Origin of the sequence: Micromonospora sp. WMMD956 (assembly GCF_029626125.1) — a bacterium.
GTDB classification, from domain to species: domain Bacteria; phylum Actinomycetota; class Actinomycetes; order Mycobacteriales; family Micromonosporaceae; genus Micromonospora; species Micromonospora carbonacea.
This window is the reverse complement of the sequence record NZ_JARUBI010000005.1, coordinates 2,362,365-2,476,619: the sequence shown is the minus strand read 5'-3', so window position 1 is coordinate 2,476,619 and position 114,255 is coordinate 2,362,365. Positions and strand designations below refer to the sequence as shown.

General features: G+C 72.0%; 101 protein-coding genes and 3 tRNA genes (2 of these 104 running past the window's edge). 52 read left to right on the top strand and 52 right to left on the bottom strand.

Translation table 11 applies throughout. From position 1 onward, the window contains the following. Positions 1 to 321: the 5' end (the start) of a hypothetical protein gene (locus O7628_RS11405; RefSeq protein WP_278130227.1), read on the bottom strand. Its footprint begins 426 nt before the window's first position; only the first 321 of its 747 coding nucleotides appear in the window; its start codon is at positions 319 to 321; the stop codon falls past the left edge of the window. An 84-nt stretch (positions 322 to 405) separates the two neighbouring features. Between O7628_RS11405 and O7628_RS11400 the strand changes: the two genes are divergently transcribed. Both O7628_RS11400 and O7628_RS11395 read left to right on the top strand, forming a co-directional pair. Then, a complete protein-coding gene (locus O7628_RS11400) occupies positions 406 to 936 on the top strand; it encodes a peptidylprolyl isomerase (protein WP_278130224.1) in 531 nt (176 codons plus the stop codon). Positions 937 to 1,000: 64 nt separating this feature from the next. After that, a complete protein-coding gene (locus O7628_RS11395; RefSeq protein ID WP_043960852.1) occupies positions 1,001 to 1,912 on the top strand; it encodes a rhomboid family intramembrane serine protease in 912 nt (303 codons plus the stop codon). A 320-nt stretch (positions 1,913 to 2,232) separates the two neighbouring features. On the opposite strand, the gene O7628_RS11390 is transcribed toward O7628_RS11395, so the two are convergent. Then, positions 2,233 to 2,703: a PH domain-containing protein gene (locus O7628_RS11390; RefSeq protein ID WP_278130221.1), complete on the bottom strand. Its 471-nt coding sequence runs from the start codon at positions 2,701 to 2,703 to the stop codon at positions 2,233 to 2,235. Positions 2,704 to 2,847: 144 nt separating this feature from the next. On the opposite strand from O7628_RS11390, the gene O7628_RS11385 reads away from it, so the two are divergent. The 6 genes from O7628_RS11385 (at position 2,848) to O7628_RS11360 (ending at position 8,690) form a co-directional block, all read left to right on the top strand. Next, positions 2,848 to 4,020 carry an acetyl-CoA C-acyltransferase gene (locus O7628_RS11385; RefSeq protein ID WP_278130219.1) on the top strand — a complete coding sequence of 391 codons (1,173 nt, stop codon included), beginning with the start codon at positions 2,848 to 2,850 and terminating at the stop codon, positions 4,018 to 4,020. A 58-nt stretch (positions 4,021 to 4,078) separates the two neighbouring features. Further along, positions 4,079 to 5,134, top strand: coding sequence for a phosphotransferase (locus O7628_RS11380; protein WP_278130217.1), 1,056 nt, complete (start codon positions 4,079 to 4,081; stop codon positions 5,132 to 5,134). Positions 5,135 to 5,270: 136 nt separating this feature from the next. Next, complete coding sequence (locus O7628_RS11375) at positions 5,271 to 5,780, top strand: hypothetical protein (protein WP_074479038.1); 510 nt, start codon at positions 5,271 to 5,273, stop codon at positions 5,778 to 5,780. Positions 5,781 to 5,849: 69 nt separating this feature from the next. Further along, positions 5,850 to 6,545, top strand: a complete 696-nt coding sequence (locus O7628_RS11370; RefSeq protein ID WP_074479039.1) for a response regulator transcription factor — start codon at positions 5,850 to 5,852, stop codon at positions 6,543 to 6,545. Then, the gene (locus tag O7628_RS11365; protein WP_278130214.1) at positions 6,538 to 8,016 is read left to right on the top strand and encodes a HAMP domain-containing sensor histidine kinase; all 1,479 of its coding nucleotides are present in this window, start codon (positions 6,538 to 6,540) and stop codon (positions 8,014 to 8,016) included. The genes O7628_RS11370 and O7628_RS11365 overlap by 8 nt, the downstream gene beginning before the upstream one ends. Before the next feature lie 56 nt (positions 8,017 to 8,072). Continuing rightward, positions 8,073 to 8,690, top strand: coding sequence for a hypothetical protein (locus O7628_RS11360; protein WP_278130212.1), 618 nt, complete (start codon positions 8,073 to 8,075; stop codon positions 8,688 to 8,690). A 67-nt stretch (positions 8,691 to 8,757) separates the two neighbouring features. Here O7628_RS11360 and O7628_RS11355 read toward each other — a convergent pair whose 3' ends face one another. Next, positions 8,758 to 11,028, bottom strand: a complete 2,271-nt coding sequence (locus O7628_RS11355) for a hypothetical protein (protein ID WP_278130210.1) — start codon at positions 11,026 to 11,028, stop codon at positions 8,758 to 8,760. A gap of 124 nt (positions 11,029 to 11,152) precedes the next feature. On the opposite strand from O7628_RS11355, the gene O7628_RS11350 reads away from it, so the two are divergent. After that, complete coding sequence (locus O7628_RS11350) at positions 11,153 to 11,860, top strand: glycosyltransferase family 2 protein (RefSeq protein WP_278130209.1); 708 nt, start codon at positions 11,153 to 11,155, stop codon at positions 11,858 to 11,860. A gap of 88 nt (positions 11,861 to 11,948) precedes the next feature. Further along, entirely contained in the window at positions 11,949 to 12,464 is a 516-nt protein-coding gene (gene soxR, locus O7628_RS11345) for a redox-sensitive transcriptional activator SoxR (protein ID WP_278130208.1), read from the top strand. On the opposite strand, the gene O7628_RS11340 is transcribed toward soxR, so the two are convergent. Beyond that, positions 12,461 to 13,435: an NAD(P)H-quinone oxidoreductase gene (locus tag O7628_RS11340; protein ID WP_278130206.1), complete on the bottom strand. Its 975-nt coding sequence runs from the start codon at positions 13,433 to 13,435 to the stop codon at positions 12,461 to 12,463. The genes soxR and O7628_RS11340 overlap by 4 nt on opposite strands. Positions 13,436 to 13,579: 144 nt before the next feature. Between O7628_RS11340 and O7628_RS11335 the strand changes: the two genes are divergently transcribed. The 4 genes from O7628_RS11335 to O7628_RS11320 all read left to right on the top strand — a co-directional run bounded on the left by O7628_RS11335 (position 13,580) and on the right by O7628_RS11320 (position 16,672). Next, positions 13,580 to 13,666: transfer RNA gene (locus O7628_RS11335), tRNA-Ser, on the top strand. A gap of 246 nt (positions 13,667 to 13,912) precedes the next feature. Continuing rightward, a complete protein-coding gene (locus tag O7628_RS11330) occupies positions 13,913 to 14,668 on the top strand; it encodes a hypothetical protein (protein ID WP_278130204.1) in 756 nt (251 codons plus the stop codon). Positions 14,669 to 14,670: 2 nt separating this feature from the next. Then, the gene (locus O7628_RS11325; RefSeq protein WP_278130202.1) at positions 14,671 to 15,897 is read left to right on the top strand and encodes a hypothetical protein; all 1,227 of its coding nucleotides are present in this window, start codon (positions 14,671 to 14,673) and stop codon (positions 15,895 to 15,897) included. Positions 15,898 to 16,138: 241 nt separating this feature from the next. After that, on the top strand, positions 16,139 to 16,672 hold the full coding sequence (locus O7628_RS11320; RefSeq protein WP_074479045.1) for a YbhB/YbcL family Raf kinase inhibitor-like protein: 534 nt from the start codon (positions 16,139 to 16,141) through the stop codon (positions 16,670 to 16,672). A gap of 112 nt (positions 16,673 to 16,784) precedes the next feature. On the opposite strand, the gene O7628_RS11315 is transcribed toward O7628_RS11320, so the two are convergent. After that, positions 16,785 to 17,495, bottom strand: coding sequence for a class I SAM-dependent methyltransferase (locus O7628_RS11315; RefSeq protein ID WP_278130199.1), 711 nt, complete (start codon positions 17,493 to 17,495; stop codon positions 16,785 to 16,787). A gap of 211 nt (positions 17,496 to 17,706) precedes the next feature. Between O7628_RS11315 and O7628_RS11310 the strand changes: the two genes are divergently transcribed. Then, a complete protein-coding gene (locus tag O7628_RS11310) occupies positions 17,707 to 19,557 on the top strand; it encodes a hypothetical protein (protein WP_278130197.1) in 1,851 nt (616 codons plus the stop codon). 98 nt (positions 19,558 to 19,655) lie between these two features. On the opposite strand, the gene O7628_RS11305 is transcribed toward O7628_RS11310, so the two are convergent. Beyond that, positions 19,656 to 20,438, bottom strand: coding sequence for an IucA/IucC family C-terminal-domain containing protein (locus O7628_RS11305; protein ID WP_074479075.1), 783 nt, complete (start codon positions 20,436 to 20,438; stop codon positions 19,656 to 19,658). A 353-nt stretch (positions 20,439 to 20,791) separates the two neighbouring features. On the opposite strand from O7628_RS11305, the gene O7628_RS11300 reads away from it, so the two are divergent. Next, entirely contained in the window at positions 20,792 to 22,324 is a 1,533-nt protein-coding gene (locus O7628_RS11300; RefSeq protein ID WP_278130196.1) for a peptide deformylase, read from the top strand. A gap of 180 nt (positions 22,325 to 22,504) precedes the next feature. Here the strand turns inward: O7628_RS11300 and O7628_RS11295 are convergent, their stop codons facing one another. Beyond that, a complete protein-coding gene (locus O7628_RS11295) occupies positions 22,505 to 23,623 on the bottom strand; it encodes a globin domain-containing protein (protein ID WP_278130194.1) in 1,119 nt (372 codons plus the stop codon). A gap of 157 nt (positions 23,624 to 23,780) precedes the next feature. Here O7628_RS11295 and O7628_RS11290 point away from each other — a divergent pair, with 157 nt between their 5' ends. Further along, entirely contained in the window at positions 23,781 to 24,554 is a 774-nt protein-coding gene (locus O7628_RS11290; RefSeq protein ID WP_278130192.1) for a CPBP family intramembrane glutamic endopeptidase, read from the top strand. Here the strand turns inward: O7628_RS11290 and O7628_RS11285 are convergent. After that, a complete protein-coding gene (locus O7628_RS11285) occupies positions 24,541 to 25,275 on the bottom strand; it encodes a hypothetical protein (RefSeq protein WP_278130190.1) in 735 nt (244 codons plus the stop codon). The genes O7628_RS11290 and O7628_RS11285 overlap by 14 nt on opposite strands. Positions 25,276 to 26,397: 1,122 nt before the next feature. Between O7628_RS11285 and O7628_RS11280 the strand changes: the two genes are divergently transcribed. From O7628_RS11280 to O7628_RS11270, 3 genes are all read left to right on the top strand, one after another. Further along, positions 26,398 to 26,488, top strand: a tRNA-Ser gene (locus O7628_RS11280). A 35-nt stretch (positions 26,489 to 26,523) separates the two neighbouring features. After that, positions 26,524 to 26,596, top strand: a tRNA-Arg gene (locus O7628_RS11275). 86 nt (positions 26,597 to 26,682) lie between these two features. Then, positions 26,683 to 27,585 (top strand): tyrosine-type recombinase/integrase, encoded by a 903-nt coding sequence (locus O7628_RS11270; RefSeq protein WP_278130188.1) that lies wholly within the window; start codon positions 26,683 to 26,685, stop codon positions 27,583 to 27,585. Between the two features lie 607 nt (positions 27,586 to 28,192). On the opposite strand, the gene O7628_RS11265 is transcribed toward O7628_RS11270, so the two are convergent. From O7628_RS11265 to O7628_RS11245, 5 genes are all read right to left on the bottom strand, one after another. Continuing rightward, positions 28,193 to 28,972, bottom strand: a complete 780-nt coding sequence (locus O7628_RS11265; RefSeq protein ID WP_278136285.1) for a transposase family protein — start codon at positions 28,970 to 28,972, stop codon at positions 28,193 to 28,195. A 430-nt stretch (positions 28,973 to 29,402) separates the two neighbouring features. Beyond that, positions 29,403 to 30,083, bottom strand: coding sequence for a hypothetical protein (locus O7628_RS11260; RefSeq protein WP_278130187.1), 681 nt, complete (start codon positions 30,081 to 30,083; stop codon positions 29,403 to 29,405). Then, entirely contained in the window at positions 30,076 to 30,939 is an 864-nt protein-coding gene (locus O7628_RS11255) for a toprim domain-containing protein (protein ID WP_278130185.1), read from the bottom strand. Before O7628_RS11255 ends, O7628_RS11260 begins: the two co-directional genes overlap by 8 nt. 215 nt (positions 30,940 to 31,154) lie before the next feature. Next, positions 31,155 to 31,340 (bottom strand): hypothetical protein, encoded by a 186-nt coding sequence (locus tag O7628_RS11250; RefSeq protein ID WP_278130183.1) that lies wholly within the window; start codon positions 31,338 to 31,340, stop codon positions 31,155 to 31,157. Between the two features lie 17 nt (positions 31,341 to 31,357). After that, entirely contained in the window at positions 31,358 to 31,570 is a 213-nt protein-coding gene (locus O7628_RS11245; RefSeq protein ID WP_278130181.1) for a hypothetical protein, read from the bottom strand. Between the two features lie 236 nt (positions 31,571 to 31,806). Between O7628_RS11245 and O7628_RS11240 the strand changes: the two genes are divergently transcribed. From O7628_RS11240 to O7628_RS11220, 5 genes are all read left to right on the top strand, one after another. Next, entirely contained in the window at positions 31,807 to 32,535 is a 729-nt protein-coding gene (locus tag O7628_RS11240) for a hypothetical protein (RefSeq protein WP_278130179.1), read from the top strand. Next, on the top strand, positions 32,532 to 32,858 hold the full coding sequence (locus tag O7628_RS11235; protein ID WP_278130177.1) for a hypothetical protein: 327 nt from the start codon (positions 32,532 to 32,534) through the stop codon (positions 32,856 to 32,858). The genes O7628_RS11240 and O7628_RS11235 overlap by 4 nt, the downstream gene beginning before the upstream one ends. Positions 32,859 to 32,970: 112 nt before the next feature. Further along, complete coding sequence (locus O7628_RS11230) at positions 32,971 to 33,591, top strand: hypothetical protein (protein WP_278130175.1); 621 nt, start codon at positions 32,971 to 32,973, stop codon at positions 33,589 to 33,591. Beyond that, positions 33,581 to 34,399 (top strand): hypothetical protein, encoded by an 819-nt coding sequence (locus O7628_RS11225; protein WP_278130173.1) that lies wholly within the window; start codon positions 33,581 to 33,583, stop codon positions 34,397 to 34,399. Before O7628_RS11230 ends, O7628_RS11225 begins: the two co-directional genes overlap by 11 nt. 136 nt (positions 34,400 to 34,535) lie before the next feature. Continuing rightward, positions 34,536 to 35,174 (top strand): HNH endonuclease, encoded by a 639-nt coding sequence (locus O7628_RS11220; protein WP_278130171.1) that lies wholly within the window; start codon positions 34,536 to 34,538, stop codon positions 35,172 to 35,174. 82 nt (positions 35,175 to 35,256) lie between these two features. On the opposite strand, the gene O7628_RS11215 is transcribed toward O7628_RS11220, so the two are convergent. After that, positions 35,257 to 35,490 (bottom strand): GntR family transcriptional regulator, encoded by a 234-nt coding sequence (locus O7628_RS11215; protein ID WP_278130169.1) that lies wholly within the window; start codon positions 35,488 to 35,490, stop codon positions 35,257 to 35,259. 1,224 nt (positions 35,491 to 36,714) lie between these two features. Then, a complete protein-coding gene (locus O7628_RS11210) occupies positions 36,715 to 36,846 on the bottom strand; it encodes a hypothetical protein (protein ID WP_278130167.1) in 132 nt (43 codons plus the stop codon). A 238-nt stretch (positions 36,847 to 37,084) separates the two neighbouring features. On the opposite strand from O7628_RS11210, the gene O7628_RS11205 reads away from it, so the two are divergent. After that, complete coding sequence (locus O7628_RS11205; protein WP_278130166.1) at positions 37,085 to 39,724, top strand: IPT/TIG domain-containing protein; 2,640 nt, start codon at positions 37,085 to 37,087, stop codon at positions 39,722 to 39,724. A gap of 112 nt (positions 39,725 to 39,836) precedes the next feature. Here O7628_RS11205 and O7628_RS11200 read toward each other — a convergent pair whose 3' ends face one another. Then, on the bottom strand, positions 39,837 to 41,504 hold the full coding sequence (locus tag O7628_RS11200; RefSeq protein WP_278130165.1) for a DUF4173 domain-containing protein: 1,668 nt from the start codon (positions 41,502 to 41,504) through the stop codon (positions 39,837 to 39,839). A gap of 134 nt (positions 41,505 to 41,638) precedes the next feature. Between O7628_RS11200 and O7628_RS11195 the strand changes: the two genes are divergently transcribed. Both O7628_RS11195 and O7628_RS11190 read left to right on the top strand, forming a co-directional pair. Further along, positions 41,639 to 45,322 (top strand): hypothetical protein, encoded by a 3,684-nt coding sequence (locus O7628_RS11195; protein WP_278130163.1) that lies wholly within the window; start codon positions 41,639 to 41,641, stop codon positions 45,320 to 45,322. 133 nt (positions 45,323 to 45,455) lie between these two features. Continuing rightward, positions 45,456 to 45,644, top strand: coding sequence for a hypothetical protein (locus O7628_RS11190; RefSeq protein ID WP_278130161.1), 189 nt, complete (start codon positions 45,456 to 45,458; stop codon positions 45,642 to 45,644). 30 nt (positions 45,645 to 45,674) lie between these two features. On the opposite strand, the gene O7628_RS11185 is transcribed toward O7628_RS11190, so the two are convergent. The 6 genes from O7628_RS11185 to O7628_RS11160 all read right to left on the bottom strand — a co-directional run bounded on the left by O7628_RS11185 (position 45,675) and on the right by O7628_RS11160 (position 52,916). After that, positions 45,675 to 46,679: a hypothetical protein gene (locus tag O7628_RS11185; RefSeq protein WP_278130159.1), complete on the bottom strand. Its 1,005-nt coding sequence runs from the start codon at positions 46,677 to 46,679 to the stop codon at positions 45,675 to 45,677. 350 nt (positions 46,680 to 47,029) lie between these two features. Beyond that, on the bottom strand, positions 47,030 to 49,042 hold the full coding sequence (locus O7628_RS11180) for a hypothetical protein (protein ID WP_278130157.1): 2,013 nt from the start codon (positions 49,040 to 49,042) through the stop codon (positions 47,030 to 47,032). Then, positions 49,039 to 50,304 carry a ferritin-like domain-containing protein gene (locus O7628_RS11175; protein ID WP_278130155.1) on the bottom strand — a complete coding sequence of 422 codons (1,266 nt, stop codon included), beginning with the start codon at positions 50,302 to 50,304 and terminating at the stop codon, positions 49,039 to 49,041. The genes O7628_RS11180 and O7628_RS11175 overlap by 4 nt, the downstream gene beginning before the upstream one ends. A gap of 370 nt (positions 50,305 to 50,674) precedes the next feature. After that, on the bottom strand, positions 50,675 to 51,112 hold the full coding sequence (locus tag O7628_RS11170; RefSeq protein WP_278130153.1) for a hypothetical protein: 438 nt from the start codon (positions 51,110 to 51,112) through the stop codon (positions 50,675 to 50,677). A 331-nt stretch (positions 51,113 to 51,443) separates the two neighbouring features. After that, positions 51,444 to 51,923 carry a GNAT family N-acetyltransferase gene (locus tag O7628_RS11165; RefSeq protein WP_278130151.1) on the bottom strand — a complete coding sequence of 160 codons (480 nt, stop codon included), beginning with the start codon at positions 51,921 to 51,923 and terminating at the stop codon, positions 51,444 to 51,446. Between the two features lie 21 nt (positions 51,924 to 51,944). After that, complete coding sequence (locus O7628_RS11160) at positions 51,945 to 52,916, bottom strand: zinc-binding dehydrogenase (RefSeq protein ID WP_278130148.1); 972 nt, start codon at positions 52,914 to 52,916, stop codon at positions 51,945 to 51,947. A gap of 50 nt (positions 52,917 to 52,966) precedes the next feature. Between O7628_RS11160 and O7628_RS11155 the strand changes: the two genes are divergently transcribed. Next, on the top strand, positions 52,967 to 53,632 hold the full coding sequence (locus tag O7628_RS11155) for a TetR family transcriptional regulator (RefSeq protein ID WP_278130146.1): 666 nt from the start codon (positions 52,967 to 52,969) through the stop codon (positions 53,630 to 53,632). Positions 53,633 to 53,670: 38 nt separating this feature from the next. Here O7628_RS11155 and O7628_RS11150 read toward each other — a convergent pair whose 3' ends face one another. Both O7628_RS11150 and O7628_RS11145 read right to left on the bottom strand, forming a co-directional pair. Next, a complete protein-coding gene (locus O7628_RS11150) occupies positions 53,671 to 53,883 on the bottom strand; it encodes a hypothetical protein (RefSeq protein WP_278130145.1) in 213 nt (70 codons plus the stop codon). A 110-nt stretch (positions 53,884 to 53,993) separates the two neighbouring features. Further along, entirely contained in the window at positions 53,994 to 54,197 is a 204-nt protein-coding gene (locus O7628_RS11145) for a hypothetical protein (RefSeq protein WP_278130143.1), read from the bottom strand. Positions 54,198 to 54,432: 235 nt separating this feature from the next. On the opposite strand from O7628_RS11145, the gene O7628_RS11140 reads away from it, so the two are divergent. Continuing rightward, entirely contained in the window at positions 54,433 to 54,681 is a 249-nt protein-coding gene (locus O7628_RS11140) for a LuxR C-terminal-related transcriptional regulator (RefSeq protein ID WP_347405153.1), read from the top strand. A 115-nt stretch (positions 54,682 to 54,796) separates the two neighbouring features. Here the strand turns inward: O7628_RS11140 and O7628_RS11135 are convergent, their stop codons facing one another. The 5 genes from O7628_RS11135 to O7628_RS11115 all read right to left on the bottom strand — a co-directional run bounded on the left by O7628_RS11135 (position 54,797) and on the right by O7628_RS11115 (position 62,841). Next, positions 54,797 to 57,307, bottom strand: coding sequence for an FtsX-like permease family protein (locus tag O7628_RS11135; protein WP_278130141.1), 2,511 nt, complete (start codon positions 57,305 to 57,307; stop codon positions 54,797 to 54,799). Then, the gene (locus O7628_RS11130; RefSeq protein WP_278130140.1) at positions 57,301 to 58,056 is read right to left on the bottom strand and encodes an ABC transporter ATP-binding protein; all 756 of its coding nucleotides are present in this window, start codon (positions 58,054 to 58,056) and stop codon (positions 57,301 to 57,303) included. Before O7628_RS11130 ends, O7628_RS11135 begins: the two co-directional genes overlap by 7 nt. Positions 58,057 to 58,325: 269 nt before the next feature. After that, positions 58,326 to 59,963: a fibronectin type III domain-containing protein gene (locus tag O7628_RS11125; protein ID WP_278130138.1), complete on the bottom strand. Its 1,638-nt coding sequence runs from the start codon at positions 59,961 to 59,963 to the stop codon at positions 58,326 to 58,328. A gap of 164 nt (positions 59,964 to 60,127) precedes the next feature. Beyond that, positions 60,128 to 61,633: a carboxylesterase family protein gene (locus O7628_RS11120; RefSeq protein WP_278130136.1), complete on the bottom strand. Its 1,506-nt coding sequence runs from the start codon at positions 61,631 to 61,633 to the stop codon at positions 60,128 to 60,130. Between the two features lie 329 nt (positions 61,634 to 61,962). Then, positions 61,963 to 62,841 carry an aldo/keto reductase gene (locus O7628_RS11115; RefSeq protein WP_278130134.1) on the bottom strand — a complete coding sequence of 293 codons (879 nt, stop codon included), beginning with the start codon at positions 62,839 to 62,841 and terminating at the stop codon, positions 61,963 to 61,965. 101 nt (positions 62,842 to 62,942) lie between these two features. On the opposite strand from O7628_RS11115, the gene O7628_RS11110 reads away from it, so the two are divergent. After that, complete coding sequence (locus tag O7628_RS11110) at positions 62,943 to 63,518, top strand: TetR/AcrR family transcriptional regulator (protein ID WP_178067928.1); 576 nt, start codon at positions 62,943 to 62,945, stop codon at positions 63,516 to 63,518. Here the strand turns inward: O7628_RS11110 and O7628_RS11105 are convergent. The 6 genes from O7628_RS11105 to O7628_RS11080 form a co-directional block, all read right to left on the bottom strand. Beyond that, positions 63,495 to 64,406 carry a CPBP family intramembrane glutamic endopeptidase gene (locus O7628_RS11105; RefSeq protein WP_278130131.1) on the bottom strand — a complete coding sequence of 304 codons (912 nt, stop codon included), beginning with the start codon at positions 64,404 to 64,406 and terminating at the stop codon, positions 63,495 to 63,497. The two genes, O7628_RS11110 and O7628_RS11105, sit on opposite strands and share 24 nt — an antisense overlap. Positions 64,407 to 64,500: 94 nt before the next feature. Continuing rightward, complete coding sequence (locus O7628_RS11100) at positions 64,501 to 65,166, bottom strand: response regulator transcription factor (protein ID WP_278130130.1); 666 nt, start codon at positions 65,164 to 65,166, stop codon at positions 64,501 to 64,503. After that, the gene (locus O7628_RS11095; RefSeq protein ID WP_278130129.1) at positions 65,163 to 66,374 is read right to left on the bottom strand and encodes a histidine kinase; all 1,212 of its coding nucleotides are present in this window, start codon (positions 66,372 to 66,374) and stop codon (positions 65,163 to 65,165) included. Before O7628_RS11095 ends, O7628_RS11100 begins: the two co-directional genes overlap by 4 nt. Positions 66,375 to 66,449: 75 nt before the next feature. Next, complete coding sequence (locus O7628_RS11090; protein ID WP_178066810.1) at positions 66,450 to 66,911, bottom strand: cupin domain-containing protein; 462 nt, start codon at positions 66,909 to 66,911, stop codon at positions 66,450 to 66,452. A 14-nt stretch (positions 66,912 to 66,925) separates the two neighbouring features. Then, the gene (locus O7628_RS11085; RefSeq protein ID WP_278130127.1) at positions 66,926 to 67,879 is read right to left on the bottom strand and encodes a helix-turn-helix domain-containing protein; all 954 of its coding nucleotides are present in this window, start codon (positions 67,877 to 67,879) and stop codon (positions 66,926 to 66,928) included. 39 nt (positions 67,880 to 67,918) lie between these two features. Further along, positions 67,919 to 68,551: a hypothetical protein gene (locus O7628_RS11080; RefSeq protein ID WP_278130125.1), complete on the bottom strand. Its 633-nt coding sequence runs from the start codon at positions 68,549 to 68,551 to the stop codon at positions 67,919 to 67,921. A 337-nt stretch (positions 68,552 to 68,888) separates the two neighbouring features. On the opposite strand from O7628_RS11080, the gene O7628_RS11075 reads away from it, so the two are divergent. After that, positions 68,889 to 69,308, top strand: a complete 420-nt coding sequence (locus O7628_RS11075) for a peptidase inhibitor family I36 protein (RefSeq protein ID WP_278130123.1) — start codon at positions 68,889 to 68,891, stop codon at positions 69,306 to 69,308. A 202-nt stretch (positions 69,309 to 69,510) separates the two neighbouring features. Continuing rightward, entirely contained in the window at positions 69,511 to 70,950 is a 1,440-nt protein-coding gene (locus O7628_RS11070) for an alpha/beta fold hydrolase (protein WP_278130121.1), read from the top strand. A gap of 102 nt (positions 70,951 to 71,052) precedes the next feature. Here the strand turns inward: O7628_RS11070 and O7628_RS11065 are convergent, their stop codons facing one another. Further along, positions 71,053 to 72,645 carry an MFS transporter gene (locus O7628_RS11065; protein WP_278130120.1) on the bottom strand — a complete coding sequence of 531 codons (1,593 nt, stop codon included), beginning with the start codon at positions 72,643 to 72,645 and terminating at the stop codon, positions 71,053 to 71,055. A gap of 168 nt (positions 72,646 to 72,813) precedes the next feature. Further along, positions 72,814 to 73,773, bottom strand: coding sequence for an NAD(P)/FAD-dependent oxidoreductase (locus tag O7628_RS11060; RefSeq protein WP_278130118.1), 960 nt, complete (start codon positions 73,771 to 73,773; stop codon positions 72,814 to 72,816). 95 nt (positions 73,774 to 73,868) lie between these two features. Here O7628_RS11060 and O7628_RS11055 point away from each other — a divergent pair, with 95 nt between their 5' ends. Further along, complete coding sequence (locus O7628_RS11055) at positions 73,869 to 74,465, top strand: XRE family transcriptional regulator (protein WP_278130116.1); 597 nt, start codon at positions 73,869 to 73,871, stop codon at positions 74,463 to 74,465. Positions 74,466 to 74,564: 99 nt separating this feature from the next. Here the strand turns inward: O7628_RS11055 and O7628_RS11050 are convergent, their stop codons facing one another. The 4 genes from O7628_RS11050 to O7628_RS11035 form a co-directional block, all read right to left on the bottom strand. Beyond that, positions 74,565 to 75,314, bottom strand: coding sequence for an MOSC domain-containing protein (locus O7628_RS11050; protein ID WP_278130114.1), 750 nt, complete (start codon positions 75,312 to 75,314; stop codon positions 74,565 to 74,567). A gap of 320 nt (positions 75,315 to 75,634) precedes the next feature. Next, positions 75,635 to 75,847 (bottom strand): helix-turn-helix transcriptional regulator, encoded by a 213-nt coding sequence (locus tag O7628_RS11045; protein WP_074479314.1) that lies wholly within the window; start codon positions 75,845 to 75,847, stop codon positions 75,635 to 75,637. 14 nt (positions 75,848 to 75,861) lie between these two features. Then, on the bottom strand, positions 75,862 to 76,245 hold the full coding sequence (locus O7628_RS11040) for a hypothetical protein (RefSeq protein WP_278130112.1): 384 nt from the start codon (positions 76,243 to 76,245) through the stop codon (positions 75,862 to 75,864). A 103-nt stretch (positions 76,246 to 76,348) separates the two neighbouring features. Next, positions 76,349 to 77,059, bottom strand: a complete 711-nt coding sequence (locus O7628_RS11035) for a hypothetical protein (RefSeq protein WP_278130110.1) — start codon at positions 77,057 to 77,059, stop codon at positions 76,349 to 76,351. A gap of 235 nt (positions 77,060 to 77,294) precedes the next feature. Between O7628_RS11035 and O7628_RS11030 the strand changes: the two genes are divergently transcribed. Continuing rightward, a complete protein-coding gene (locus O7628_RS11030) occupies positions 77,295 to 78,101 on the top strand; it encodes an SAM-dependent methyltransferase (RefSeq protein ID WP_178066803.1) in 807 nt (268 codons plus the stop codon). Then, positions 78,098 to 79,954, top strand: a complete 1,857-nt coding sequence (locus O7628_RS11025) for a bifunctional diguanylate cyclase/phosphodiesterase (RefSeq protein WP_278130107.1) — start codon at positions 78,098 to 78,100, stop codon at positions 79,952 to 79,954. The genes O7628_RS11030 and O7628_RS11025 overlap by 4 nt, the downstream gene beginning before the upstream one ends. A gap of 58 nt (positions 79,955 to 80,012) precedes the next feature. Here O7628_RS11025 and O7628_RS11020 read toward each other — a convergent pair whose 3' ends face one another. The 3 genes from O7628_RS11020 to O7628_RS11010 form a co-directional block, all read right to left on the bottom strand. Beyond that, on the bottom strand, positions 80,013 to 81,209 hold the full coding sequence (locus tag O7628_RS11020) for a cellulose binding domain-containing protein (RefSeq protein WP_278130105.1): 1,197 nt from the start codon (positions 81,207 to 81,209) through the stop codon (positions 80,013 to 80,015). 86 nt (positions 81,210 to 81,295) lie between these two features. Next, positions 81,296 to 82,537, bottom strand: a complete 1,242-nt coding sequence (locus tag O7628_RS11015) for a S8 family peptidase (RefSeq protein WP_278130103.1) — start codon at positions 82,535 to 82,537, stop codon at positions 81,296 to 81,298. A gap of 327 nt (positions 82,538 to 82,864) precedes the next feature. Continuing rightward, on the bottom strand, positions 82,865 to 83,269 hold the full coding sequence (locus O7628_RS11010) for a hypothetical protein (RefSeq protein ID WP_278130101.1): 405 nt from the start codon (positions 83,267 to 83,269) through the stop codon (positions 82,865 to 82,867). A 74-nt stretch (positions 83,270 to 83,343) separates the two neighbouring features. Here O7628_RS11010 and O7628_RS11005 point away from each other — a divergent pair, with 74 nt between their 5' ends. Beyond that, positions 83,344 to 86,262 carry a tetratricopeptide repeat protein gene (locus tag O7628_RS11005; RefSeq protein ID WP_278130099.1) on the top strand — a complete coding sequence of 973 codons (2,919 nt, stop codon included), beginning with the start codon at positions 83,344 to 83,346 and terminating at the stop codon, positions 86,260 to 86,262. A gap of 18 nt (positions 86,263 to 86,280) precedes the next feature. Further along, positions 86,281 to 86,718 carry a hypothetical protein gene (locus O7628_RS11000; protein WP_278130097.1) on the top strand — a complete coding sequence of 146 codons (438 nt, stop codon included), beginning with the start codon at positions 86,281 to 86,283 and terminating at the stop codon, positions 86,716 to 86,718. A 546-nt stretch (positions 86,719 to 87,264) separates the two neighbouring features. Here O7628_RS11000 and O7628_RS10995 read toward each other — a convergent pair. Both O7628_RS10995 and O7628_RS10990 read right to left on the bottom strand, forming a co-directional pair. Beyond that, positions 87,265 to 88,764, bottom strand: coding sequence for an FAD-dependent monooxygenase (locus O7628_RS10995; protein ID WP_278130095.1), 1,500 nt, complete (start codon positions 88,762 to 88,764; stop codon positions 87,265 to 87,267). A 132-nt stretch (positions 88,765 to 88,896) separates the two neighbouring features. Continuing rightward, on the bottom strand, positions 88,897 to 89,517 hold the full coding sequence (locus tag O7628_RS10990) for a helix-turn-helix domain-containing protein (protein WP_278130093.1): 621 nt from the start codon (positions 89,515 to 89,517) through the stop codon (positions 88,897 to 88,899). A 233-nt stretch (positions 89,518 to 89,750) separates the two neighbouring features. Between O7628_RS10990 and O7628_RS10985 the strand changes: the two genes are divergently transcribed. After that, positions 89,751 to 89,924 (top strand): putative ATP-grasp target RiPP, encoded by a 174-nt coding sequence (locus O7628_RS10985; RefSeq protein ID WP_083303098.1) that lies wholly within the window; start codon positions 89,751 to 89,753, stop codon positions 89,922 to 89,924. Between the two features lie 151 nt (positions 89,925 to 90,075). Further along, on the top strand, positions 90,076 to 90,813 hold the full coding sequence (locus O7628_RS10980; protein ID WP_278130089.1) for a hypothetical protein: 738 nt from the start codon (positions 90,076 to 90,078) through the stop codon (positions 90,811 to 90,813). Between the two features lie 46 nt (positions 90,814 to 90,859). Here O7628_RS10980 and O7628_RS10975 read toward each other — a convergent pair whose 3' ends face one another. Continuing rightward, a complete protein-coding gene (locus O7628_RS10975) occupies positions 90,860 to 92,881 on the bottom strand; it encodes an ABC transporter permease subunit (protein ID WP_278130087.1) in 2,022 nt (673 codons plus the stop codon). Further along, positions 92,878 to 94,266 carry an extracellular solute-binding protein gene (locus O7628_RS10970; RefSeq protein ID WP_278136284.1) on the bottom strand — a complete coding sequence of 463 codons (1,389 nt, stop codon included), beginning with the start codon at positions 94,264 to 94,266 and terminating at the stop codon, positions 92,878 to 92,880. The genes O7628_RS10975 and O7628_RS10970 overlap by 4 nt, the downstream gene beginning before the upstream one ends. 710 nt (positions 94,267 to 94,976) lie before the next feature. Here O7628_RS10970 and O7628_RS10965 point away from each other — a divergent pair. The 9 genes from O7628_RS10965 to O7628_RS10925 all read left to right on the top strand — a co-directional run bounded on the left by O7628_RS10965 (position 94,977) and on the right by O7628_RS10925 (position 105,834). Then, positions 94,977 to 96,428: an RICIN domain-containing protein gene (locus O7628_RS10965; RefSeq protein ID WP_278130085.1), complete on the top strand. Its 1,452-nt coding sequence runs from the start codon at positions 94,977 to 94,979 to the stop codon at positions 96,426 to 96,428. A 101-nt stretch (positions 96,429 to 96,529) separates the two neighbouring features. Continuing rightward, entirely contained in the window at positions 96,530 to 97,324 is a 795-nt protein-coding gene (locus O7628_RS10960; RefSeq protein ID WP_278130084.1) for a PrsW family glutamic-type intramembrane protease, read from the top strand. 209 nt (positions 97,325 to 97,533) lie between these two features. Beyond that, positions 97,534 to 99,486 (top strand): hypothetical protein, encoded by a 1,953-nt coding sequence (locus O7628_RS10955; RefSeq protein ID WP_278130083.1) that lies wholly within the window; start codon positions 97,534 to 97,536, stop codon positions 99,484 to 99,486. Positions 99,487 to 99,848: 362 nt separating this feature from the next. Further along, complete coding sequence (locus tag O7628_RS10950; protein WP_278130081.1) at positions 99,849 to 100,622, top strand: hypothetical protein; 774 nt, start codon at positions 99,849 to 99,851, stop codon at positions 100,620 to 100,622. 27 nt (positions 100,623 to 100,649) lie between these two features. Next, positions 100,650 to 101,147 carry a YcxB family protein gene (locus tag O7628_RS10945; protein WP_278130080.1) on the top strand — a complete coding sequence of 166 codons (498 nt, stop codon included), beginning with the start codon at positions 100,650 to 100,652 and terminating at the stop codon, positions 101,145 to 101,147. A 349-nt stretch (positions 101,148 to 101,496) separates the two neighbouring features. After that, on the top strand, positions 101,497 to 102,102 hold the full coding sequence (locus tag O7628_RS10940; RefSeq protein ID WP_278130078.1) for a lytic polysaccharide monooxygenase: 606 nt from the start codon (positions 101,497 to 101,499) through the stop codon (positions 102,100 to 102,102). Positions 102,103 to 102,366: 264 nt separating this feature from the next. After that, positions 102,367 to 103,806: a non-reducing end alpha-L-arabinofuranosidase family hydrolase gene (locus O7628_RS10935; protein WP_278130076.1), complete on the top strand. Its 1,440-nt coding sequence runs from the start codon at positions 102,367 to 102,369 to the stop codon at positions 103,804 to 103,806. A 158-nt stretch (positions 103,807 to 103,964) separates the two neighbouring features. Beyond that, the gene (locus tag O7628_RS10930; RefSeq protein ID WP_278130074.1) at positions 103,965 to 105,173 is read left to right on the top strand and encodes an aldolase/citrate lyase family protein; all 1,209 of its coding nucleotides are present in this window, start codon (positions 103,965 to 103,967) and stop codon (positions 105,171 to 105,173) included. Between the two features lie 46 nt (positions 105,174 to 105,219). After that, positions 105,220 to 105,834 carry a dihydrofolate reductase family protein gene (locus tag O7628_RS10925; RefSeq protein ID WP_278130072.1) on the top strand — a complete coding sequence of 205 codons (615 nt, stop codon included), beginning with the start codon at positions 105,220 to 105,222 and terminating at the stop codon, positions 105,832 to 105,834. A gap of 16 nt (positions 105,835 to 105,850) precedes the next feature. On the opposite strand, the gene nshR is transcribed toward O7628_RS10925, so the two are convergent. Next, complete coding sequence (gene nshR, locus O7628_RS10920) at positions 105,851 to 106,774, bottom strand: NshR/TsnR family 23S rRNA methyltransferase (protein ID WP_278130070.1); 924 nt, start codon at positions 106,772 to 106,774, stop codon at positions 105,851 to 105,853. Positions 106,775 to 106,916: 142 nt separating this feature from the next. On the opposite strand from nshR, the gene O7628_RS10915 reads away from it, so the two are divergent. Both O7628_RS10915 and O7628_RS10910 read left to right on the top strand, forming a co-directional pair. After that, positions 106,917 to 107,234 carry a helix-turn-helix domain-containing protein gene (locus O7628_RS10915; protein ID WP_278130069.1) on the top strand — a complete coding sequence of 106 codons (318 nt, stop codon included), beginning with the start codon at positions 106,917 to 106,919 and terminating at the stop codon, positions 107,232 to 107,234. 16 nt (positions 107,235 to 107,250) lie between these two features. Beyond that, positions 107,251 to 107,745: an SRPBCC domain-containing protein gene (locus tag O7628_RS10910; RefSeq protein WP_278130068.1), complete on the top strand. Its 495-nt coding sequence runs from the start codon at positions 107,251 to 107,253 to the stop codon at positions 107,743 to 107,745. 146 nt (positions 107,746 to 107,891) lie between these two features. On the opposite strand, the gene O7628_RS10905 is transcribed toward O7628_RS10910, so the two are convergent. Next, complete coding sequence (locus O7628_RS10905) at positions 107,892 to 108,350, bottom strand: helix-turn-helix transcriptional regulator (protein ID WP_278130066.1); 459 nt, start codon at positions 108,348 to 108,350, stop codon at positions 107,892 to 107,894. Between the two features lie 439 nt (positions 108,351 to 108,789). After that, on the bottom strand, positions 108,790 to 111,330 hold the full coding sequence (locus O7628_RS10900) for a S8 family serine peptidase (RefSeq protein WP_278130064.1): 2,541 nt from the start codon (positions 111,328 to 111,330) through the stop codon (positions 108,790 to 108,792). A 128-nt stretch (positions 111,331 to 111,458) separates the two neighbouring features. Here O7628_RS10900 and O7628_RS10895 point away from each other — a divergent pair, with 128 nt between their 5' ends. Continuing rightward, complete coding sequence (locus O7628_RS10895) at positions 111,459 to 113,243, top strand: sigma-70 family RNA polymerase sigma factor (protein ID WP_278130062.1); 1,785 nt, start codon at positions 111,459 to 111,461, stop codon at positions 113,241 to 113,243. Positions 113,244 to 113,330: 87 nt separating this feature from the next. Here O7628_RS10895 and O7628_RS10890 read toward each other — a convergent pair whose 3' ends face one another. Continuing rightward, positions 113,331 to 114,255: the 3' portion of a PHB depolymerase family esterase gene (locus tag O7628_RS10890; RefSeq protein WP_278130060.1), read on the bottom strand. Its footprint extends 458 nt past the window's final position; the window shows 925 of its 1,383 coding nt (coding positions 459-1,383); its start codon lies off the right edge, out of view; its stop codon occupies positions 113,331 to 113,333.

Genomic DNA, 114,255 nt, shown 5'->3' with positions numbered 1-114,255 from the left:
CTTCTTCCCCGCGACGGCCTTCCCGGCCGCCTCGGCCTGTGCGTTACGGACGGCCAGGGCGAGCGGCGCGAGGGCCGCGACCGTCGACGCGAGACCGCTGGACGCCCGGTCCCGCACCACGAGGGCGGTCGGCGCGACGGCTCCCCGGGCCGCCTGGACCCGCGGGCCGACCGTGGCACCGGCACCCTTGGCGGCGTACGTCGCGGCCTGTCGCAGGTGGCCGATGCCCTGGTTCAGCTCGGCCCTCGCCAGCTGCCCCTGGGTCTTGCGCCGCACGATTCCAAACACGGTCCCACCTCCTGGGAGTTGTTCCTTCGTCATCCTCCACCTTCGGATGCCTCCGCACTGCCAGAACGGGCACATGGGAGGATCCGCATGGAACTGACCAACGACTGAGGAGTACCCGTGGCCGAGGCTGTCTACGCCACCTTGCACACCAACGCCGGCCCGATCCGGCTGGAGCTGTTTCCCAACCACGCGCCGAAGACGGTCCGCAACTTCGTCGACCTGGCCGAGGGCAACAAGGAGTACACCGACCCGCGCACGGGTCAGCCGGGCAACGGGCCGTACTACGACGGCACGATCTCGCACCGGGTGATCAGCGGCTTCATGATCCAGATGGGTGACCCGACCGGCACCGGTCGCGGCGGCCCGGGCTACAAGTTCGGTGACGAGTTCCACCCCGAGCTGCGCTTCGACCGGCCCTACCTGCTGGCCATGGCGAACGCCGGGCCGGGCACCAACGGCTCGCAGTTCTTCATCACCGTCGGCCCGACCCCGCACCTGAACAACCGGCACACCATCTTCGGTCAGGTGGCCGACGAGGCGTCGGCGAAGGTCGTCGACTCGATCGCCAACACCCCCACGGGCCCGAGCGACCGCCCGCTCCAGGACGTCGTCATCGAGCGCGTCGAGATCGAGCGCATCCCGGCCTGACCGGCCGCGCGAGGTACCTTTGCTCGCATGACCGAGCGCCCCGCCGCACCGGGAGGCAGCAGCCGTGAGTGAGTCCCCGCCGACCACCCCGGTCTGCTACCGGCACCCCGGCCGGGAGACGTACGTCCGCTGCACCCGCTGCGACCGGCCGATCTGCCCCGACTGCATGCGGGACGCCTCGGTCGGGCACCAGTGCCCGGAGTGCGTGGACGAGGGACGCCGCAGTGTGCGGCCGGCGCGCACCGCCTTCGGTGGCGGTGCCGTCGGCCGCCTCGGCTATGTCACCAAGGCGCTCATCGCGCTCAACGTCCTGCTCATGCTCCTGTCCATCGCCTCCGACCGGGGCGGGGACGCGCTGGCCGGCGGCTCCGGCTTCGGTGGCCTGATGGGCGGCAGCACCCCGCTCACCGACTGGGGTTCGGTGCTCGGCCAGGCCCTCTTCCCCGACGGCAGCGTGCACGGCATCGCCCAGGGCGAGTGGTACCGCCTGGTCACCGCGATGTTCCTGCACTACGGCATCGTGCACCTGTTGCTGAACATGTGGGCGCTGTGGGTGCTCGGGCGGTCCCTGGAGGCCAACCTCGGCCCGCTGCGCTTCCTCGCCCTCTATCTGATCGCCGGCCTCGGCGGGAACGTGGCGGCCTACCTGTTCAGCGCCGAGAACGCCACCACGGCCGGCGCGTCGACGGCGATCTTCGGCCTCTTCGCCGCGCTGATCGTGATCGAACGCCGGATGGGGCGGGACATCTCCTCGGTGCTGCCGGTCCTGGTGATCAACCTGGTCTTCACCCTGACCGTGCCGGGCATCTCCATCCCGGGCCACCTCGGCGGCCTGGTGACCGGCGGGGCCATGGCGCTGGTGCTGGCGTACGCGCCCCGGTCCCGGCGGACGCTGTTCCAGGTCGCCGGCGCGGCCGTCCTGCTGGTGGCGCTGCTCGCCCTGGCGGTCGTGCGCACCCTGACGCTTACCGGCTAGCCCGTCCACGGTCCCGGCGACGTCCCGTCGTCACCCTTCATCTGCCTGCTGTCCGTAATCGTCGCGGCCTCACGAGGCGGTGACCGGCGGACGCTGCTCTCTGTCACGGCCCTGCGGCCCGCCACCCGACCTGTACCCCCTTTGCTCTGCACCCACGCGCGCAACACCTTCGCTGAGCTGCGTATCCGCAAGATGGCGCTGGGCGATGGGGCGCGGGCCCGGTTGCGCTGCGTAGACCGCTGCGTATCCGGGTGCAGAGCAAAGGGCCAAGAGAAGGTGGTCGGCTTCGGACCGGCAGGCTTGCGCCGCCTAGAGGCCGCCTAGACCCCGATCCCCTGTCCCGAGCCCGGCATCCCGGGGTGGGCGGCGCGCAGCGCGTCGGCCACCTCGCCGGGCGGGGCGTCCAGGTCGTAGCGGCCGAACAGGTGCAGCGACTCGCCCGCGTCGATCTCCAGGACCTCGGCGGACAGGCCCAGCCGGGGCCGCCGGTCCACGGTGATCGCCTCCACGGCGGCCCAGTCGAGGTGCCGCCGACCCGCGAAGCCCCGGACCACGGTGATCCCCGCCGGGTCGACCGCGAGCCGCACCGGGGCCAGCAGGTCCCGCAGCGCCCAGCCGGCCAGGCCGGCGGCCACCGCCCCGGCGAGCACGAGCCGCACCCGGTCGCCGTCGCCGAACACCAGCCCGAGCCCGACCAGCGCCGCCGCGCCGACCAGCTTCAGCGCCGGCAGCGCGGGCGGCACCCGCCACTGCCGGGCCGACGGTGCTGCGGGGGTCGGTGCCGGCTCCATCCCACCAGGATGCCAGCCGGGCCCGCCCGTGCCGGAAGCCCCGCCCGCGACAGGGCCCGCCCGCGACCGGCCCGGCCGTCGCGGGGGGACGGCCGGGCGGCGGAGGACGTACTATCGGGGCAGCCAGGTTACCGGGGAGTAAACATGAGTGACGCGGTCATCGTCGGTGCGGTGCGCACCCCGGTCGGGCGGCGCGCGGGCAGCCTCGCCGCCGTGCACCCGGTCGACCTCTCGGCGCACGTGCTGCGCGCCCTCGCCGAGCGCACCGGGATCGACCCCGGGCAGGTCGACGACGTGATCTGGGGCTGCGTGTCCCAGGTCGGCGAGCAGTCGTGGAACGTCGCCCGCAACGCCGTCCTCGCCGCCGGCTGGCCCGAGTCGGTGCCCGGCACCACCCTGGACCGGCAGTGCGGCTCCAGCCAGCAGGCCCTGCACTTCGCCGCCGCCACCGTCCTGTCCGGGCAGGCCGACCTGGTCGTCGCGGGCGGCGTCGAGTCGATGACCCGGGTGCCGATGGGCTCCAGCGTCGGCGGCGGCATGCCGTTCAGCGCCCAGGTCCGCGACCGCTACCGGGGCGTCGAGGGCTTCGCCGACGACGAGCCGCTGCCGTTCAACCAGGGCGTCGGCGCGGAGCTGATCGCCGCCCGCTGGCACTTCTCCCGGGCCCAGCTCGACGAGTTCGCCCTCGCCAGCCACGTCAAGGCCGCCGCCGCCCAGGACGCCGGGGCGTTCGACCCGGAGCTGACCCCGGTGGCGCTGGCCGACGGCGGCAAGTTCGCCGCCGACGAGGGCATCCGGCGGGACACCTCGCTGGCGAAGCTGGGCGGGCTGAAGACCCCCTTCCGCGCCGACGGCGTCGTCACCGCCGGGTCCGCGTCCCAGATCTCCGACGGCGCCGCCGCGCTCGCCGTCACCACCTCCGAGTGGGCCAGCCGGCACGGCCTGCGCCCGCTGGCCCGGGTGCACACCGCCGTGGTCGCCGCCGACGACCCGGTCACCATGCTCACCGCGCCCATCCCGGCCACCGCGAAGGCCCTGCGCCGCGCGGGGCTGGGCATCGAGGAGATCGGGGTGTACGAGGTGAACGAGGCGTTCGCCCCGGTGCCGCTGGCCTGGCTCGCCGAGACGGAGGCGGACCCGGAGCGGCTGAACCCGCGCGGCGGCGCGATCGCCCTGGGGCACCCGCTCGGCGCGTCCGGGGCCCGGATCATGACCACGATGCTCCAGCACATGCGCGACAACGGCATCCGCTACGGCCTCCAGACCATGTGCGAGGGCGGCGGCATGGCCAACGCCACCATCGTCGAGCTGCTCTGAGCCGGCGGGCGGGGAAAACCCCTCGCCGGCGGGCACGCCGCTGCCTACCCTGCCCACCGTGACCGACGCACCGACGCAGCCTGCCGACGCCCCGACATCGCCCCCCGACGCCGCGACGCCGTCCATCGGTGCGCCGACGCCGCCCGCCGACTGGGCCGACCCGGGTTGGCAGGCCAGCGCCCGCGACTGGGTCGCCGGCCAGATCGACCGGGCCGGCCGCCGGATCACCGGGCCGGTGGAACCCCGGGTCCGGCCGTGGTCGCTGGTGTGGCGGGTGCCCACCGACGCCGGCCCGTACTGGTTCAAGGCCAACAACGCCGGCACCCGCTTCGAGGCCGGGCTGCTCGGCGCGCTGGCCCGGATCGCCCCCGGCCAGGTGCCCGACCCGGTGGCGGTCGACGCCGACCGGGGTTGGTCGCTGCTGCCCGACGGCGGCGAGACCCTGCGCGACGCGCTCGCCCGGCGCCGCGACCCGGCCGTCTGGGAACGCGTCCTGCCCCGCTACGCGGCGCTCCAGCGCGCCGTCGTGCCCCGGGTCGGCGAGCTGCTGGCCCTCGGGGTGCCGGACCACCGCCCCGAGGCGCTGCCCGCCCTCCTCGCCGGGCTGCTCGACGACTCCGATGCCCTGCTCCTCGGCTCGGCGGGCGGTCTCACCACCGAGACGTCGGCGCGGCTGCGGGCGTTCCTGCCCGAGTACGCCGAGCGCTGCCGCCGGCTAGCCGCGTTCGGGGTGCCCGACAGCGTGCAGCACGACGACCTGCACGACGGCAACGTCTTCGCCGCCGACCACCGCTTCTTCGACTGGGGGGACGCCTCCGTCGCCCACCCGTTCGGGACGCTGCTGGTGACGCTGAACTCGGTGGCGCACTCCTTCGAGCTGCCCGACGGCGACCCGGTGCTGGTGCGGCTGCGCGACGCGTACCTCGAACCGTGGACCGATCGGCACGACCGGGTCGACCTGCGGGAGGCGGCCGGCCTCGCGGTCACGGTGACCAAGGTCAGCCGCGCGCTGTCCTGGCGGCGCGCGCTGAGCACGCCGGACCCGGCCCGCGCCGAGTACGCCGAGGCGGTCCCCGGCTGGCTCGCCGAGCTGTTCGAACCCGACCGCCTCTGACCCCGCCGCCGATGGATTGTAAGAAGGGGACCCCTCTCTACCGTATGCGTTAACAAGGGGCCCCTTCTTGCGCGTGGAAGTTCCGTAGATTGGCGGTTGCCCATATCAGGCGCGGGGCGGGCTCGTTGGGCACGTCATGGACGTCTTCTCCCGCACGTTCCTTCCGGCAGCCGCCGAGACCGGGTTGGCCGTGCAGGCCGTCAGCCGGCACGTGCCGGTCTTCCGCCGCTGCGTCGGCGCCGGTGACGCCACCGTCCTGGTCGCCCGGTGCGGCCGACCCGACCGGGCCGCCGGCGAATACCTGCTGCTGCTCACCCACCGCCGGCTCGTGGTCACCCGGCAGACCCGGGTGCTGCACCGGCTCCGCCTGCATCTCAACGCCGAGCTGGGCGAGCTCAGCGACGTCACCTGGAGCGCCGACCCCCACCAGCCGGCGGTCGAGCTGGCCGCCACGGCCATCGACGGCGTACGGGAACGGTTCGTGATCCGCGTCCAGCACCCGAGGCAGGTGTGGCAGCTCGACGCGCTGCTGCACCACGCGTTCCGCACCCGGCTGCGCAGCTCGCGGGAGCGGGTGGTGGCGGCCATCGGCGACGCGCCGACCGCCGCCCGGGGCGCCGCGTTCCGGCCCGTCGTGGTGCACTGATCGGTTCCTTACCTGATCCGAACATGTCCTGACGCGCCCCGTCGGGCGGTGGTCGGCAATCATGGTCCGGTGACCGTCGACGCACCGCAGCGCGGGCTGGTCCTCGTCGTCGAGGACGAGCCGGCGATCGCCGAGCTGGTCCGGCTCTACCTGACGCGGGACGGCTTCGGCGTACACCTGGAACGCGACGGCGCGGCGGGGCTCTCCGCCGCCCGCCGGCTGCGCCCGGTCGCCTGTGTCCTGGACATCGCCCTGCCCGGGCTCGCCGGCACCGAGATCTGCCGGCGGCTGCGCGAGGCCGGCGACTGGACGCCGGTGCTCTTCCTCACCGCGCGCGACGACGAGGTGGACCGGATCATCGGCCTGGAGCTGGGCGCGGACGACTACGTGACAAAGCCGTTCAGCCCGCGCGAGCTGGTGGCCCGGGTGCGGGCGGTGCTGCGCCGCACGGCGGGCGTGCCGGAGGGCGTCGAGCGGCCCCGGACGGTCGGCCCGGTCACCCTCGACCCGACCCGCCGCACGGTGACCGTGTCCGGCGCGCCGGTGCAGCTCACCTCCACCGAGTTCGACCTGCTCGCGCACCTGATGGCCCGCCCCGGCCGGGTCTTCACCCGCGAGGAGCTGCTGGCCGGCGTCTGGGGCTACGCGGCCCACTCCGGCACCCGCACCGTCGACGTGCACGTGGCGCAGGTCCGGGCCAAGCTGGGCGGGGCGGCCGGGGTGATCCGCACCCACCGGGGCGTCGGGTACGCCGCCGATGGCTGACCGACCGGCGACGCCGGGGGAGTCCGTGCCGGCCCAGCCCACCGTCGCGCTGCCGGTGATCGGCCCGCGCCCGGCCGGCCCGCGCCGGCGTCGCCCCGGGCGTACGCTCACGGCGCGCGCGGTGTTCGTCACCTGCGCGGTCGCCCTCGTCTCGGTGCTGGTCACCGCGCTCGTCGCCGTCCCGCTGGCGGTGCGCGGTCAGGAGCGACGCGACCAGGAGGCGCTCGCGGCGCAGGCGAGGCTCGCCGCCGACGTGCTGCGGGTGCGGGCCCCGAGGCAGCGGGACGCGGCGGGCGAACGGTTGATCCGCCAACTCCAGGACCAGGACATCGACGTGTACGTGATCCGCGCCGGCGCGGTCGACCACGCCGGCCTGCCCCGGCAGGTCGTCAACCGGGTCGCCGCCGGCAACGGTGTCTCCGGCCGGCGGCTCGTCGCCGGCGAGCGCGCCCTGGTCGAGGGGCGACCGCTGGCCGGCGGGGACGGCGTGGTGCTGACCCGGCCCGCCACCCCCGGCCTGTGGGGGCGGGTCGTCCGGGGCCTCTGGCTGCCGCTGCTCGCCGGCCTGGCCGCCGGCCTGGCGGCCGGGATGCTGCTGGCCCGCCGGCTGGCCCGGCCGATCCGCGTCGCCGCGACCGCCGCCGCCCGGCTCAGCGCCGGTGACCGGGCCGTCCGGGTGCCGGTCGAGCCGCCCGACGAGGTCGCCGAGCTGGCCCTGGCCCTGAACGGGCTCGCCGCCGCGCTGGCCACCAGCGAGGACCGGCAGCGGGAGTTCCTGCTCTCCGTCTCCCACGAGCTGCGCACCCCGCTCACCGCCATCCGCGGCTACGCCGAGGCGCTGGCCGACGGGGTGATCGACGCGGACGACACGTCGCGCACCGGGCGCACCATGCTGGCCGAGGCCGAGCACCTGGACCGGCTGGTCCGTGACCTGCTCGCGTTGGCCCGGCTGGAGGCCGCCGACTTCCCCCTCGAACCGGTGCCGGTCGACCTGGCCCGGCTGGCCGCCGACGCGGAACACACCTGGGCCGACCGCTGCGCCGCCGTGGGGGTGACGTTCCGCCTGGAGATCCCCGACGGCGTGGTGCCCGCGTACACCGATCCGGGGCGCATCCGGCAGGTGGTCGACGGGCTGCTGGAGAACGCGCTGCGGGTCGTGCCCCCGGGTGCGCCGGTGGTGCTCGCGGCCCGGCCCGCCGGGGCCGACCCGGCGGCCGGCGGGATCCTGGAGGTGCGCGACGGCGGCCCCGGCTTCACCGACGACGACCTCGCGGTGGCGTTCGACCGGGGTGCGCTGCACGCGCGCTACCGGGGGGTACGCAAGGTCGGCAGCGGCCTCGGGCTGGCGCTCGCCGCCGGGCTGGTCCGCCGGCTGGGCGGGGAGATCTCCGCCGGTCACGCCGCCGAGGGCGGGGCGGCGTTCACCGTGCGGCTGCCCGCCGGCCCTTACCTGACCCGAACGTCGCGCTGACGCCCCCTGAGCACCGGGGCGGGACGCTGGGACCCTCACCGACGAGAGGGAGACCCATGGCACGTCACGGATTCGCGGTCGCCGCCACCTCGCTGCTCGCGGCGGTCGCCCTGGGCGTCACCGGCTGCGGGCCGGCGCAGGTGGCGCAGGACGCCTCCAGGGAGGTCGCGGTCGACGTGTCCGCCGCGCTGGGCGCGGAGGGGCAGGCGCTCGCCGCGTTGGGCTTCGACCCGGGCGACCTCGACCTGATGGCCGCCCCGGCCCCGGCCGGCGCGGACCCGAACCAGTCGGGTTCGCCCGCGCCGGCCAGCGGCGAGCCCGGCGCGAAGGAGCGGCGGGGCGAGCGGGCGCAGGAGTGGCGCAAGCGCCGGCAGGCGCGGGTGCTGCTGCGGAAGAAGAACACCCTGCACGGCGAGGTCGTGGTGGGCACGAATGACGGCGGCACGAGGACCGTCGCCGTGCAGTGCGGCGAGGTCACCGCGATCGACGGCGACTCGATGACCGTGAAGTCCACCGACGGGTTCACGATGACGTGGACCTTCGGCGACGACCTGCGGGTGGTCGAGCGGCGCAAGACGATCCAGCCCGAGGCGGTGCGGGTCGGCGCGACGGTCGGCGTGGCCGGCGCGAAGGACGGCGACGCCGCCAAGGCCCGGCTCGTCCTGCTCAAGTGAGTGGTAAGCAGGGGCCCCTTCTTAACGCATTCTGTTGTACAGGGGGCCCCTGCTAACACCCGCCGCGTCAGGCCGGCGGCGGCAGGGCGTACCCGACGTAGCCGCGCCAGGTCAGCGTCCAGCCGGCGGGCACCAGGTCGGCGCAGACCTTCCGGGTGCCGGTGCAGACGATCGCGTCCGTCGAGCCCGGGTCGGCCGGCGGCCGGTCCGGCAGCACCGACTGGAGCGCCACCAGCTCGGGCGGCCGGCCGTCGGCGTCGCGCAGCAGGAGCCACCACGGGTACTCCCAGTTGTCGTTCTGCTGCACCAGCCCGACCCGCCGCGCGCCGCTGGCCCGGACCGCGTCGGCCGCCGCCCGGAACTCGTCGGCCCACTGCGGCCGGCGCAGGAAGCGGGTGTCCCACTCCGAGGTGGTGAAGACGGAGCCGGCCCCGACCAGCCGGCGCGGGAAGCCGTACGACAGTGCGAGCACCCCGGCCAGCGCGGACCCGGCCAGCATCGCGACCGCCAGCCCGGCCGCCACCGACCGCCGGCGGCCCGGGGCGGAGGAGGAGCCGCTCGCGGACTCCGACTCCGACGCCAGCCGGCGACGGAAGAGCGAGTCCAGCCAGAGCCCGGCGAGCGGGGCCGCCAGGACCAGGGCGTACAGCAGCAGCCGGTTCCCCCACGGCTGCCACTTGATCATTGCGGTGTGCAGCGCGACGGCCGCCACCACCACGGTCGCGTACCCGCGCAGGGCGCCGGCCGCCGCCGGGCTGACCCGGGCCGGCCGGGCCAGCGCCAGCGACGCGCCGACCAGCGCCAGCGCGCCGGCCAGCGGGAACGCCACCCGGTCCTCGTCGGGATACCAGGACGGCACCGGGAAGGTCTCCCGCCCGAAGGTGATGGCCCGGTCCTGCGGGTCCACCCCGATCGCCCGCGCCCCGGCCATGATCGCCTCGGCGGTGCCCGCCCGCACCGGCGCGAGCGGCGTGTCCAGCGCGGTGTGCCCGATCCGCAGGGCGTTGACCAGGACCGACGGCGGGTCGTGCCGTTCCATCGGGATGGACTCGCGCAGCCGCGGCGGCCCCAACGGGTGCCCGAACTCCGCCTGCACGCGGGCCAGGAACGGGCCGACCACCAGCAGGGCCACCAGCACCACCAGCACCGACCCGGCCACGGTCCGGGCCGTGCCGCCCGCGCGGGACCCCGGCGGCTCCGGCGCGCCGCCGCCCGCCCCCGGCCGGGTGACGCCGGCCGCTGCGGCCGGGGCCACCGGATCGGCCCCGCCGGTCGGCAGACCGACGCGCCCCGCGCCGACCAGGGCCGGCCGGGCCGGTCCGTCTACCCTGGCCCCCACCCGCCGGTCGCGGTCCGCGACCCGCCCGGTCCCGCCGAGGTACGCCAGCCGGAGCTGCCCGATGCCCCAGAGCAGCAGCAGCGGGCCGACGCCGATCAGGCCGCTGGTCTTCGTCACCGCGGTCAGCCCCGTCGCCGCGCCGAGCAGCAGCAGCGTGCCGAACCCCGCCCGGCGGCGCAGCCCGTCCAGGGCGAGGGTCGCCACGCAGGCCACCCAGGCGGCGCAGACCAGGTCGGTCTGGGTGCTGGTCGCCTGGAGCGCCACCATGGGCGTGGTGCCCAGCACGAACGCGGTCAGGAGCTGGGCCCGCCGGCCCCCGCCGAGCTGCGCCGCGATCCGGGCGACCGCCAGCAGGCAACCCACCCCGGCGGCCCACTGGACCAGGTTGTACAACGCGTCGCCGCCGGTGAACAGGCGCAGGTGCAGCAGCAGGTACTCCGCGCCGGGCGGGATCGTCACCTGCCGGTGGATGGCGGTGGGCCAGAAGTCCAGGCTGCCCTGGGCCACCCAGTGCTCCACCTTCGGCAGGTGGTACGTCTGCGAGTCGAAGTTGTTCGGCTCGGCGAGCAGCGCGATCAGCAGCTCCACCAGGACGAGCCCGCCGACCGTGCCGGCGAGCAGGCGCTCGCCCCGCCCGGCCGTACGCCACCGGTCGGCCAGCCGGGCGCGGACGGTGGCCGGGCCCGGTGCGCCGCCCGGCCCGGCCGCCGCCCGGGCCCCGCCCGGCCCGGCGGCCCGGCGGCGTCGCCAGGTCGCCGCCGCCACGGTGGCGGCGACGAAGGCCAGCCACGCGACCGCGAACGCGGGCAGGGTCAACAGGCGCAGCGCGCCGAGCAGCTCCACGGTCAGCACCGCGAACGCGCCGGTGACCACCGCGGCCCGGACCACGGCGAGGCGCAGCGGGGCGACGGTGTCCGGCCGGGCGGGGCGCAGCGCCACGACGAGGGACGGGACGGCGACGAGCGGGGCCGCCACGAGGAGGGAGCCGGCTGCCGACATGGCGCGAAGTAAACACCATCCGGCTGAATGCGCCGTGTCCGACGCCCGGCCGTGCTGCACCCCGCCGCGCTGAGCTGCCAAGCTAGGCTAGGCCCGACGTGCCGTCGCAACCGTGGAGATTCCCGTGAAGCTCTCGATCCTCATGCCGGTCTACAACGAGGAAGAACGCATCGCGGATGCCCTCAAGCAGGCCCTGGCGGTCGACTACCCGTGCGAGATCGAGCTGGTCGTGGTCGACGACGGCAGCCGCGACGGCACCGGCGAGGTCCTCGGCCGCGCCGACGACGCGCGGCTGCGGGTGATCACCCACCAGCGCAACGCCGGCAAGGGCGCGGCCATCAAGACAGCGGTCGACAACGCCGAGGGTGAATATATGGTCATCCTCGACGCCGACCTGGAGTACGACCCGCAGGACATCCCCAGGCTGCTCGACCCGGTGCTCGACGGTCGCGCCACGGTGGTCTACGGCAACCGCACCTTCGGCAGTCACAGCGCCTACAGCTTCTGGTACGTGATGGGCAACAAGGGCGTCACCATGGCGGCCAACGTGCTGTTCAACTCGTACATCGGCGACCTGGAGACCTGCTTCAAGCTGATGCCGGTGGAGCTCTACCGTTCCCTCGACATCCGCTCGCGGGGCTTCGGCATGGAGGCGGAGGTGACCGGCAAGCTGCTGCGCCGGCGCATCCGCCCGTACGAGGTGCCGATCAGCTACCGCGCGCGCGGCCGCGAGGAGGGCAAGAAGATCACCTGGAAGGACGGCGTCGAGGCGATCTGGATCCTCGGCCGGGAGCGCACCCGCCGCCGTCCCCTGGTCGCCTCGCAGCACTGATTCCGACGGCCCCCGCCGCGGTGGCGGTCATGCGGGCCGTGCCGTTAGCCTGAACAAGTTGAAGTCCACTTCAATTCAAGGCGACGTGATGCAGGAATCCCTGACCATCGGCCAGCTCGCCGCGCGCAGCGGGGTCGCACCCTCGGCGCTGCGCTACTACGAGCGCCTCGGCCTCATCCGGGCCGACCGCACCGGCGGCAACCAGCGCCGCTACGCCCGCACCGAACTGCGCAGGGTCGCGTTCATCCGCGTCTCCCAGCAGGTCGGCGTCTCGCTGGAGGAGATCCGCGAGGCGCTGGACTCCCTGCCCGCCTCCCGCACGCCCACGGCGGCCGACTGGGCCGAACTCTCCACCGCCTGGCGGGCCCGGCTCAGCGAGAAGATCCGCCTGATGACCAAACTCCGCGACGACCTCGACGGCTGCATCGGCTGCGGCTGCCTGTCGTTGCAGCGCTGCGTCCTCTACAACCCCGACGACAAGCTGTCCGGCGAGGGCCCCGGCGCCCGCCTCATGCTTCCCCGCCCCGAGCCCGCCGCCGCCCCCGCCGCCGGCCCCGCGCCCGTGACCTCCGCCTGCGGCGACTGCGCCCCCGCACCCGCCTAGACGGTCAGCAGCACCTTCCCCACGTGGGCGTTGGACTCGACCAGGCGGTGCGCGTCGGCGGCCTGGGCCATCGGCAGCCGCCGGTCGACGACCGGGCGGACCCTGCCGGCGGCGACCAACGGCCACACCTGCTCGCGTACGCCCGCCACGATCTCCGCCTTCTCCGCCAGCGGCCGGGAGCGCAGCGCGGTGGCCGCCACCGACGCCCGCTTGGCCAGCAGCGCGCCCAGGTCCAGCTCCGCCTTCCGGCCGCCCTGCATCCCGATCACCACCAGCCGGCCGCCGGTGGCCAGCGCCGCCACGTTCCGGGCCAGGTAGGACGCGCCCATGATGTCGAGGATCACGTCCGCGCCCCGACCGTCGGTGACCCGGCGGACCTCCTCGACGAAGTCCTGCTCCCGGTAGTCGACCGCGTGTGCGGCGCCCAGCCCCAGCAGCCGCTCGTGCTTCGCCGACCGGGCGGTCACCACCACCGTGGCCCCCAGCGCCGCGCCGAGCTGCACGGCGAACGTGCCGATCCCGCTGCCCCCGCCGTGCACCAGCAGCGTCTCGCCCCGCGCCAGCCCGGCGAGCCGCACCACGTTCGACCACACCGTGCACGCCACCTCAGGCAGCGCCGCCGCGTCGACCAGGTCGACGCCGTCCGGCACCGGCAGCAACTGCCCGGCAGGCACGGCCACCCGCTCGGCGTACCCGCCGCCGGCCAGCAGCGCGCAGACCTCCCGGCCCACCTCCCACCCGGCCACGTCGGGGCCGAGCGCGCTGATCACCCCCGAGCACTCCAATCCGGGGTACGCGGGCGCGCCCGCCGGGGGCGGATAGTGACCCTGCCGTTGCAGCAGGTCGGCCCGGTTGACGGCGCTGGCCCGCACGTCGACGACCACCTCGCCGGGACCGGGCTCGGGGTCGGGCACCTCCGCCCAGACGAGTGCGTCGGGTCCACCGGGCTCCGGGATCGTGATCGCGCGCATGCCCCAGTCATACCCGATCCGGCGCGCCCGCGGCGTCCGGGCTGTCCCGGTCCGTCGCGGTCCGGTGCCGGTGGGACGGTGAGTCACAGGTTGGCCGGCTTCTGGCAGACTAGGCAGCGGTCGCGCCCCGCGGGGCGCGGGCCGGGAGGGTTCGCCTAGTGGCCGATGGCGCTGGTCTTGAAAACCGGTAAGGCAGCGATGTCTTCGTGGGTTCGAATCCCACACCCTCCGCTTCACTCAGGCACGAGCACCCAAGGCTCCATGGCTGCTGCCAGATATTGACAACTTGGGAAAATGCGGCGCAGTGACCGCTAGTGCTACTTCTTGAACTCGGCTGTCCAAGATCTGCCACAGGACCGTCTAGCTGCGTTCGTGTAACTCGGATACGTTGCGGAAACCTTTTCGGCCTGACCGAGTTGCGCGAGGAGACGGATGTCCCAGGATGTTGATCCCGCCGCTCCTGCTCATGGTGAGGGCGTGAGGACCAAGGCGCAACGCATGCTCGCCTGGCCCGGGAATCACCCCACGGCGGCGAAAGTAGTCGGAGGGGCGCTCGCCATTCTCTTCGGCGCCTTCCTGGCCTTTGTTAGCGATCGGATCAATGCTCCCGATGAGGTTCCCGCCAATGAGCCCGGGCCCACTGCCGCCGTCAGGCGGATCGGCAACTACTGCTTGGCGGGATGGGTCGTTTCCCGGCCTCCCGGAGAGATTGCTCCTCAGCTCGATGACGGTTGGAATGGTTGGGCACAAAGCGTCGGAGCGGTGCCGACGGGCCCAGACTCGTACGAGCTGACCGTGCAGGGTTCCTCCTCCGCTCAGGTGATCATCACCGAATTGCGTGCGAAGGTGCTGAGCCGCGCACCAGCCCTTGACGGAACATGGGTTAAGGTCGGTTGTGGTGGTGAGACGGGTTACCGATATTCCGAGATCCGGCTCGACGAGGACCCTCCGACGGTGGTCCCTGCCGATGGTGAGAATGGCACCTCGCTCCGAACGCCGTACGAGGTCTCCCTGGAAGACGCTGAGATATTTGCGATCCACGCGTCGGTCAATCTCTACGACGTTCTCTGGGAGTTGGAGGTCGACTGGGCGAGTGACGGAAAGACCGGCACTCTCGTCGTCAACGACAACGGTAAACCGTTCCGGACGACCGGAACGGTGAACGTTGGAGCCACCTGCACCTGGACCGAGCAGGCTGACCAGATCATCGACTCCGTGTCCGATGGATGCTAGCGGTGAAGACATCCAGGCTGACGGCATTGGTCACCATTCTCATCGGTCTCCCGGTCGGCTGTTCCGGCGTGACCGGCCGGCCTGCCGACGAGGCTGGTTCGGTTGCCCGGCTGCCGGGGCCGATAACTCTGATCACTACGTCCGGGGCGAACTCCGCGGTTGTCAGCAGCGGGCGAGAGATCTGGTGGATCGGCCCTGAGGAGAAGGTCGTCGGCGTTCCTTTGAGCTCCGTCTTCCCCCGGGGCGGGGATCCTGTCGTGGCCCCGGGGCCAACCCTTCCCAAGCAGGTGACGCTGACTGAGGCAGGCGGCGTCCTAGCTGTTCCAGGAAACCTGTGGACGGCGAGACTGGATGAGGTCAGGAGGTACGATTCACGGAGAGCGGTCGCCGACCCGGGCGTCGCGCCGATGGCGCGAATTCCTCTCTCGCCTGCTGCTGCATCGGATCACCGAAGCTCAACAGATATTCCCATGCTCGCTGCCTTCGGTTCGGTCTGGGTCCTTACTCTGGCCAACGGTGGTCCTGGTCAGGAAGTCGTCCGCATCGACTCAAGCAAGAACGAGATCGTTGCCCGTATCTCGGTGTCGGGCAGGCGGCTGGAGGGGAACTCGGGCTCACTGGTGGCGAATTCCCGTCACCTCTTCGTTCTGTCCGACGGGAAGATCTTCAAGATCGATCCCGGCCGTAACGCTGTCGAGGGGGAATTCGTCGCCAACATCCCTTCGCTGCCAGGCGAGCTTCCCGGCCGGATCAACAGCGTGGCCGCAATCGAGGACACCCTGATCGCCTTCGGGGCGACCTACAACAGTGCCTTGGGATCGGACCGATACAGCCTGACCCGGATCGATCCCGAAAAGCTCTATCCCGTCGATCAGCATGGGTTTGACTTCGAGGGCGCAGCCATGCAGGTGTCGGAGGGGATCGTGATCGGCGACCGTACGATCCTTGCGCCCGCTAGCCAGGGGATCTTCCGCATCACGATACCCACCCCCGGCGTCACCCATGTCGAGCTGAATATCCAGCCGTTCCTGCCGCCGAGAAGCCTTCCCGAATACCTCTGCAAATCCCAGACCGGTATCAGCTATGTCTCGACAAGCAACGGCGTCGTATGGGCTGTGGATCGGAACAACGGGATCTGGGCTCTCGACCCGAAGCAGGACAGGATTCCGGTCTCATCTCACCAGGAGGGTTCGGAAGACTGCCCAGAGGAAGATCCGGCCGGTGACTGACAACTGTCGGCCGCCGCAGACGTCAAGCCCGGACTGGTCATCCGCCGCCTCTGACAGTGAGGGGATCACCCGGGTGGTCTGACTCGGCCTCTGACGTCGGGCGCAGACGCCGTTGACGCGTCACGGGCTTCGCAGGTAGTGCGACGAGCGGGGGCGCGATGCGTGCCGGTGGTCGATAGGCGGGACGTCGCGGGGTAAGAAGGGGCGCAGGAAATCACGCCCACCGGAAGGACCATCCCCGATGTCCCTGGAACGACCGATCGCCCCCGACCCGTACGAGCTGCTGCCCACCGTCGCGTCGTTCGCCCTGACCAGCGACGACGTGCACAACGGCGAGCCGATGGACGCCCGGTACGCCCACGGCAGCGTCGGCGGCGAGAACGTCTCGCCCCAGCTGGCCTGGTCGGGCTTCCCCGCCGAGACGAAGAGTTTCGTGGTCACCTGCTTCGACCCGGACGCGCCGACCGGCAGCGGCTTCTGGCACTGGGTGCTGGTCGACGTGCCCGCCTCGGTGACCGAGCTGCCCCGGGGCGTCAAGGAGGCCGACCTGGGCGGCGCGTTCAGCGTCCGCAACGACTACGGCGACACCGGGTTCGGCGGCGCCGCCCCGCCCGCGGGTGACCGCCCGCACCGGTACGTCTTCGCCGTGCACGCCGTCGACGTCGAGCGCCTCGACGTGGGTGCGGGGGCGAGCTGCGCGTACGTGGGCTTCAACCTGGCCTTCCACACCCTGGCCCGGGCGGTGATCCGCCCGACGTACCAGGTCAAGGCCTGACCCTGACCCTACCCGCTTCCGCGATCTTGCACTTGGGGCCCACCGTTCACGGCCTTTGCCCGTTCTGTCGGGGCCCCAAGTGCAAGATCGCGCAGTGAAGAGGGGGGGTGGTTCAGGCGGGGACTCGGGCTACGGCGAAGACGGACTGGCCGAACGGGGGGCGGACCAGCTGCTCGGCGGCCTTGGTCGCCGGGAGGACCAGGGTGTCGTAGACCTTCACCATGGGGCCCTCCTTCGGCATCAGCCGGAAGACCTTGGTCGCCATGAAGTAGCCGATCAGGCCGAGCGCGTTCGCGTAGTGGATCTTCTCCACGGTCAGGCCGGCGTCGGTCATCGCGGCGGCCAGGGTCTTCTTCGTGTACCGCCGGACGTGGCCGGTGGCGATGTCCGCCGGGCTCATCGCGAACTCGAACGCCGGCACGATGATGATCACGTTGCCGCCGGGGCGGACCAGGTCGCGCATGCTGCGCAGCGCGCCCACGTGGTCCTCGATGTGCTCCAGCACGTTGTACGAGACGGCGGCGCTGTAGTCCCCGCGCTCGGAGTGCGGCAGCAGCATCTGCCGCACCTCGATGGTCGGCTGCTCGGCGAGGCGCTCCTTCAGGGCGACCAGCCGGTCCGGGTCGGCCTCGGTGGCCGTGAACCGGGGAAGGTGCGCCGACCACTCCAGGGCGTAGTCGCCCAGGCCGCTGCCGATCTCGATAGGGTTGTCACCGAGGTGCGGGACGGCCAGTTCGACGAACCACCTGCGGTGGTTGACCGCCGTCGCAAGCCCTTCGAGGACTTCGGACTGGACTCGCTGATCCCCAGTGATATCTGCCATGCGTCGATTCCTCACGGTGTGACTCGACCTGCCCCGGGACCGACAGAGTGAACCATCCGAAGCGGACGGCGGGGAAATCGGGGCACCGAAGTGGCCGAATTGCGGTCGGGGGTGGGCACGAGATCGGCGGTCGGCGAACCCGGCACATAGTACGCCAGTCCCCAGAAACATGTCACGTCAGTGCCAAACGCTGACTACTCTACGAATTGTCATGACTACTCATCAATCGGGCCGCCCGGATGGCGGGGCCGGGGGCGGCGCGGCCGGCTCCCCGGCCGGGGGCGCGCCCGACGAGGGGCAAGTCGGCGTCGCGGCGGCTGGTCGGGGGCGCTGGACGGATGCCGCCGCCGTGCTCAGCTTCGCGCTGATCGCCTTCTGGGTGACGCTGCGGTTCTGGCTCAACCCGGCGCACGGGGTGCGGGACAACCGGTCCGATCAGGCGCTCTTCGAATGGATGCTGGCGCACGGCGCGCGCGTGGTGACCGATTTCGCATATCCGTTCGGCTCGGATCGGATGAACGTGCCGGACGGCGTGAATCTCATGGCCAATACATCCGTATTGTCCATTTCATTGCCAATGACGCCGGTCACCGTCCTGTTCGGCCCGCGTACCGCATTCCTGGTCTTTCTCACCGGCGGCATGATCGCCACCGCGACCGCCTGGTATTTCGTGCTCTCCCGGGTGCTGATCGGGGCGCGCGGGCCGGCCTGGCTCGGTGCCGGCTTCTGCGCCTTCGCCCCCGCGATGGTGTCGCACGCCAACGCCCACCCCAACATCGTCAGCCAGTTCGTCGTGCCGCTCATCGTCTGGCGCACCCTGCGACTGGCGGACGGGGGCCGGTGGCTGCGCAACGGCGTACTGCTCGGCCTCGTGATCGTCTGGCAGGCGTTCATCAACCTGGAGATCCTGCTGATGACCGCGATCGGGCTCGGCGTCGTGGTCGTCGCGCTCGCCCTCGGCCGGGCCGGCGTGCGTCGGCAGGCCCGGCCGTTCCTCGCCGGCCTCGCGGTCGCCGCCGTGCTCTCCGCCGTCCTGCTGGCCTACCCGCTCTACGTGCAGTTCTTCGGCCCCGGCGCGTACGAGGGGTTGTCCCGGCTGATCCGTGGCTACCGCACCGACCTCGCCGCGTTCACCGCGTTCGCCCGCGAGTCGGTGGCGGGCGACCCGGAGGCCAACGTGAAGCTGGTGAAGAACCCCACCGAGGAGAACGGCTTCTTCGGCTGGCCGCTGGTCGTGCTGGTGGGCGCGATCGTGTGGTGGCTGCGGCGCAGCCCGGCGGTGCTCGGCCTCGCGGCGGTCGGCCTCCTCTTCGCCGTCCTCTCGCTCGGCCGCGAGATCCAGTTCGAGGGCCGGGCGACCGGCGTCCCCGGCCCCTGGGCCGCGCTGGAGGACCTGCCGATCCTGCACTCCGTGGTGCCGACCCGGTGGGCGCTGGCGACCGTGCCGATCGTCGGGGTGCTGCTCGCGCTCGGCGCGGACCGCGTCCGCCGGCTCGCCCGGGAGCACCCCGCCGCCCGGCCGCAGATCCGCTTCGCCACCGCCACCGTGCTGACCATGGCGCTGCTCCCCGCGTTCCCCACCCCGCTGCCCTCGGCCCGCCTCGACCCCGTGCCCGAGTTCGTCACCTCCGGCGCCTGGCGGCCGTACGTGGCCGGGGGGCGCAGCGTGGTGACCCTGCCGCTGCCCGACACCGACTACCCGGACCCGCTGCGCTGGTCGGCGGCGACCGGGCTGGACCTGCCGCTGGCGCGCGGCTACTTCCTCGGGCCGGACACCCGCCCCCGGGCGCCGGAGGGCCGGATCGCCCTGTTCACCGCCCCGCCCCGCCCCACCAGCAGCTTCTTCATCACCATCCGGCGCACCGGCCAGGTGCCCCCGGTCACCCCGCTGACCCGGGTGAGCGCCGTGGACGACCTGCGGTACTGGCGGGCGGGGGTGGTCGTGCTCGGCCCGCACGAGCACGCCGACGCCCTGCGCCGGGGCATGACCGAGCTGACCGGCATCCGTCCCACGTACACGGGCGGGGCCTGGGTGTGGGACGTTCGCCCGCTGACGAACTGAAGCCCGGCGGCGGCGTGGGTGTCCGGAGGGAGAGGCGGCGTTGTCCGGAGGGGGAGGCGGCGCGGAAGCCCGGCGGAGGGCGCGGGCGGGGCGCGGGGTCAGGCGGCGCGGAGGCAGCAGCCCTGGCAGACCTTCGGCCGGGGCAGCGTGAACGCGAGGCAGCAGGTGCGGCGCTGGACCGTCGGCTCGCCGGCCGGGCCGGGCACCAGCTCGACCAGGTCCGCCAGGTCGAGCGCGCCGAGCAGCGTCTCCACGTGCCGGGCCGCGGGCCCGGGCAGCGCGTCGGCCGCCCGCAGGACGCCGTGCGCGACGCCGGAGGCGACGGAGCCGAGCAGCGTACGGGCGCCGATGCGGACCTCGGCCTGGATGGCGGCGACCAGCGGGACGAGGTGGGCGTCGAGCAGCGAGGCGCGGAGCGCGGCCAGCAGCGCGGCCTCGTCGGCGACGACCCGGACCTCGGGGAGCCCCGCCAGGGCCAGCGGGTCGCCGGGGAGCACCGCGACGGTGGTCGACCGGCGCAGCCCGAGGGTGACCAGCGGGCGGTGGTCCTCGAAGTGGATCAACACGTCGGCCGGGTCGAGCAGCGGCACCCGGCGGGCCGCCGCCCAGCCGAGGACGGCCGGCAGGGCCGCCCAGTAGCTGTACGACTTCCAGGCCAGGGCGGCGCAGGCGTGCGGGGTGCCGCCCCAGCGCAGCGCGGCGGCGGCCAGCAGCTCGGGCAGCCGGCTGCCGTCGACGAGGGTGCTGGCCGGGGCCCAGCCGAACCGATCGTCGGTCACGAGCAGCCCCGGGGCGAGGCCGGGCAGGTCGTCGGTGCCGAACATGGCGCGCAGGGTGGCGGTCACCGGGGCGAGCGGCGTCGCGGTCTCCCGCGTGGGCAGCACCGCTGTCACCTGATCCCCCCTCGCCTCTGGTGTCCGCCGGACGCTCCCGACAGTGAGCTAAGGCTAGCCTAACCATCCCGGTCGGATAAGGAAAGCCTCACCTGATCGCAGGCGGGAGGCTCCGGTCGTTCCGGTGGCTCGCCGGCCGGGAGGGTCGTGCGCCGCTACTACCCGCCGTCGCGTGACGGAAACACCCCGTGTCGGGGTTCCGGGGGTGGTGGCGGGGGTCGGGTCATGGATTGGTTGACGTTACCGGGTGAATTGTCAAGATGAATGTCGGCAAGATGTCATTCCTGTCCGGGTTCATGCACGGAACGTGAAACTGATACTCCCCGGCGTTGAGGAAGCTGATGACGACCTCTCCCATCGAGCGGGCCGCCGAGTCGTTCGCGGCCGAACTTGCCCGCCATCGGACCGAGCGGGGGCTGTCCAAGAAGCAGCTGGCCACCCTGATGGGCTTCGACCCGTCCTACGTCAGCCACGTCGAGGGGCGACGGCACCGGCCCACCGAGGACTTCGCCCGCCGGGCCGAGGCCGTCCTGGAGGCCAGCGGCGCGATCTGGCAGCGTTTCCGGGAGTACGACGAGCTGCGGCACGGCCGCTCCGCCACGCCCGCCCGGGACCACCCCGCCCCCGGGCAGTGGATGCCCCCCGGCACCGGGCTGATCGTCGAACGCGAACAGGCCGTCCTCACCTACACCGACGACGCCTACCACTGCCTCATCCGCCGGGAGCTCTACAACGCCGGCACCGAACCCGTCACCCGCTACCTCGTCCGAGTCGCCGTCGACCGCTACCCCAACGACCCGGGCCGGTCCAACCGGCACCACCGGGAGCATCCGCTCACCTTCGCCGAGCTGCAACTGCGGGCACACCGGGACGACGGCAGCGGGCAGCCCGAGCCGATGCACTGGCGGGCCAAGCACGACCGGGACGCGTTCAAGGAGATCTGGCTGCTGTTCGAGAACGACGAGGGCCGGTTCCCGCTCTACCCCGGCGACCGGGTCACCATCGAATACGCGTACCAGGTCGGCCGCGAGAAGTGGGGCCCCTGGTTCCAGCGCGCCGTACGCCTGCCCACCCGGCACCTGGCGGTGCGGCTGGACCTCCCCACCGCGCTGGACCCCCAGGTCTGGGGGCTGGAGACCTCGCTCTCGGCGGAGGAGGGCCCGCTGCGCCGCCCCGTCGTGCGCCAGGACCGCGCCGACCGGGCCATCTTCGACTGGGCGACGGAGGACCCGCCGCTCAACGCCCGGTACCGGTTGCAGTGGCGGTTCCGCAGCCGCCCGCCCGACTCCGACCCGGGCGGCCCGGCCGGCGTCGCCCGGGTGCGGGCCAGCGACCGGATGCGCGGGCTCGGCATCGTCCAGCGCGGCGCGGACCTGCTCCGTCAGCCCAGCCGCCAGTTCGACCTGCCCGCCGAGGAGGGGGTCGCCCGGGAGGTCGTCGAACGGCTCGGCTCGGCACTCGTCCGCCTCGACGAGCTGCACCCGTTCAGCAAGGGGGTCGGCATCGCCGCGCCGCAGCTCGGCCTCGCCTGGGCCGCCGCCGTCGTACGCCCGCCCGACCGGGCCGCCGAGCCCGTGGTGCTGCTCAACCCCCGGGTCGTCGACTCGTCCCCCGAGACCGACGAGCAGTACGAGGGCTGCCTTTCCTTCTTCGACCACCGGGGGTTGGTGCCCCGGCCGCTGCGCATCGACGTCGAGCACGCCCAGTGGGACGGCGCCCGCCTCATCACCTCGTTCGAGTTCGCCATGGCCCGGCTCGTGGCGCACGAGATCGACCACCTGGAAGGCCGCCTGTACGTCGACCGGATGACGCCCGGCGTGCCGCTGGTGCCCGTGGAGGAGTACCGCGAGACCGGCACCCCCTGGCGGTACTGAGCCGGAGCGGTCCCGGGCGGGTGTCGTCCCCCGGGCCGCAAGAGGAGGACCGGGTCGCGTGCCCCAGGGGGCGGGGGCACGCGACCCGGTCCTTTTCGGGGGGAGGAAAGCCTCTCTGGCCGCCGGCACCGCCGGCCGATCCGGCTGCCGGTCGGAGGGGGACGGCGGACGCCGGCCGACCTACAGGTCGCCGAAGGTGTCGTACCGGATGTTCGGCGGCGGGACCTCGTCCTCCGCGAGGGCCCGCAGTGTCGACCGGACCATCCGCGCCGAGCCCGAGACGTAGCAGTCGTGGGTCGTCCACGGGCCGTAGCGGGTGATCACGTCGGAGACGTCGCCCCGCTCACCGTCGAAGCCCGGCTCCTCGCTGCACGCCGGCGTCACCGACAGCCACGGGTGGGCCTCCACCAGCTCGCGGAGCCCGGCCAGCCCGTACAGGTCGGCGGTGTGCCGGGCACCGTAGAAGATGTGCACCCACCGGGTCCGGTTCCAGCCGGCCAGCTCCTCCACCAGCGCCTTGATCGGGGCCAGCCCCACCCCACCGGCGACACAGAGCACGTCCCGCTCGGAGTCGCGGTCCAGCACCATCGAGCCCATCGGCGCGGCCACGCGCAGCAGGTCGCCCGGTCTCGTCCGCCGCACCAGCGCCCCGGACACCCAGCCCGCCCCCGGCGGCGTACGGACGTGGAACTCCAGCACGTTGTCGTCGTTCGGGGCGTTCGCCACCGAGTACGTCCGCCACACCCTCGGCAGGTGCCGGGGCACCTCGACGCTGACGTACTGGCCGGCCCGCCACCGCAACGGGTGCTGGAGGGCGCGCACCGTCAACACGGCGGTGTCCTGCCCGTGCCGCTCGTGGGTCAGCACCTCCGCGTGCCAGAACGGCGGGTTGTCGTCCGCCGCCGCCCCGGCCAGCATCTTCGCCGAGATCGCCCCGTACGCGTCCCGCCACGCCTGGTCGTACTCCAGGTTCCAGCCGTCACCGGCGGTGCTGCGCAGCGCGTCGAGCAGCGCGACGCCCATCGTCTCGTAGTGCGTCGCGTCGACGTGGTACTTCCGGTGGTCCCGGCCGAGCGAGCGAAGATACTCGTCGAAGCTCTCCGGATCGTCCACCACCTGGGTCGCGGTGACGATCGCGTCGAGGATGCGGTCGCCCTGGCCGGTCATCTCGACCGGGAAGAGCGGACGCAGCGCGGGGTCGAGGAGGAAGAGCCGGGCGTAGAAGTGACCGCTCAGCCGGTCCCGGTCCTCCTCGACCAGGGTCCAGCTCTCCTTCAGCAACCGCGCGACATGGTCCACGGGGGCGCTCCTCCTGACGGCGGATCGGGCTGACGGCGATCGGGCACCCATAGAATGTCCACGGAGCGTGCTGGCCGGTCGCACAGAATGTGCGATCGCCTCACACCGCCCGGTTGACCCGTGTCCGTCGGGCGGGGCGGTCGGGCACAGTGGTGCGGTGACCGTTGAGGAGCTCACCCGCCCGGTCTCCCGCCGGGTCCTCGGCACGGAGACGCTGCTGGTGCTCGGCCTGTCGCTCGGGCAGTCGGCCGTCTACGCGCTCGTGTCGATCATCGCGAAGCTGACCGCCGACGGGCCGCTGTCCAAGCAGACCGCCGCGCTGAACACCTCCCAGTCGGCCCGCCCCTGGCTCGACCTGACCTACCAGCTGCTCGGCATCGTCTTCGCGCTGCTGCCGGTGCTGATCGCCGTACACCTGCTGGCCCGTGACCCCGGTGACCCCGCCCGTACCCTCGGGGTCGACCTGCGCCGGCCCGGCTCCGACCTGGCCCGTGGCGCCGGCCTCGCGGCGCTCATCGGCCTGCCCGGCCTCGCCCTCTTCTGGGCCGCGGCCCAGCTCGGCGTCAACGCCACCCTCGTGCCCGCCGGCCTGCCGGACATCTGGTGGGCCGTCCCGGTGCTGATCCTCGCCGCCGTGCAGAACGCCGTGCTGGAGGAGGTGATCGTCGTCGGCTACCTGGTCACCCGGCTGCGCCAGCTCCAGTGGCGGCTCGGCGCGGTGCTCGCGGCGAGCGCCGTGCTGCGCGGCTCCTACCACCTCTACCAGGGCTTCGGCGCGTTCGTCGGCAACGCCGTGATGGGCGTCGTGTTCGGCCTGTTCTACCTGCGCACCAAGCGGGTTATGCCGCTGATCGTCGCGCACACCCTGCTCGACGTGGTCGCCTTCGTCGGTTACGCGCTCCTGCCGAAGGACTGGTTCAGCTGGCTCTGACCGGCCCCGCGGGCGGCCCCGGCGGAACCGGAGCCGGGGTCGGGCCCGGGGCCGAACGGTAGGCGGCGACCGCCCGGGCCGCCAACCGCTCGGCGGCAGCCGAGTCGCCCACCGCCGCGGTCAGCACCGCCGCGCCCGGCAGCAGCCGCGACGCCACCCGCAGCCCCAGCCACCCGCCGGCCCGCCCGGTCAACGGCCCGGCCAACCGCCAGACCGCCCGCGCCGCCTGCGGCGCCCCCGCCGTCACCTGCCCCGCCGTCACCTGCCCCGCCGACGGCCGGTCCTCCGTCGTGGGCCGCACCGCCGTCGTCCGTTCCCTCGTCGTCCGCTCCGCCGCCTCCACCGCGGTCCGGGCGCTTCGCGCATCCGGATGCACCCGGGTCAGCACCAGCAACTCCACCGCCCGCTCCGGATCGGCCGGATCCCGTCCGTGCGCCGCCGCCAGGTGCAGCACCAGGTTGGCCTGCGCCCACAGCACCGCCGTCAGCTCCACGACCGGGGCGAACAGGCCCGCCAGCGCCGCCACGGCCCCACCGGCCCCGGCCAGCCGGACGAACCGCCGGGCCGCGAGCCGCGCCAACCCGTCCGGCGTCGCCCCCGGGTAGGCGGCGCGGTGCCACGCGGCCCAGTCGGCCGCGCGCGGCCCGAGCGTCCGCACGGCGGCGAGGGCCAACAGCTCCGGAGCGAGGTCCGGGTGGTCGAGCACCCACCCGGCCGTCACCCGCAGGCCATCCTCGGGGGTACGCGCCGACGCCGTCCCCGGCACCCGGCCAACGGCCCCGGCCTCCGCCTCCGGGTCAGGCCCCGGGCGGGTCGACTGCCCGGGCACGGGCGCGGCCAGGGGCGGCGGCCCGGCGGTCGGGGTGACGGCGGCCTGCTCCGCTCGCTTTCCTGCCGGGGCGGCCCGTCGCGGCCCACCCGCCTGCGCGGCTGTCCTGCCCGGCGCGGCCCTACCTGGGGCGGTCGCCTTGGCGGGGGCCGGCGTCGCCTGGGCGGGCGCGGCCGCCTTGGCCGGCGTCGCCTTTCGGGCGGGTGCCTTCCGGGCAGTCCGTGGCCGAGGAGCCGGGCCGGCGGCGGTGACCTCCGCCTCAGGCCCGTCCGGCGGATGCGTGTCCGGTGTCGACGCCGGACTCTTCGGGATCTCGCCAGCGGCGTCGGCGCCCGACGGGGGCACCTCGACGTCAGGACCGGCCCCGGACGCCGGCGGGGACACGCCGCCCGCAGCGGCCCGTGCGGTCGGCTCGGCCTCCGTGGGGCCAGTCGGCACCGCCCCGGCCTCCGGGTGTGGCTGATCACCTCCCCGAGCGGTGCCCTTGGACGGCTCGGCCGGCTCGGGCGGCTCGGGGGCCGCCGAGGGGACTGGGGCCGACGGGGTCGAGACCCGCCCCCGCTGTGGCGGTGACGATGCCGGCTGGTCGGCCGCAGGCGGCTGGAAGATCACTCCCGGGGCCGCGCTCGGCCGGCGTTGGCGAGGCCGCGCGGCTTTCGGGGCTTCCGCGGCTTCCGGGGCCTTATCCTCAGCCGGGGGTGGCGCCGGGGCGGGGACGACCGGTGGCATGAAGGTGGCCTTCGGTGAACGGCGGCGTCGCGCACCCTCACCAGGCTCGCGGCGGTCCGGCTCGCTCGGCGACTGCTCCCCCATGTCGATGGAGCCTAGTCCCGATCCGGATGCCGCACAGCAGGAAAACGCCTGGGCGGGAGGCCCCCGTCCCGCCCGGCATCCGAGCTCCTTCCGACCCGGCCGGCCGCGCTGCGGTGGTCGCCTCGCCCCGCTGCGGTAGTCGCTTTGCCCCGGAAGGGTGCGGGCCTGTATCCTCGGGCGCGGTGGTCTACGGGCCACCTGGGAGACTTCGCCTAGTCTGGTCTATGGCGCCGCACTGCTAATGCGGTTGGGGTCTTAAAGCCCCTCCCGGGTTCGAATCCCGGAGTCTCCGCGCGAAAGCCGGTGTGTAGACTGGCCCAGCAGCAAGCGCCCGTAGCTCAACGGATAGAGCATCTGACTACGGATCAGAAGGTTAGGGGTTCGAGTCCCTTCGGGCGCACAGACAGCCCCCTACCAGCCTCTCAAGGCGGTAGGGGGCTTCTTTCTGTCTAGCCATGCCTGTGAATACCTCCTTACTCTCTGTACATGTCCAAGATCAACTCGCTACACATCAAGGCGTATGAGCGTGACCTCAAGATCCGTAACCGCTCGCCCCGCACCGCCCAGAACTACCGGGAGACGCTGCTCCAGCTCGCGGCGTTCGTAGAGGGCGCAGACCTCCTGGAGCTGGCTCGCGGTGAGGTCGAGGGCTACATCCTCCACGTCCTGGAGTCCCGGTCGGCGGCTTCGGCCTCGGGGCGGTACCGGGCGCTGCGGGCCTTCTACAACTGGGCCGTCCGGGAGGAGTTGATTCCGGAGTCGCCGATGCGGAAGATGACGCCGCCGAAGGTTGTGGAGAAGCCGATTCCCGTTGTGCCGGACCAGGCGCTCAAGATGCTCCTGGCGGAGTGTTCAGGGACGGACTTCGAGTCCCGCCGGGACACCGCGATCATCCGCCTGTGGTGCGAGCCCGGCTCCCCTCGCGTCTCCGAGGTCGCGGGGATGAGCGTCGGGGACGTTGATCAGGTTCTCGACCTCGTGAAGCTGCTCGGGAAGGGCGGCCGGGTCCGGGTCATCCCTTTCGGTACCAAGACCGGGCAGGCCCTCTACCGCTACCTCCGCGCCCGGAAGGACCACCCGTTGGCCCAGGAGGGGAGCGAGCACTCGGAGGCGCTGTGGCTCGGCGCTCGGGGGAAGCCGCTGACCGCCTCCGGCCTCTACCAGATGTTGGAGCGGAGGGCTCGGCAGGCCGGTATCGGCCACATCCACCCGCACCAGCTCCGCCACACCTCGGCCCACAACTGGCGCGTAGCGGGAGGGTCCGAGAGCGACGCTATGGTGCTGTTCGGGTGGGTGTCTCCGGAGATGCCCCGCCGGTACGGCCGGTCGGCGGAAGTCGAGCGGGCACAGACCGCAGCCCGCCGGATTTCGGTAGCAGACCGCCTGTAGTTGCTGCTCCACTGAACACCCCGCCTTGTGCGGGGTGTTCGCATTGTAGTGTGGTTGTGCATGCAAAAATGGTGCACATCTGACCCCAATCAGTCCACCAATCAGCACCCGCACAGTAAAGGGGCACCCACCCTTTGCTAAGCATTGCTCCCAGTAGCCACAATGGGACTCTTTGGCTTGTTAACTGAAAGCACCAATGAGACATTCGCGCTTCACAATGCCTCTGTGGTGACTGTCTGACCCCCGTGTTAGCTCCTGTAGTCGCTGCCCTCGCTCGGCAGCCCGCACAGTTAACAAGCCAGCCAGGATTGCTAAACAATGCAGTGAGTGAGCAGAATGGCACAGTAAACAAACCAATGGGTGTGGAAAATGGTGCCGCAATTGCTCAATTAAGGTTTGATAAACATTTAGTTCTGGGGTAGCGCAGGGCGTTGATGCCGGGGTAGATCACAGCCCCTCGACGGTCAATAGTGGTCCACTACTACGCCCATTAGTACTACGTAGCGTCGTAGATCGCCTGTCCCTAGAAGTTGCCACCGCCCCTACCCTTCCCGCCCTAAGGGATGTCTCGTAACTCGGTGATGGCTGCTGGTCAACGGTGTCGGTGTCATCCGAGCAGGATGATGTTGTGGAGGTGGGCGATGCCGGAAGCGGTGTCGGTCAATGTGCTGGCGGCGCGTCGGTAGTCCCGGAGGATCTTGAAGGTCTTCATGCGGGCCAGGGCGTGTTCGACCTGCGCCCGGATCGTGCGGTGTTGCTTGTTCAGGTCCTTCTTCCAGTCGGGTAGTTCGGTGCCGTCGGTGGGTTTGCGGTACGGGATGATCACCTCGGGGTTGCCGCGGTAGGCGCCGTCGGCCATGACGGGCCGTCCGGCCAGTTTCTGGTCGATGCCGGAGGTGCGGTAGGCGATGGTGTCGTTGCGGTTGCCCGGCTGCGGGTCACCCAAGGCGACGACCAGGCGGGTGTGGGCGTCGATGGCGACCTGCAGGTTCGTCGAGTAGCGGTAGTTCTTGCTCGGGGCGGCCAGCCGGTGGTCCCGGGTCGGGACCAGGGTGCCGTCGACGATGGCGATCTGTTCGATCCGGCGTCGGCGGACCGGGGCCAGGGCGAGTAGGGGGCCGAGGGTGTCGATGACCCGGTGGGCGGCGGAGTGCGACACCCCGAACAGCGGGCCGATCTGCCGCATGGTCAGGTTCGTGCGCCAGTACGTGGCGACCAGCAGTACCCGGTCGGCGAGGTCGAGGGACCACTGCCGGCCCGGCCGCCCGTCGGCGATGGCGTCCCCGCCACGTTCGGCGACCAGCCTGACCAGCCTGCGGAACTGGGCGGGCTGCAGCCCGGTGAACGGGAAGATCCACTCCGGGCGAGCCGCCGTGATCACCTGCACCACAACATGATCCACCATGGACCCACCACCGAGTTGCGAGACATCCCTTAGCCTCCCGCCTTCCTCGCCCCGTAGCGCCCAACCTAGGCCCCTTTCCTGACACGCTACGGGCCTATCTCCCCTCCGTGGCCCGAGAGGCCTGCCTCTGCCCGCTCGGTGGCTGCGCTCGGCTGAACGATCTTACGAACCTCTATCTTCCCTGGTCCGACCCCGAAAGTCCGTGTTTCTAGAAAGCATGCATAGAGCTATAACTATCTTCCCTGGTAGAGGCGCGAAAGTCCGTGTTTCCGGAAAGAGCCTAAATACTTATCCCGAAACACGGACTTCCGGCCTCCGGCCAGGGGTTTTGCGTTTCTGGGCAATCGAGCCGTTACCCTGCACTTTCTAGAAACACGGACTTTCGTGCCGCTACCAGGCCATATAGATAAAGCTAAGATCCCTTCGTGATCGTCTTCCACTTCGATAGCTCGCGGAGAGTTGTCTTCTTGCCGTTCAGGGTGGGGACATCGCTCGCATCCGGCCGAAGGATCTGATTGAGTACCTGAATTGCGTGATCCGGATCGCTCGGCGGCCCGTAACCATCCTCGCTAAACCCTGCTTCTCCTACCGCTTTGCGCAGTAGCTTCGGGTCGTTCCCCGGAATTAGTCCCGTCCACAGGTATGAACCAATAGGCTCCTCGGTGCTTTTCTCCGCCCGCCACGCCGTCGATGAGTCCCAGCGAACGATTCCCATAGTTATCAGGCGGTTGGGGAGTTCGGTCATGAACTCCTCCCAGTCGTTCTCGGCAGTTCGCCAGGCTTGACCCTTGCCGGGGTGCGTAGAGATTACGTACAGGCCGCCTGTTTGTAGCGATGCCCCGAAGTAGGGCAGGCTTCGCCTTCGGTAGGACTTGCGAACGGCTTCGGACCACTTTTGACCAACCGTAACGTCATGGATGGGGCTGGGTGGAATGCACTCCAAGACGCGCTGAACTGCTTCCTCGATGCGTGTCTTGAGGCATCTCTCGCAATTCCAGCGCTTGCAATCTACCCAAATCTTGCCGCGTCGCCAGTCAGTCCAAATGCGATACATCAGTTTAGGGCACTTTGGCGGGCTCTTTTCGTCAGCCACGGACGTTCCACCCCTTACTACGCAACTTCGCCAAGACGCGCAGCTTGGGATCACTCGCCTCAGCCTCGCGGCGTTCTTGCACCCACTCGGGCTCAGCGGCCTTGACCTTTACCTTCCAGCCGCGCCCGTTCTCCCCTAGCGCCTCGCCGAGCGCTACCGTCTCCGGACTATCGAGGTAGGCGCGCAGGCTCCCTACGGTCGTCCTATCGGCCTTCTCGCGTAGCTCCGCGAGGGCTTCCCCCTCGATCCGAACGAGATCATCGAGCCCCAGCCCGGATTCGAGGTGATCCCGGACGTCCTTGCCTGATCGAGGCATCAGGACCTTCGCCTGAATTCCCAGAGCAGTCAGGAGGTCGAGGCGCTTGATGACGCACCTCGCCCCGACGTTCCCGCCCTCTGGGGTGTCCGGGTCAGCGTCGCCGCACAGCAGCACCCGGCCATCAAAGCCCCGGAACCACTCCGCCTGCTCCGGGCTGGCGTTCCCGGCCCCCTGGTGGTGCGAGGTCGCACAGATCTCGTGCTCATTCCAGAGCGCATCGGCGTCGCTCTCGCCCTCCGTCCACCAGACCTCCCCGTCCGGCCCCTTCTCCAACTCCTCCAGCAGTCGGGGGAGCCGGTAGAGGTAGCGGTCTGCGCCCTCGGGCTTCTCCTTGAAGGGGATCGGTTCGTGGTCGAGGCCCAGCGCCCAGCCCTTGCCGACCGAGTGCCGGTAGGCAACCTGCTTCTTGCCTTCGCTGTCGTACCACCGCACCCGCTCGAAGACCTTCCGGCCCTGCTCATCGTGGTAAGTGTGAATCTTGGTGCGCTTCCGCGTCGCGTCGGGGGAGAGTCGGGCCTTCCCTCTCTCGAAGGGCATTACGGCCTCCCGTCGTGCGCGTAGGGAGCCTGCCGCCCGTATCCGGCGCTACCGGGAGGGGTAGGGAGAGAAAACCTGGCAAGAGCCCGATAGCGGGCAGAGGGGTGCAAGCGGTACATTAGGAACCTCCTAGGTTGGTAGTGCGATGACCCCGGGCGGCAGCCGGGGTCATCTGCTTTGCCGCACAACGAGAGGCGCTGAGCACCCTACCGGGGTCATTCGTCGGCCTCGAACTCGATAGGCGTGATTTCGACGGGCACGTTCACCAGCGTGATAAGCCCGATCTTGAGCCACTCGTCCGGTGTCCATCTCCGTGCGTCTTTGAGGTCGAGCCGTCCGTTTCCCCGTACCTGGAAGTCGGTGCAGTAGTACCGGACTCGCTTCCCCGCTACCCGCTCCACTCGATAACCCTTAATCTTCACGATTCCTCCCCCATCAGCAATGTGACTGCGTGACGTACGACCTCGGGGATTCCGACGCCATTCTCTTCGGCGTACTCGCCGAGCCAGTCGTACTGCTCTTCGGTAAACCAGATGGTGCTTTTCCTGGTAAGTCCTGCGCCATAGGGGCGCTTTTCGCGCTGCCTATTGCTTAGCCGCTCTGTGATTATTTCTGCGCTTGTTCGGCTCATGATCGGAAGACTAGCGAAATCGCCGCGAATACGCTAGCTTTAGCGGCAGATCGATCGGAGGTCATGAATGTCTAAGCCGCAATATGAACAGCAGCCACGGCACACGTGTACCGGGCCGCAATGCCGATTCCTGAGCCACGAGCAAGCCGAGGACCCGAGCCCCGGATACGCCGAGCGGCGGGAAGCCGTACGGGCGGCCCGGCGGGAGAAGGTCCGGAAGTACCGGAGGGGTACCAATGACTGAGAAGCCGTACAAGAGCGCTCCGGTGAGCGACGGGGCGTACGTCCGGACGGGACAGATCACCGTCGAGCTACCCGGGCGGCACGTTCCTCCGGAGGTAGTGAGGGCTGCGGAGCGGTTCGCTCGTGCCTGTGAGGCGGTGCGGCGGGCTGAGGCCGAGATCGGCACCGCCAGCAAGAAGATGCGGGAAACCGAGAACCGCGTCATGGGCGAGGCGTACCGGGCGGTCCACGATGAGGCCGAGATCGATGAGGACGCGAAGCTGGCGCAGTCCGAAGAGTGGGTGCTGGCGAAGTCTGCCGAGGAAACCGCAAGCGCCCGGTTCCACGGCGCGAAGCAGGCTCTTGCCTCCTGCCACGCGGAACTGGTCGCCGTAGCCGCCAACCCCGAGTGGGGCGCGTACCTCGCCACCCAGCGCCAGGCACTCAGCGCCCGCGTGAAGGAAGACCTCAAGCGAGCCACCGAGACGCTGCGGGAGCTGGAAGAGGTCGAGGGGCTGACCGCTCTCGTGGCAGCCGGCGGCGTATGGCAGAAGCGCCGGCACGCCGCCGTTGCCCCGGTCGAGAACGAAGACACCCAGCCCCTCCGGGATGCCCAAGACCTCCTGCGCACGGTCCTGAGGAAGGAGGACATGGTGATTCGGGCGATGCTCCAGAAGGCCCAGATCCTCGGCTCCCGCACCGGCGACAAGAACTACAACTTCAACATGGTCGGTGCGGAATGAGCTGGAGAGACGAGCAGGACGCGCTACGGGCCGCCGGCATCAAGGCCCGCGTCGAAGAGCAGCAGCGGCGAGATGAGCAGTTCCTCAAGGCCCGACAGCGGAGCCCGGAAGCCTCGGCTGGCGCTACTCGTGCCTCTGCGATTCTCGCTGGGCTGAGGACGCCCCCGCGTCCTCTCGTGCCGAAGAGTGAGCCGGATGAGTTCGCCCGGCTGGAGCGGGAGGTCGAGAGGGGCCGACCGCTCACCGGAGCAGCCCGCTACTTCTTCGAGGAGGAGAAGAAGGCCCGGAGAGGGGGCGAGAGCGGTGCAGCGGACGCGGGGTAGGGACGCCTTCGCCGAGAGCGTGGCAAGGGCTCTCGGGCCATGCAGGCGGGCCGTAGAGGTTCGCCGCGAGGCCGAGCGGCGGGAGCGCGAGGCGAACGAACGGCTGGAGGTCGTGATTGCCTTCCAGGAGCAGTTGGAGGCGCTCGATGCCGAGCACAAGAGGAATGGTGAGAGTGAAGTGGGTAACCTCCTGCCGCTGACTGGAGAAATCTTCGTTGGCTTTGACGGCAGCAATCTCGACCTCTCCCGGCTCCGTGGCGGTGGTGTGGATTGCAAGACCGACCTGGCCGCCATCTACATCGAGCTGTTCAACCGGCTGCGCAGCGCCGGTCTTTACTTCGACCCTCCCGCAAACAATACGGTTTCTTGGGCTCTGGAGGTGACGGGGCCGAACTCCACAGAAGCTCTCGGCGGTTGGAACCCGGATACCAGGCTGTTCGTCCTCCGCAGCGATCTTGCGCTGTCCCCCGAATTTACGCGGGATGTGGTGGCGCACGAGATGACCCATCAAATCATCAGCCAGAATCCGCAGCCCAATGACCACGACAACGGTGGACATGGAGAGCGATTCTTCTGGGTGGCCCGCCTGGTCGCTCAAGTGCTCGATATGCCTGAGCCCAGGCTCGACACCCTGCCCGCCTGGCCAACGATGGACCGGCCGGATGGGTTCTACGGGCCGTATGTCGAGCGACGCATTGATGAGGAGAGCCGAGATGCCTCGGGTGGGCGTTGAGATTACCGGCACTCAGGGCGGTGAGGCCGGAGTGCGGATCACTGGAAGCGGTGGATCGATCAATTCCTCAGGAGGCATCCGAGTTTACGGGGAAGGGGAGCAGAGCTTCCTAGCGAGGCCGGACACCCCCGGGGGCGGCTATTCCTACGGTCCGCTCCGTGTAGAGATGGGTTACCAGCTTGACGGGGTCGCCGAACCGTTTCGTGCTGGTCTTCAGGTCTACTACCCGAACGGCCAGGTCATGGCCCGCCTGGGCGAGCTTCCCGGCTCTGGCCGCGTTGGGCTGGAGATCTGCGACGAGAACGGCGTTGTGAAGGCGCTCGCTGGAGAGCTGACGGATGGGGACTACGGCCTAGCCGTCACCGGCCCGAGCGGGGAGTTGACGAAGCTCAGTGACTTCGTGTTCGGGCCCCGGGTCGACCGCGTTCGTAACGTCGAGGCCCGTACGTCTACCTCGTGGGGAGATCTGACGACGGTAGGCCCGGAGGTGGAAGTCAAGATCGGTGAGTCCGGGGTGGCCCTGGTCCTGCTCACGACCGCCTTCGACTACAACGGCAACAACAGCCAAGGGGGAGGGCTCATGGGCGTAGAGCTCAGCGGCGCCAACTCCCAGACCCCCGAGGACTTCTACGCGGTTGTGTCGACCTTCAGCGGTGCCGGCTCCTGGATCGTGGGGGACCGGAAGACCGCACAGGTGCTCCTGACCGGCCTCAACCCCGGCAACACGACCTTCAAGGCCAAGTACCGGAAGCACAGCGGAACCACCCTCCAGTTCTTCGACCGTGAGATTGCGGTCTTCCCCTACTGACCCCGCCCCGCCCCGCCGGGGAGGTCCGGCCTAGTCACCCGGTACCTCCCCAACCCTCCCGGCCTGACTACCCGAGAGGGGAAGTGCCCCGGTTCCCGAGATGGGAGCCGGGGCACTTCACAAGAGAGGAGAAACCGTGAAGAAAGCAATTGACTACTCTGTCCCCACGGTCGAGCGGTTCTGGAGGGACGTAGACCGGCGCGGCCCAGAGGAGTGCTGGCCATGGAAGGGCGTCGGGAGCGATCAAGGCTACGGCTGGTTCCGGCCCGCTGCACAGGCGCGGGAGAAGGCACACCGCTGGATTCTGGGGTACCTCCGGGGCGAACCGCTCCGCTGGGACAGCGACCAGAAGGAGTTGGCCTGCCACCGCTGTGACAACAAGATCTGCTGCAACCCCAGCCACCTCTACGTCGGCACCGCGAGCGATAACCAGAAGGACCGGAAGAACGGCGGGCCGGCGCACTTCAAGGAGATACCCGCTCCCGTGTTGAGCGCGTTCACGATGCGTGCCGAGGTCGTGAAGCTGCGTGGCCTGCCCGAGGATGATTGCTGGGAGTGGCCCTATGCGAAGACCTCCCGGCTGAAGAACATCGCTCCGAACATGCAGCACCGAGGCGTCTTCTACAGCGTTCCCCGGATGGCCCTGCTCGTCTATGGGAACGGCGTTACCCCCGAGCGCCCCTACGCCCGGCATACCTGTGGCGAGCGGTGGTGCTGGAATCCGAGCCACCTCTACCCTTCTACTACGAGCCGTAGTAGAAGCCGCTCGCGGTAGCCGACCCTCCGAAAGCGGGTCGTGCAGCCCGCTAGGCGTGCGTCTCCGGGACTGCCCCCGTCTCCGGGGTAGTCCCGGAGGGCTAGCCCTTCTCGGCGACGTAGGTCCCGCGCTGCGGCACGGTGAAGACCAGCCCGCGTTCCCGCAGTAGGGCGACGGCCTGCCTGACGGTGCCCCGGCCCACCCCGTACTCCCCGCGTAGCTGCGTCTCGCTGGGGATGGGTCGCCGGGGGAGCAGCTTGCCTTCCTCGATCTCCTTGGCGATCAAGTCAGCGAGCTGCACGTACATCGGCACCGGAGACAGCGGATCGAGCATGTCACCAATCCTCACCTGACGTCCTGAGACGTCCGATCCTGGCAACGTTCCAGAACGTCCCATGACGTGGGGAGACAAGACAGAACGAGTTGGACTACCTTCTGTAGGCGTCGGTAAACCCGCTGCCAGGAGGGCTCATGAGGTTGTGGCCGTTCAAGATCCGCCGCCGTACGCCGCTGCTCGATTGCGTCGGGCCGGCTACCGTCTATCCCGGGCGCGCAGGGGCGTACCGGGCCGTAGGGGTCGCCCCGGTCGCGTACCCGCCGGACCCTCCGCTACTAACCCTCGCGGGGGAGCGTCGGGCCGGAGGTCGGCGGAATGCCTGAGGTCCCCTTCTCCGTCGTGCTCGCCTCGTACTGCGTCGAGTTCCACGAGCGGAACCTGTGTGCGGAGTGCACACCTGAGGGGTGCCGTCGCCTCGCAGACGCCGGGCTCACCCTCGACAAGTTCCGGGCCGAGCGGCTAGAGCGCTACCGGCTCACCCGGCGGTCAGCCGGCCAGCCAGGTAAGGGATCTTTGTAGCTCGAATCGTTACAGTCGGTGAACTTCGATGCCCGGGGTGGTGGGTTGACCGCCTTACCCACGGGAGTGCAGGTGGCTTCGATCTTGTGTTTTCCCTGGTCAGCCCGTCTGTCTACAGAGGATCCCTACGGATCAGAAGGTTAGGGGTTCGAGTCCCTTCGGGCGCACTTCACGAGCAAGGCCGTGACCAGCGGAAAAGCGGGTCACGGCCTTGATCGCTTTCGCGGGTTGGGACGATTCTTCCCAGGATTTGGAATCTGGTGCTCCGATGGTGCTCCGTTGTCGGTGTGCTGTTCCGGCGGGGGTTCGTGCCGACTGGTGCTGACCAGTGCGTTTGCGTGTCGGCTGGTCTGGATCATGGCCGGGTTGCTGGTGGGTTGGGGTGTGATCAACGTCCACTGTGGTCGATATAGTGGATCTTGTTTGGCGGCGTGGGTGTCCGGTCGGTCGGTTGCCGTTGACCTGGTCTGGCGCAGGATGGCGCCGCAGGGGTCGGGATGTCATTCAGGCGATCATCGGCGGTGGCGGTCGGGAGGCCGACGCATCTGATTCCTGTGCGTGCGGGCGGCCCTGCGCGGCGGTCGCCCCCGGGCTGGCGGGACCGGACCGCGGCGGTCGGAGCAACCTTGTGCGAATCATGAGCACACCGAAGCACCTATCCGCTTTGGTCGCCTCGAACTATCAGGCGAGAGCGGACTCGTGTTATCGGGGGAACCTCACCCCGCCCACCTCCACGAACCTGTCCAGCAGCGCGAACGCGCGTTCCTGGTCCACCATCGTGCCGTAGTTCATCGTCCCCAGCACCAGCCGGGCCGCTGCCCTGTCCCCTGCCATGACGTCGACCCTGACACCTGGAGCGCACTTGAGATCAAGCCCTCCCTCCGGGGTGGTCGGGCGCGGGTGCGTCCACCATGTCCGGCCGGTCGGGGCGTCGGGTGCCACGCCGACAGCCCCACGGTCGCCAGACCCTAAGGATGCGAAATGCGTAACTTGCCCGATTTGCTCTCGTTCACTCGGTGACGGCTGCCGCCACATCACGCAGGCCCGTCATCCATCTGAACGGGGGAAAGTGGTGAGGACCGTCCTGCGGAGAACCACGAGCGCCGCCACGGCGCTGCTGGTCACCAGCCTGGCAACCCTGACCCTGGGTATGCCGGCCCTGGCGGCACCGGGCGACGCGAGCGCCCGCGGGGTCGTCGTCGACCTCTCGGCCGAGGTGGCCGGGATAGCCGTGATCAGCGCCGACGCGACCATCGGCACCGCCACCGCGCCCGCCGGAGGGGGCACCGACACCGAGACGCTGCTGGCGATCTCGATACCGGGGGCGGTCGGCGTGACCGCCAGCGGCACCGTCGAGGAGGTCACCGCCACCCGGGCAGCCGACGGGTCGTCGGCGTCCTCCAGCGTCAACGGGCTCAACCTCGCCGTGCTCGGCGTCGACGTGCTGAACGCCACGGAGATCACCGCCACCGCCGTCTGTCCGCAGGTCGGCGCGACCAGCGCGGACACCACGCTCGTCGGGCTGGAACTGTTCGGCTCGGCGGTGACGCTGACGGCGAACACCCCCGCCGTCGTGGGTAGCGCGGCGGTGGTGGTGCCGGGGCTGCTGGACGCGAGCCTGAACGCCTCGTTGACCCGCGTCGAGACGACCACCGCCACCGGTGCCACCGCAATCACCGTGCGGGCCGTGCTGACCCTGTCGGGCAGCATCCTCGGTGTCCCGACCACCATCCCCGTCGGAACCGTCATCGTCGCCGAGGCGCTCTGCGAGCGTCCGCCGGCGGCACCGACCACCGCGACGATCACCCCGGACGAGGGCCCGCAGTCGGGCGGCCAGACCGTGACGATCACCGGCACGGGCTTCATCCCGGGCGGCACCACGGTCACCTTCGACGGCGTACCCGCGACCGACGTCACGGTCGCACCGGGCGGCACCTCCTTGACGGCGGTCACCCCGCCCGGCGCGGTCGGACCCGCCGAGGTCGTGGTCGGCACGGTGAACGGCACGGCCGCCCCGCTGGGCTACACGTACCTGGCCGACGGCAGCGCGGCCACCATCACCGGCCTCACACCGACCTCCGGGCCGACCGCCGGCGGCACCACCGTGACCATCACCGGCACCGGCTTCACCGGAGCGGCCGGCGTGGACTTCGACGGCCTGCCCGGCACCGGGTTCACCGTCAACCCGGCCGGCACCACGATCACCGTGGTGACACCGCCGAACCCGGCGGGCCCGGCCCTGGTCGAACTGGTCTTCCCGGCCGGTCGGGTGACCGCGCCGACGTTCACCTACCTCGGGCCGACGATCACCTCGATCGTCCCGGACACCGGACCGACCGCCGGCGGCACCACGGTGACCATCACCGGCACCGGCTTCACCGGGGCGACCGGAGTGACCTTCGGCGACACCCCGGGCACCAACGTCACGGTCAACCCGGGCGGCACCTCACTGACCGTGGTCACCCCGCCCGGTCAGGTCGGCCCGGTGGACGTCACCGTGCTCCTGCCGGGCGCGGACGCGACCGCCCCGGACGGTTTCACCTACGTGGCAGCGCCACCGACCGTCGCGTCAATCACCCCGAACGCGGGTCCCCAGTCGGGCGGACAGACCGTGACGATCACCGGAACCGGTTTCGTCCCCGGTGACACGACCGTCACCTTCGACGGGGTGCCGGCCACCAACGTCGCGGTCGCCCAGGGTGGCACCTCCCTGACGGCGGTCACCCCGCCCGGCGCGGTCGGACCAGCCGTCGTGGTGGTGAGCACCGGCGGCGGTACGGCGGCACCGTTGGACTACACCTACCTCGCCGACGGCAGCGCCGCGACCGTGACCGGGCTGACCCCGACGAGCGGGCCGACCTCCGGCGGCACCACGGTCACCGTCACCGGGACCGGGTTCACCGGCGCCACCGGCGTGAACTTCGACGGGGTGCCCGGAACCGGATTCACCGTCAACCCGGCCGGCACCACGATCACCGTGGTGACCCCGCCGAACGCGGCCGGGCCGGCAGACGTCCGACTGGTGTTCCCCGCCGGCACCGCCACCGCGCCCGTCTTCACGTACGTCGCACCGACGATCACCTCCATCGTGCCGGACACCGGACCGACCACCGGTGGCACCACGGTGACCATCACCGGCACCGGTCTCACTGGTGCCACCGGCGTGAACTTCGGCAACACACCCGGCACCAACCTGGTCGTGAACCCGGACGGCACCTCGCTGACCGTGGTCACCCCGCCCGGCTCGCCCGGGACGGTGGACGTCACCGTCCTGCTGCCCGGTGACGACGTCACCGCACCGGACGGATTCACCTACGAACCCGCCCCGCCGCGCATCGACACCGTCGACCCCGGACAGGGGCCGACCGGTGGCGGCACGACCGTGACGGTCGGTGGCTCCGGGTTCGTACCGGGCGGCACCACGGTAACCATCTGCGGCACGACCATCCCGGCCGACCAGGTCACCGTGGCGCTGGACGGCCGCTCGCTGACCTTCCGCACACCGCGGTGCGCGGCCGGGAACACCACGATCACGGTGAGCACCGGCGGCGGCACCTCCAACGGAATCACCTTCCGCTACGTCGGGGGGATCCTGCCGGTGACCGGTGACGCCCTCACCGCGCCGCTGACCGTCGGGGTGGTGCTCGCGCTCCTCGGCACCGTCCTCGTCGTGCTGACCCGCCGCCGGCACCGCGCCGGCCGCACCGGCTGACCGGATGCTCCCGGCCAGGGTCCTACCCGACCCTGGCCGGGAGCCACGCTCCCAACCGTCCTCAGGGGCCGATCGCGCCCACGTACCCCTGAGCGGGCGCTCGACTGGGAGCTCAGTCAGCGTCAGGCAGGTCGTACCGCCGGTACGCCGCCGGACACGGACCCAGGGCGTCATCGTCGAGGTGGGCCCGGGCGGTGGCGCGGCCCAGGTTCCACTCCTGCCACGCGTCGCGCCGGTTGGACCCCGACGAGGGCGCCGAGCCGCCGGTCAGTTCGTTGGTGATTGCGGCCAGCGCGCAGGAGCGGTACGGCTCCGGCAGCTTCTGCAGCGCCGGAACGGCGTCGGCGGACAGGGTGCTGAGGTAGTACACATCGATCCCGTGCTTCTCGAACCGGTTCACGTTCTGCTGGGCGATGAACGCGTCGGGATTGAGCACGGCCAGGCCGATCAGCGCGCCGACGGCCGCGGCGAGGGCGGCCCGGGGCACCCATCGTCCCCGCAGCTTGATCCCGGCCAGCAGGATGAGCAGGAACAGCACTCCCAGCCACAGTTCGCCGACGGTCACCAGCAACCGTTGCCGGGTGAACCCGTACGCCTGCTCGTAGGCCGCCATCCGGGAGAGGGCCGAGGCGACGATGACCAGGGTCAGGGCCGACAGCAGCCCCAGCAGCGTGCGCAACAGCACCCGGTCGGACACTGTGGCCCGGGGCGCGATCCGGGCTGCTACGCCCACCACGATCACGGTGAGCCCGGTGACCACCAGTAGCTGCCAGAAGCCGGCCCGGGCGTACTCGGCGTACGTCAGTTCGGCGGTCTTCGCCACGTGCTCACCGCCACCGAACAGGACCGTCGCCTGGACCGCGACGAAGCCCGCGAACAGTGCGACGAGTCCGCCGACCGGAAGGGCCCACTCGATCCGGCGGACCAGCCCCAGCCGCGACTCCGGTTCAGGCACGGTCGTGCCGGTCAGCAGACCGTAAGCCGCGACCGCCGTCACCACGACGGCGGCCGCCGCCGACCCCAGCCACTGCACCGAAGTGCTGCCGTCGACCGATGGGATCAGCACGGACAACACCTCGGCGAACGCCGCGTCCGCCTCGGCCAGCAGGAACCCGAACACGGCCAGCAACGCCACCGCTACCAGCCCGGCGATGGTGGTCCGCCGGGCCGCGCCCCGATCCTGAACGCGGATCCTGATCGCGTCCCTGAGCAGCCATCGCAGCGCGGCCGGCACCGAACCGACCACCCGCAGCGGGGCGGCAACCAGGCTGCCAGCCGACCAGCGATCGGCCAGGGCCACGCAGCCGACCACCCCAGCGGCAAACATGCACAGGACGAACAGCCACTCCGCCGCGCGCACCGCGCCCACGGCGATCAGCGCCACCACGGCCACGGCCTCGCCGGCCCGGACCGCCGTACGACCGGACCACGCAAAGCCGCTGCCGGCCGAGACCACTATCGCGGCGGCGACGGCGAGAGCGGTCAACAGCCACCCGATGCCCGGCCGGTCCCACGACAGCGCGACGGCCGCCACGATCGCGGCGCCCGCGGTGGCGGTGATCGCCGCTCGGGGCCGTGGCGCGGGCGTGGATTCGGCCGGCCCGGACTCGTGCGACGACGAGGCTGGCGACGACGGCTCGGGTGGCTCGCTCGGTGGTGGCGCGGCGGTCGTAACGGGCAACGACATCACATTCCCTTCGGACGCGGTGACGCGGCTTGCGGATCTGTGTCTAGTGGGCGGCGGGTTGTCCGGCTTCGGGAATGCGGTATGGACAAACAACGGTGGACAACCGATTCGGCCGTTCCTGCGGTTCGAGGTTGTCCGGTTTCCGGCTGTGGGAACTAAACAATCGTCGACCAGGCCATTCGACGACGGCCGCTGATAGCATTCGCACCTGTCGTTGGAGGTGGGAAATGCCGCGTCCGGAGCGTCCGGTGGATCCGGGCGAGGGGCCGGCGCAGCGGTTCGCCGTCGCCTTACGGGAGCTGCGGCAGTCAGCGGGCAATCCGACGTACCGCGCGTTGGCCAAGCGGGCGCACTTCTCGGCGACCACGCTGGCGCAGGCCGCTGCGGGCGACCGGCTGCCGACCCTGGCGGTGGCGGTGGCGTACGCCCGCGCCTGCGATGGCGACCCCGAAGAGTGGACGGCCCGCTGGCGGAGTGCGGTCGCGGAACTGGATGCTGCGGCGCCACCGGCGACCGGTGCCCCCGATCAGGTCGGGGACCGGCCGCCGTACCTGGGCCTGGCCGCCTACGGACCCGACGACGCGGAGCTGTTCTGCGGTCGGGACCGTCTCGTCGCCGACCTCACGGACCGGCTGGCCCGGCACCGGTTCGTCGCGGTGGTCGGGCCGTCGGGCTCGGGTAAGTCGTCCCTGCTGCGGGCCGGGCTACTGCCGGCCTGGTGCGCGAACGAGGATCTGCGGACCGTGGTGATCACCCCCGGTGCCCACCCGGTGCGGGAGCTGGCGGACAACCCGGTGGCCCCGGGCGCCGACAGTCTGCTGATCGTCGACCAGTTCGAGGAGGTGTTCTCCCTCTGCGCGGACGAGTCCGAGCGGGAGACCTTCATCCGCGCGTTGCTCGCGGTGGCGGGCGAGGTGGGCGGCCGCACCTGGGTGGTGATCGGGTTGCGGGCCGATTTCTACGCGCACTGCGCCCGCGTGCCCGAGCTGGTGGCGGCGCTGCAGGACGCGCAGCTGCTGGTCGGCCCGATGACGCCCGAGGAGCTGTCGGTCGCCGTCACCGAACCGGCGGCCCGGGCCGGGCTGATGGTGGAGAAGACCCTCGTCGCCACGATCATCGCCGAGGCGGCGTCCCGGCCGGCGGTGTTGCCGTTCGTCTCCCACGCCCTGTGGGAGACCTGGCGGCGGCGGCGCGGCGCCGGGCTGTTCCTGGCCGGCTACGAGGCGGCCGGCGGCCTGGACGGCGCGCTCGCGCAGTCGGCCGATCGGGTGTTCGGGGAGCTGGACGAGGAGCACCGCCGGGCGGTCCGGCGGATCCTGCTACGGCTGACCGCGCTGGGCGACGGCACCGAAGACACCCGCCGGCGAGTCCCCCGCGCGGAGCTCGGCGACGACGCCGTCACCGCGCACGTCCTGGAACGCCTCGCGGCGGCCCGGTTGGTGACGATCGGCGAGGAGACCGTGGAGATCGCCCACGAGGCGCTCATCCGGGGCTGGCCGACGCTTCGGGACTGGCTCGCTGCCGACCGTGAGTCGCTACGCGCCCACCGCCGCCTCACCGGTGCCGCCACCGACTGGGCGACGCACGGCGAGGACGACGCGTTCCTGTACTGGGGCAGTCTGCTCGCGGGCTGGGCCGACCGGGACACCGAATCCCTCAACGGGACCGAACGCGATTTCCTCGCCGCCAGCCTGGCCCGGCAGAACCGCGACCACGCCCGCCGCCGGCGGCGACTGCGGGTCACCATCGGCAGCCTGGTCACGGGCCTGGTCACGGTCAGCCTGCTGGCCGTCCTCGCCGGGGTGCAGACCGTCACGGCGAATGCCCAACGCGACCTCGCCGTCGCCAGCAGTCTGGCCGCCCAGTCGCGCGCGGTGCTGGCGACCCAGCCTGACCTGGCGAACCTGTTGGCGCTGGCCGGGCTCGGCCACTCCGTGACGGCGCAGACCGTGGCCAGCGCGCAGGCGGCGCTCTCGGCCCCGATGCACGTCGCGCGGCCACTGATCGGGCACTCCGGCGCGGTGACCGCCGTCGGGTACAGCCCTGACGGCGGCACCGTCGCCACCGGCGGCGACGACGGCACCGTACGGCTGTGGACCGCCGGCCCGACCGCCGCGCTCACCCAGGGCAGTGCCGTGACGGCGATCGCCTTCACCCGGGACGGACGCCTGCTGGCGACCGGGGGAGTCGACGGCACCGTGCGACTATGGGACGCGACCACCTACCGGCCCCTCGGCACGTTGACGGGTCGCGCCGCAGTCAACGCGGTGGCCTTCCATCCGGACGGTACGACCATCGCGACCGGGCACGCCGACGGTGCCGTCCGGCTCTGGGACACCCGCACCAGCCTTTCCCGGCCCGTGCCGGTCGGCCACGACGGACCGGTGAACGCGGTGACCTTCGACCGCACCGGGCTGATCCTGGCCACCGGCGGGGACGACAGCACCGCCCGGCTGTGGAACACGGCGACCGGTCAGACGACGATCCTCTCCGGCCACACGGGCGAGGTCTTCGCGGTCGCGCTGAGCCCGGACGGCACGACCCTCGTCACGGGTTCCGCAGACGGCACCGCGCGGATCTGGGACGCCACGACCCACGAGTCCCGGGCCAGTCTCGTCGGGCACACCCGCGTCGTGCGGGCCGTGGCGTTCGGGGCCGACGGCCGCACCGTGGTGACCGGAAGCTGGGACGGCACCGCGCGGATCTGGGACACCACCACGCACCAGCCCCTGGCCACCCTCGCCGGCCACACCGACGAGGTGCTGGCCGTGGGGACGAGTCCCGACGGTACGACCGTCGTGACCGGCAGCCGGGACGGCACCGCCCGCAGGTGGGACACGAGGACGAGCCGGTCCGTCGCCACGCTCGGGGGCCACACCGGCTACGTCGACGCGGTGGCGTTCAGCCCGGACGGCCGGACCGTCGCCACGGGAAGCAGGGACGGCACCGTCCGCCTGTGGGACACCGCCCGGCACGGTCAGCTCGCCGTCCTCGACGCCAGGGCCGGCTTCGTCTTCACCGTGGCGTTCAGCCCGGACGGAACGACCCTTGCCACCGGTCACAAGGACGGCCGGATCCGACTCTGGGACACCAGCACCCGCCACCAGAAGGCCACCCTCACCGGGCACACCGACGGCGTCGCCTCCGTCGCCTTCAGCCCCGACGGCCAACTCCTGGCCAGCGCGTCCACCGACGGAACGGCCCGGTTGTGGGACCTGGCCACCCGACGTACGTCCGCCGTGCTGACCGGCCACACCGGCTGGGTGGACGCCGTGGACTTCAGCCCCGATGGCAGCACCGCCTCGACCGCCTCGACCGACGGCACGGTCCGGCTCTGGGACTCTGACGCCGGCAGCACGATCGTTACCCTCACGCCCAGGACCGGCCATCTGAACGCGGTGGCGTTCAGCCCGGACGGCCGTACCCTCGCCATCGCCCCCGCCGACGGCACCACCCAGCTGTGGGACATTGCCGCCCGTCGAGTGGCGTCCGTCCTGACCGGACACACCGCAGACGTTAACGCGGTCGCGTTCAGCCCGGACGGGCAGACCATCGCCACCAGCAGTCGGGACGGCACCACCCGTCTGTGGGACCGCGATCGTGGCCGGACGATCGTCGGTCTCACCGGTCACGTCGGCTGGGTCACGGCGGTGGCCTTCAGCCCGGACGGCAGGACGCTGGCCACCACCTCCTGGGACCACACCGCCCGCCTCACCCCCACCCCGGACACCTGGCCCGCCGAGCTCTGCCGCCGAGCGGGACGGAACCTGACCGACGGCGAATGGGCCTACCACGTCGGGTCGGAGCCCTACCGGCGTCTCTGTCCCGAGCTACCCTCCGGCCAGGGAGCCGACCCCACCGCGCCCGCACTGACCTACCCCGACCTCTGGCCTTCCGCCGTGGCTGACTGATTCGGCGTCTGCGCTGTTGGTGGGCGGCGCTGGTGGGCTCGTGAGTTGGGGATGAGTCACGAGACGCTGCGGAACTGGGTCCGTAAGCAGGAGCGGCAGTCCGGGACGGGTCCGGTCCGAGCTGCCGGAAACGGTGCCGGCGGCAATTGCCGTGGTCATAGCCGTTCGCCAGATCGCCGCTGCGCGGGCCACCATCGCCGCAGTGGATGTTTCGTCGGCGGCCCTCGAAAAGCTGACTGCGGCCGAACTGGAGTTCTTCGCTGCGATCCAGCGCGAGCTGGGTCTGGCACCCTTGCCCGAGAACGCCAATGTTGGTGGCTGATCCATGGTGGCAGGGGACAACTGCCCACCGTCAGAACCCGGGGTCGGCGGCGAGGCCCCTCGGGGCCGGCAACTGGCGTCCGTTGCGCTCCGCGACCGTCCACAAGTACATTCCGACGTCGTCGCACTCCTTGATGATGTAGTTCTCGAGCAGGGTGCCGTCGGGGTCCAGGGCGTCGTACCGCTCCCACTGCTCGGTGCAGAAGAGGAAGGCCGGCGACAGGTACGGCGAGTCCGGCTCCTGGCCGCTGTCCGCGACGGCAGTCAGCGCCTCGAAGTAACCATCGATGACGAGCTCGCACAGTTGCTCGCGGCCCGGGCCGGGGCCCAGGGCACGTAGCCACCGGCGGTACCCCTCGGTCGCTGGTGCCGGGAGCGCCCTGTGGTCGAGGCGCACCAACTGTGCCACCAGGGATGCCGGGTCGTAGCTGTCGAACAGGTCGAACCGCCCCTTGAGGATCGCCACGACGGCGAGCCCCACGCGCCTCCTGCCGACCGGCGCGGGCTGGCACAGATGGGTGTTGGTCAGCGCGAGATCGAGCACCGCGCGGGTCTCCAGCTCCACGTCCCCGGGACGGCGCGGCATCGGCCAGCTGTTCAGCGCGCCCTCGAAGTCACCGAGGAGGACCGGGTGGTCGGTGACGCGCAGGAGGTCGGCCATCGCCCCGCGCAACTCGGGATCGGCGGACTTGAGGGCTGCCGCAAGCACCCGCCTGCCGTCCGGTGGTGCGGTGACCAGTCGTACCCGTGGTTCGTGCGGGCAGTCCGGCGCGGGCGCGAGCAGGAACCGCAACGCCGGCCCCGGCGTGGCGGTCAGGGCGTCCCATACGTGGTTGGTCACCTCTTGGTCGCTGCCCCAGGCCAGGGCCAGGGCCTCCTCGGCCATCGCCGCGACCCGCTCGTCTCGCGCCCCCGCCATCAGCCGGGCCACCGCAGCGACGTTGCGGACATACGGGTGCCTCAGTCGTCTACACAGGATTCGGGCGGCGAGCCTCGCCGACGAGCCGGTGTCGCTGACGGCGATCTGCTCCAGCATCCCTCCATCATCGGGCTCACCCGGAACCCCTGGGGTCCTACGGAAAGTCAGGGGTCGGTGGCGTTTGGTGCCGGGCATTCGCTGCCGGAATCAACCATTCGAGGCCCGCGCAGTCCGGCCGGCGCGCCGAGCAGCGGATCGATGAGACGGGATTCGCCCGCCCGAGTCGTCAGCGGACTGGTAGGCGCTGTAGGGATTCGGAGGAGTCACGCTGTCGTCGGCGGTCCACTGGGCTCCGTCGCCATCGGGCCATCGGGCCAACCCGCCACCAGGCCGGAAACCGGTGGCGGGTCGTCGTCCGGAGCTGTCACGTCGGCGGTGGCGGAACCGACGGGGTGGCGGCCCTCAGGTCAGATCCTCAACTCCTTACGGCACCAGCGTCGCACCAGGGCACGTTTGCCCGCGGACAGCTCCCGGGTGATCGGCATCTCCAGGGCGGTGCCCCGACGGCTCTCGTCGATCACGTCCAGCATCAGTCCCGCGAAGTGGGTCACCCGGTTCGGATCGTGGGGGGTGTTCGCCGGCCCCCACGGAATGATCGTCCCCATGATCGGGTAGAGCAGCGCGTAGTAACTGAACACCTCCCGGTACACCAGGCCGAAGGTGAGCTGGTCGTCCGGTACGTCGCTGTAGTCGTCGTACGGCAGGGCCCGGACCGTGGAGAAGTACTCCACCGCCCAGGCCGGGTTGTCCGGGTCGGCGTGGGTGTCCGGCGGCAGGTACCGCAGCTTGTAGCAGGCCGGCGCGTCGACCTCGATCGGCACGTCCACCCGGCCGCCGGCCGGCACCCGCACGGTGAACTCGCCGACCTTCTCCTCTCCGAGTGAGGTCGCGGTCAGCACCAGCGGGTTCACCGAGTTCACCCGGCCGGGTGTCTGCACGTCCCGCCAGACCTGCACGGTCAGGGTCTCCGGCTCGGTGATCGGCTCGCCCTTGCGGAACAGCCGCAGCGCGGCTGTCCCCTTCGCCCGCTGGCCGGGGCCGTCCGGCGCCATGTCCAGGTACACCGCCTGGTCGTCGGTGGCGACCTGGACCGTCCCGATCTCCCGCAGCAGCAGCACGGGACGGTGGTCGACCCAGGCCCTCAGTTGCAGCACGCCGTCGTGGATGTGCTGCCCGATCTCGCTGCGCGGACTGAAGTCGAACTCGACCACTCCGCCGTACGTCTCGTAGGGGCCCTGCTCGTAGTCCACCACGCCGATCATCGTGCGCCGCTGCTGGCCCCCGGCCTCGTAGAGCAGCTCCAGGAACACGCCCCCGTCGAAATCGATCTTGCTGAAGTCGCCGCCGCCGACCTCAGGGAACGTGGTGCCCAGGTCGAGCACCACCCGGTTCTCGTCGACGTACGCCATGGCCGGGCCGACCAGCTCCGCGTCCGCGCTCGACGCGCTCAGCGCGTTCAGGGTGGTGCCGGGGATCTCGACGCGTTCCACGTCCTCGTGGGTCTTGATTCGCATCCGGGTCACCGCCCGGGGGGTGCCCCCGTCGGCCGGGAAGTAGGGCGGGCCGGGCTGGTGCAGGGCCCGGCCGACCGGTGCGGAGATCATGTCGGTGCCGTTCCACACGCCGACGGTGCCGACCACCCGACCGATCTTCGGGTTCATCGCCCGCTCGCCCCGTTGGAACTTGTCGTACATGGTCATCTGGTCGAAGCTGGTCCGCATCCCGTAGAAGCACCAGCGCAGCAGCAGACCACCGCCGTCGGCAGCGCCCTCGCGCAGAGCGCGCAGGCCGTCCGAGTCCGGCGCTCGCTCCGGGTCGACGAAGGCCAGGGTGGAGTTCGGGATGACGGCCTGGAAGGAGCCGGCACCGCCGGGACGGAAGAAGTTCAGCCACCTGGTGAACGAGGTGGTCGGCACCCCCCGCACCAGCTCGGTCAGCTCGCCGTCGCGGTCCGGGCCGATGATCCGGAAGCCGGCCGCCACGAACTGGGTGCCGTAGCTGTCGGCCGGGTTCACGTCGACGATCCGGGCGTTGAACGCGACATACGCGTTGAGCAGCGGATCCCGGGCGGCTCTGGTCACCGGCTGGTCGTCCACCCACACGCTTGTCGCCTGCGCGTTGCCGAACGTGGCGAGGTGGTCACCCCAGTAGTTCCAGTAGCCCGGCATGCCGGACTGCCAGTTGGGGTTGGGCGTGGCCGCCGTGTCCGGGTCCGCGTACACCACCAGGCTGGTCATCCATTCCCGGTACGCGGCGTCGTCCATCGCCGGCAGGCTCGCGCCCTCCACCACCGGCGGATTCAACACCTGGACCCGGTCGTAGTCCAGCAGATGGACGATGTTCTCGTTGTTGGCGGTGGACGGGTTGACCATCGCGTCGGTGCCGAAGAACCCGATTCTGGGCCGGGCCAGATAGCTCATGCGGACAACTCCACGGACGACGGGGTGAAGAGCGGGACCAGCGTTTCCAACCGGGCGGCGACGGTGGCCAGCGAGTCCTGCGCCTCAGCGCCGATCCCGGAGCCGGTGAGGCCGAGCACCCGGCACCGTCCGGCGACCGCGAGCAGCCGTCCGGCCAGCGCGTCGATCGTGGCCGGCGGGCCGGTCGGCTGGGGTTGCGGTAGCTCGAAGCTGGGTCCGGCGTACCGGCCCGGGTGGTCCGCGCCGGCCGGCAGCCGGGTCAGCAGCGCCGCGAGCGGCTTGATGCCCAGCGGCATCAGAGCGGTGATCACGCGCGCCAGGCCCCGCCGCTGGGCGGCGCTCTCGCCGTCCGGCGTGAACAGCCGGGTCAGCATGTCCACGAAGAGCAGGTACAGCTCGTTGAAGGCGACGCCGACCGACCGCGCCGCCGGGTCGGTGATCAGGGTGCCGCCGGTGCTCGTCGCGTCGTAGGCCGGGTTCTCCACGGTCGGCCAGCCCGGGACGAAGTCCGGCTGCGTGCGGTTGAGCCCGTCCAACTGGTCGGCGATCTGGTGGAAGTACGCGAAGTGCGAGTTCGACTGCCAGTCCGGCACGCCCTCGCCCTCCAGCACGATGAGGTCGATGTACCGGGCGGCCTGCTCGGCGGTGGTTATCGCTTCCAGCGTCGGGGTCAGCGGAATGAGGGCGCTGGTGACCTGCCGGGTCGCGGACGCCCGGTCGATCCACTCCGGATGACCCAGGATCGCCTTCTTGATCTGGTCGTAGAGTTCGGCGATCGAGCCGTACGGCCGCGCCTGGCTGGGGGGCATCGCCAGGTTCAGCCGGGCGTGCGCCTGCCGCCCGCACTCGGCGCAGAAGGCGTCCCACCAGCCGTCCGGCTCCGGTTTCTCCCAGCACAGGAACCGGTTGACGGTGTCCCGGTCGAACGGTGTCAACGTGGACGGCAGGTTTATGTCGGAGTATCGGCTGGCCGGCTGCGGGAAGTTGGGCCGCCACAGCAACGGCGGGGCACCCAGCGCGATCAGGATGTTGTTGGCCAGGGTGAGGTGGTACATCTCCTGCACCGCGATGCGGGTGAGCTGATGGCTCCACTGCTCGGCCAGGGCAGCCCGGACCGCGGTGATCCCGGGATCACCGCCGTGGGCCAGGGTCGCCGCCGCGTACAGGTACTGCACGCAGAGCATGTGTTCCAGCTCGCAAGCGTCGTGAAGCATCTTGATGGTCGTGGGCTTGTCCAGCAACGCGGGCTCGATGGCGGCCACGCACAACCTCCCTTGTGAGCGGAAAGTGTTTCGATGGCTACCCGACGCTACAAACGGGGGGTTGGGTCGCCAACCCATTGGCCGGGATCTATCGAATCATGGGAAGGTCGAGCGCTACGCGGTACAATGCCGCACCGCCTTCGGTGGCAGTCGGGATCCGGTAGGACGGCGTCCCGCCCGGGACCACTGGAGGAAGCCCTGCGCACAGGCTGCCGGTGGCTCGATGAGGGCTTTCCGGGTAACAGGCTGAGCACCGTAGGGTCGCGGGCGATCGTCGGTCGAGTGGACACAGACCTGCAACGAAAGGGCGCAGAACCCCGGCGGTCGATAGCGAACCAGGACACCGGCCGCATCCGGCCAATGGCTTCGGTCAGGTCCGCTTGCGCCTCGCGATCTCGTCGGAGAGCTGCTGCACACGGGCGGGGTCCGCGTCCCGGGCGAGGGCGACGTAGTGGTCCATGACGGCCGGCCGGTAGCGCACGGGCAGCGTCTGTCCTGGGGCGAGTCGCGTCAGCTCGGTGATCGTGAGGTCTTCGTCTGCGATACCGCGGAACGAGATGCCGTCGGCGGTCTCCACGTCGAACATCAGGACCACGCGAGGGTTGCTGTTCACCTCCCGCCAGCCGACGAGAACGCCGAGCGCGAGCGCCCCCGTGCGCAGTTCCGCGTTGCGCTTCCGGGCATCACTGCTCAGGAGCGGGTTCGGGGCGACGCCCGGGAAGGCGGGCCCGACGCCGAGCGATTCCCGACTCAGATCGGGCCTGAGCTGCGCCATCAGATCGTTGAGCTTCTTCTTCGAACCGAACACCCTGCCTCCTCCCGCACACCGGTGCCGGGTCTCGGCTTGGCGTTTCGTCCTCACCGCGATCATACGTCGCCGGCCGTTTCCTCCCGGCCCGGCCGTCCCGTCGGTTCTGGAGGCCGGCGGGTGGCGTACTCCCTCGGTTGGTCGATCGGCGAGGCTGAACGCGCCGCCATCACCGCGCTGCCCGCCGGGGCGAACGGGCGGTCTGCCGCCAGCCGACCACCGGCGCGACCGGCGGCTTTGCCGCCCGGTCGGCGTCCCACCAAGTGGGAACGGGGAACTCGCTCGCTGTCGAGCGCGATGGTCAGGCCGTGGTCCACCGCGAGGCCACGGTCTACATCTGGTCGCGGCGCAGTTGCAGGGCGGGGTGGCGTGGTGGGGTGAATCCGAGGGTGCGGTAGAGGCGTTCGCCGCCCGGGGTGGTGTTGAGGTCGACCACGCTGACCGTGGTGTGGTCGGCGAACCAGTGGAGGAGGGAGGTCAGGCAGTCTCGGGCGTGGCCGCGTCCGCGGGCGTGGGGCAGGGTGCTGATGTTGAAGACGTGACCGCGCAGGCCGCCTGGATTGCCGGGACCTGGCGCGTGGCGGTCGCAGAGGCCGGCGGCGTTGCTGACGATGCCGTGTTCGGCGTCTTCGATCACGAATGCGGCGAACGTCTGCGGGTCGCTCAGCGAACGGGTGAACCAGTCCAGGGCGGCGGCCCGCCATGGCGCGGTGGCGTCGCCGACGGGTGCCCCCATCGCCTCCAGCATGGTGACGCGAAGGCGCACCAGCGCAGCCGCGTCGCCGGGGACGGCCCTACGTGGTCGTGCCATTCCTCGCCTTACTCCCTGCGGCTACTGGCCGATGTCGAGGACGATCTTGCCGCGCACCCGTCCCTCGTGCAGCGCCTGGATCGTGGTGCCGGCGTCCCTCCAGCTGTCGCGTCTGGCGACGGGAGGGGTCAGCGTATTGTCCGCGACCCGCGCGGCCAACCATGCCAGGTCCGCGGACAGCCCGGCATGGGCGCCCAGGAAGAAGGACGTGATGGAGCGGTCGTTGCGCCCGTCGTGGCCGGAGAACGCCAGGGCGGGGAAGCGTTCACCCGTGCTGGCGACGTTGCCGACCGACACCAGAGTCCCGCCTTCGGCGAGTTTGTCGTACGCCTGCACGAGGGTCTCGCCGCCCACCACGTCGATGACGCCGGCCACCGCCTGGTCGAGCTGCCCGGGGGACCGGATCACCTCATGGGCGCCCAGTTCCCGTAGTTCGTCGCCGTGGCCGTCGGGGTCGCTGGTCGAAGCCGTGACGTGCGCACCGCCGAGCCGGGCCAGTTGCACGGCGTACCGGCCCACCGCACCGGTGGCACCGGTTACGAGCACTCGGCGCCCGATGATCGGGCCGACTCTGTGCAGGGCGCGGAGCGCGGTCGCGCCGGCCACCGGCACCGTGCTCAGGGCTCCCAGGTCGGCGTTTGCCGGTGCCACGCCGATCCAGTCGGTTCGCACTGCGCGTAGCTCCGCCCAGCCGCCGGCGAAGCCCAGCGTCACCACCGGCGTGCCGACGGCCGGGCCGGAACCGTCCGCAGCCGCCTGCACCACCACCCCGGCGGCGTCGTAGCCGGGCACGGCTCCGTCCGGGGCGTTGTCCAGGTACAGGTCGCCCGGATTGATGGAGCTGGCGACGACACGGATCAGGGACTCGTTGGCGGCGGGCAGCGGGTCGGGTGCTGAGCCGAGCCGGAGGTTGCCGGGCGCGGTGCGATCAACGAGCAGTGCTTGCATGACGCCGCCTCTCAGGTTCGACTTGCTCTCGAAGCATAGTGCCACTGAGTAGCATTAGCCTGCAAGTGGCGTACGCCGCTCGGTAGTATCGCCTCATGGCCACCGCGTCGTCGCACTCTTCCCAGCCGCGGCCGTCGCTGCGGGAACGCAAGAAGCAGCGCACCCGTGAAGCGCTGACGGACACAGCCCTGGACCTGTTCACCCAGCGCGGCTTCGACGGCGTGACGCTCGATGAGCTGTGCGACCGCGTCGAGGTCTCCAAGCGCACGTTCTTTCGCACCTTCGCCAGCAAGGAGGAGGTGGCGATGGCGCCCTACGAGGACCTCTGGCGGGCGTTCCTCGACGACCTGGCACTGCGGCCGGCTTCTCCGGGCCAGCCGGTCCTGGCGGCGCTGCAGGACAGCGTGCTGGCCGCCATGCAGATCATGGACTCCGGTGACTGGGCACGCCGGCTCCTGCTCTGCACGCAGCTGGCCAGCAAGACCCCCGCGATCGAAGCTCACTGCCTGTACTTCTGCGACGTCACCGTCCGCGCCGCGCTCGGCGTCCTGCACCGCAGGTTCGGCCTCGCGTCTGACGACCTCCGCCCCCGGCTGGCGCTGGACGTCCTCGTCGCCGCGTTCCACCGCGGACTCGAAACCTGGACCACCCGGCCACACGCTGCTTCCGCCGACCGACTGGCCACCGACACCCGCGCCGCGTTCGCGGCGATTCCCGGCGTCCTCACCCTCGCCGCTGCCATACCGGCAGAACATGCCTGACCACCTTGTGGTCAAGGAACACCTGGATCGAGGGTGGCTCAGTTGCGGTACGCGCGGTGCAGGAAGTACACCCCGGCGCCCACACCGGCGAGCAGCAGTGCGGTGCTGCCGACGTGACCCCACCAGTGGTCCAGCAAACCGTCGGCCAGCGTGCCGGAGCGCAGCAGTTCCTCCGTCACGACGGCCACCGCGAGGACGGCTATCGCAGCGACGATCCACCCCCGGCGGCCCGTGTTCCTGTCGCCCGTCATGCCTGGAATCGCCTCCCTGTCTCGCGCCTCGGCGGCGTTGTGCCGCATCGGTCCGCCTACGCACCGGCACCGACGATGTGCGGCGCAGTCGCCGGCCATGGCGGACGGGGTCACTGTGCGCGGTGGCGGTAATGATCAACCACCAAGGAGCCGGCGCAGACGAGGGCAACGACGCCGAAGAGGACGCTGATGACGGTACTGGCGGTGGTGCCGACGGACGACGCGATCGCGTTGGCGGTGATGCTCACGAAGAGCAGCAGCCACAGGATGGGCCGCAGCTGGCGGCGGCCGTTCGACGAGATGTGTTCAGCCATCATCACAAGCTAGAAGAGCCGCTGGTCGGAAACGATCCCGCCACCGCGACGACAGGCGGTACAGCCTGCTGTACTGCCTTGCCGGTGGCCGGTGCCCTAGGGTCACTGGGCGACGGGGCTCGCGGGAGGTAGGCCTGCGGCGGTACGCGGGCGAGCGGATACGCGCCGCCGTCGACGCCCTGGAACACCTGGCCGGTGGCCTCACCACTGCCGTGCTGGCGATCGGGGCGCTGCTGTGGCTGCTCGCAGCCAGCCGGACACCGCCCTGGACCGGCTCACCCCGCGTGAGCGTGACGTGCTGTCACTGATGGCCGAAGGGCTCGGCAACACCGCCATCTCGGAGCGGCTGTTCGTCACCGAGGGCGCGGTGCACAAGAACATCCGCAGCATCTTCGCCAGGCTGGGCCTCGCCCCGACGGACCAGGTGGACCGCCGGGTGAGCGCGGTGCTGCGCTACCTCGAGGACACCCAGCGGCAGGCGTGAGCGTCGGCACGATCATCGGCTGCGTCGTGACACGTGCCGTCGAGGGGCGGGCCCGTGATGGGCCCGCCCCTCGAGAGTGTTCGGCCGATCAGCGAAACCGGCTGTTCGTGGCCGGTTACTCCTTGATGCCGATGCCGGCGACCGGAGGGACGCGGAGCAATCGTGCAACCGGCAGGATCGTGGTGAACAGCGCCAGCAGTGTCGTGCCGCCGATGATGGACGCCCAGCCCAGCGGTGGCACGTAGGGCACCATCTGCCCGGTGAGCGTGTGCACGATCGCCACCAGGGTGACGGCTGCGATGGCTCCGCCGATGAGCAGCGAAACGCCGAGCAGGCCGGTCTGTTCCGCGTGGACCATGCGCTTGACCTGCTTGCTGGTGACACCGACCAGGCGTAGCAGGGCCAGCTCGCGGCTTCGGGCGAGTGCAGCCATGACCATGGTGTTCGCCGCGGCGAGAGCGGCGTAGCCGACCATGATGCCGATCAGGAGCTTGTTCAGCCAGGCGCTCAGCGCGAGGTCGTCGGCGAGCTGGCCGCTGATGTCAGCCGTGCTGGTCACCGCGCTGCCGGGGTACTGGCCGATGACCTCGCCCAGCGCGGCGGTGACGTCCTTGCCGGGCTCGGTGCGCACCAGGATTCGCTCGTAGCCGGCGACGGCGGTGTGCCCGGCGACGACGTCGGTGACGACGGTGACGTCGCCGAACGCGAAGCCCCGGTCATAGATCGCAACGACGCGCAGGTCGGCGGGTGTGCCGTCGCCGAGCCGCACCGTGACCTGCTCGCCCACCCGCCACCCGTTCGACTCGGCCTGCAGGGTCGACACCGCCATGGCCGGCCCGCGCAGGTCCGCCAGGCTACCGCTGCGGACCTTGAGGTCCATGGTGAGGTCGGCGCCCTCCGGGTCGATCGCCTGCGCATCCGCGCCCTCGGCGGCTCCGTCCGGGATGATCGAGGTGTTTCGTACGCCGGTGGCCGCGAGCACGCCGGGGATGCCGCGGATCTGCGTCAGTGCGGTGTCGGGCAGTCCGGTGACGGAAACCACGGTCTGCTGGGCCAGCATCCCACCACGGTTCTCGGCGACGATCTGCTGGTCCAGGTTGTCCTGGAGGAACCAGACCGAGCCACCGAAGCCGACGGACAGCACCAGTGCGGTCAGCACCGTGACCATGCCCTGGGCATTGGCGCGCAGATTCGCCGCGGCGAGGTAGCCGCTGTCGCCCCACACCCGCCGCAGCACCGGGGCGAGCAGACGGGCGGCCGCCCGGTTGATCCACGGCCCGAGCAGGGCGACCGCGAGGACGAACAGGCACAGCAGACCCATCGCGGGCCCGAGGGCAGCGGTCCCCTTCGCCGCGCTGGTGAGAGCGATCAGGAGGAAGCCGCCGGCCAGGGCGGCCAGACCGGAGATCAGACGAAGTACGCCGTTGCGTTCGGATTCCACGGCGATCTCACCGAGCGCCTCCGTCGGCCGGATCCGCACCGTCCGGCGGGCGGCGATCAACGCGGCACCTGCCGCCACCGTGACCGTTGCCACCGCCACGGCGACCGCTGCCAAGCCGCCACCGCGAACCGGGAAGGTCTCCGGTATGAACGCCCGGTCCACCAGTTCCTGATGCAGCCAGCGGCTGACGAGCCAACCGGCGGGCACACCGATGACGACCGACAACAGGCTGAGCAGTCCCACCTCGGCGAGGATCAGGCGAGCGACCTGGCCAGGGGTGGCGGCGACGGCGCGCAGCAGGGCGAGATCACGGCGGCGGTGCCGGACCGCGAGACCGATGGTGCCCGCCACCACGAACATGACCAGCAGCGCCACGTAGCCGCCGAACACGCTGCCCAGCTGGACCAGCATGGTGGAGGCCGCCTGGTCCGCGGACTGTTCCAGCAGCCCTCGCTCGTCGCCCGCGTAGGCCTTGACGCCGGCCTCGGCGGCCAGCCGGCGCACGTCGGCCACCACTGCCGCGGAGGCACCGGCTTCGGCCAGGACGGCCACCGCGTCGACCCGTCCCTGCCGTGGGTGGACGGCCACCGCGTGCGCGTCGGTGAAGAACACCGCGGGCGCTGCGTGTGGGGCGGGCCGGGGCCCCGCGTGGCGGACGAGGCCGCTGACCCGGTACGTCCGCGCGCTGCCGTTCACCAGGATCGACACCTCGTCGCCGGGCGACACCGAGGCGGCCAGACGTTCGTCCAGCGCGACCTCGGTGTCGCGGGTGGGCCGGGCACCCGCGGTCAGCTGGTACGGGGTGATGGCGGTGCTGCTCCACCCGTGGCCGGTGGCGGTGCCGTTCGGCAGGATCGCCGGCACCGTCCGGTCGGCGATGACGGCGGCCACCCCCGGCAGTTGCCGGATCCGGTCGACCATCGAGGCCGGGACGGTTCCGCCCTCGGGCAGCGCGACGGTGGTCGTCTCCTTTTCGCCCATCATCGTGGAGGTGAGCGTGATGTCGCGGTTGGCGACGACGACGTCGGCGGCCGCGTAACGCTGTGGGGCGGCGGTGAAGCGTAGGCCGGACTCCACGAGGACGCCCAGCGACATCAGGATCAGCACTCCGGCGGTCATCGCCAGGAGGGTGGCGACCGCGCTGCCCTTGCGGTGACGCAGCATCTGTCCGGCCAGTTTCAGCACGGGTCAGCCCCCTGCGTCAGGTGCGGGCGGCGCCCGAGCGTCGCGAGATGCTCGGCGATCCGCGCCGCGCCCGGCTGCGGCATGTCGTGCACGATGCGTCCGTCGGCCAGCACCATCACCCGGTCGGCGTAGGACGCCGCCACCGGGTCGTGCGTCACCATGATGACCGTCTGTCCCGCCTCGTCCACCACCGAGCGCAGCAGGCCCAGCACCTCGCCGGCGGTCTGGGTGTCCAGCGCGCCGGTCGGTTCGTCACAGAAGATGACCTTCGGCCGGGTGGCCAGTGCCCGGGCGATCGCGACGCGTTGCTGCTGCCCGCCGGACAGTTCCGAAGGGCGGTGGGACAGACGCTCGGTGAGCCCGACCCGGTCGACGATCTGCCGTATCCAAATGGGGTCCGCCCGCTTTCCGGACAACCGCAACGGCAGCGTGATGTTCTCCTGCACCGTCAACGCTCCGACGAGGTTGAACGCCTGAAAGACGAATCCGATCTCCGACCGCCGCAGCTTGGTCAGCTTTGTCTCCGAAAGCTGCGACAGTTCCGTCTCGCCGACCCACACCAGGCCGCTGGTCGGGCGGTCCAGCCCTGCTGCGGTCTGCAGTAACGTGCTCTTGCCCGAGCCGGAGGGGCCCATTACCGCGGTGAAGGTCCCCCGCTGAAAGGTTGCGTCGACACCGGCGAGCGCGGTTACCGCCTGCCGGTCCCCGCCGTAGACTTTCCGCAGCTGCTGGACCCGCACGGCCGACACTGGCGTCTCTTTGTCGACTGCCGAGATGAATCTGAGTCGTGCATTACTCGCCGACATCGCCGGACTCCCATTTTCTATTGACTTCTTCTATGCGAAGAAACCCTATTTTTGGGAGTCGCCGACAACAATCCAGGCAGCGGGCCGATCGAGGTAGCGCTGGCTGTACCCGTCAGGGCCCGGCAAGGTCGTCAGGAGATTCCGGGCGGGGTGAGCGCCGGAGCCGCGCAGGGGTGGGCCGACAACGTCGCGCCCACCCCCGGACAGCATGGTCAACCCAGCAGGAGCCGGTTCTCGGTGATGCCCTTCGGGTCGCCGAGGGTGGGCGGTGTCTGCCAGACCCGGCAGTTGGCGTCGTACGGGTCGTCGGCGACGCAGTACCGGCTGTCGACCACCACCACCGCCAGCGTGGTGGTCCGCCCGCTGGGCAGGGTCACCCGGGCCGCCGGTGCGCTGGTCGCCGGGCCGCAGGCCCCCGCCACCAGGCTGTTGGGCAGCGGGCCCTGCCGCACCCAGCGGCCGTTGGCGTCGGTCGACCACACCGTGCCGGCCCGGCCGCGCGGGTCGCAGTTCCACAGGTTCATGGCCGCCACGCCCTGCAAGGTGGTCGGGTCGGCAGCCGCCTTCGCGGTCCACTGGCAGAAGAAGTACGGGTTGCCCGCCCAGCCCGGCGAGCGGGCCCCGAGCAGGAAGCAGTACTGGGTGCCGGGCTGCAACCCGGTGACCAGGTGACTCATCCGTCCGGTGCCCGGGGTGCCGGCCAGCACCACGTCGGGCACCCCGGACCGGACCAGCCGCCACTCGGCCTCGCCCGTGGCGACGTCGTCCCAGCTCAGCATCATCGAGGTGTCCGAGACTCCGGTCACCCCCACCCGGGCCGGCTGGGGGTAGGCCCCGGCCCAGGTGGTCGCGCAGACCGCCGGCGGGGTGTGCGAGCCGTACGCGTTGTACGCGGTGGCGAGGTAGCAGTAGGTGCGCCCCCAGTCCACGGTCAGGTCCATCTCCCAGTACCCGGCCGGGTTGCTCCAGGTGCTGTGCGGGGTGGGCCAGTCGGTCCACGGCCCGTTCGGTGTGGGGCCGCGCCACACGCTGACCTGGGTGGCGTCCTGGGTACCCACCCGTACGTCGACCTCCATCCGGGGGGTCGGGTAGTCGGGGGCCCGGACCAGGAAGTGGTCGATCACCGGTGCGCCGCCCTGGGTGACCGTGCGGCAGGGCAGCGCGGTGTCGGCCCCCGCGCCGGCGTTGATCGCGGTGACGCAGACCGTGTGGTCGCCCCGGGCCGCCGGCACCAGCAGGTCGAAGCCGTGGCCGCCGCCGTAGGCGGGGTAGTTGGCGGCCACGTCGGTGCGGGTCGTCGAGGCGACCAGCGCGGTGTGCAGCCGGCCGTTCACCCGCACCGACACGGTCAGCGGCGAGGCGGTGTCCGGGTCGATGACCCAGCCGCGTACCCGCAGGCCGGACGGTCCGGGGGAGAGTTCGTCGAACGAGCCGAACGGGTCGAACCGGACGGCGAGCGCCCGGCAGGCGGTCTCGCCGACCCCGGTTCCCTGGTTGACGACGGTGAGACAGACGGTGTCCCCGTACCGGGCGGGGAGGGTCCGGGTGAAGGCCGAGCCGGAGGCGACACTGAACCGGCCCACCTCCACACCGGAGATCTTGGCGATGACCTGGACCGACGTGGTGGCGTCCGGGTCACCGGCGCTCCCCTTGACCTGCACGCCGGTCGGTACCCGGCTGGCCGAGGTGAGGTTGACCCAGGCGTTGTCGTCGTCGACGTCCCCGCCGCACACCGGAGGTGGCTCGGGGACGTCACACACGGGCGCCGCCACGGCGGGTTCCGTGATCACGGCGACTGGCCCCAGGGCCAGCGCGAACGCGGCGAGGCCGCGAATCAGTTTGGATGACACGCGGTGAGGGTGGCAGGGGCACGCAAACCCTGCCCACACAACGGATCCGCCGGTTGTGGACGGCCCGCGGGCCGGGTCGTCCAGCAGCCGTCACAGGTGTGGGAGTGGCCGGCGGTTGGAGCCACCGTCGTCCACTGTGCGGTGTCGTGGACGCCGCCCCGGGGCTACCGGACCAGCAGCGGGAGCGCGGCGAAGGTGTGGTCCTGCCACAGCCGCCGCGAGGTTTCCTCCGGGTACGCGACGACCACCGGCCGCTCGTCGAAGATCCGCGTGCTGCGACCGGCGTCGTACGACGGCCAGCCGGGGTCGCCGTTCGCGGCGAACGCCGTCCACGCCCCGCGAATCTGTCCGGACAGTTCCTGCGCCGCCGGGGTGGGCGGATCACCGATCAGCATCGCGGGTTGCCCGCTGGTCAGGTTGCCGAAGACCAACGGCACGTCCAGGCCGTGACAGGCGCCCAGGGCGCCGCCCAGGCCCGGTGCCGGCCAGGTCAGCTCGTAGAGGTAGGCCCGGCCGCCCCCGGCGAGTTGCGCGTCGGCCAGGTGCAGGCTCGGCATCCGGAACAGCCAGTCCGCGTTGACCAGCTCGTAAAGCTGCTCATCGGTCGCATCGGGGAACGCCTCCCGGTATCGGCTGGAGCCGTCCGGGCCCGGTGCCAACATCCGCAGCGCGGTCTCGGCCTGCTCCGGCGTGACCTGGCCGAGTACGCCGTCGAGCAGGCTGAACAGCCGGTGCTCGTCCCGGGTGTGTCCGACGAGCAGTGCGACGTCCCGCGCGGCGCCGTCGGCAAGCGCCCGCCAGGGGGTCGCCGGCAGCACGTCGCCGTCGACGACCGGCGCGAACGGGATCGGCCGGTGGGTGATCCGCCCCCAACGCTCCCGCCACTGGACGATCCTGGCCGAGATCGCCTGACCCACGGCCGGCAGCCGGTCCGGAGCCACCGTCGACAGGTCGGCCAGGGCCGGTCGTACCCCCAGCTCGGCGGCGCAGGCGGCGGTGACGTCGGCGGCCAGCTCGGGCGAGAAGAACGTACCCGGGATGCTCTGCGCGACCGCGCGCCGGAACAGTCCGGCGGCGCGCGGCATGGCCAGCAGCGCCGCGACCGAGCCACCGCCGGCCGACTGCCCGAAGACCGTCACCCGATCCGGGTCAGCACCGAAGGCACGGATGTTGTCCCGCACCCACTCCAGGGCCGCGACCTGGTCGAGCAGCCCCCGGTTGGCCGGGGCCCCGTCGATCATCCCGAAACCCTCGAAACCGAGGCGGTAGTTGAGCGTCACCACCACGGTTCCGCTGCGGGCGAGCTGCCCGCCGTCGTATTCCGGTAGGCCGGAACAGCCGACGAGGTAACCACCACCGGGGATCCACACCATGACCGGCAACCGCGCCGCCGGGTCCGGGTCCGGCGTCCAGACGTTGAGCGTCAGCCAGTCGTCGCCGACGCCCTGCGGGGACATCCCGAACGCGCCCGGCTGCGGGGGCGGCGGACCGTAGGCGACCGCCGGACGCACGCCCTCCCAGCCGCGCCCCGGCCGCGGCGCGGCGAGCCGGAGGCCGCCGACCGGAGGCTCGGCGTACGGGATGCCGCGGAACACCGCGAGGCCCGCCTCCCGGCCGCCACGCAGAACACCGGCCACGGTACGCACTTCCGGCTCGGACTCCGACTGCATGCTGGCGCCTCCCCGCTCCCGGTCGGCCGCAGCATCCCAGCGCCCGCCGAGCACCGGCAAACCATTTAGGGCCCTCGTTGCCCGGCACCAGATCATGAGGGGTCTGGACCGAGGAGACGCGGGTAGGACCCTTCTTGCTGCCTGGCCTGTCAATGCTGGTGTTGCCGCTCGGGGTTCTCCCGAGCGCCGACGCCTTCTGGCCCGGTTTGGTGGCCCAGCCGCAGCGGTACGTCATCCGACCGTTCCACCCGGATTCCGCATCAACGAGCACGCTCATCCGACAGGCTTTCCGACTCGCCTTCTCGAACCGCTCTCCTCGCGCCTTCCGCTCAGGCGGTCGTGTCCTGGGCCAGTGCGTCGAAGGCCGTCGTGGCTTCCCGGTCCAGCTCGATCCGGGCGACCGCCATGTTGTCGGCCAGGTGCGCGAGGTTGCGGGTGCCGGGGATCAGCAGTGTGGCCGAGCTGTGCCCGAGCAGCCACGCCAGGCCGGCCTGAGCCGGGGTGATGGCGAGGCGTCGGGCGTGCGCGGTGACGACCGGGTTGTCGGTGACGTTGGGCAGCCAGTCGAAGGCCGATCCGAGCGGGCAGTACGGCACCCAGGCGACGCCCTGCTCGGCGCATTCGGTCAGCACGTCCTCCTGGCCACGGGTGAGGACGTTGTACAGGTTCTGCACGCAGACGATGCCGGCCGGAAGGGCCTGCCGCAGTTGTGCGAGGCTGACGTGGCTCAGGCCGATGCCGCCGATCTTGCCCTCGTCGCGTAGGGCGATCAGCTCGGCGAGCTGGCTGTCCAGGTCGACCACCTGGTCGCCGGTGACGGTGATGCCCGGCGGCACGTCGGCCCGGCGAAGATTGACCACGGCGAGGTGTTCGGTGCCGAGGGTGCGCAGGTTCTCCTCGACCGACGCCCGTAGCTGCGCCGGCTTCTGGGCGGCGACCAGTCGCTCGGTCGGGTGGGACACCGCGCCGACCTTGGTGACGATCCGCAGGCCGTCGGCGTACGGATGCAGAGCGGTCCTGACCAGTTCGTTGACCGTGCCGTAGAACTGGGCCGTGTCGATGTGGTCGACGCCGAGTTCGACCGCGCGGCGCAGCACCGCGACGGCATCCGCGGGTTCGGCGTGTTCCAGCTGCATGGCGCCGAAGCCGACCCGCAGGACCTCGTGCTCGCCCAGCTTTCCGTGCGCGTACCCCTGCGATGTGGTCATGGTCGTGGACCTCCGGATACGATGACCGCAAGCGGAACCGGTTCCGCTTGTCTCAGCTCGACCCTAGCAGAAGCGGAAGCGGTTCCGCTTAAGAGGTGATCATGGTTTCCGAGATCGAGCGACGCCCCGGCGCGCGCAGGGACGCCCAGCGCAACCGGCAGCGCATCATCGAGGCCGCCAAGCGCGCCCTCACCACCGGTCCGGACCCTGTCAAGATCGAGACCATCGCCCGTGAGGCGGGAGTCGGCGTCGGGACGCTCTACCGCAACTTCCCGTCCCGCGAGGCCCTGGTCGAGGAGGTCTACCGCAGCGAACTCACCCACCTCTGCGCCGTCGCCACGCAACTGGTGGCCGACCACCCGCCAGCCGATGCCATGCGCGAATGGATGCGCTGCTACCAGGACTTCGTCGCCACCAAACACGGCATGGCCGAGGCCCTACGCGCGGTGATCGCCAGCGGTGCGATCAGCTCCGGCCAGACCCGCGAACACCTCGACGGTGCCATCGCCACCATCCTCGACGCCGGCCGGACCGACGGCAGCCTGCGTGCCGACGTCCAACCGGCCGACGTGTCCGCCAGCATGGCCGGCATCATGCTGACCGCCGCCGACATCGACCAGGCCAGCCGGATGCTGCAACTCCTCGTCGACGGCCTACTCGCCCGCGACGCCTCCTGAGCACCGGCTCGGCCCGGTGGTCCTGGCAGCCGCCCGGAGCAGCAACGCGCCCGCGCAGCCGATGACGACCCAGGTCACCAACTGGAGCGTCCAGAACGCGCCGTCGGCCAGCTCGGTGGCCGGAGTGACGAGATTGGAGGAGGTGAACACCAGAGTGGTGTTCATCAGCGCGTGGGCCCACGCTGCCGGCCAGACCGATGCCGACAACGCCCGCGCCGCGCTCAGCACGAGCGCTGCGAACAGCAGGTTGACCGTGGTGGCGACGACCTCCCGCCCCGCCATCGCTCCGTCGAGGTGGTATCCGAGCAGCAACGGCAGGTGCCACAGCGCCCACAGGCCGCCGATCGAGACGCTCGCGCGAACCAGCCCGTACCGAGCCAGGCTCGTGTGCAGCGCGCCGCGCCATCCGATCTCCTCACCCGTGACCGTCAGCATGCCCACCAGGGCCAACGGCAGCACCAGGGGCGCCAGGCGCAGCGCCTGCCCGCTCGGCTGCCAGGCGACGACGCCCAGCGCCAGGGCCAGCAGGGTGACCACCGCCGGGATGGCCACGAACACCGCGAGCATCAGCGCTCCGGTGCGCAGCACACGTCCGGTGCGCAGCGGACGGACCGCCGACCAGTTCAGGAAGGACGTGCGGCGACCGGTGCCCAGGTGCGCCACGAACGCCGACAAGGCCGGCGCCCAGGACAGGAGGGGGACGGTGGCATTGAAGGTGTCGGCGTCCGCGCCGCCGGCGAACAGCGGCACGAGGACGACCGCCGTGACGACGGTCAACGTCCCGGCGAACCACGCCAGGACCCGTCGCGGGTCGCGGGCCGTGGACGAGGTCGCCTCGGTCGTGCCGGGGACGGCGTCCCCGGAGGTGCGGCTCCGCGGTGCGGTCATGGTGCTGGTCTCCTCGCCGGGTCACGGTGACCCTCGCCGTCGAGCCTCGCAGCGGGCAACCGTCCGCCGCCTCACCCCGGCTGGCGGGTGGCCCTCACCCCGTGGGGTGAGGGGGACCGGCTAGACCGTTCTCGTAGGCGAAGATCACGACGTGTACCCGGTCACGCAGGTCGAGCTTGGTCAGGACCGCACGCACGTGTGTCTTGACGGTGTTCTGCGTCAGGTGCAGCTGCGCGCCGATCTCGCCGTTCGACCGTCCCGCAGCGATCAGGTCGAACACCTCCCGTTCGCGGGGGGACAGCTGCGCGACCGCCTGGGGCCGGGGCTCTGCCGTCCGCCGCACGTGCTCCACCAGGGAAGCCGCCGCCGCGGGCGCCAGGGCTGAGTTGCCGGCGGCCACGTCGCAGATCGCGTCGATGAGCACCGCAGGGCGGGCATCCTTCGTCAGGTATCCGCTGGCCCCGGCGCGCAGCGCGGCCAGGACCAGCTCGTCCAGGTCGAACGTCGTCAGGGCCAGCACGCGGGTGCGCGGGCTGAGGCGCACGACCTGCGCGGTGGCGGCGATGCCGTCCAGCACCGGCATGCGGATGTCCATCAGCACCACGTCGACTGAGCGTTGCTGCACCGCCGTGACGGCGGCACGGCCGTCGGCGACCGTGCCGACCACCTCGATCCGTTCGTCGGCTCCCAGCACCGTGGCGAGCGACACGCGCAACAGGGCCTGGTCGTCGGCGAGCAGCACCCGCACCGGCGGCGTCACGCCGCACCCACCGTCGGCAGCCGCGCGCTGAGCGTCCAGCCCCGCCCGCGCACGACTGCGAACTCGCCGCCCGCGGCCTCGACCCGCCTCGCCGCCCCCGCCAGCCCGGAGCCGGTGCCCGGAGACCCCCCTGGGTCGCCTGCCGCGCGTGGTCCCGAACCGCCGTCGTCCTGCACGCGCACCTGCACCACGTCGCGACCCCCGCCCTCGTCCAGCTCGACATCCCAGTCCACGTCCACCGCCACGCTCAGCGGCGGTTCGACGTGCCGCAGCGCGTTGGTGATGCCCTCCTGCACCAGCCGCACCAGCGCCGACTCGGCATCGGCCGGCATGGCGCGCCGGTCCCCGCGTTGGGTCAGCGTCACCCGGTGCATCGGCGTCGTCGCCGCCGCGACGAGCGCCGGCAGCCCGTCGAGGGACGGGACGACGTCACCCGCCGCGCTGGGTGCAGCGTCGAGCACCCGCAGCATCCCGCGCAGCCCCAACAGCGCCGCGCGAGCCGTGTCCGCCACCTGAGCCAGAGCCCGCTCGGTTTCGCGCTCGGCAGTGCCGACCCGCGCTGCCTCCGCCTGTGCCACGACCAGGGTGAGCGAGTGCGCGATGACGTCGTGCAGGTCCCGCCGGATCTCCGCGCGCTCGGTGCGCCGGGCGGCGGCAAGTCGCTGGGACGCCTGGATCACCGCGCGTTGCCGTTGCGCCCGGACGGCGCGGGCGAAAACCCACACTCCGACGACCATGGCCAGGAGCAGGGTCGCCTCCAGCACCGGCATCCACACCGGCGGCCGCGCGTCGGCCGGCTCACGGAGCGCCGAGGCCGTCTCGGTGAGCGCCACGCCCGCCACCGCGGTCGCCAGCGCCGGGACCACCCACCGGTCCGGCCCCACCGCTACCAGCCGCCACAGGACGAGCAGGAAGCACAGGGACGACGGGGTGAGCACCCCGCTGGACCAGCCCGGCATCGGCACGAGCGCCAGGACCGCCATGGCAAGAGCCGCCGCCACGAACGCCCTGACAGGCTGCGGAGCCACCCGCCACGCCGTGATGTGCAGCACCGTCGCCGCCACTCCCACCGCCACGGGCTGCACCGGGTCCGCCCCGCTGAGCGCCATGGCCACGAGCAGGGCCAACGTCCCGGGCGGAAGGACGGTCGCGGACAGCAGCACGAGCAGCCGCCACGCGTAGTCGTCGCCGGATGGCCGGATCTGCATGACGCGATTGTCTCCCAGGCCAGAGGCCGTCACCCCGGTGCCGGGTCGTCCGCCGGGCTTCAGCCTGAATGCGCTTCACGAGGCGTATTCGTCCGAGATCTCGGTGGCGTAGTTCTTCCACAGCGGTGTCATGGTTTCGGCGTTGACGGGCTGCCCGGAATCGATCATGGCCTTGAAGTCGCGGAAGTACTGCACGTACAGGTCCGGCGTGAACGTGTTCAGCATGACCGCGTTCTCGTCGCCGACGTTGGCGAACGTGTGCGGCGCGCCGGTCGGCACGATGACCCAGGTGCCCGGCCCGGCGTCGTACTGGTCCTCGCCGACGGTGAACCGGAACGTTCCCGCCAGCACGTAGAAGCCCTCGTCGTGCTGGGCGTGGCGGTGCTGCAACGGGCTCGGGGTGCCCGGTGGGATGGTGACCTCGGCGAACCCCAGCCGGTGGTCGGTGTGCTCGCCGTTCTCCAGGATGCGGATCTGCTGCGCCCCGCTGCCGAGGATCTCGCCCTCACCGGGGCGGACGATGTTCACCTTCGCCACGACGTTCTCCCAATCTATTGCCGGCCTTGGTGACCACCATCCTGTTCCGGGCCGGCTGCGCGCGTCTTGGTCGTCCGTGCCCGGTTGTTGGCTGTCAGCGCACGGGCGTTGTGGCCGTACGTCGCCTTGAAGAGCTTGCTGAAATGGGCGGGATCGGAGAATCCCCACCGGGCGGCCACGGCGGTGACCGTACGTCCGCCTCCGGTCAGCTCTGCCCGGCAGCGCTCCAGGCGGCGACGACGGATCAGGGCCGCGACGGTGAGCGGCTGGTCCTCGAACAGCTTGTGCAGCCGGCGTACGGAGATGTGGTGGGCGGCGGCGATGCCGGGTGGGGACAGACCGGGATCGGCCAGCCGGGCCTCGATGTAGCCGGCGATCCGGTTCCGCAGCCGCTCGTCGGGGGCCGGTTGTTCGTCGCCCAGCCTGGCCTCCAGCGCGACCGCGATCAACTCGATGACGGCCGCCGCCGACCGCAGCGCCTCCGCCTCGCGGAACTCGGCCGCCGACCGCGCCGACTCCCGGGCCAGCACGGAGACGAGAGCGCCCGGACCGCGGCTGCCGTCGATGCGTACGCCGATGAGCCGGTCGATCTGCGCGGGCCGCATCCGGAGCTCCCGGCGCGGAACCAGGACGGTGACGTGCGTCGCCGCGGTGCTCTCGAAGCGGAGAGGACGCGTGGGGTCGAGCAGCACCAGGTCGGTCGGCCCGAGTTCGGCGTCGCCGCGCCCCTGCTCGATCCGCGTCCGGCCCCGGGTCATCACCTTGACCGCGAGGTGGTCGCCGGCGGAGGCGTCGCGCTTCCGCCCGACGCAGGCGCTCGCGGGCGTGTCGAGGGAGACCAACCGCAGCGGCCCGAGGTCACGGGTGGCGATCCGGCCCCGGAAGCCGGCCCCGGCCAGCCTGTTGACCAGCGGCGGAAACCCGCAGGCGGCCAACTCGTCCTGGAGCGTCTCAAGGTTGCCGATCACCGGTCAACGGTAACGGCGGCCCTGCCGCTGCCCCGGGCCCTACCGGGTGTACTCGGCGTGCAGTTCGGCGTAGGGGCGGCGGTGGTCGGGGTGGCGTCGGATTCTGCCCATGCTGATCTCGGCGCAGCAGTGCGTCTCAGGGGCGTGGGCGCGGTGCGCCGGGCACTCCTCGGCCAGGGCGCGGACCTCGTCGGCCTGCCGCTCGAACGCCTCGCGGCTGCCGGTGAGCACCAGCGTCTCGGCGGCGACGTCCCACCGCAGGTGGTCACGGAACTCCCGGTGCCAGGTCCTCAGGTGGTCGCCGGCAGGCCGTGCCGGCCAGGCTCGGCCGGGTAGCACGACGGTGTGCGGCCTGCCGGCCCCGAGCCGGGAGCGGACCTGCTTCCAGCGTGACGGCGGGAACGCGAGCCGGTGGTGCAGCAGCACCAGGTCGAGCGGGCGGCCCCAGGCATGGTCGGTCGGCAGCTCCGCGCGACGCAGCGGGAGGTAGATGATCGTTCGTGGCGACCGGGCGGCCAGGCCCCATGCCAGGGCGAACGTCGCCGCGGTCTCCTTGTCGAGGCAGAACTGCGCGCCGAGGCGGCCCTCGTAGAGGCCGGCGAACCTCGGCGGCCCGGCGGGCCGCAGCACCCGGTACCGGTGGTGTCCGAGCTGCACCGTGCTGATCGTCACCGGCCATCTGCGGCCGCCCAGCCGTTGAGTCACTCCAGCCGCATCCTCTCGACCAACCGTCGACCCGCCTTCCCGTGCGGGCATTGTCGCCCCGGCCTGCGCGACGTGGCGCGGACTTTCCGGCGGACGCTGGGCGCGGCCGGAGAACAGCCACAGAAGTTGCGACCTACCAAAGCATCGACTACCCTCGATGACAGTGGAGCAATTGGTGCAAGTCCTCACTTTCCGACATCTTCGCTCAGCTTGAACCCGCCCGACCCGGGTTCGTCATCCGTCCGCGCCACCGCAGCCGAAGGCGCGGCATCGAGACCGATCGCGAGCAGAGGAAGGTACTGGGATGCTGAATCAGCCCGTTCCACCGACCGTTCGGCGGGTGCCACGCGCCCTGGTGGCGGTCGGCCTCCTGGCAGCGGTTCTGGGTACGGCCCCGGCTCCGGCCGCGGCGAGCCCGGGCCCCGCCGCGCTTAGCACGGCCGCCGCCGACTGCCCGTTCGTCAACACGCTCTGCCTGTTCGAGGGCACCAACTTCACCGGCGCGCGTCTCACCCTGAGCTCTCTGGTGTCGCCCGGCACCTGCGTGAGTCTGGTGGACGCCGGTTGGGGAGACCGCGCGCGTTCCGCGATCAACACCAACAGCCGGAGCGCTGCGATGTTCATGAATGACGACTGTGTCGGCGGGGCCTTCGAAGTCCCGGGCAACAGCTCCCTGTCGGACTTCGGGGGGTTCGCGCCCGAGAGCGCCTGGGTGCCCCGGTAAGGCCGGCGCCGGGTGACACGTGACGGCCTGTCACCCGGTTCCTGGGGCCCGGAGATGTCCGGTGTCCGGCCACGGCCGGACCGACGACGGTGGGGCGCAGGCCATCAGGTCCGCGCCCCACCGTTGCGTGGTGGGCACGTGCGCCCTAGCGTGTGCGGTGCAGATGTACGCGAGTCGATGTTCGGGGGGCGTCATGCGCGCGGTGGCCGCTGTCGTTGTCGCCTGCCTCACCTTGGTCGTCGCCCCGGCCGGGGCGGCCAGCGGGGCGACCCTCGCCTGGCGGGACTGTCCAGGCGTCGACGACCCGCGCCTGCGCTGCGCCACCGTCCGGGTGCCGCTCGACCACGCGCGACCGGCCGGCCCCACGATCGACATCATGATCTCCCGGCTCCCCGCGACCGACCCGGCGCTTCGTCGCGGCGTGCTGGTCACCACGGGCGGCGGGCCGGGCGGCGCGGGCGTCCCCGAGCCGCTGAACCTCGCCACCGTCGTCGACCCCGCGGTGCTCGCCCGCTACGACATCGTCGGGTTCGACATGCGCTTCGTCGAACGCAGCACCCCGATCACCTGTGGCCAGCCGGAGGAGGAGCCGGGCGGCTACTGGGTGCGTACCGCTACCTATCAGTCCCTGAAGGACACCGCCGCCGAGGCCCGCGAGTACGCCCGCGCCTGCGCCCGGCACGCCGGCTGGGCGCTGCCGTTCGCCACGACCGCACAGGCCGCCCGCGACATGGACGCCATCCGGGCGGGCCTCGGCGAGCGGAAGCTGTCCTTCCTCGGCGGCTCGTACGCGGCGATGCTCGGCGTCGCGTACGGCACGCTCTTCCCGCACCGGGTGGACCGGTTCGTGCTGGACAGCCCGGTCAACTACGACCTCGCCTGGCGTCCCTACGAGCTGCGGCGGCTCCCGGCGTTCGAGGAGAACTACGCCGCCTTCACCGGCTACCTCGCCGACAACGACGCGGCGTTCGGGCTCGGCGGCACGCCGGTCGAGGTCGCGGAGACCCTGAGTCGGGCCTTCGCCGAGGCGGCGGTCGAGCCGATCGTGGCCGGGGACCACGCCTGGACCACCGGCGAGCTCGGCTCCCTGACGGTCATCGCGACGTACTTCGAGCAGTTGTGGCCGGTGGTCGCGACCGACCTGGCCGCCATCCTCGCCCGCACCCCGCCGCCGATCCCGCTCGACCTGCGGCCGGCTCCCCTGCCCGGGACCCCGGGCGTGCCGGCGGACAACCACACCGCGGTCAACATGGCCTTCCGCTGCGGCGACGACGCCTGGCCCCGCGACCTGGCGACCTACCGGCGCGACCTGACCCGCCTCGGCACCCGCTATCCCGTCTTCGGCCCGTCGATCGCCAACCTCAACCCGTGCGCCTTCTGGCCGGTCAGCCAGGACAACACCCCGCCGCTCGCCGGCAACCGCGCGCCGGCGGCACTCGTCGTCGCCGCACTGCGCGACGCATCGGTGCCGCCGGCCAACTCGGCCGCGACCGCCCGGGCCATCACCGGCTCCCGGCTGGTCACCGTGGACGAGCAGACACACGTGCCGCTGCTCGGCGGTCAGGCCAATGCCTGCCTGACCGGCCTGGTCACCGCCTACCTGGTGCAGGGGCGCCTGCCGGAGCAGGACACGGCCTGCTAGGCCGTCCTGCCCTCCCGGTGCGGCGGCTCGCGCTGTCCGGGGCCGGGCGGGGCCGGGCGTGCGTGCCGCGCTGCCGCAAGCCGCGGGCGCGCCGGGCCGGCGTCACCCGGCGGTGACGTCACTGGTCGACTCCGGTGCGGTCGCCGGTGGGGTGGGCCTGGCGCGGCGCGGGCCCCGGGCCAGGACGTAGCCGAGGAGGACGGTCATGACGGCGACCCCCGCCCACATGGCCTGTTGCCAGCCGTCGACGAACGACTCCTGGGCGGCGCGGACGAGGGCGGGCGCCTGGGCGCCGGCGTCGTCGGCGGTGGCGATGGCGTTGGCGATGCCCTCGCGGGCGGTGTCGGCGGCGTCGCCGGGGACCGTGGTGAGCCGGGGGCCGATGGCGTTGCGGTAGCCCGCGGTCAGGACCGCTCCGAGCAGCGCGACGCCGAGGGCGGTGCCGAACTCCCGGGTGACGTCGTTGAGAGCGGACGCGACGCCCTGGCGTTCGCGGGGCAGGGCGGAGGTGATGGCCTCGGTGGAGGGGGTCTGGGTCAGCCCCATGCCGAGTCCCATGGCGAGCATGCCGGGCAGGATCGCCAGGTAGCCGCCGTCGACGGAGACGAGGGTGGCCATCAGTGCCAGGCCGGCGCCGCCGAGCAGGATCCCGACCGCCATCGTCGCGCGGGCTCCGGCGCGGGCGGCCACGCGCGGGGCGAGTCCGGAGGCGAGCATCATCATCGCTGCCATGGGCATGAGCGCGAGGGTGGAGCGCAGCCCGGACCAGCCGAGGACGGCCTGAAAGTAGGGGAACAGGACGACGAAGATCCCGGCCTGGACGCCGAAGAGTGCCAGCAGCGCCAGCGAGCCGCTGGCGAGGCGTCGGTCCCGGAACAGGCGCACGTCGAGCAGGGGCGCCGCCCGGCGCAGCTCCCAGGCCACGAAGCCGATGGCGGCGATGACGCCGACGAGCAGGCTGGCCAGGGTGCCGGGTGCGGTCCAGCCGTGGACCGGGCCTTCGTGCAGGACGTAGATGAGCGCGACCACGGCGATCACCGACGTCAGCGACCCGAGGAGGTCGAAACCGTGCGGGGACCTCTCGCGGGAGTTCGGGACGGCCCGCAGGGCCATGACGGTGGCCGCGGCCACGAGCACGACCGGCAGCAGGAACAGCCACCGCCAGCTCGCCCAGTCGACGAGGACCGCGGACAGGTACATGCCGAGGATGCCGCCGCCGCCGGCGACGCCGGTCCAGACGCCGATCGCCTTGGAGCGTTCCCCGTCGGGGAAGGTCGAGGTGATGACGGCCAGGGTGACCGGCATGATCATGGCGGCGCCGACACCGGCGAGCAGCCGGGCGGCGATCATCATCTCGGTCGAGGTGGCCAGGCCCGCCGCCGCGCTGGCCACGCCGAAGATGGCCAGGCCGGCGAGCAGGATCGGCTTGCGGCCCACCCGGTCGCCGAGGGCGCCGAGCGGGAGCAGCAGCGCGGCCAGGCTGAGGGTGTAGATATTGATCATCCAGAGGACGGCGCTCTGGGAGGCGTCGAGCGCGACGGCGACCTGCGGCTGGGCGACGTTGAGCCCGGAGACCGAGGCGATGACCGCCATCAGGGCGATGCACACCGCGATCAGGATCGCGCGGCGCCGACGTGGGTCCTGGATCGTCGCGTCGGGGACGGTCAGCTTCGGTGAGCTGTTCGGGGCAGACATGTGCGGGTTCCTTCCAAGGGGCGCGATGGGGTACGGCGCCGGGGTTGGGCCTCGGGTCCGGCGTCGCGGAGAGGATGGGTTCAGGGCTGGTGGAGGGCAGGCGCGACCAGGTCGGATCGCGGGGAGCGCAGGGGCCCGCCGATCAGCAGGCGGCCAGGCGGGCGTGGGTCACCGGGCGGTCTGCGCGTCGGTCGACCGGGCGACCGCCCGGTCGGTGTCCTCGGCGACGAGGTCGGCGTTGAGGTGGGCCGCAGCGCGGGCGCCGCCTGCGGCGGCCGCGCCGACCTGGGCGGACAGGTCGGTGGAGTTGCCGGCCACCCACACCCCGGGCACCGAGGTCCGGCCGGTCTCGTCGGCGGCGATGAAGGAGCCCGCCGGGTGCGGCGTCGTGGTGATCCCGATGCCGGCGAACGCCTCGGCGCGGGCGATCATCCGCGTCGCCACCGCCACGGTCTCGACCGGCACGACCCGGTCGTCGTCGAGGCGGACCCCGGCCAACCGGTCCTCGACGATCTCCAGGCGGGAGACGCGGCCGGCGACCACCGGGATGCCGAGCGCGTCGAGTTTCCGCCGGTCCTGCTCGCCGAGGTCCTGGTCGTGGCTGAAGTACCGCACGTCATCGCTCAACTGCCGGAACAGCAGCGCCTGATGCACCGACATCGGCCCGGTGGCCAGCACGCCGATCGCCCGGTCGCGGGCCTCCCACCCGTGGCAGTACGGGCAGTGCAGCACGTCGCGGCCCCACCGCTGCCGCAGCCCCTCGATCTCCGGTAGGTCGTCGACCAGGCCGGTGGCGATGAGCAGCCGGCGCGCGTGCAGCACGGCCGCGTCGCGGGTCATCACCGCGAAGCCCAGCGACGTGCACGACACGTCGCTCACCTCCGCAAAGATGATCTCGCCGCCGTAGCGGACGACCTCGGCCCGGCCCCGCTCGAGCAACTCCAGCGGGCTCACCCCGTCGAGCGCCAGCAGGCCGTGTACCGCCTGCGCCGGCGCGTTGCGCGGCGTGCCCGCGTCCACGACCGTCACCCGCCGCCGCGAACGCGCCAGGATCAGCGCCGCGCTCAACCCGGCCGCGCCGCCACCCACCACGACCACGTCCCGCACGATCTCCGCCTGCTTCGCCATCGGACCTGCCCTTCCCGTCTTCGCCGGTCATGGCACGATCCTGAGCACCCCCGCCGAGATGCGCAAAGATTCTTGCCGAATGGCAAAATGGCGGCATGGACGAAGACCTGGACCGCACCCTCGACGCGGTGGGCCCGCGGCTGAAGCAGCTGCGGCTGCGTCGCAACATCACCCTCACCGACCTGGCCGAGGAGACCGGCATCTCCGCCAGCACGCTGTCGCGCCTCGAGGCCGGCCTGCGACGCCCCACGCTCGAGCAGATGCTCCCGCTGGCCCGCGCCCACGGCGTCACCATCGACGAACTCGTCGACGCGCCGCTGACCGGCGATCCCCGCATCAACCTGCGCCCCATCGCCGCTGGTGACGGAGCGACCATCCTGCCCCTGACCCGCAGGCCCGGAGGCATCCAGGCCTACAAGTTCGTCCTGCCGACCGGCGACGACGAACGCGTACCCGACCTGCGCACCCATGAGGGCTACGACTGGGTCTACGTCCTCAACGGCACCCTTCGTCTGGTTCTCGGCGACGAGGACCTCATCCTGCGACCCGGGGAGGCCGCCGAGTTCGACACCCGTACCCCGCACTGGTTCGGCGCCACCAGCTCCGGGCCCGTCGAGTTCCTCAGCCTGGTCGGCAGGCAGGGCGAACGCGCACACGTCCGCGCCACCCCGAAGCCGGAAGCGCGCGGCTAGCCGAAGACCTCGACGCGCCCGTGCCGGTCCGAGGACGACCCGCCTCGGGCGGTCGCAGTGTCCGGGAGCGGGGACCGCCCGCCGGCTGCACCCGACGCCTCACGTGTCGACGAAGACGGGGTCGCCGACGTCGACATGGCCGGGCTCGACGGTCGAGCCGTAGACGCCGAGGCACACCGTGCGGTGGTGGGCGACGGCGCGCAGGACGGCCGGATCGCGCAATGCGGTCGTGGGGTCGACGTTGACCACGCCGCACCGCTTGTCGCGCGCGTCGACGCGCATCCGCATCCGGCCCACCCGCAGGACGTGGCCCACCCAGGCGTCCTCGGGAAAGGCAGCCGGGCCGACCGCCTCGATCAGAAGGTTGGGACGAAAGCGTCGGGCGTCGAGTTCCGCGCCGATCAGTTCGCCGATGCCGGCGACGCTCTGCGTCGTGATCACCGACAACGGCATGGCGTCGAAGATCCCGCGATTTAGCTTGATCACCCGTAGTCCGCCGCCCAACTCGCTGGCCAGAGCGTGATCGACGACGTCGAACGCCTGACCCGACGGGGAGCGCACCATGGTGCGGGACGCGTCGGGCCGGTCGGGCTCCGCGAACCAGGGGCGATAGTGGACCATGTCCGGCCGCCGCGAGATCGACAGCCAGGGCGTCCCGCTGCGCGCCTGGCCGTCGCGGATGAACGCCCAACGACGATCGCCGGCCAGGCCGTGCCAGGAGACGTCGACCGCACGCAGTTCCTCTGCGGCCATGGACTTGACCGGATAACGCCACAGCGCCGCCACCCGGCCCACCAGCCGAGCATTCTCGCCGAACGGCCTGTCCGATGCTGGACGGGGAATCGCCATGACCACCTCCCGGATCGGAGGCGCCCTTGCTTCGACACCGAGGTGGAGCGTGGCGGACCGGGTCCGTCGCAGCGCCTCTCCAACCGGCCCTGCCGGCGGGCGGCACGACGGCCGGACCGGCAGGCAGGCGACCACCGTCGCACAATCGGCGCGCGCATGGCAACCGCCGCGGGCGTGCCGACGCCGTGGGTCGTCCACAGTGGCCGGCAGCGCCAGCGAAAAGGACGCCAGCGCCCCTCAGGCTGCTTCCTGCCGCTTCCGGTCGTGTTCCTCGGGGCGCCTGCCGCCCCCTCGCCCCGACCCCGGCGGGCGCATCGGGCTCACCTGCGCGCGGGCGGGCCGTCGTCGGGGAAGAAGATCTCCTCGATGGGTTGCGCGAACAGCGCGGCGAGGGCGAAGGCCAACGGCAGCGACGGGTCGTAGCGGCCCGTCTCGATCGCGTTGATGGTCTGTCGGGCGACGCCGACGCGGTCGGCGAGGTCGGCCTGCGACCAGTCGCGCTCGGCTCGTAGGACCTTGAGTCGGTTTCTCACGTCGGTGTTCCCGCTCACCGGAACCTGCGGGAGACGAACCCGGACGACAGGCCCCACAGCATGACCATCGCCGGGCCGATCCAGATCGCGCTGAGCCGGGGAAGCCCGGCGTTCTCCAGGAAGCCGTAGCAGAAGCTGATCAGCGCGCTGGCGCCGAACGCGATCGCCAACGCCTCGAGCTGGATGCGGCGCTGCAACTCGTCGATGTCGCGCAGGTAGCGGACGAAGGCGATCACGAGACCGACGGCCGGCAGGACCGGCAACGGCGCGAGGACGTAGCGCAGCAGGCTGTCGTCGGGAAGGGCGCGCAGGCCGATCAGCGTGCCGACCAGGACGCCGACGTAGGCCACCATGGCGACGGTCATGTTTCGGGCGTAGCGCTTCATGGGGCTGCTCATGGCGTGAACTATCAAACACGCGCGACTTCTTGTCAAGGAAGCTTGTCATTAAGTCGCGTCAACTTGCCTCGTGCTTGCCGCTCCAGGGCGGCCCCGGCGATGGTCAGAGCAGTCGCGCGAGTCGGTTCTTCTTCGTGTTCTCCCGGACGATCCAGGCCACGTCGCGGTCGTCGACGGCGGCCAGCGCCCGGAAGCGCGGCAGACCGGCCGCCGGATCGGCGGCCACCGCGACACTCCAGCAGTAGCCCAACGCCTGACGCAGCGCGCGGACGCCGTCGGCACGCCGCTGCTCGGCCGAGAGGTCGGCCAGCCCCGTGGTCGCCCGTTCGCACAGCGCGACGGCGCGGGCGGCGGCGTCCGGGGCGGTCAGCAGGCGCGGCTCGCACACGCCCGCGACCGCCGCCCGCCGGAGCAACGGGTGCGGGCGCGCGCCCCAGGCCGTCGCGAGTGCGAGCAGGCGCGGCAGGTCGGCGTCGCCGAGACGCTGCAACGCCAGGGCCACCGCCTCGCGCACCCGCCAACGGGCGTCGGTGGCGTGGTCGCGCAGGCGCGCCTCGACGGCCGCGCGGGTCCGCGCGTCCGCGGCGGCGGCCAACACTTGGCCGAGACCGAGCACCCCGCAGAACACCAGGTACTCGTCGTCCGTGGAGATCAACCGATCGAACGAGGCCGGGTCGCCCTCGTCGGCGACGGCCTCGGCGAGCGCGATGTTGGCGCGTGGGCCGGGCAGCCCCGAGTGCTCCCGGAGGAAGTCCGGCCAGCGCGCCGGATCGAACCTGCGCAGCTCGGCCCGGTACTGAGCACGCCGGTCCACCACGGCAGCGTACCCCGGGTGACTGCCACGCCGGGCCGGTCCGGGCGGATCCCGGGGCGACCCGGCCCCCGCGTGCCGGCACCGTGGCGGCGCGCGGTGGTGCGGCGCGGCGCCGCCCGGCGGTCCCAGGTCGGGCGGTGTGCCGGCGGCGTGATTTCGGTGCGATCAAACGAATCGGTAAACTCCGATTACAGTGGCGGCGGCCACGTGACCGTGGTGGTGAGGAAGGGCGGCGATGGAACGGCCGGAGTGGGCGCCAGCAGATGTTGATCTCAGCCGGCCGAGCGTGGCGCGAGCCTACGACTACTGGCTCGGCGGCTCGCACAACTTCGAGGTCGACCGGGAGTTCGCCCGCCAGGCGCTCGCGGCGGTGCCGGACCTTCGCCTGGTCGCGCGCGCCAACCGCGAGTTCCTGCATCGCGCGGTGCGGTTCATGCTCGACGAGGGGATCCGGCAGTTCCTGGACATCGGGTCCGGCATCCCGACGGTGGGCAACGTGCACGAGATCGCCCAGGAGGTCGATCCGGACACCCGGGTGGTCTATGTGGACATCGATCCGGTGGCGGTGACGCACAGCACGCACATCCTCGCCGGCCAGCCCAACGCGATCGCGCTGCTCGAAGACTTGCGCCGTCCGGAGGCCATCCTGGGCCACCCGGAGGTCCGCCGGCTGCTGGATCTCGACCGGCCGGTCGGCCTGCTGCTCGTCTCGGTCGTGCACGCCGTCCCCGACCACGACGACCCGTACGGGCTGATCAAGCGGCTGTGGACGGCGCTGGCCCCGGGGAGTTGCGTGGCGATCAGCCACGTCACCACCGACAGCCGGCCGGACGAGATGGGCGAGGGCACCCGGCTCAGCGGCCGGACGAACACGCCGGTCACCGCCCGCACCCGCGCTCAGGTGGAGGACTTCTTCGCCGGCCTGGAACTGGTGGAACCCGGCGTGGTGTGGTCCCCGCTGTGGCGTCCCGAGTCGCGGACGGATGTCGGGGAGCACCCGGAGCGGATGAGTTTCTACGTCGGAGTCGGACGCCGCGGGTGAGCGGTCCGTCCGCCGCCGACGGACTCGACGACGGGCGTCGCCCCGGCGTCGAGGAGTTCGTCACGGCGTGGACTGCGGCCCTGCACCGGGCCCACTACGTGCCGATCAGCGCCGGGCGGCGGCGTCGCATCGTGGCCGGGCTGGCGGACCGTCTGGTCAGTGCGGTGCTCGCCGATCCGGCCGAGCCCGGCGACGGCCGGCGGATCGGCGAGGATCTGGTGGCGGCCGGTTTCGGGTCGCCGGAAGCGCTCGGTCGAACGATCGCGGTCGTCGGCTCGCGGCTCCTGGGCGAGCTGGGCCTCGCCGCCGACCCCACCCGCGCCGCCCGGCTGACCGGCCTGCTGGCCGAACTCGCGGCGGGCTTCGCGTCGGCCGCGCACGACCGCATCCTGAGAGCCCAGGACACGGTCCGGCTGGCCGCGCTGGCCGCCCGCAACCAGGCCGAGGAGGCGCTCAGGGTGAGCGAGGCCAGGTTCCGCCGCTTCGCCACCCACGACCAGTTGACCGGGCTGCCCAACCTGACGCTGTTCACCGAGCGGTTGGGCCGGCTGTCCGCCGCCGACGAGCCGATCGACCGGGTCGGTGTCTGCTGCCTCGACGTCGACGACTTCGCGGCGGTCAACGACGTGCTCGGGCATCAGGTGGGCGACCTGCTGCTCCGCGAGATCGCCGGTCGGCTCGGCGCGCTCACCGACCGGCGGATCGACCTGGTGGCGCGCCTGGACAGCGACCGGTTCGCGATCCTGGTCCGCGACACCACCTGCGCCGAGGACACCGTCAAGATCGCCGATCAGGCGCTCGCCGCGCTCGCCGCCCCGTTCCGCGTCGACGGCACCGAGGTGCCCCTGACGGCGAGTGCGGGCGTGGCCGAGGGCGCCGTCGCCGACGGTGGCGCCGCGGCCCTGATGCGCGCCAGCGAGATCGCGCTGCACTGGGCCAAGGCCGACGGGAAGGCCACCCTGCGCCAGTTCGACCAGGATCGCAGCAACGCCGACGCCGCGCGTTACCGCCTGTCGGCGGCCATGCCGGCGGCGCTGCGCCGGGGCGAGTTCGTCGCCGCCTACCAGCCCATCTCCGCCCTGCGGTCCGGGCGGCTGGCCGGGGTGGAAGCCCTGGCCCGTTGGCAGCATCCCCAGCTCGGCCTGCTGAGCGCCGCCCGGTTCATCGAGCTCGCCGAACGCACCGGCGTCGTGGTGGCGCTCGGTGCCCAGCTGCTGGAGCAGGCGTGCCGACAGGCCAGCCGTTGGCAGCGGATCCAACCCGGCCTGTACGTGAGCGTGAACGTGTCGGTGCGCCAGCTCCGCCAGAACGGCCTGGCCGGCGCGGTGGCCCAGATCCTCGACCGGACGGGGCTGCCGCCGCACCTGCTCCAGCTCGAAGTCACCGAGCAGGCCGTGATCGATCTGACCGGCGTGGTGACGGAGACCCTGGCGGCGCTGATGAAGATCGGGGTCCGGATCGTCATCGACGACTTCGGCATCGGCTATGCCAACCTGGCCAACCTCCGCTCACTCCCTCTGCACGGCCTCAAACTCGACGCGAGCCTGACCCGTTCGTCGGCGCAGCCGGTAAGGCGGCCGGGGGCCCGCCGCCCCGGCACGGACGACGAGTTCCTCAGCACCGTCGTGTCGCTCGGGCACAAGCTCGGCCTCGTCGTGACCGCGGAGGGCATCGAGACCGCCCAGCAGGCCGCCCGGCTGGCCGCGACCGGGTGCGACAACGGGCAGGGCTGGCACTTCGGCCGTCCGGTGCCGCCCGACGAGATCACCGCCGGGATCGTGGCCCAGCAGCACCGCGACGCCGTGCCACCACCCGATGCCGGGCAGCCGGAGCTCCCGGCCCGGCGGCGCTGACGCCGCCGCCGGGCGCAGGCCCGACCCGGCCGGCCGCCGATCGGGCCGGGCTGCCGCCTCAGGCCGTGGCGCAGGGGACTCCGTTGAGGGTGAAGCCGGTCGGCGGCGCGTTGCTGACGCCCCACTTCCCCTGGATCCCGAAGGTCGCGGAGCCGTTCGCCGCCAGCGCGCGGTTCCAGTCGACGTTACGCGCCGTCGCCGTGGTGTCGCTCTGGCTGACCGTGGCGTTCCAGGCGGAGGTGACCCGCTGGTCGCCCCGGAAGCTGAAGGTCAGCACCCAGCCGTCGATCGGGGTCGCGCCGGTGTTCTGGACGGTCACCGCGGCGACGAATCCGTCCTGCCACTCGGACTGGTTCTGGTAGGTCACGCGGCAGGTCGACGGTGGCGGGGTGGGTGGGGTGGGCGGGGTCGGCACGGTGGGTGCGGTGACGGTGTTGGACGCGATCGACAGGTTGCCCACCGCGTCCCGGGCCCGCACGTAGTAGAGGTTGCGCAGCGGAGGCGTCGACGACGGGAGCGCAATCGTGTGCGTCGTCGTCGTGACGGTGGCGATCACGACGGAGGTGAACCAGCCGTCGAAGCGGTAGACGTTGTAGCCGCGCACGCCGACGTCGTCCGTCGACGGCGACCAGGACAGGGTGGCGGTCGACTCGGTCACGTCGCCCATGGTCAGGTTCTGCGGCGCGCTCGGCGGGGTGGTGTCGGGGCCGGTGTCGGTCACCGGGGTGACCACGGTCACGGGCTCCGACGAGTTGGAGCGGTGCCCGAGGCCGTCCTTGGCGGAGACCCGGAACTGGTACTGCCTGCCCGGCCCGATGTAGTTGCTGATCGTTGTGGTGGTGACGTTGCCGACGCTGGCGGAGAAGACGACGTCGTCGAAGGCCATGTAGTAGGTGATGTCGTAGCCGGTGACGGCGCAGCAGCCGGGTGTCGACGCCGTCCAGGTGAGGGTGACCGACCCTGTCCGGACGTCGGTGGCGGTGACGTTCGTGGGCGTACTCGGCGGGAACGGCGAGGGGTTCGGCGCGGTGGGCCCGGTCGGCGCCGGGGACGTGGTCGCGGCGGCCCCCGTGATCGACGCCGAGGCCGCGCCGGGCGCGGGGGCGGGGCGGGCGACGGGTGCCGCCGCGGTGCCGGCATCGGCCGCCGGTGCGGTGACCAGCCCGACGCCGAGCATCGTGACCGACGAGACGACGGCGGCCAGCAGGCCGGACCGTACGCGGCGACGCCGCGAGTGCGAGTGGACGCCTACCATGCGTCAAAGATGCGGCAATCCATCGATGTCTGTCAACTTAATCCGGGGCTGGGCCGCCGGCCGGGCGCGGCCGGCGGCCGGAGAGGTCAGAGCGCCGGGGACAGGTACAGGAGGCGGTTGGGCGAGCCGGCGCCCGGGTTGAGCACCGCCGGATTGGCGACGCTGAACAGGTAGCTGGACACCTGCGCCGGCGTCCAGGTCGGATTGTTGCCGAGCACCCGGGCGGCGACGCCGGCGACGAGCGGCGCGGCGTGTGAGGTGCCGCTGAGCGTCTGGGTCGCGGTGGGCGAGCTCCACCAGGCCGACGTGATGCGCTCGCCGGGGGCGAAGATGTCCAGGCAGGTGCCGTAGTTCGACCAGCTCGCCCGGTTGTCGTTGGTCAGCGTCGCGCCCACCGTCAGCGCGGTCGGCGCCGACGCGGGCGAGACGTTGCAGGCGCTGGCGTTCGAGTTTCCGGCCGGGACCGTCACCGTGATGCCGTCGGCGACCGCGTTCGCCACGGCGGCGTCGAGCGCGGCGGTGGGGCTGGTCAGCACGCCGATGTTCGCCACGGCCGGCTGCCCGGCGGGGTGGTTGGCGACCATCCAGTTGATTCCGTTGATCAACATCGACAGGGTGCTCGGCAGGACGCAGTCGAACACCTTGACCGCGACCAGCACGACGTTCTTGGCCACCCCGAACGTCGTCCCGCCGACGGTGCCGGCGGCGTGCGTGCCGTGTCCGGTGCAGTCGTTCGCCGGGAGCGTGCCGTCGACGGCGTCGTAGCCGTACACCGCCTGGCCGCCGAAGTCGGCGTGGCCGATCTGGATCCCGGTGTCCACGATGTACGCGCGGACGCCCGTCCCGACGCTGGTGAAGTTGTAGGTGCCGGTGAGCCCCAGCGGGGCGTCGATCCGGTCGAGGTTCCACGGGGCGTTCGGCTGGGTGGTGGCCAGGCTGGTCAACCGGTCCTGCTCCACGATCGCCACCGCCGGGTCGGCGGCCAGCCGGCGGGCCACCGGCTCGGTGGTCCGCACGGAGAAGCCGTTGAGCGCGTCGCGCCAGACCTGGTCCGGCCGGAGGCCGTACCGCTCGGCGAGGCGGGTCACGCCCGTGCGCCGATCGGCGGCCGAACCCGCGCCCTCCTTGAGGACGACCACGTAGCTGCCGGGCACGCGCACCGCGTGGCCGGCGTCGAGGAGCACGCCGGTCGTCCCCGCCGCCGGGTCGGCGACGGGCGCCGCAGCGGCGGGAGCGGCCGCCATGGCCAGGAGCATGACCGCGGCGCCGAGCGTGGCCGCGCCGGCCCGATGCGCGCGCCCGAAGATCGTGTGCCAGTGGAGTTTCATCTCCCAGCCCTCCCATGGGTTCTCCCAGCGGACATCGGGCAGGTTTCCATGCAGGAAGGCACTCGAACAATCGACGTGCGTCTTGTTGTGCTCGGGGTGGGAGAGTTCCTGTCCGATGTATCAGGACCGGCTCCGGAACCTCGCCCCATCGATCGACGCCCGCCGTGACGCGGGCGTGTAGCGTACGGTTCAGGAGCGGTGACCTCGGTTCAGGCGGCGTCGGGAGGAACACCATGATCGCGGAGACGGTGGAGTGCGCCTACTGCGGGCAGCCCAAGTCGGACCGGGTGCGCAAGTGCCCGCACTGCGGCAACGGGTGAGGATCCGCTACCGCACCCGCATCTGCATGACCTGCCCCTCGGGGTCGGTGCGGACCTCGAACGGGCGCTGGTCGGCGATTCCCTCCGCAGACCACGACCTGTCCACCAGCTGCGCGACCTGTCGGATCTCGATCGTCCGGTATCCGACCGAGGTGAGGTGGACCGTTATCGCCGAGGCGATGCTGACAGCGCTCGCCGGGGGACGCTTCGCCAGGAATCCGCGTGCGCGCAGCTGGAGCGCCACGGCCTTCAGCACGTCGTAGGTGAAGTTGCCGGTCACGCCAGCCAGGACGGCGTCCCGGAGGAAATCGGCGACGTCGAGCGTGTGGGCCGCCCCGGACAGTTCCTCCTTGGCGACCCCGTCCAGCACCAGGGAGGAACCGTCATCCAGCGGAACGATCAGCTGCGTCATGCGCACATGCTGGCAGATCCGCGCACCGTGATCGTAGGGAGGACCGGGTGGGGGGTGGCCTCGGATCCGGGAGCGTGTGGTGGCTCGGTTTCTGGCAGACCGTCAGGCACGCCCACTGGTGGCTCAGCGCGGACGTGCGCCTGCCCGACCGCGCCGACCCCCTGGCCGTGGGCTCCATCGAGCTCGACCGGCTGACCGAGCCCCTGGCCGCTCTGGCGGCCGCGCTCCCGGGCCTCGTCGCGACGGAACGGGCGGCCCTCGTCGACGTCGACCGCCGCATCGCCGACACGCTTCCCCAAGGCGACGACCCCGCCTCGACGGCGTCCGCCATCGCGACCCGCATCGAGCTGCTCGGTGACCGGGCCGCGGTGCTCGGTGCCGCCGCACGCCGCGCCTGGACCGGCGCGATGGTCGACCCGGCCGGCAACCTCGCGCTGTTCCGCGAGCTGGGCGGCATCCTGCTGCCGCAGGAGCTCCGCGACCGGCTCAGGACGGCGCACGCAGCCGACACGACGCTCGTCGTGGCCCCCGGCCCCGGCCTGTCGGGCGTGCCGTGGGAGCTTCTCGTCGTCGACGACGACCACGACGTCCGTCTCGTCGAGCGCGCCACCGTGCTCGGTGGGGTCAGCCCGGCGATGCTGGTCAACCTGGCCAGGCCGGCGTCCCGGGCCGGGGGCGGCCGGGCCGTACGGGTCGTCGACCCCACCGCGGCCGGGAGCCGCACCGGGGGCGGGCGCATCTACCCCGACGGGGTGCCCGAGGCGTGGCGCAGCCGCACCGGCGACGGCGACGCGCTGCTCGGCGCGGGCGCGGCGGGCGGCTGCTCGCCCGCGGAACTGTCCGCCGCCCTCCAGTCGCAGGAGTGGTCCCGCCTGGTGTTCGTCGGCCACGCCTCGGCCACGGACCCGGCGATGCCGACCTCGGCCGGGCTGGAGCTGGCCGTCGACGGGGAGACCGGGGACTCACGGCTCACCGCCGGGCAGTGGCTCAGGGATCCCACCCGGTGGCCCGCCCCCCGTCGCGTGGGCTTCGTCGCCTGCCAGTCCGACGACGCCGGCTACACCGAGCAGATCGGCCTCACCCTCGCGGCGTTGAACGCGGGCGCGCGTACCGTGGTCGCGACCCGCTGGAGCCTGCCGAGCGACGGTTCGGAGCGCCTGGTGGCCGGCGGGGCGCCGATCGGCTCGGCCACGACCGCGCTCGCCCTGGCCGTCGACGCGGCGCTGGGCACGACCGATCCCGTCGGGGCCATCGGCGAGTGGCAACGTGACCGGCTCGCCTGCTGGCGTTCCGCGCGCAGCGACGCCGCCCGCCGCCTGCACGCACCGCTGGTGTGGTCGGCGTTGGTCACGTACGACATTCCCGACGCTGCGGTCAGCGCGATCCCGGGGGCCGACGACCAGCCCGTCACGCGGCGGCCGGCGCCCGGGCCGCCACGTCACGACGCCCCCCGGGTGCCGCCCGCCGGCGACGCCGCCGAGGTCGCGAAGGCCAGCCTGGCGGCCGGCGTGGCGGCGTTCGGCCGCGCCGACTGGCAGGAGGCGCGCGAGCACTACCTCGTCGCCCTCGCCGCCTTCACCGCCTGCGGCGACCTGAAGGGCGTCGCCGACGCCACGACCAACGTCGGCAACACGGCCTACTTCCTGGGCGACCTGGAGGAGGCCGCCGACCGGTACCGGACGGCGCTGCCGCTGTACCGGGACCTCGACCTCGATCGGCAGGTGGCCGTCGTCGGGCAGAACCTGGGCAACGTGTCGTTCCAGCGCGGGGAGCTCGACGTCGCCGCGGAGCAGTACCGGGCCGCCGCCGAAGCCCTGCTCAGGGGCGACTTCCGGCGTCATGCGGCGGACACGCTGGTGAACCTGGGCGCCGTCCTGATCGAACTCGGCCGCCCGCACGTCGCCCTCGGACACCTCGACCAGGCAGGTGCCCTCTACCGGGAGACGTGTGACGAGAGCGAACTGGGCGGCAAGCTCGCCGAACTCGACCAGAACACCGGGTTGGCGCTGGCCGGGGCGAAGTCCTTCGAGCGCGCCCGCGCCCACCTGCTCTCCGCCCTGCGGCACTGGCAGAGCGACGAACCGTCGGCGGAGCGGGCCGCCCGCGCCAACCACAACCTCGGGCTCGTCGCGTTCCGCGCGGGCGACCTGCCGGAGGCACAGCTCAGGTACACCCGCGCGCTGGAGCACTTCCACACGGTCGGCAACGAGCACGAGGCGGCCGACGCCAGGCTCGGCCTGGGGACCGTCGCCCGCCACCGGGGCGACGTGCGCGCAGCCCGGTCGAACTTCCGGCAGGCACAGGAGCACTACCGCAGGACGGGGCAGTGGCTGGCCTACGCCCAGGCCGCGTTCAACGAGGGGCTGACCCATCCGGGTGACAGCGACCGGAGGTTCGACCTGCTGGCCGGCGCGTGGGCGGCGATGCAGTCGATGTCGTGGCGGCTGGCGCACGTCAGCGAGCGGGCGGCATGGCGCGCCGCCCTCGACCACGCCAACGACGAGGTCCTGGAGACGGCTCGGCTTGGCGGCCGCGACCGGCAGTTCGCCGAGCTCGTCGAGTCGCTGCGAATCGCCGGCACGCTGCGCCGCGTCGCGCCGACGCCCCTGTCTCCGACGTCCGTGCCTCCGAGCTCCCTGTCTCCGACGTCCCTGGCTCCGGCGAGTCAGGAGGAGGCCGACCGGGACTCGCCGTTCGTCGAGCCGCTACCGTCGATGACCCTCTCCGCCGGGCCGGTCGTGCCCTGGGCGGCGTCGTCGGCCGCCGACGAGGCGCCCTGCGACGCGCCACCGTGGATCGACTGCGGCTGGCCGCCCACGCTGGCCGACGCCGTCGCCCGCGCCGAGGAGATCGTCGCCGTCGCCGGGGCGACGGCCCTTCCCCTGCGCCGGGGAGCGGTGTCGCTGATCCCGCTGCTGAGCCGCCACCCGGAAGAGGAAGGACCCGGGTGGACCGACCGGGCACCGGGCAGCACGGGCACGGATGCCGACTAGACCACGGAGGACCATCCCATGTTTCCACTCGAACTGTCGCAGCAGGCAAAGAGCACGCCCGTGGAGACCCTGCACCGCATCGTCGGGGCGGTCGGCCTCGTGATCACCGTGCAGGGCTCCGGCGATCTCGGGCGGATCGTCGGCGACCTGGTGACGGTCGCGCCCCGTCTCGCCGAGGACCACGAGGTCAGAGCCGACGGCCTGATCGTGAGCCGCGTGGGGCTCTACCGCGTCTTCTGGGGCGCGCTCAGGTGGCCCGGCGGAAGCCTGGCCATCCTGGCCCCACTCTCCCTGCACGACAGACAGGAGGTCAGCGAGTGGACCCGGCACTTCATGAGGGAGGTGCTCGATCCGATCCGGACCCTGTCGCAGCAGGGCTACTCCGTCGGTGGAGGCGGCAACGGCATGGTGACCGAAGAGGACTTCTCCCGCGCCTTCCAGCAGGCGTACGTCTAACGCTTCGGTCGTGGATCCTCCACCGCCCAGGTCCGGTGAATCCGGGGCGCGGGCTCGCGCGGCCCATCCGGCCACGGGAGCGCCCGGCTGCCACCATGGCCGTCATGGATCCGGAGAGCGCGACTCCCCCCCAACCCGTACGGGGCCTACACCGCGGCCGAGGGGCTCGGTGGGATCGCCGCGCCGCTGCTGGCCGCCGCAGCCGTCACCCTGCTCGGCCTGGCCCTCCAGATCGAGGCGGACCTCCCGGCGGGCGGTGAGGTGATCTACAGTCCGGCGGCCATGCACCGGGACCCCACCGTGTTCCCCGACCCGTTGCGGTTCGACCCGCGTCGGTGGCTCGACGGAGCGGCGACCCCGGCCATGCGGCGGGCGTTCGTGCCCTTCAGCCTGGGCAACTGGCAGTGCCTCGGCGACAGGTTCGCCTGGAACCAGATGAAGACCACCCTCACCGCGATCGTGGGCGGATGCCGCCTCGCGTTGCCCGACGGCTTCCGGGCGAGGACGGCCGCAGAGCCTCTTCCCGGGCGACCCGGGCGGCGATGGTCATCGTGGCGGGCCGAAGTGCCGGGCGAGCGCGGCGCGCAGCGTGCCGGCGTCGCCGGCGGACCAGGCGACGAAGCAGTCGGGGCGCACGAGCAGCGCGGTCGCGGTCGTGCCCTTAAGCGGGCCGGTGACCACGTCGACCCGGTCGCGCCACCCGGCGGCGGTCTCCGCGTAGGCCCCCGTGGAGTCCAGCAGCAGCGGCCGGGCGGCGTGGGTCAGCTCGGCGAGGCGGGTCGGCCCGTGCGCGCCGTGCACGACCACGTCGGGGGCGTAGCGGCCGGCCAGCGGGTCGGCCGGGTCGGCGGGGTAGCGGGTGTCCGCGCCGGACATCAGCGCCGCGATGTGCCCGGTCACCTCCGGCATGCGGAGCAGCTCGGCGAAGAGTTGCCGCAGGCCGGTGATCTCGTCGCCGGGGCCGGTGAGCGCCGACTGCGCCTGGGTGGACATGACGACCCGCTCGGCGACCGGCCGACGCTCGGTCTCGTACGTGTCGAGCAGGCCCGGCGGTGCCCAGCCGAGGACCGTGGCGGCGAGCTTCCAGCCCAGGTTGACGGCGTCCTGGAGGCCCAGGTTGAGGCCGGGGCCGCCGATGGCGGGGTGCACGTGCGCGGCGTCGCCGAGCAGGAGCACCCGGTCGGCGCGGTAGCGGGCGGCGATCCGGGTGTTGCGACCGGTCAGTCGCCGCAGCAGGCCGGGGCCCTCGGCAGGGCCGAAGGGGACGTCCGCGCCGAGCACCCGGGCGACGCTGGCGCGCAGCTCCGCCAGGTCCATCGGGGTCTCGTCGTCCGTCGGCGCGTCGGGCCACTCCGTCGTGGTCAGGAGCGCCGGGCGGCCGGGGAACGGGGCCCAGGCGATCAGGCCGCGCGGGGTGCGGGTGTGCTGGAACGGCGGCACGACGCCGTAGCCGGGGACACGCAGGCCGCCGGTCGCGGGGTCGAGAAAGGACGCGGGGACGGCCACGGTCGCGGTGCGGGAGGTCGACCGGTCGTCGGTGACGCCGGGGAAGTCGATGCCGACGAGACGGCGCACCGTGCTGCGGCCGCCGTCGGCGCCGACGAGGAACCGGGCGGTGAGCTGCGTACCGTCGGCAAGGTGGACCTCGACCGCGTCGGGCCGTTGGCGGAGGTCGACGACGTCGTGGCCGTGGCGCAGTTCGACCCCGAGCTCGGCGGCCCGGGCGGCCAGGGTGGCCTGGAGCTGGGCCTGCGGCACGCCGAGCACGTAGTGCGGGTTGTCGGCGAGCACCGTGAGGTCCAGCGGGAACGCGCCGAAGGTGAAGGCCGGCTGCGGGGCCGGCGGGGTGTTCCCGCCGGTGAGCCGGGCGTGGAGGCCACGCCGGTCGAGCAGGCGGACGACCTGGCCGACGAGGCCGTTGGCGCGGGGCTCGCCCCCGAGCGTGTCACGGCGTTCGAGGACGACGGGGCGGAGGCCGGCGAGGGCCAGTTCGCAGGCGAGCATGAGGCCGTTGGGGCCGGCTCCGGCGATGAGGACGTCAATCATGATCATGGTCCCTTCGGGGGTGCGCGTCGTCGCCACGACGGGCGCGGCGCAGTGCCGGCCCGCCGCGGAGGTGTGACGCGGCGCAGGCGTGGGTGGGACGGGGTGGGACTGTGGCTCGGGCGGGGCCGGGCTTCAGCGGGGCGGCGTCGGGAGGCCGGCGGCGACCTGGGCGAAGGCGTCGGTGATGAGGCGCTCGATCGGGGCGGGCGGGTCGGCGCTGTCGAGGTAGTGCTGCATGGCGACGGCGACGGCGGCGCTGGCGGCGGCCGCGACGAGCCGTGGGTACATGTCGGTGGTGAGGTCGGTGCCGGTGCGCTCGGCGACCGCAGCGGCCAGCCCGGCCTCGGCGATCGCGGCGGCGCGCAGCCGCTCGCCCTGGAGCGCGGGCTCGGCGAGCATGGTCCGTACGCCGGCCACCCACTGCGCATGGGCGGGGGACGGCATCGCCTCGACCTCGGGGCCGGGCGTGAACTGTTCCAGCGCCGCCGCGGTGAGCGCCGCCCAGAGCGGCTCGTCGGCGGGGCGTTCGCGTAGCGCGGCGGCGGTGCGCAGGCTGCGGTCGAGGTGGCGGGAGGCGATCGCCTCCGCCTTGCTGGAGAAGTAGTTGTTGAAGGTGCGCGGGGAAACGCCGGCCGCCTCGGCGATGTCCTCGACGCGGACGTTGTCGTAGCCGCGCTCGGCGGTGAGGTGGATCGCTGCCCAGCCGAGCGCCGCCCGCGTCTCGGCCTTCTTGCGCTCCCGCAACCCCGTCATGCTCCCACCCTAGCATTAGTTGCGTGGAACGCAAAAATGCGTGTCACGCAAAAAAGATCGCCGGTGCCGCGCCCGCCCGGCGCGTCCCCTCGTCGGGAGCCGCCCGGCCGCCGGCCAAGACTGGGGTCCCGGACCAGGGAGAACCCCGGTCCGTACGCGGCACCCGACGGCACACACTGCTAGGCGTCCGGCCGTGCGGCCGGACGGTCAGTCAGGGTGAGAAGGGGTACGACATGAGGCGTAAGACCGTGCGGATCGACACCATCCCGGCCGACGGCGTGGAGCTGGCCGACGAGCAGCTCGCCCGGATGCTGGGCGGCCTGCCGAGGCGGGACGCCGGCGGTTCGTCGAAGACCATCGACGACATCCCCAACGGGGGCCGGAACGACACCGACAGCGACTTCTGATCAGTCGCCGCCACCGGCCCGCCCTGTCCGGGGCCGACCGGTGGCGGCGGACCGGGGCCGGCGGAGGTGTCGGTCCGCCCGCCGCCCGGGTGGTCCGGGCCGGCAGGTGGCCGCCGCGCCGGAGTCGTACCCCTGGTGCAGACTGCGTGGCGTGGACCTGACGCTCGCGTTCGCCGCCCTGCTCGGGCGGTCCGACTTTCCCGCCGGCTCCTACGACGCCTACTACGGCGGCGACACCCTCGACGAGTTCCTGCTCCCGGCCTCCTGGCTCACGCCGGCTGCCCTCGCGTCGTCCGCCCCGGTCGCGTTGCCGGCCGTCGACGCCTGCTTCCTCGACGACGACCACGCGGACCTGGCCTGGGAGTTCGACCTGGCCGGCTCGCTGTTCGCGATCGAGTGGGCCGAAGACGTGCTGCCGGCGGCGTTCCTCGCCGACGCGCGGGCGGCCGACCCCGACCTGCTCGTCGGCGGCGCCGACCTGGGTGTGCTGCTCGCCCGCCACGGCGTCGACCTGACGGCCGAGTCGGCGGGGCGGCTGAGCTACCGCATCTCGCCGCTGCTGCGCCTGGCCACGGACGGCACCCTCCACGACGCCATGCGGATGGCGACGTTCACGCACCGCCTGCCGGCGCTGGTCCCGTTCGGCGACCAGGGGTGGCGGCGGGTCGAGCCGGGCTGGGCGGAGGCGCTGGCCGCGGTCGAGCCGCCGGAGCTGCGTGACCACCTGAGCCTGCACTGCCTGGAGCCGTTCTCGTCGCGGGCGGCGGGGGCCTGCTACCTGGGCGCGAACGAGTGGCCGACCGGCACCTCGGCCCTCGACGGTCGACGCAAGCTGCTGGCGGGCTGGGAGTTCGGCGAGTCCCAGTCGGGGGTGGCCGTGGTCGCCTGACCGGGGCGGTGTCCCGCCTCACCTGCGACGGCGACGCCACCGGGGTTCAGCCCTTCACCGCGCCCGCCGTGAGCCCCTCCGTCAGGAAGCGCTGCCCGAAGGCATAGATGATCACCACGGGGAGGCTGACGAGCAGCGACGCCGCGGCGAGCTGCCCCTGCGGCACGACGTCCCCGGTGATCATCGACTGCATCCCCACGGGCAGGGTCTTGTACTCGTCCTTCGTGATGAACACGAACGCGAAGAGGAACTCGTTCCACGCGTTGGTGAGGGTGAACAGTGCGACCGCCAGCAGTCCCGGCTTGGCCAGCGGCAGCACCACCCGGCCGAACGCCTGGAGCCGGGTGCAGCCGTCGACCAGCGCGGCCTCCTCCAACTCGACCGGGATCGACGCGAAGTAGCCGGTCAGCAGCCAGGTGGCGAACGGAAGCGTGAACGTCGGGTACGTCACCACCAGCGACCACAACGAGTCGGTGAGCCGCACCCCGATGAGCAGCTGGTAGAGCGGGATGAACAGCAGCGCGCCCGGCATGACGTAGGTGATCAGCACCGTGACGGTGAAGCTCTGCGCCCCGCGGAACCGCAGCCGGGCCAGCGCGTAGCCCGCGAGGGCGGCGCAGACCAGCGCCACCACGGTGGACGCCACGGACACGAGCACCGTGTTGAGGTACCAGCGGCCGAAGGGCTTGGTGGCGAAGAGGTCGGTGAACTGCTGGAGGGTCCACGGCGTCGGCCACAGGTCGTGGACGCGCATGACGATCTGCCCCTCGGACTTGAACGCCGTGACGGCGATCCAGTACAGCGGGGCCAGGACGAAGGCGAGCAACACGGCCAGGGCGGCGCCGGACGCCAGGGCGGACACCAGCGACGACGACCGCCGGCTCCCCCGGGCCCCGAGCGCCGAGACCACCCGGCCGACCGCCGCCGCGACCAGCAGGAACGCCCCGAGGACCACGGCCGCCTTCCAGGCGATGTGTGGCGACGCCCAGACCAGCAGGCCGACGACCGCCGTGGCGACCGCCCACGGCAGGGCCTTGGGCAGGGTACGGGCCCGTGGGGTGGTCCGCGCCGCGCGGACCCGGCGGGGCGGCTCGATGCCGATGTCCCGGCGCAACAGCCGGACCAGCACGAACACCAGTCCGCCGATGACCGGCAGCATCACGAGCGTGACCGCTGCCCCGGCACCGTACTGGAGTTGCAGGATCGCCTTCGAGTAGGCGACCAGCACGTAGGGCGCCGTCGCGTTGCCGGGGCCGCCCTGCGTCAGCAACCAGATGAGGTCGAAGTTGTTGAACGTCCAGATCGACGACAGGGTCACCGTCACGGTGATCACGTGACGCAGCCCGGGCAGCGTCACGTGGGCGAACCGCTGCCACGGCGACGCGCCGTCGACGGTCGCCGCCTCGTAGAGGTCCGCCGGGATGGCCTTCAACCCCGCGAGGAACGCGACGGTGAAGAACGGCACGCCCTTCCACACGTTGACCAGGATCACCGACGGCATGGCCAGCGACGCCTCGGACAGCCAGCCCGCCGGCCAGGCGTCGACCAGGTGCGCACTGGCCAGCAGCGGCCCGATCCCCGAGTCGGTGAGCAGCGTGTTGACGCTGCCGAAGATCGGGTCGAGCAGCGCGCGCCAACTGAACGCCGTGACCACCGTCGGCACCACCCACGGCAACAGGAGCAGCCCGGCCAACACGGCCCGTCCACGGCGCAGTCGGTGCAGCAACAGGGCTGCGGACAGCCCCAGCACCACTTTGAAGACCTCGGCGTAGGCGGTGAAGACGAACGAGTTCAGCACGCCCGTGCGGAACTGCTCGTCGTCGGCCAGCGCGGCGTAGTTGGCCAGGCCGACGAACACGCTGTCCTGCCCGTGCCGTTCCGTGGTGCTGGTGACGACGGACCAGGCGATCGGCGCGAGGATGAGGCTGCCGACCAGCACGGCCATGGGCGCCAGGAACAGCGCCGCCAGCCGCCAGTCACGCCCCAGCCGTCGCTGGGTGGCGGTGAGGGAGCCGGCCCCCGGCGGCGGGGCCGCCGCCGGGGCCGGTGCCGATCGGGTCGACGTCACTGCGGCAGCCCCTGCTGGGTGAAGATCTGCACCATCTTGGCGTGGGCGGCCTGCACGGCCTGCGCCGCCGGCGTGCCCTGGATGACCTGCTGCATCATGTCGGTGAGGACGTAGGCGCCGACGGCGGCCTGCTGGCCCGCGCTGGCCTTCTGCGGGAAGCTCAGGCCGTTCTTCGTGACCAGCGGAAGCTTCTGCTGGGTGATCTTGCGCATGACGGGGAACGCCGGGTCACCGCTGGTGAAGAACGGGTCGGCGTCCCAGACCCTGTCCCAGGCGGGCAGCGCCAGGCCGGGCGCCTCCTTCGCCACCCCGAGCAGCGCGGGCGCGGTGACCAGGTACTGCGCCAGGAGCTTGGCGAGTGCGGAGTTCTTGGCCCCCCTGAAGATCACGAAGCACTGGGACTGGCCGAGCAGCAGGGAGTTGTCGGTGGCCGGCCCGGTGCAGTCGGCGAAGACGTGGGTGTTGGCGTAGACGGGGTTCTTCTTCGTCTTGGCGTCCGCGTAGACGCTGAACTGGTTGCGGGTGTAGCCGAGGATCCCGGCGAGCCAGTTCTCGTTGTTGCTGGAGTCGGTCCAGGCGGCCACGCCCGGCGGCAGCATCGGCTTGAACCTCGGGTTGGTGTAGATGTCACCGAGGAAGGTCACCGCCTGCACCGTCTCGGGCGAGTCGAACGTGACCTTCCGGCCGTCGTTGGAGGCGATCGCCCCGCCGTACGCGTTGATCACCGCCTCGATCATGCCGTTGGCGTCACCGGACCGGTTCACGGTCATGCCCCAGCCGAACCGCCGCTTGCCCGGATCGGAGATCGCCAGGCACAGGTCCCGCAGCTCCTCCCAGGTGTAGACGTCCCTGGGGGAGATGCCCTTGTCCTGCATCCAGTCCTTGCGCAGGAACGACCCGATCCCGATGAAGTGGTAGGGGATGGCGAACCACTTGCCGTCGAAGACGCAGTAGTTCTTGGACTCGGCGGTGGGCTCGCCGTACTTCGCCGTCAGCGCCTGGACGACGTCCGTCACGTCCTCCAGGTCACCCAGCGCCTGGAACTGCGCGACGAACCGCGAGTCGGTCATGAACGCGAGGTCACGCGCCACGCCACCCTCGACCTCGGCGTGGATCTTGGCCACCGCGTCGCCGGCGTCGGCCTGTACCAGGCTGTTTCCGATCTTCGTGCCGGTGACGTCGGCGAAGTTCTTGATCGAGCTGTCGAGCGCCGCGTTGGCCGCCTCCGAGTACAGCTTCTGCGACAGCATCCCCATCGAGGAACCGCGCAACTCCGCCGCGGCGTCGATCAGCTCCTGCGGGACCGCGGCCTGCACCCGGGGCGTCGACGGCCCGGTGTCCCCGCATGCGGCCAGGCCGGCCGCGCCGAGCAGTCCCACCCCCATTCCCAGAAAGCCGCGTCGGGTACGTAACGGGTTGTCCTCCATGGCCTGTCGCCTCCTCTGCCTCGCCACTGCACGTCGAAGGCGGCCGAGAGGTCTGCTGCCTCCCGCTGGGCGTCCACCATCCGCACGCGGGGGCGCTCTGCCCGGTCGGGTGGGTGGTCGCAGCCGGCCTCTGCCGCGCAGTCATCGGAAAATCGCCCCGGTGTGCGGCGGCCCTCCCCCGACCAGTCCCGGGACATGCGCCGCTGGCCCGATACGTCGGCTGCCCGGCGGTGCGCTCACTTTACCCATTTCGGAAAGTCGCGCCTAGAGCTGAAACGATTTCTGGAAACAGGAATGTCATCATCGAAGATCAATGTTCTCGACCGGGATCGCCGCCCGTTGGCGGGTCGAGTCCATCGAGGCTGTTCATTCTGTCGATGTCGGGGTGTCGGGTCCCCGCGCCCGTCGGTCGAGGGAGCTGGCGACGCATCGAGCGAGCATCCTCGATGCCTTGACACCCCGGATGAGATCGCTAACACTGAGCTGCAACGCGGACTTAACAGGCAGATAACATGCTGCCCCCAGCGTCCCGGGAGGACGTCGTGACCCTGGTTCCACGGCGCGCGGCGCGGACGACCGGCCAATTCCCGACCGGGCTCACGCCGCCCGACGGTCACGAGCCGGCCCCGTCACGGCGTCGCCGGCCGACACGTCGGTTGCTGGCCGCCTTGACCACGCTGACGACCGCCGTGGCGGCGATGGTCGGCGTCGTCGTCACGTCGGGCCCGGCCGTTGCCGCCACCAACCAGTTCCGGGGCATGAACTGGGCCGTCCTGGGCGACAACTTCAGCACCGGCCCCCTCGTGGTGCAGGGCCTGAGCGCGTCCGACAGCAACGCGACGGTACGGGCCAAGGCGAACGCCCTCTACGACGACATGGCCGCCACCTTGGGGGTCAACACCGTCCGGCTGCCGATCAACACCCACACCGTCGGGACGGCCTGGTGGGAGGCTTACCGGGGGGCCATCGACGCTGCCACCGCCCGCGGGTTCAAGGTCATCCTGGCCTACTGGGAGGACGGCGCCGCCTCCGGCGGCAGGATCACCAACCTCACCGCCTGGAACGCGATGTGGTCCACGGTGACCAACACCTACGGCACGAACCCCAACGTCTACTTCGAGCCGATGAACGAGCCGCACGGCTACAGCTCGGCGGAGTGGCGCAACGTCGCGGCCAACTGGCTCAGCTACCACTACTCGGCGGTGCCCGGCCGGGTGCTCATCGGCGGCACCGGCTTCAGCCAGGACCTGCGCGACATCTGCACCGACAGCCGCTTCAACGCGACGCTGCTGTCCTTTCACTACTACGCCTTCTTCTACGGCGAGATGACCTACGACGCCTTCCGGAGCCACATCCAGGCCCGCCTCGGCAACTGCGCCTCCCGCGCGGTCGCCACCGAGTTCGGCGCGCCCATGAACGACGGCCGCAACTACGCCGACGCCAACAGCACCGACAATTTCGTGCGCTACATCCGCGCCATGGCCCAGGTCATGCGCGACAACCAGATGGGCGGCACCTACTGGCCCGCCCTCGGCGGCAAGCCCGGCAGCATCGGCTACGACTGGTACTCGATGTACTCGCTCAGCGGGAGCGGCACCGACCTCAACCTGACCGTCCGCAACCCCTCCGGGGCCGACCGGATCCGGTACGGCTGGGGCGACGCCATCGGCAGCGACCCCACGACGCCGCCGCCGACGACGGGGACGTTCTACCGGGTCACCGTGCGGCACAGCGGCAAGGCGATGGACGTCCAGCAACCGAACACCGACAACGGCGCGCGCGTCGGCCAGTACACGTACGGCGGCAACGCGTGGCAGCAGTGGCAGTTCCAGGACGCCGGCAGCGGCTACTGGCGCATCGTCAGCCGGCACAGCGGCAGGTGCCTCGACGTGGTGGGCGCCTCCAGCGCCGACGGCGCCGAACTCATCCAGTACACCTGCGGCAGCGGCACCAACCAGCAGTTCCAGCTGGTCACGAACGGCAGCTACTTCCAGCTCCGGGCGCGGCACAGCGGCAAGTGCGTGGACGTGCCGGCCGCGTCGACGGCGGACGGTGTGGTCCTCAAGCAGTATCCGTGCAACACCGGCGCCAACCAGCAGTGGTCGCGCGCGGCAGTCTGACGACCGGCCGGGCCGGGCGCGCCGTCGCCGGGGCGGGAGTGACCGCACCGGAACGCCGGCGCGCCTTCCCGCCCCGCCCCTGACCTTGGAATACTCCGGACATGGCCAAGTTCGGACGCCGGTGGGCGTGGGTAGCGGTCCTCGTGCTCGGCGTAGCCCTCTACCTGCTGGTGCTGGCGACGCTCGTCGACACCCGGAACATCAACTTCATCCCGGCGCTCATCATGCTCGGCGCCTCCATCGCCCCCGCGACGTTCCTGACGTTCGCGCAGGGGCGCACGGGCCAGTGGCAGGTGCCCGGGTCGGTGATCGCGGCGGCGGCGTTCTTCGGCGGCATCATCGGGGTGGTCGCCGCCGGGTGGCTGGAGTACGACACCCTGCGCGGCCTCGGCGTCCTGCCGATGCTGTTCGTGGGGCTGATCGAGGAGACCGCCAAGCTGGTCGTCCCCGTGCTGATCCTGCTGCTCTGGTGGCCGCACCGCTCGGCCGGCAACGGCCTGGTCATCGGCGTGGCCAGCGGAGCCGGCTTCGCCGCCCTGGAAACCATGGGGTACGCCTTCACCGCCCTCGTCCAGTCCCAGGGCAACCTCGGCGACGTCGAGCAGACGCTGCTCGTGCGCGGGCTGACCGCCCCCGCCGCCCACCTGTCCTGGACCGGCCTGACCGCAGGCGCGCTGTTCGCCCTCGCCGCCGCGCCCGGCGCGCGCCGGGTGCTCGTGTTCGGGGCGACGTTCGTCGCCGCGGTGGCGTTGCACGCCTGCTGGGACACCTTCGCCAGCCAGCTCGCGTACGTGCTCGTCGGCCTCGTCTCGCTGGGCTGGGTGCTGCTCCAGATGCACCTGTACCGGCGGGCCGACACCCGGGCCCGGAGCGCGGCCCGGCCGACCGCCGGGTGACCACCGGCCGGCCGTGCTCCGCGCCGGTGCCGAACGGCGTCGACCCGTCGGGCGCGGTGCGCCTGCCCGCGTGACGTGACTCCCGCTGCCGGGCCGGACTCATGCCGGGCTCTCATCGTCGTCCGGCCCGGCTCCGAGGTGCCGCTGCGACCGTGGCGGCGAGCACCCGGGCCACCCGGCCCGCCGCCCAGCACACTCCGAGGAGCAGCATGCGCAGTCGCCTCCTGACGGCGTTCGTCGTTGTGGCCGTGGCCGCGGTCGTACCGCCGGCGAGCGCACAGCCGCGACCGTCGACCGCCCACGGCCCGAGCCACGAACCGATCGAGGTCGTCGCGACGATCCCCTTCCCCGGCGGGGTGGTCCCCCAGGACCCCAAGACCGGCGGCACCAACTTCAGCGCGGACCTCGCCCCCGACGGCCGGCACATCGTCACCACCTTCGCGCCCACCGAAGGGGAGAAGCAGGTCGGGGTGATGGATCTCGACGGGACCGACTTCCACTGCATCACCTGCGGCAGGATGAAGTCGGCCTGGGGCCCCGACGTCTTCCCCGACCAACAACGGATGCTGGTGCAGGTCCCCAGCCCCGTCGACAGGTTGACGGAAGCCCTGCCGGACGGGCTCAACCCGCTCTCCGCCGGCACCGGCGACCAGAGCTACGCGATCGTCGAGTGCCTGCCGAGCGTCTACGACTGCCGCACCCTGCGCAGGCAACCGCTGGAGTTCCCCCGCAACTCCCTCCTTGAGGGGGCGCAGAACCGGACGGTGTCCGTCTCGCCGGACGGCAGGTACGTCAAGTGGGCGGAGATCCGGACGCTCCAGGGGTCGGTGATGGTCATCGGCCGGCTCCACTCCGACGGCGCGAAGTACACCGTGCGGGATCCGCTCGTGCTGAACCCGCCGTACCGCCTCGACTCGGACGTGGCCGCGTGGTCCGACGGCAGCCGCTACTACGAGACCGGCGCCTTCGCCGACGGCGGCCGGACCCTCAAGTACGGCACGGAGGGCACGGCGCTCAACTACGACATCTACGAGCTGGACCTGGCGACCGGGCGGCGCACCCGCGTCACGACGGACCTCGACTACAACGAGCTGTACGCCGCCTCGCCCGACGGCGCCAGCCTCGCCTACAGCTCCGGTCGCGGCCTCGACCGGATGACCGTCTTCTCCCAGGTGACCCGGCCGCCGCTGATCGACCTGATGAGCTTCTCCCAGCTCGGACGGATCGCGCTGTGGAACAACCGGCTGTGCATGAACGAGATGTGGCTCATGCCCCGGGGGACCCAGTCGGGCACCTACGGCGGGCAGCCCGTCGTCCCCGAGGACAACTGGCACATCCGTGGCTGGAGCTGGTTCGCCGACGGCGCGAAGGCGCTGGTCACCGAGTTCAGGGATCCGGCCGAGGCCACCCCGGTCGACCCCGCCGAGCGGGTCCGGCTCCAGATCCTGTCCTTCCCGAACCGGAAGCCGACGGCCCCGGAGCCGGTCGTCGACCTCGACACTGTCGACATGGCCGGCTGGGCGATCCCGTACGACCGCTACGTCGGGATGGGGGCCCACGCGGTGACCGACCGGACGATCGCGGGCAGCGCGGCCGGCACCGCCCGCGTCCGGTATCTCGGCACGTTCGCCGCCGGGTCGTGGACCGTCGACTACGACCACTACTCCGAGGACGGCGTCACCTTCCTCGACGGCTCGGAGAGCATGGCCACCCCCAGTCCGGTCGTCCTCGGCGTCTACCGGGCCGACCTGAGCCTCACCGGCAGCCGGCACGGTTACCTCCGGGCCGACCTCACCGTGTTGGGGCAGGACCGCTACCGGGGCAGCATCGTCAGCGAGGTCGACGGCAGGCGGCTCAGCGGCGTGCCCACGCAGGAGACGTGCCCCGGCGTACACCAGCCCGATCTGCGCCTCACCGCCACCGCCACCGTGGTCACGGCCGGCACCGCGCGGATCCGGGCGACGGTCGACAGCCGCGTGCTGGCCGACGCGGCGTACCGCCCGGTCGCCGGCGCCGCCGTCGAGGTCGCCGGGGTCACCGCGACGACGGCCGCCGACGGCACCGTGTCGTTCGACGTGTCGGCCCGGTCGGGCGACGTGCTGCCGGTCCGGGCCGGCGCGGGCGGCTTCCGCCCGGCCGACGTGCGGGTGACCGCCGGGTGAGCCCGGTGGGGCCGGCCGACGGCCGCGCCGGCCCCACCGCCTGCGGGCGTGCCGTGGCCCTGCCGGTCGCGCCGCCGGGCCGGGAGGGCGTCGACCATCGTCGATGTTGCCGGAACGCGTGCGGCGTGCTGGAATGGATCACATCGCCGCAGCACGGGGGCAACCGCGCTGGGAAACGGTGAGCACGGGAGCATCGCAGCGCCGGGAACGCGCCGCTTCGGCGGGCGCGCGCCGCCTCGCCGGGCCGATTCCGTGACGACGGGCAGGAGCCCCGTCGTCGGCACCCTTTCCCGCCACGACCGAGACGTCCGGCCTCCGACCCGCCACGGGCGGCCGGGGCGCGGACGTCATGGAGGATGACCATGCGCAGTTACCTCGCGGTGCTCACCGCCGCCCTGATCCTCGGCAGCGCGGCCGGCAGCGTCCCGGCCGGCGCGTCGACCGCCTCTCCGCGGGCGTGCGACCGCGGCCTGCTCTTCTGCGAAGACTTCGAGCGGCTGCCCCCCGGCGGTCCCAGCACCCTGAAGTGGGGCGTCGACACCCGCAACGGCACGCTCACCGTCGAGCGGGCCCGCCACGGCAACCAGGTGCTGCACGTCCGCACCGTCGACAACGGGCGCGCCTTCCTGCGCGTCGACGACTTCGCCGCACCGGGCAACCGCTTCTTCGGCCGGATGCGCCTGCGCGTCGACGCCTTCCCCACCGCCCCCGACTGGGCGCACTTCACGCTGGTGGAGGCGACCGGCGCGGGCAGCTCGGAGGTCGTGCGCCCGGTCGGCGGCCAGTACGCGCCCACGGTGCCCGGCACCTTCTGGGGGGTGGGTGCCGACGGCGGCCCGACCGGCGACTGGACCAACTGGCGGGAGTCCGCCCCGGTCACCGAGGACACCTGGCAGTGCTTCGAGTGGGAGCTCGACCCGGCCGACAACCGCGTCGCGGTGTGGATCGACGGCGTGGCGAACCCGGAGCTGACCGCCTCCACGAACGACCACGGCGGCAACGACGTGCCCTTCGTCCTGCCGGCGGTCGACACGGTGAAGATCGGCTGGCAGCTCTACCAGGGCGGCACCACGCCGGGCGAGTTCGACCTCTGGATCGACGACATCGCCCTCTCCACCAACCGGCTCGGCTGCTGAGGCGGGTGGGGGCACTATCGTTCTGGCGTGCACATCCGCTTTGACGTACCTGCCGATCCTGGCTACCCGGGCCGCGTGGCCGCCGCGCTCAGCAGCGTCCGGCTGCGGAGGTACGGGCAGGTCGGCGCGGTGCTGCTGGTGGTCGGCGCGGTCGGGTTCGCCGTTTCGCGCGGGTCCGCGCGGGGCGAGCAGTTCTCGTCGCTGTGGCTGGCGTTGGTCGTGGGCGGCCTGCTGTCGATGCTGTACGCGCCGTGGGTGCGGTGGCGGGCCCGGCGGCGGTCCGGCCGCTACGCCGTCGAGGGCGGCTACGACATCACCGACGACAACATCATGATGCGGAGCGGCTCGGAGTCCGGCGGCATCGCGTGGGACGGGGTCGACCAGGTGCGGGTCACCCCGGAGTTCTGGATCGTGTACGTCGGCCGGATGCCGGCGACCGTGATCCCCCGGGGCCTGATGTCCGCCGAGGACGCTGAGACGCTGCGCGCCTTCATGGCCGCACGCGGACTGCTCCAGGAGCGGTGACCCGTCCGCCGCGACGCGCCACGGCGGTCGCGGCGGACGGACCGGGTTCCTGCCGGGATACCCGCGCCGAGGTCGTGCCGAGGATGGGAATCGCGCCGGAGGCCGGTCTCCCTTTCGATCTCCCTGTGGCGTGATCGAAATTTCTCAGCAAACTCAGCGGAATAATTCATCGTGAGATATCAATAGATGATCATTGATATAGTGACCTATCGGTGCGATGCTGGTGTAAAGCGCTCTTAACCCGATATTGAGCGCCGGAGAAGGAGGATGTGCAGTGTTTCCACACCAGTCCGATCGATCCGGTCGCCCCTCCCGGTCGGCGGTCCGTCGGTCCGTACAGGCGCTCGTCATGGTGTTCGCCATGCTGGCCGGCACGCTGACCTGGGCCGGCGCGGCCCAGGCGCACGGCACCATCGTCAGCCCGGCGACCCGCGCCTACCAGTGTTGGCAGGCCTGGGGAAGTCATCACACCGACCCGGCCATGCAGCAGCAGGACCCGATGTGCTACCAGGCTTTCCAGGCCAACCCGGACACCATGTGGAACTGGATGAGCGCGCTCCGGGACGGCCTCGGTGGCCAGTTCCAGGCCAAGACTCCCGACGGGCAGCTGTGCAGCAACGCCCTCAGCCGGAACGACAGCCTGAACCGGCCCGGTGCGTGGAAGGCGACCAACATCAGTCGCAACTTCTCGGTCCAGCTCTACGACCAGGCCAGCCACGGCGCCGACTACTTCCGGGTCTACGTCAGCAAGCAGGGGTTCAACCCCACCACCCAGAGCCTCGGCTGGGGGAACCTCGACTTCATCACGCAGACCGGGCGCTACGCGCCGGCGCAGAACATCACGTTCAACGTCTCGACGTCCGGTTACACCGGCCGCCACATCGTCTTCGTCATCTGGCAGGCGTCGCACCTCGACCAGGCCTACATGTGGTGCAGTGACGTGAACTTCGTCTGATCGGCGCGACCGGCCGCACCGGTACCGCTCCGACCCGAACGCCTCGGGCCGCAGTGGTGCCGGTGCGGCCGCGTGGCCGGACCCGGGCGCGCGGCCGCCCTGGGCTGAGTCGAGGATCAGGGTGGCGCGTCTGCGCGGATGGCAGACGCATCAATGTCTTGAGGCGATGGGAGCGCTCCCGTAACATACCTGACGCGGCTGTTAACGGTCACATTGTCGGACCACCACCAATTTCGAGCCGCCGTCCCATCAGGAGGATGCCTTATGGCAAGATCCAAAGCGACCAATGTCGGCGTGTTGTCCGCCGGCGTCGCGTTGCTGGCTTCGGCGACGGTCGCCGTGGCCTTGCCGGCCAACGCCGCAGCCGCCGGCTGTTCGGTGACCTATGCCGTGTCGTCCCAGTGGGGGGAGGGCTTCGGCGCCAACGTGTCGATCACGAACCTGGGCGACCCGGTGAGCAGTTGGACGCTGACGTGGTCCTACGGCGCGGGCCAGACGGTCACGCAGGCGTGGAACGCGACGGTCACCCAGAGCGGCGCCGCGGTCACCGCGAAGAACGTGAGCTACAACGGGTCGATCGCGACCAACGCCTCGGTGTCGTTCGGCTTCAACGGGTCCTGGTCGGGCAGCAACCCGGCGCCGACGAGCTTCGCCCTGAACGGCGTGGCGTGCAACGGCGGCACGCCCCCCACGACCCCGCCGACGACGCCCCCGACCAACCCGCCGACGACCCCGCCCCCCACGACGCCCCCGCCGACGACGCCCCCGCCGACCACCCCGCCGGCCTCCTGCGCGCTGCCGACGTCCTACCGGTGGTCGTCGACGGGCCCGCTGGCGCAGCCGAAGGCCGGCTGGGCGTCGCTGAAGGACTTCACCATCGCTCCCTACCAGGGCAAGCAGTTGGTGTACGCCACCACCCACAGCAGCAGCGCCACCGGCGGCTGGGGTTCGATGAACTTCGGCCTGGTCGACAACCTCAACCAGCTCGGCTCGGCCCCCCAGAACACCATGAGCCAGAGCACCGTGGCGCCGTCGCTGTTCTACTTCGCGCCGAAGAACATCTGGGTGCTGGCCTACCAGTGGGGCGGGACGGCGTTCTCGTACCGCACGTCGACCAACCCGGCCAACGCCAACGGCTGGTCGGCCCCGCAGACGCTGTCGACCGCGACGATCACCGGCTCCGGCACCGGGCCGATCGACCAGACGATCATCGGCGACGACCAGAACATGTACCTGTTCTTCGCCGGCGACAACGGCAAGATCTACCGCCAGATCATGCCGATCGGGAACTTCCCGGGCAGCTTCGGCTCCAGCTACACGACCATCATGAGCGACACCTCGGAGAACATCTTCGAGGCGCCGCAGGTCTACAAGGTGCAGGGCCGTAACCAGTACCTGATGATCATCGAGGCCAGGACCAGTTCCTGGGAGCGCTACTTCCGCTCGTTCACGGCGACCAGCCTGAGCGGCACCTGGACGCCGAACGCGACGACCTACAACAACCCGTTCGCGGGCAAGGCCAACAGCGGCGCCACCTGGACCAACGACATCAGCCACGGCGAGCTGCTGCGCACCAGCGCGGACCAGACGAACACGATCGACCCGTGCAACCTGCAGCTGCTCTACCAAGGCCGCGCCACCAACTCGGGCGGCGACTACGGCCTCCTGCCGTACCGGCCGGGTCTGCTGACCCTGCAACGCTGACCGCGTGAACCGACGCCGACGGCGTGAGTCAGCGGCCGGCGTGAGTTCGATCGAGCGGCGGGTCCGGCGCAGGCCGGGCCCGCCGCATCGTCGTGGTGGTCCACGGCGACCGCGTCGCCGGGCTTCCTCGCCCTGCCCGCATGCGGGATGATCGATGGATGTTGGACCCCGCAGTCCTGCACCGGCTCGACGCCCTCCTCGCCGCCGACGACCAACAGCGGGCCGCGCGCTATCCGGGTCTCCCTCCGGCTGGCCAGCCCGTGCACACCGTCTACGTGCCGGCCGACCGGCACGGTCCGCACACCGTCGACGAGTGGCGGGCCGCCGCGCTCGCGGCGCTCGACCGGCACGGCCCGCTGCCCGGCGTGGCCGACGCGCTGGCCGCCCGGGTCCGCGCCAAGCTCGCCGCCGAGCCGGTCGAGGACCTGCGGATCGACTTCGAGGACGGGTACGGCGTCCGGGGCGACGCCGAGGAGGACGCCGCCGTCCGGGCCGCCGCCGCCGCGCTGGCCCGGGGGCCGGTCACCCGCCACGTCGGGCTGCGGATCAAGTCGCTGGAGCCGGCGACGCGCCGCCGGGCGGTACGCACCCTCGACCTCTTCCTCGACGCGCTGCTGCGCCACCGGCCCCTGCCCGACGGGTTCCGGGTGACCCTGCCGAAGGTGACGTCGCTGCCCCAGGTCGAGGCGATGGTGCAGCTCTGCGCCGAGCTGGAGGCCGCCCACGGGCTGTCGCCCCTGCGCTTCGAGATCCAGGTGGAGACCCCGCAGGCCGTGCTCGGCGCCGACGGCACCGCGACCGTCGCCCGGATGGTGCACGCCGCCGCCGGCCGCTGCGTGGGGCTGCACTACGGCACCTACGACTACTCGGCCGCGCTGGGTGTCGCCGCCGGCCAGCAGAGCCTGGAGCATCCGGTGGCCGACCACGCCAAGGCGGTGCTCCAGGTGGCGGCGGCCGGCACCGGGGTCGCGGTCAGCGACGGGTCGACCAACGTGCTGCCGACCGGCGACCGCGCGGCGGTGCACGCCGGCTGGGCGCTGCACCTGCGGCTGGTCCGCCGGTCCCTGGAACGCGGCCTCTACCAGGGCTGGGACCTGCACCCCGGGCAACTGCCCACCCGGTTCGCGGCGACCTTCGCCTTCTACCGGGACGGGCTGCCGGCGGCCGCCGCCCGGCTGCGGGCGTACCTCGACCGGGTCGACGGCGGCATCCTCGACGAGCCGGCCACCGCCCGGGCGCTCGCCGGATTCCTGCTGCGCGGGCTCGACTGCGGGGCGCTGGACGACGCCGAGGTGTCCGGCCCGGCCGGCGTCGCCCGGTCCCACCTGCACGAGATTGCCGGTGGCCGGCCGATGAGTTTGGGATGATGCGCCGGTCTGCCTGCCGAATCACCTGATCTGAAGGGGGCATCCGATGGCAAAGGTCATCTCCACGCTCTTCATCTCCGCCGACGGGGTGGCCGAGATCGATCCCGACTGGCACATGCCGTACTTCGACGAGAACATGGGCCGCGCCGTCGGCGAGGACTACGACGCCGCCGACGTGCTGCTCATCGGCCGCGAGACCTACGACAGCTTCGCCGGGGCCTGGCCCGACCGCGAGGCCGCGGGCGGCGACGACGCGCCGTTCGCCAAGCAGCTCGGGGACATGCGCAAGGTGGTCGTCTCCCGTCAGCCGCTGGAGTTCTCCTGGCGCAACTCGGAGCTGGTCGACGGCGATCTCCTCGATGCCGTCGCCGCCCTCAGGGCCGACGCCGGCGTCCGGGGCATCCTCATCCCCGGGTCGATCTCCGTGGTGCAGCAGCTCCTCGCCGCAGGGCTGGTCGACGAGCTGCGGCTGTTGGTGCATCCGGTGGCGGCGCGCAAGGGACGCAGGCTGTTCGACGAGGGCGACGCGCCGTACCACCTGAGGGTGACGGCGACGGAGGCGTATCCGACCGGCGTGCTCCGGGTGATCTACGCCCCGACCACGACGCCCGGGAAGGTCGGCTACGACGAGGTCAAGGGCCAGGTGCCCGCCGGGAGGTAGCGCGGACGGGGCGCGGTCAGCGGCTCCGGCGGCCCGGGAAGGCCGGTCGGCTGGGTCGTCCGGCGCCGCGCCCCGCGGCCGGCGGCCGCGGGGCCTGGGGCGGCTGCGGAGCCCGGGGCGGCTGCGGGGCGCGCCGTCGGTCGACGAGGTTCCAGCGGGAACGCTCGTAGAGCGCGATCCCGGCGCAGACGGAGACGTTCAGCGACTCCGCGGCCGGGTTGATGGGGATCGACACCGTGTGGCTGGCGATGCTCTCGAAGGAGCTCGACGTGCCGGTCTTCTCGCTGCCGAGCAGGAGGCCGAGCTGCTCGTCGGCGTCGCGCAGGTCGCCGACCGCGAGGTCGCCCTCGGTGTCGAAGGCGATCAGCGGCACACCGGTGCGTCGGAAGTGGTCGATCGCGTCGGCGCGCGACGCGAGCACGATCGGGAGCGAGAAGACGTAGCCCCGGCTGGCCCGGACCAGGCGTCGGTCCGCGATGGTGGTGAGGTCGCTGTCCACGAGCACGATGCCGCCGGCGCCGAGCGCGAAGGACGTGCGCACGATGGCGCCGATGTTGCCGACGATCTTCACGCCGTCGAGGACGACGATGTCGCCCGTCGTGCGGGCCAGCTCGTCGAAGCTCCACGGCCTCGGCACCCGGGCGATCCCGAACGCCTTGGGCTTCTTGTCCGTCTTGAACAGGTCGTTCATGATCGGGGCCCCGACCAGGCGGACCGGGATGTCCCGCTGCCGGCAGGCCGCGAGCACCTCGCCCGGGACGGGGGCGGTCTCCACCCCGTAGACCTCGATGAACTCCAGCCCGGCGCGGATGCACTCCACGAGCGGCTCGGCGTCCTCGATGAGCACGGTGCGGACGACGGATCGCGAGTGCTTGGTGACGTCGGCGATCCGCTGCACGGCCGGATCCGACCGGTCGGTGATGACGTCGGGGCTTACCACGAAATCGACCCTAACAGAGCCGTGATCGGCCCCCGTTCGTGATGGACCGGCGCGGGTCCGCCGCCGGTCACGCCGGTGCCGCCGAGTCGCTTGCGTCGGGCGTCCACCGCTACTAACGTACAACCATATGGTTGTAGAAGTGGTGACCGGGGAGCATGCCGACCGCATCTTCCACGCCCTCGCGGACTCCACCCGGCGCGACATCGTCGCCCGGGTCATCCGCCACGCGGAGTCCGTCTCGGCGCTCGCCCGGCACTACCCGATGAGCTTCGCGGCCGTGCAGAAGCACGTCGCGGTGCTCGAACGGGCCTCGCTCGTGACGAAGGAGAGGCGGGGGAGGGAGCAGATCGTGCACGCGGACATGACCGTGCTCCGCCGGGCCGCCCGGCTCCTCGACGCGTACGAGGAGATCTGGCGGGAACGTGTGGCCCGCATCGACCAGCTGATCGCCGAAGACTGAGAGAGGGAACCGAACCATGCCCGTGACGAGCATCCAGAAGGACGTCGAGGCGTTGACCCTGACCTTCGTCGCCGAGTTCGACGCCGGGGTCGAGCGCGTGTGGCAGGTGTGGGCGGACGCCCGCCAGCTGGAGCGGTGGTGGGGGCCGCCGACCTGGCCGGCCACGTTCGAGCAGCACGACTTCGTGGTGGGCGGCTGGTCCCATTACTACATGACCGGCCCGGAGGGGGAGAAGGCGCGCGGCTGGTGGCGGATCACCGCGCTCGACGCGCCGCACCTGCTGGAGTTCGACGACGGCTTCTCGGACGAGCACGGCAACCCGACCGACACCGACCGGCCGACCCACGCCGTCGCCACGCTGACGGCCGACGGCGCGCGCACCCGGCTGACGCTGGTCACCCGGTTCGCCGACGCCGACCAGCTTGAGCGGATGGTGAGCATGGGCATGGAGGAGGGGCTCCGCGAGGCCCTGGGCCAGATCGACGGCCTGCTCGCCGAAACCCGGCGCTGAACCGCCCGGTCACTCGGGCCCTGCCCGGCGGCGCAGCGCGCCGCCGGGCAGGACCGGCACCCGCGGGACCGACCGCGCGGTCGGTGGCCGGTTGCGGTGGAATCGCGTCGGCGTGTCGTGTGCGGCAGGCGGCCAGGGTTCCGCGGTCAGGTCGCCTGGTTGCGGGGTGGCCGGGGAGCATCCCGGACGGGCCTGGTCACCTGCTTCGACACGCAGGCCGGCAGGCCCACCGTGCTGAGTGCCGCGCGCTGCCGGTAGCTGCTGGGCGGCATCCCCACCAGCTCCGTGAAGCGGGTGCTGAAGGTGCCCAGCGACGCGCAGCCGACCGCGAAACAGACCTCGGTGACGCTGAGATCGCCGCGGCGCAGCAGGGCCATCGCGCGCTCGATGCGCCGCGTCATCAGGTAGGAGTACGGCGCCTCGCCGTAGGCGAGGCGGAACTGGCGGCTGAGGTGCCCGGCCGACATGTTCGCCCCCCGGGCGAGCGCCTCCACGTCCAGCGGCTGGGCGTAGTCCCGGTCGATCCGGTCGCGGACCCGCCGCAGCCGCGCGAGGTCGCGCAGGCGCTGGGCTTCGGCGGCACCGCTGGTCACCCCCGGGATCATGCCACCCCGCCCGCACCGCGACGAAAGACCCTGGCGTGGGCACCGTCATCTCCTGCGGTCGCTGCCTCCCCAGCGTCGATCGGTGACGTAGAGTGGCTTTCTCGCTGGACGGCCCACCCCACCGGGCTCCCTTTGCTCTGCACCCACCTGCGCAACAGCCACCTAGCGTCATCGACCGTCGCGGCCTTGATCGTCCGTGCTCTGGTGTGAGCGCTGGTCAGGCGAGGTGCTGCGCCGATGGGTGCAGAGCAAAGTAGTCGAGGGCATCGGTGGGGGCCGGAGGAGAATCACGAAGAGTCAGGTCGACGGCCGCAGGGTGCGGCTCCGCGATCATCACGGGGAGTGCCCGAGGTCTGCCGGGTTCCGCGGCCCACCGGGGCCGCCCAGCCGGGAGGGCCCGGCCGTTCGGCCGGGCCCCGGTGACCGACGGACACCCGGGTCAGGGCGTGGCCACCTGGATCCGCACTGGCACGGAGTCCACGCCGACCAGCCCGGCCGAGTCGAAGACCTCCAGCCACACCGACCAGGTGGTGACATTGCCCGTGCCCAGGCCCAGCTCCGCGCTGAAGCTGGCGCAGCTCTTCGGCAGGACGATGTCGTCGACCGGGCCGCCGGTGGGCACCGCGCTGCCCTGGCAGAGCACCTTCTTGACGCCGCCGTCGCCGTACGCGGTCCACCGGTAGCGGGTCCCCGCGACCGTCCCGTCCTCCACGTCGGTGGCCGTGCCGGCGAACGCGACGAGCTTCGGCTTGCCGTCGATCGCCGTCAGGTCCTGCGCCGCCGCCGGCTTGCTGATCGTGGCGGTCGGCCGGTGCTGCCCGGCCAGCAGCGCGGTGACCGTGAAGCTGCGCTGCGCGCTCGCGCCGCCGGCCGTGAACGTCGCCGTGTACGACCCCGCCGTGACCTTGCCGGCCGGCAGGAGCGCCAGGTGCCCGGTCTGCTGGTGGACCACCGTCCCGCCCCGCCGGACCGTCCAGGACGCCTCGGCGTCGGGCACCGGCCCGAAGGCGTCCGGGTCGTTGGAGGTGCCCACCAGGCTGACCGACTGCCCCGGGGCGAGCGTCAGCCCGACCGGAGGCGAGACGATGGCCGCGGTCGTCGGGCTGTCCACCACCGTGACGGAGACGGTCGCCGAGCCGGTGCGCCCGAGGCCGTCGGTGGCCTTGGCGGTGATGACGTGGGTGCCGGGCGACAGCGACGACACGAACGTCTGCGACTCGTGGCCCAGCACGCCGTCGAGGCTGCTGATCCAGGTGATCGGGAGCTGCTTGCCGAGGAAGTCGGTCGCCTTGCCCCACAGGTCGACCGACTGGCCCACCCCGACGTGCTGTCCGGTCGTCGGCGCGCTGATGCTCACCGCGGGTTTGTCGACCTTGACCCCCAGCGCCTTGGCGACGGCGGCCAGGGCGTCGACCCGGCGCTGGCTGCCCGTCACCTTGGCGCCGAGCCCGCCGACGTGCGCGGTGTCGTTGAGGATGTCCCGGACCTGCGCGGCGGTCAGGCTCGGGTCGGCGGCCATCACCAGCGCGGCGACGCCGCCCACGAACGGCGCGGCGACGCTCGTGCCGCAGGCGTCGGACCGGGTCTCGTTGACGGCCGGCTTGCCGGGGTCCTTGAGCCCCATGACGCAGTAGGGGCCGTAGATCTCCACCGAGGTGGTCAGGTCGCTGGTGCCGAAGTTCGACTTGTTCGCCAGCGTCGCGTCCGTCCTCATGCCGCCCACGCACATCACGTGGGTGCTCTCGCACGGCACGTAGAGGGTGTCGCCGTCGATGTTCGCGGCGTCGTTGCCGGCGGACGAGACGATCAGCGCTCCGGTGTCGCGGACGTGCTTCATCCGCCGGTCGGTCCACGTGCTGGCGTGGGACTTGCCGAGGTTCACGTCGCGGGTGAAGCTCAGGTTGACCACGTCCGGGTGGCTCGCCTCGGCGGCCTTCTCCAGCCGGCGCAGCACCGTCCAGTAGTCGATGCCGTTGCGCACGGCGACCAGCTCGTCGACCACCGGCCCGGCGGGCCCGGCGGTGCCGTAGCCGTTGTCGACCCGGCCCATCGCGGCGAGCACCACGTCCGTGGCGTGCCACGGGCAGGGATTGCCGCCCGTGCAGTCGTTGGTGTTGGTCTCGCCCCACTTCACCGAGTGCAGGGACACCTTGGTCGGAAAGTCGGGGTTGGACTGGAACCCGCCGTCCTGCACCAGGTACTTCACCTGCTTGGTCAGCTTGCCCTTGGCCTCCAGCAGCTGCCAGGCCGGTGCGACCCCGGTGTCCATCGTGCCGCCGTACTCCATGAACATCCAGTCGAAGACGTTGTTGGTGATGTCGGGGGCCTCGTAGACCTCGCCGTCGACGATGCCGGTCGGCTCCACCACCCAGTCGAGGACCAGTTCGGTCCCCGCCCGCCACTCGGCGGCGGCGAGCGCGAGCAGCCGCAGCGCCCGCTCGTCGCCGACGCGGTAGGTGCCGGACTGGCCCGGCTCGGCGGCCCGCAGGTCGTCGACCAGCCCGGCCGGGTCGGCGCGGTCGGCGTCCACCCGGACCAGGTGGTCCTGCCCCTGCTCGTCGGGTGCGAACGAGTCGAGCACCTGACCGCCCCAGCGGGTCAGGAAGGCGTCCAACTCGGCCTGGTCGGCGACCCGCACCATCACCTCGTCGAGCACCAGGCCGGCGGGCGAACCGTCGGGTCCGGCCACCACCCCGAGCTCCCGGTCGGTGCCGAGCCGGCCCACGGGGTCGACCGGCAGCCGGGGCGCGGACAGCCCCGGGTCGATCCGGACGGCCAGCGGCTCGCCACGGTTGCCGCCGGGCGTCGACGCGGTCGGGCCGGCTGACCCCGAGGCGGTGGGGCCGGCTGACCCCGGGGCGGCGACGGCGGCCGGCCCGGTGGTCGTGACGATGCCGGCGGCGAGCGCCGCCGCCACGAGGGCGGCCAGGGTCCGGCGCGGGCCGGCGGCGGGGCGGCGGACGGGTGGCGTCGGTGTCATGAGCGTCTCCTCGGTGTCTGCGGTGCGCTGACACCGGTGGGAGCACGGGCGGGTCGGCATGCCAACAGAAACGCACCGGGATTTATCTTTTCCGTTCTACTGGACCGGTCGGAGAACGGTGGGGGCGGATGGACACGGCGGCACAGGACGACAGGGCGCTCGTCGAGGCGGTGCGCCGGGGCGACCGGGCCGGCCTGGAGGGCATGTACCGGCGGTACGCCGACCGGCTCTACACGTACGCGCGGGTGCTGGTGCGCGAGCCGGAGGCCGCCGCGGACGTCGTCCACGACGCGTTCCTCGCCGCCAGCCGGCGCATCGACCAGCTCCGTGACCCCGACCGGCTGCGCCCCTGGCTGTACGCGATCGTGCGCAACGAATGCCTGCGGCAGCTGCGGGAGCGGTCCCGCTCCTCGGCGCTGGAGGAGGCGGGCGACCCGGTGGCCGACACCGTCGACCCGGGCGCCGGGGTCAACGCCGACCAGGTGCGGGAGCTCGTGCACAGCGCGACGGCGGCGCTCAACCCGGGCGACCGCGAGGTGGTGCACCTGGCGATCCGGCACGACCTGTCCTCCGTCGACATCGGCGCGGCGCTCGGGGTGCCCGCCAACCACGCCCACGCCCGGCTGTCCCGGGCCCGGTCGCAGCTCGAACGGGCGCTCGGCGCGCTGCTCGTCGCGCGCAGCGGCTCCCGGGACTGCGCGGCGCTCGCCGGGTTGCTCGACGGCTGGCAGGGGCGGCTCACCCCGACCCTGCGCAAGCGGGTCGCCCGGCACATCGACGGCTGCGCCGCCTGCGGGCTGCTCCGGCGCGAGCAGCTCAACCCGGCGGCGCTGCTCTCCGCGTACACGGCTCCGGGGTTCCTGGTCGTCGCCGACACGGTGTGGCCGAGGCTGGCCGACTCGGCGCGGCCGGGGTCGGTCGACGGCGGGCCGGCGGAGGCGGCCGACGGCGGGGTGACCGGCGCGGCCGACGGCGGGTCCGGGGCGTCCGCCGACGCGGCGACCGCGTCGCCGCCGGCACCGGGCGAGCCCGCCGGCCCGTCGCAGCCAACCGGGCCGGACGGTGGGCCGCAGCCGGCCGGGCCGGCGGAGGGCGCGGCGTCGGCGGAGGGCGGGCACACCGCGAGGTCGGCGGAGCGGCCTCCCGCCGGGCCCGCCACCGCGCTGGCCGGGGGCGGCGCGGCGGCTCCGCGGGCCGGGTCGGAGTCTCCGCGTACGGCATCGCGGTCCCGGCGGCGGCGTCGGCTGGCGGCGAGCGCCGGGCTGCTGGTGCTGCTCGCCGCGGCCGGCACCTGGGCGCTCGGGCCCGGTCGCCCGGCCGCCGACCGGGTGGCGGCGACCTCCGGCGCGGCGGCCGACGGACCGGCGACGCCCCGGTCGGGGCCGGTGGGCTCGGCGGGCCCGACCGACGCCGCCGCGCCCGGCGGTTCCGGGGCCCCGGCGGGGCCGGGACCCGAGCCGGACGGCACCGGCGGTACGCCCACCGGTGCGGTCCCGCCCGGTGCGCCGCCGCCCGGCGCGACCGGCCCGGTCTCCGGTCCGGGCTCCGGGCCCGGACCGACGGCTTCGTCGACCGGGTCGCCGGTCGCGCCCCGGCCGACGGGCACGCCGAAGCTGGCCACGGCGTTCACGCTGCGGGCGAGCGCGCACGTGCGCTGCGGGGCGGACACCTACACGCTGGTCGTGCAGGCCACCGGCAGCGCCGCGATCGAGGCGGCCCAGGTGCGTTGGACCGCGTCCGGCGGGACCGCGTCGAGCCGGGCCATGACCGTGGACGGGACGGCGGCGCGGGCGAGCGTGGGCCAGCTCCGCGCGTCGGCCCTGACCTGGACGGTGCGGGCGACCGCCGCCGACGGCCGCACCGCGCAGAGCCCGTCCTACCGGGTCACCGATCCGTGCCTGCGGCCGGGCTAGCGGGGCGGAGTCGACGCGACCCCGCCCCGCCCGGGCCGCGCCGGGGGAGTCGTCCGGCCGTCCGGCCGACTCCCCGAGGCGCGTGGATCAGGCCCGCAGCGTCCAGCGCTGGTTGGCCTGGCCGCTGCAGGACCAGAGAATGATCTTCGTGCCGTTGGCGGTGCCCAACCCGCTGGCGTCCAGGCAGAGCCCGGACTGGGCGTTGGTGATGGTGCCGTCGGCGTTGACGTTCCACTGCTGGTTGGCGCCGCCGTGGCAGTCCCAGATGATCACCGGGGTGCCGTTGCTGGTGCCGCCGCCGCTGGCGTCGAGGCACTTGGTGCCGTTCACCTGGAGCTGCCGGCCCGCCGTGTGGGTCCAGCGCTGCTGGGCGGCGCCGTGGCAGTCCCACAGCTGGATCTGGACGCCGTTGCCGCCGTTGGTCGGCACGTCCAGGCAGCGGCCCGACTGGGTGCCGACGACCATCACCCCGGCCGCCGGCGGCGGGGTCGTGGGCGGCGGGGTCGTCGGGGTCGGGGTCGGCGTGGTGGTGGTGCCGTCGAGGCCGAGGAAGGCGATCGAGTACGCGATCTGACCGGCCTGCGGCAGCTCGTGCCCGACGCCGCTGATGCTGATGCCCTCGACCGTCGCCCGGGTGCCGGTCTCGCCGTACCGGGTGCGGGTCCAGTTCGACTGCGGGCGGTCGGTGAACGCCGGCGTCTGGCTCAACCCGTGCAGGTTGGTCCACTGCTTGATCTCTTCACCGAAGTTGACGTACGACAGGGTGGTGTCGGTGGTCCCGTGCAGGAACTGCATCCGGGGGTACCGGCCGGTGTAGCCGGGGTACATGGCGCGGGCGGCGTCGCCCCACTGCTGGGCGGTCTTGGTGATCTGCCCACCGGCGCACTGGCTGTTCCAGGTGTTGGTGCTGCTGCCGGTCGCGAAGCAGGTGGCGGGCACGCCGCTGAACGCCGACCCGGCGGCGAACACGTCCGGATACTCGGCGGCCATCACGTTGGTCATCATCGCGCCG

Excerpts from the sequence above, each read along its gene's own strand:
- O7628_RS11385 (WP_278130219.1), top strand. The coding sequence starts at position 2,848 with ATGAGTGACGCGGTCATCGTCGGTGCGGTGCGCACCCCGGTCGGGCGG.
- O7628_RS11060 (WP_278130118.1), bottom strand. The coding sequence starts at position 73,773 with ATGGCGAAGCAGGCGGAGATCGTGCGGGACGTGGTCGTGGTGGGTGGC.
- O7628_RS11150 (WP_278130145.1), bottom strand. The coding sequence starts at position 53,883 with ATGACGGGCGACAGGAACACGGGCCGCCGGGGGTGGATCGTCGCTGCG.
- O7628_RS11365 (WP_278130214.1), top strand. The coding sequence starts at position 6,538 with ATGGCTGACCGACCGGCGACGCCGGGGGAGTCCGTGCCGGCCCAGCCC.
- O7628_RS10990 (WP_278130093.1), bottom strand. The coding sequence starts at position 89,517 with ATGACGGGGTTGCGGGAGCGCAAGAAGGCCGAGACGCGGGCGGCGCTC.
- O7628_RS10940 (WP_278130078.1), top strand. The coding sequence starts at position 101,497 with ATGGTGTTCGCCATGCTGGCCGGCACGCTGACCTGGGCCGGCGCGGCC.
- O7628_RS11075 (WP_278130123.1), top strand. The coding sequence starts at position 68,889 with ATGCTGAATCAGCCCGTTCCACCGACCGTTCGGCGGGTGCCACGCGCC.
- O7628_RS10900 (WP_278130064.1), bottom strand. The coding sequence starts at position 111,330 with ATGACACCGACGCCACCCGTCCGCCGCCCCGCCGCCGGCCCGCGCCGG.
- O7628_RS11000 (WP_278130097.1), top strand. The coding sequence starts at position 86,281 with ATGTTTCCACTCGAACTGTCGCAGCAGGCAAAGAGCACGCCCGTGGAG.
- O7628_RS11105 (WP_278130131.1), bottom strand. The coding sequence starts at position 64,406 with ATGACCGCACCGCGGAGCCGCACCTCCGGGGACGCCGTCCCCGGCACG.
- O7628_RS11120 (WP_278130136.1), bottom strand. The coding sequence starts at position 61,633 with ATGCAGTCGGAGTCCGAGCCGGAAGTGCGTACCGTGGCCGGTGTTCTG.
- O7628_RS11095 (WP_278130129.1), bottom strand. The coding sequence starts at position 66,374 with ATGCAGATCCGGCCATCCGGCGACGACTACGCGTGGCGGCTGCTCGTG.
- O7628_RS11315 (WP_278130199.1), bottom strand. The coding sequence starts at position 17,495 with ATGGCAGATATCACTGGGGATCAGCGAGTCCAGTCCGAAGTCCTCGAA.
- O7628_RS11340 (WP_278130206.1), bottom strand. The coding sequence starts at position 13,435 with ATGCGCGCGATCACGATCCCGGAGCCCGGTGGACCCGACGCACTCGTC.
- O7628_RS11020 (WP_278130105.1), bottom strand. The coding sequence starts at position 81,209 with ATGGTAGGCGTCCACTCGCACTCGCGGCGTCGCCGCGTACGGTCCGGC.
- O7628_RS10935 (WP_278130076.1), top strand. The coding sequence starts at position 102,367 with ATGGCAAGATCCAAAGCGACCAATGTCGGCGTGTTGTCCGCCGGCGTC.
- O7628_RS10995 (WP_278130095.1), bottom strand. The coding sequence starts at position 88,764 with ATGATTGACGTCCTCATCGCCGGAGCCGGCCCCAACGGCCTCATGCTC.
- O7628_RS11115 (WP_278130134.1), bottom strand. The coding sequence starts at position 62,841 with ATGACCACATCGCAGGGGTACGCGCACGGAAAGCTGGGCGAGCACGAG.
- O7628_RS10895 (WP_278130062.1), top strand. The coding sequence starts at position 111,459 with ATGGACACGGCGGCACAGGACGACAGGGCGCTCGTCGAGGCGGTGCGC.
- O7628_RS10970 (WP_278136284.1), bottom strand. The coding sequence starts at position 94,266 with ATGGGGGTGGGACTGCTCGGCGCGGCCGGCCTGGCCGCATGCGGGGAC.
- O7628_RS11015 (WP_278130103.1), bottom strand. The coding sequence starts at position 82,537 with ATGAAACTCCACTGGCACACGATCTTCGGGCGCGCGCATCGGGCCGGC.
- O7628_RS11355 (WP_278130210.1), bottom strand. The coding sequence starts at position 11,028 with ATGTCGGCAGCCGGCTCCCTCCTCGTGGCGGCCCCGCTCGTCGCCGTC.
- O7628_RS11155 (WP_278130146.1), top strand. The coding sequence starts at position 52,967 with ATGGCCACCGCGTCGTCGCACTCTTCCCAGCCGCGGCCGTCGCTGCGG.
- O7628_RS11195 (WP_278130163.1), top strand. The coding sequence starts at position 41,639 with ATGCCGCGTCCGGAGCGTCCGGTGGATCCGGGCGAGGGGCCGGCGCAG.
- O7628_RS11390 (WP_278130221.1), bottom strand. The coding sequence starts at position 2,703 with ATGGAGCCGGCACCGACCCCCGCAGCACCGTCGGCCCGGCAGTGGCGG.
- O7628_RS10960 (WP_278130084.1), top strand. The coding sequence starts at position 96,530 with ATGGCCAAGTTCGGACGCCGGTGGGCGTGGGTAGCGGTCCTCGTGCTC.
- O7628_RS11180 (WP_278130157.1), bottom strand. The coding sequence starts at position 49,042 with ATGAGCTATCTGGCCCGGCCCAGAATCGGGTTCTTCGGCACCGACGCG.
- O7628_RS11300 (WP_278130196.1), top strand. The coding sequence starts at position 20,792 with ATGACGACCTCTCCCATCGAGCGGGCCGCCGAGTCGTTCGCGGCCGAA.
- O7628_RS11185 (WP_278130159.1), bottom strand. The coding sequence starts at position 46,679 with ATGCTGGAGCAGATCGCCGTCAGCGACACCGGCTCGTCGGCGAGGCTC.
- O7628_RS11375 (WP_074479038.1), top strand. The coding sequence starts at position 5,271 with ATGGACGTCTTCTCCCGCACGTTCCTTCCGGCAGCCGCCGAGACCGGG.
- O7628_RS11245 (WP_278130181.1), bottom strand. The coding sequence starts at position 31,570 with ATGAGCCGAACAAGCGCAGAAATAATCACAGAGCGGCTAAGCAATAGG.
- O7628_RS10930 (WP_278130074.1), top strand. The coding sequence starts at position 103,965 with ATGTTGGACCCCGCAGTCCTGCACCGGCTCGACGCCCTCCTCGCCGCC.
- O7628_RS10955 (WP_278130083.1), top strand. The coding sequence starts at position 97,534 with ATGCGCAGTCGCCTCCTGACGGCGTTCGTCGTTGTGGCCGTGGCCGCG.
- O7628_RS10905 (WP_278130066.1), bottom strand. The coding sequence starts at position 108,350 with ATGATCCCGGGGGTGACCAGCGGTGCCGCCGAAGCCCAGCGCCTGCGC.
- O7628_RS11215 (WP_278130169.1), bottom strand. The coding sequence starts at position 35,490 with ATGCTCGATCCGCTGTCTCCGGTGCCGATGTACGTGCAGCTCGCTGAC.
- O7628_RS10950 (WP_278130081.1), top strand. The coding sequence starts at position 99,849 with ATGCGCAGTTACCTCGCGGTGCTCACCGCCGCCCTGATCCTCGGCAGC.
- O7628_RS11240 (WP_278130179.1), top strand. The coding sequence starts at position 31,807 with ATGACTGAGAAGCCGTACAAGAGCGCTCCGGTGAGCGACGGGGCGTAC.
- O7628_RS11255 (WP_278130185.1), bottom strand. The coding sequence starts at position 30,939 with ATGCCCTTCGAGAGAGGGAAGGCCCGACTCTCCCCCGACGCGACGCGG.
- O7628_RS11360 (WP_278130212.1), top strand. The coding sequence starts at position 8,073 with ATGGCACGTCACGGATTCGCGGTCGCCGCCACCTCGCTGCTCGCGGCG.
- O7628_RS11050 (WP_278130114.1), bottom strand. The coding sequence starts at position 75,314 with ATGGCGATTCCCCGTCCAGCATCGGACAGGCCGTTCGGCGAGAATGCT.
- soxR (WP_278130208.1), top strand. The coding sequence starts at position 11,949 with ATGCAGGAATCCCTGACCATCGGCCAGCTCGCCGCGCGCAGCGGGGTC.
- O7628_RS11310 (WP_278130197.1), top strand. The coding sequence starts at position 17,707 with ATGACTACTCATCAATCGGGCCGCCCGGATGGCGGGGCCGGGGGCGGC.
- O7628_RS10985 (WP_083303098.1), top strand. The coding sequence starts at position 89,751 with ATGAGGCGTAAGACCGTGCGGATCGACACCATCCCGGCCGACGGCGTG.
- O7628_RS11210 (WP_278130167.1), bottom strand. The coding sequence starts at position 36,846 with ATGGCAGGGGACAGGGCAGCGGCCCGGCTGGTGCTGGGGACGATGAAC.
- O7628_RS11110 (WP_178067928.1), top strand. The coding sequence starts at position 62,943 with ATGGTTTCCGAGATCGAGCGACGCCCCGGCGCGCGCAGGGACGCCCAG.
- O7628_RS11030 (WP_178066803.1), top strand. The coding sequence starts at position 77,295 with ATGGAACGGCCGGAGTGGGCGCCAGCAGATGTTGATCTCAGCCGGCCG.
- O7628_RS11010 (WP_278130101.1), bottom strand. The coding sequence starts at position 83,269 with ATGACGCAGCTGATCGTTCCGCTGGATGACGGTTCCTCCCTGGTGCTG.
- O7628_RS11320 (WP_074479045.1), top strand. The coding sequence starts at position 16,139 with ATGTCCCTGGAACGACCGATCGCCCCCGACCCGTACGAGCTGCTGCCC.
- O7628_RS11235 (WP_278130177.1), top strand. The coding sequence starts at position 32,532 with ATGAGCTGGAGAGACGAGCAGGACGCGCTACGGGCCGCCGGCATCAAG.
- O7628_RS11270 (WP_278130188.1), top strand. The coding sequence starts at position 26,683 with ATGTCCAAGATCAACTCGCTACACATCAAGGCGTATGAGCGTGACCTC.
- O7628_RS11145 (WP_278130143.1), bottom strand. The coding sequence starts at position 54,197 with ATGGCTGAACACATCTCGTCGAACGGCCGCCGCCAGCTGCGGCCCATC.
- O7628_RS10925 (WP_278130072.1), top strand. The coding sequence starts at position 105,220 with ATGGCAAAGGTCATCTCCACGCTCTTCATCTCCGCCGACGGGGTGGCC.
- O7628_RS11065 (WP_278130120.1), bottom strand. The coding sequence starts at position 72,645 with ATGTCTGCCCCGAACAGCTCACCGAAGCTGACCGTCCCCGACGCGACG.
- O7628_RS11040 (WP_278130112.1), bottom strand. The coding sequence starts at position 76,245 with ATGAGCAGCCCCATGAAGCGCTACGCCCGAAACATGACCGTCGCCATG.
- O7628_RS11165 (WP_278130151.1), bottom strand. The coding sequence starts at position 51,923 with ATGGCACGACCACGTAGGGCCGTCCCCGGCGACGCGGCTGCGCTGGTG.
- O7628_RS11055 (WP_278130116.1), top strand. The coding sequence starts at position 73,869 with ATGGACGAAGACCTGGACCGCACCCTCGACGCGGTGGGCCCGCGGCTG.
- O7628_RS10910 (WP_278130068.1), top strand. The coding sequence starts at position 107,251 with ATGCCCGTGACGAGCATCCAGAAGGACGTCGAGGCGTTGACCCTGACC.